Origin of the sequence: Streptomyces sp. NPDC058678 (assembly GCF_042714835.1) — a bacterium.
Taxonomy (GTDB): Bacteria; Actinomycetota; Actinomycetes; order Streptomycetales; family Streptomycetaceae; genus Streptomyces.
Map to the genome: position 1 here is coordinate 1 of NZ_JBHXSG010000045.1, position 92224 is coordinate 92224.

Annotated in this window: 78 protein-coding genes and 3 pseudogenes; 34 read left to right on the plus strand and 47 right to left on the minus strand. The window is 70.0% G+C overall.

Going from position 1 to position 92224, the window contains the following annotated elements; translation table 11 throughout:
• Nucleotides 1-253 precede the first annotated feature (253 nt).
• On the plus strand, nt 254-511 hold the full coding sequence (locus ACFWWR_RS32785) for a hypothetical protein (protein WP_384307054.1): 258 nt from the start codon (nt 254-256) through the stop codon (nt 509-511).
• Between the two features lie 189 nt (nt 512-700).
• On the opposite strand, the gene ACFWWR_RS32790 is transcribed toward ACFWWR_RS32785, so the two are convergent.
• The 4 genes from ACFWWR_RS32790 to pip all read right to left on the minus strand — a co-directional run bounded on the left by ACFWWR_RS32790 (nt 701) and on the right by pip (nt 5094).
• Complete coding sequence (locus ACFWWR_RS32790; protein ID WP_384307057.1) at nt 701-1867, minus strand: ATP-binding protein; 1167 nt, start codon at nt 1865-1867, stop codon at nt 701-703.
• A 227-nt stretch (nt 1868-2094) separates the two neighbouring features.
• Nucleotides 2095-2526 (minus strand): HIT family protein, encoded by a 432-nt coding sequence (locus ACFWWR_RS32795; RefSeq protein WP_384307059.1) that lies wholly within the window; start codon nt 2524-2526, stop codon nt 2095-2097.
• A 242-nt stretch (nt 2527-2768) separates the two neighbouring features.
• A complete protein-coding gene (locus ACFWWR_RS32800) occupies nt 2769-3929 on the minus strand; it encodes an MFS transporter (RefSeq protein WP_384307062.1) in 1161 nt (386 codons plus the stop codon).
• Nucleotides 3930-4134: 205 nt separating this feature from the next.
• On the minus strand, nt 4135-5094 hold the full coding sequence (pip, locus tag ACFWWR_RS32805) for a prolyl aminopeptidase (protein ID WP_384307065.1): 960 nt from the start codon (nt 5092-5094) through the stop codon (nt 4135-4137).
• 46 nt (nt 5095-5140) lie between these two features.
• Here pip and ACFWWR_RS32810 point away from each other — a divergent pair, with 46 nt between their 5' ends.
• The 4 genes from ACFWWR_RS32810 to ACFWWR_RS32825 all read left to right on the plus strand — a co-directional run bounded on the left by ACFWWR_RS32810 (nt 5141) and on the right by ACFWWR_RS32825 (nt 7462).
• Nucleotides 5141-5617, plus strand: a complete 477-nt coding sequence (locus tag ACFWWR_RS32810; RefSeq protein WP_384307067.1) for a MarR family winged helix-turn-helix transcriptional regulator — start codon at nt 5141-5143, stop codon at nt 5615-5617.
• A gap of 194 nt (nt 5618-5811) precedes the next feature.
• Nucleotides 5812-6240: a hypothetical protein gene (locus ACFWWR_RS32815; RefSeq protein WP_384307070.1), complete on the plus strand. Its 429-nt coding sequence runs from the start codon at nt 5812-5814 to the stop codon at nt 6238-6240.
• Entirely contained in the window at nt 6237-6485 is a 249-nt protein-coding gene (locus ACFWWR_RS32820) for a helix-turn-helix transcriptional regulator (protein WP_307680326.1), read from the plus strand. The genes ACFWWR_RS32815 and ACFWWR_RS32820 overlap by 4 nt, the downstream gene beginning before the upstream one ends.
• Nucleotides 6482-7462 (plus strand): NAD(P)-dependent alcohol dehydrogenase, encoded by a 981-nt coding sequence (locus tag ACFWWR_RS32825; RefSeq protein WP_384307072.1) that lies wholly within the window; start codon nt 6482-6484, stop codon nt 7460-7462. The genes ACFWWR_RS32820 and ACFWWR_RS32825 overlap by 4 nt, the downstream gene beginning before the upstream one ends.
• A gap of 160 nt (nt 7463-7622) precedes the next feature.
• Here the strand turns inward: ACFWWR_RS32825 and ACFWWR_RS32830 are convergent, their stop codons facing one another.
• Both ACFWWR_RS32830 and ACFWWR_RS32835 read right to left on the minus strand, forming a co-directional pair.
• Complete coding sequence (locus ACFWWR_RS32830) at nt 7623-9140, minus strand: hypothetical protein (RefSeq protein WP_384307074.1); 1518 nt, start codon at nt 9138-9140, stop codon at nt 7623-7625.
• A 106-nt stretch (nt 9141-9246) separates the two neighbouring features.
• Nucleotides 9247-10476: a PP2C family protein-serine/threonine phosphatase gene (locus ACFWWR_RS32835; RefSeq protein ID WP_383864180.1), complete on the minus strand. Its 1230-nt coding sequence runs from the start codon at nt 10474-10476 to the stop codon at nt 9247-9249.
• 368 nt (nt 10477-10844) lie between these two features.
• Here ACFWWR_RS32835 and ACFWWR_RS32840 point away from each other — a divergent pair, with 368 nt between their 5' ends.
• The 3 genes from ACFWWR_RS32840 (at nt 10845) to ACFWWR_RS32850 (ending at nt 13641) form a co-directional block, all read left to right on the plus strand.
• Entirely contained in the window at nt 10845-11615 is a 771-nt protein-coding gene (locus ACFWWR_RS32840; protein WP_383864178.1) for an SDR family NAD(P)-dependent oxidoreductase, read from the plus strand.
• A 262-nt stretch (nt 11616-11877) separates the two neighbouring features.
• Entirely contained in the window at nt 11878-12495 is a 618-nt protein-coding gene (locus ACFWWR_RS32845) for a TOPRIM nucleotidyl transferase/hydrolase domain-containing protein (protein ID WP_383864175.1), read from the plus strand.
• A gap of 621 nt (nt 12496-13116) precedes the next feature.
• The gene (locus ACFWWR_RS32850) at nt 13117-13641 is read left to right on the plus strand and encodes a Pycsar system effector family protein (RefSeq protein WP_383864172.1); all 525 of its coding nucleotides are present in this window, start codon (nt 13117-13119) and stop codon (nt 13639-13641) included.
• A 43-nt stretch (nt 13642-13684) separates the two neighbouring features.
• Here the strand turns inward: ACFWWR_RS32850 and ACFWWR_RS32855 are convergent, their stop codons facing one another.
• Nucleotides 13685-18691, minus strand: a complete 5007-nt coding sequence (locus ACFWWR_RS32855) for a CHAT domain-containing protein (RefSeq protein ID WP_384307077.1) — start codon at nt 18689-18691, stop codon at nt 13685-13687.
• Nucleotides 18652-20043, minus strand: coding sequence for a hypothetical protein (locus ACFWWR_RS32860; protein ID WP_384307079.1), 1392 nt, complete (start codon nt 20041-20043; stop codon nt 18652-18654). Before ACFWWR_RS32860 ends, ACFWWR_RS32855 begins: the two co-directional genes overlap by 40 nt.
• Nucleotides 20044-20207: 164 nt before the next feature.
• On the opposite strand from ACFWWR_RS32860, the gene ACFWWR_RS32865 reads away from it, so the two are divergent.
• The 4 genes from ACFWWR_RS32865 (at nt 20208) to ACFWWR_RS32880 (ending at nt 26458) form a co-directional block, all read left to right on the plus strand.
• Nucleotides 20208-23522 carry a CHAT domain-containing protein gene (locus ACFWWR_RS32865; protein ID WP_384307081.1) on the plus strand — a complete coding sequence of 1105 codons (3315 nt, stop codon included), beginning with the start codon at nt 20208-20210 and terminating at the stop codon, nt 23520-23522.
• Between the two features lie 56 nt (nt 23523-23578).
• Nucleotides 23579-24253 (plus strand): DUF402 domain-containing protein, encoded by a 675-nt coding sequence (locus ACFWWR_RS32870; RefSeq protein WP_383864160.1) that lies wholly within the window; start codon nt 23579-23581, stop codon nt 24251-24253.
• Between the two features lie 67 nt (nt 24254-24320).
• The gene (locus tag ACFWWR_RS32875; RefSeq protein WP_384307083.1) at nt 24321-25106 is read left to right on the plus strand and encodes a hypothetical protein; all 786 of its coding nucleotides are present in this window, start codon (nt 24321-24323) and stop codon (nt 25104-25106) included.
• Entirely contained in the window at nt 25103-26458 is a 1356-nt protein-coding gene (locus ACFWWR_RS32880; RefSeq protein WP_383864154.1) for an alpha/beta hydrolase, read from the plus strand. Before ACFWWR_RS32875 ends, ACFWWR_RS32880 begins: the two co-directional genes overlap by 4 nt.
• 58 nt (nt 26459-26516) lie before the next feature.
• On the opposite strand, the gene ACFWWR_RS32885 is transcribed toward ACFWWR_RS32880, so the two are convergent.
• The 3 genes from ACFWWR_RS32885 to ACFWWR_RS32895 all read right to left on the minus strand — a co-directional run bounded on the left by ACFWWR_RS32885 (nt 26517) and on the right by ACFWWR_RS32895 (nt 32511).
• Nucleotides 26517-28010 (minus strand): family 43 glycosylhydrolase, encoded by a 1494-nt coding sequence (locus ACFWWR_RS32885; protein ID WP_384307085.1) that lies wholly within the window; start codon nt 28008-28010, stop codon nt 26517-26519.
• Nucleotides 28007-31297, minus strand: a complete 3291-nt coding sequence (locus ACFWWR_RS32890) for a discoidin domain-containing protein (protein WP_384307088.1) — start codon at nt 31295-31297, stop codon at nt 28007-28009. The genes ACFWWR_RS32885 and ACFWWR_RS32890 overlap by 4 nt, the downstream gene beginning before the upstream one ends.
• A 185-nt stretch (nt 31298-31482) precedes the next feature.
• Nucleotides 31483-32511, minus strand: coding sequence for a LacI family DNA-binding transcriptional regulator (locus tag ACFWWR_RS32895; RefSeq protein ID WP_383864146.1), 1029 nt, complete (start codon nt 32509-32511; stop codon nt 31483-31485).
• A 283-nt stretch (nt 32512-32794) separates the two neighbouring features.
• On the opposite strand from ACFWWR_RS32895, the gene ACFWWR_RS32900 reads away from it, so the two are divergent.
• The 4 genes from ACFWWR_RS32900 to ACFWWR_RS32915 all read left to right on the plus strand — a co-directional run bounded on the left by ACFWWR_RS32900 (nt 32795) and on the right by ACFWWR_RS32915 (nt 38044).
• A complete protein-coding gene (locus ACFWWR_RS32900; RefSeq protein ID WP_384307091.1) occupies nt 32795-34108 on the plus strand; it encodes an ABC transporter substrate-binding protein in 1314 nt (437 codons plus the stop codon).
• Nucleotides 34109-34238: 130 nt separating this feature from the next.
• Complete coding sequence (locus tag ACFWWR_RS32905; RefSeq protein ID WP_384307094.1) at nt 34239-35201, plus strand: carbohydrate ABC transporter permease; 963 nt, start codon at nt 34239-34241, stop codon at nt 35199-35201.
• Between the two features lie 14 nt (nt 35202-35215).
• Nucleotides 35216-36037, plus strand: a complete 822-nt coding sequence (locus ACFWWR_RS32910; protein ID WP_383864138.1) for a carbohydrate ABC transporter permease — start codon at nt 35216-35218, stop codon at nt 36035-36037.
• Nucleotides 36038-36118: 81 nt separating this feature from the next.
• Nucleotides 36119-38044, plus strand: a complete 1926-nt coding sequence (locus ACFWWR_RS32915) for a glycoside hydrolase family 127 protein (RefSeq protein WP_384307178.1) — start codon at nt 36119-36121, stop codon at nt 38042-38044.
• A 157-nt stretch (nt 38045-38201) separates the two neighbouring features.
• On the opposite strand, the gene ACFWWR_RS32920 is transcribed toward ACFWWR_RS32915, so the two are convergent.
• Nucleotides 38202-38987, minus strand: coding sequence for a polysaccharide lyase family 7 protein (locus ACFWWR_RS32920; RefSeq protein WP_384307096.1), 786 nt, complete (start codon nt 38985-38987; stop codon nt 38202-38204).
• A 232-nt stretch (nt 38988-39219) separates the two neighbouring features.
• On the opposite strand from ACFWWR_RS32920, the gene ACFWWR_RS32925 reads away from it, so the two are divergent.
• From ACFWWR_RS32925 to ACFWWR_RS32935, 3 genes are all read left to right on the plus strand, one after another.
• On the plus strand, nt 39220-42234 hold the full coding sequence (locus ACFWWR_RS32925; RefSeq protein WP_384307099.1) for a glycosyl hydrolase: 3015 nt from the start codon (nt 39220-39222) through the stop codon (nt 42232-42234).
• A 208-nt stretch (nt 42235-42442) separates the two neighbouring features.
• Complete coding sequence (locus tag ACFWWR_RS32930) at nt 42443-42631, plus strand: hypothetical protein (RefSeq protein ID WP_384307102.1); 189 nt, start codon at nt 42443-42445, stop codon at nt 42629-42631.
• A 91-nt stretch (nt 42632-42722) separates the two neighbouring features.
• Nucleotides 42723-43574, plus strand: coding sequence for a maleylpyruvate isomerase family mycothiol-dependent enzyme (locus tag ACFWWR_RS32935; RefSeq protein WP_383864127.1), 852 nt, complete (start codon nt 42723-42725; stop codon nt 43572-43574).
• Nucleotides 43575-43968: 394 nt separating this feature from the next.
• Here ACFWWR_RS32935 and ACFWWR_RS32940 read toward each other — a convergent pair whose 3' ends face one another.
• A complete protein-coding gene (locus ACFWWR_RS32940) occupies nt 43969-44346 on the minus strand; it encodes a winged helix-turn-helix transcriptional regulator (protein WP_383864344.1) in 378 nt (125 codons plus the stop codon).
• 121 nt (nt 44347-44467) lie between these two features.
• Between ACFWWR_RS32940 and ACFWWR_RS32945 the strand changes: the two genes are divergently transcribed.
• Together ACFWWR_RS32945 and ACFWWR_RS32950 are read left to right on the plus strand one after the other, a co-directional pair.
• Nucleotides 44468-45343, plus strand: coding sequence for an NAD(P)-dependent oxidoreductase (locus ACFWWR_RS32945; protein WP_384307105.1), 876 nt, complete (start codon nt 44468-44470; stop codon nt 45341-45343).
• 319 nt (nt 45344-45662) lie between these two features.
• Nucleotides 45663-47030, plus strand: a complete 1368-nt coding sequence (locus ACFWWR_RS32950; RefSeq protein ID WP_384307108.1) for a pyridoxal phosphate-dependent decarboxylase family protein — start codon at nt 45663-45665, stop codon at nt 47028-47030.
• Between the two features lie 476 nt (nt 47031-47506).
• On the opposite strand, the gene ACFWWR_RS32955 is transcribed toward ACFWWR_RS32950, so the two are convergent.
• The 4 genes from ACFWWR_RS32955 to ACFWWR_RS32970 form a co-directional block, all read right to left on the minus strand.
• Entirely contained in the window at nt 47507-48472 is a 966-nt protein-coding gene (locus ACFWWR_RS32955) for a YihY/virulence factor BrkB family protein (protein WP_384307110.1), read from the minus strand.
• Between the two features lie 211 nt (nt 48473-48683).
• Complete coding sequence (locus ACFWWR_RS32960; RefSeq protein WP_383864115.1) at nt 48684-49151, minus strand: SRPBCC family protein; 468 nt, start codon at nt 49149-49151, stop codon at nt 48684-48686.
• A 75-nt stretch (nt 49152-49226) separates the two neighbouring features.
• A complete protein-coding gene (locus ACFWWR_RS32965) occupies nt 49227-49313 on the minus strand; it encodes a hypothetical protein (RefSeq protein WP_383864341.1) in 87 nt (28 codons plus the stop codon).
• Between the two features lie 163 nt (nt 49314-49476).
• A complete protein-coding gene (locus ACFWWR_RS32970) occupies nt 49477-50223 on the minus strand; it encodes a tetratricopeptide repeat protein (protein WP_384307113.1) in 747 nt (248 codons plus the stop codon).
• Nucleotides 50224-50512: 289 nt separating this feature from the next.
• Here ACFWWR_RS32970 and ACFWWR_RS32975 point away from each other — a divergent pair, with 289 nt between their 5' ends.
• Complete coding sequence (locus ACFWWR_RS32975; protein WP_384307116.1) at nt 50513-51103, plus strand: Dyp-type peroxidase; 591 nt, start codon at nt 50513-50515, stop codon at nt 51101-51103.
• Nucleotides 51104-51186: 83 nt separating this feature from the next.
• Here ACFWWR_RS32975 and ACFWWR_RS32980 read toward each other — a convergent pair whose 3' ends face one another.
• Nucleotides 51187-52203 (minus strand): ArsR/SmtB family transcription factor, encoded by a 1017-nt coding sequence (locus ACFWWR_RS32980; RefSeq protein ID WP_384307119.1) that lies wholly within the window; start codon nt 52201-52203, stop codon nt 51187-51189.
• A gap of 68 nt (nt 52204-52271) precedes the next feature.
• Here ACFWWR_RS32980 and ACFWWR_RS32985 point away from each other — a divergent pair, with 68 nt between their 5' ends.
• Nucleotides 52272-53531 carry an MFS transporter gene (locus tag ACFWWR_RS32985; RefSeq protein ID WP_384307121.1) on the plus strand — a complete coding sequence of 420 codons (1260 nt, stop codon included), beginning with the start codon at nt 52272-52274 and terminating at the stop codon, nt 53529-53531.
• A 9-nt stretch (nt 53532-53540) separates the two neighbouring features.
• Nucleotides 53541-53891: a hypothetical protein gene (locus ACFWWR_RS32990; protein ID WP_383864104.1), complete on the plus strand. Its 351-nt coding sequence runs from the start codon at nt 53541-53543 to the stop codon at nt 53889-53891.
• Nucleotides 53892-54167: 276 nt separating this feature from the next.
• Here ACFWWR_RS32990 and ACFWWR_RS32995 read toward each other — a convergent pair whose 3' ends face one another.
• Nucleotides 54168-54428, minus strand: coding sequence for a hypothetical protein (locus ACFWWR_RS32995; protein WP_217238459.1), 261 nt, complete (start codon nt 54426-54428; stop codon nt 54168-54170).
• Nucleotides 54429-54677: 249 nt separating this feature from the next.
• Nucleotides 54678-55067: a VOC family protein gene (locus ACFWWR_RS33000; protein ID WP_383864101.1), complete on the minus strand. Its 390-nt coding sequence runs from the start codon at nt 55065-55067 to the stop codon at nt 54678-54680.
• Between the two features lie 690 nt (nt 55068-55757).
• On the opposite strand from ACFWWR_RS33000, the gene ACFWWR_RS33005 reads away from it, so the two are divergent.
• Complete coding sequence (locus ACFWWR_RS33005; protein ID WP_384307124.1) at nt 55758-56834, plus strand: hypothetical protein; 1077 nt, start codon at nt 55758-55760, stop codon at nt 56832-56834.
• A 220-nt stretch (nt 56835-57054) separates the two neighbouring features.
• Nucleotides 57055-57591 (plus strand): DUF4240 domain-containing protein, encoded by a 537-nt coding sequence (locus ACFWWR_RS33010; RefSeq protein WP_384307181.1) that lies wholly within the window; start codon nt 57055-57057, stop codon nt 57589-57591.
• Nucleotides 57592-57639: 48 nt separating this feature from the next.
• On the opposite strand, the gene ACFWWR_RS33015 is transcribed toward ACFWWR_RS33010, so the two are convergent.
• Entirely contained in the window at nt 57640-58722 is a 1083-nt protein-coding gene (locus ACFWWR_RS33015; RefSeq protein WP_384307127.1) for a protein kinase family protein, read from the minus strand.
• 90 nt (nt 58723-58812) lie between these two features.
• Between ACFWWR_RS33015 and ACFWWR_RS33020 the strand changes: the two are divergent.
• Nucleotides 58813-59083: pseudogene (locus ACFWWR_RS33020) on the plus strand (glycosyltransferase); the annotation flags it as partial.
• 53 nt (nt 59084-59136) lie between these two features.
• Here ACFWWR_RS33020 and ACFWWR_RS33025 read toward each other — a convergent pair.
• The 6 genes from ACFWWR_RS33025 to ACFWWR_RS33050 form a co-directional block, all read right to left on the minus strand.
• Entirely contained in the window at nt 59137-60009 is an 873-nt protein-coding gene (locus tag ACFWWR_RS33025; protein ID WP_384307130.1) for an alpha/beta fold hydrolase, read from the minus strand.
• Nucleotides 60010-60170: 161 nt separating this feature from the next.
• Complete coding sequence (locus ACFWWR_RS33030; RefSeq protein ID WP_383864084.1) at nt 60171-60563, minus strand: VOC family protein; 393 nt, start codon at nt 60561-60563, stop codon at nt 60171-60173.
• Entirely contained in the window at nt 60560-60862 is a 303-nt protein-coding gene (locus ACFWWR_RS33035; RefSeq protein ID WP_383864081.1) for an ArsR/SmtB family transcription factor, read from the minus strand. The genes ACFWWR_RS33030 and ACFWWR_RS33035 overlap by 4 nt, the downstream gene beginning before the upstream one ends.
• Nucleotides 60863-61125: 263 nt before the next feature.
• Nucleotides 61126-61599 carry a peptidase inhibitor family I36 protein gene (locus tag ACFWWR_RS33040; protein ID WP_383864078.1) on the minus strand — a complete coding sequence of 158 codons (474 nt, stop codon included), beginning with the start codon at nt 61597-61599 and terminating at the stop codon, nt 61126-61128.
• 7 nt (nt 61600-61606) lie between these two features.
• A complete protein-coding gene (locus ACFWWR_RS33045; RefSeq protein WP_384307132.1) occupies nt 61607-62521 on the minus strand; it encodes a hypothetical protein in 915 nt (304 codons plus the stop codon).
• Between the two features lie 25 nt (nt 62522-62546).
• Complete coding sequence (locus ACFWWR_RS33050) at nt 62547-63338, minus strand: peptidoglycan DD-metalloendopeptidase family protein (RefSeq protein ID WP_384307135.1); 792 nt, start codon at nt 63336-63338, stop codon at nt 62547-62549.
• Between the two features lie 203 nt (nt 63339-63541).
• Here ACFWWR_RS33050 and ACFWWR_RS33055 point away from each other — a divergent pair, with 203 nt between their 5' ends.
• Nucleotides 63542-64810, plus strand: coding sequence for an SH3 domain-containing protein (locus ACFWWR_RS33055; protein ID WP_384307138.1), 1269 nt, complete (start codon nt 63542-63544; stop codon nt 64808-64810).
• Nucleotides 64811-64895: 85 nt separating this feature from the next.
• On the plus strand, nt 64896-65789 hold the full coding sequence (locus tag ACFWWR_RS33060) for a M23 family metallopeptidase (RefSeq protein WP_384307141.1): 894 nt from the start codon (nt 64896-64898) through the stop codon (nt 65787-65789).
• Between the two features lies 1 nt (nt 65790).
• Here the strand turns inward: ACFWWR_RS33060 and ACFWWR_RS33065 are convergent, their stop codons facing one another.
• Both ACFWWR_RS33065 and ACFWWR_RS33070 read right to left on the minus strand, forming a co-directional pair.
• Nucleotides 65791-67392 (minus strand): serine/threonine-protein kinase, encoded by a 1602-nt coding sequence (locus ACFWWR_RS33065; RefSeq protein ID WP_384307143.1) that lies wholly within the window; start codon nt 67390-67392, stop codon nt 65791-65793.
• A gap of 8 nt (nt 67393-67400) precedes the next feature.
• A complete protein-coding gene (locus tag ACFWWR_RS33070) occupies nt 67401-68207 on the minus strand; it encodes an FHA domain-containing protein (protein ID WP_384307146.1) in 807 nt (268 codons plus the stop codon).
• A 229-nt stretch (nt 68208-68436) separates the two neighbouring features.
• Here ACFWWR_RS33070 and ACFWWR_RS33075 point away from each other — a divergent pair, with 229 nt between their 5' ends.
• Nucleotides 68437-69381 (plus strand): LysR family transcriptional regulator, encoded by a 945-nt coding sequence (locus ACFWWR_RS33075; protein WP_384307148.1) that lies wholly within the window; start codon nt 68437-68439, stop codon nt 69379-69381.
• Between the two features lie 43 nt (nt 69382-69424).
• Here the strand turns inward: ACFWWR_RS33075 and ACFWWR_RS33080 are convergent, their stop codons facing one another.
• The 11 genes and pseudogenes from ACFWWR_RS33080 to ACFWWR_RS33130 all read right to left on the minus strand — a co-directional run bounded on the left by ACFWWR_RS33080 (nt 69425) and on the right by ACFWWR_RS33130 (nt 80905).
• Nucleotides 69425-70393, minus strand: coding sequence for an endo alpha-1,4 polygalactosaminidase (locus ACFWWR_RS33080; RefSeq protein ID WP_383864054.1), 969 nt, complete (start codon nt 70391-70393; stop codon nt 69425-69427).
• Entirely contained in the window at nt 70390-71052 is a 663-nt protein-coding gene (locus ACFWWR_RS33085) for a spherulation-specific family 4 protein (RefSeq protein WP_383864051.1), read from the minus strand. The genes ACFWWR_RS33080 and ACFWWR_RS33085 overlap by 4 nt, the downstream gene beginning before the upstream one ends.
• Nucleotides 71049-71942, minus strand: coding sequence for an NAD-dependent epimerase/dehydratase family protein (locus ACFWWR_RS33090; protein ID WP_383864049.1), 894 nt, complete (start codon nt 71940-71942; stop codon nt 71049-71051). Before ACFWWR_RS33090 ends, ACFWWR_RS33085 begins: the two co-directional genes overlap by 4 nt.
• 7 nt (nt 71943-71949) lie before the next feature.
• Nucleotides 71950-72663: an NDP-sugar synthase gene (locus tag ACFWWR_RS33095; protein WP_383864046.1), complete on the minus strand. Its 714-nt coding sequence runs from the start codon at nt 72661-72663 to the stop codon at nt 71950-71952.
• 53 nt (nt 72664-72716) lie between these two features.
• A complete protein-coding gene (locus tag ACFWWR_RS33100; protein ID WP_383864044.1) occupies nt 72717-73718 on the minus strand; it encodes a GDP-mannose 4,6-dehydratase in 1002 nt (333 codons plus the stop codon).
• A gap of 59 nt (nt 73719-73777) precedes the next feature.
• Nucleotides 73778-75196 carry a hypothetical protein gene (locus ACFWWR_RS33105; RefSeq protein ID WP_384307151.1) on the minus strand — a complete coding sequence of 473 codons (1419 nt, stop codon included), beginning with the start codon at nt 75194-75196 and terminating at the stop codon, nt 73778-73780.
• Complete coding sequence (gene pelF, locus ACFWWR_RS33110) at nt 75193-76710, minus strand: GT4 family glycosyltransferase PelF (protein WP_384307154.1); 1518 nt, start codon at nt 76708-76710, stop codon at nt 75193-75195. Before pelF ends, ACFWWR_RS33105 begins: the two co-directional genes overlap by 4 nt.
• Nucleotides 76711-76806: 96 nt before the next feature.
• Nucleotides 76807-78939, minus strand: coding sequence for a hypothetical protein (locus ACFWWR_RS33115; protein WP_383864036.1), 2133 nt, complete (start codon nt 78937-78939; stop codon nt 76807-76809).
• A gap of 417 nt (nt 78940-79356) precedes the next feature.
• The gene (locus tag ACFWWR_RS33120; RefSeq protein WP_383864034.1) at nt 79357-79884 is read right to left on the minus strand and encodes a hypothetical protein; all 528 of its coding nucleotides are present in this window, start codon (nt 79882-79884) and stop codon (nt 79357-79359) included.
• Nucleotides 79885-80225: 341 nt separating this feature from the next.
• Nucleotides 80226-80429: pseudogene (locus tag ACFWWR_RS33125) on the minus strand (methyltransferase); the annotation flags it as partial.
• 2 nt (nt 80430-80431) lie between these two features.
• Entirely contained in the window at nt 80432-80905 is a 474-nt protein-coding gene (locus ACFWWR_RS33130) for a hypothetical protein (RefSeq protein WP_384307157.1), read from the minus strand.
• A gap of 92 nt (nt 80906-80997) precedes the next feature.
• Here ACFWWR_RS33130 and ACFWWR_RS33135 point away from each other — a divergent pair, with 92 nt between their 5' ends.
• Nucleotides 80998-81534 carry a dihydrofolate reductase family protein gene (locus ACFWWR_RS33135; RefSeq protein ID WP_383864028.1) on the plus strand — a complete coding sequence of 179 codons (537 nt, stop codon included), beginning with the start codon at nt 80998-81000 and terminating at the stop codon, nt 81532-81534.
• A 529-nt stretch (nt 81535-82063) separates the two neighbouring features.
• On the opposite strand, the gene ACFWWR_RS33140 is transcribed toward ACFWWR_RS33135, so the two are convergent.
• Both ACFWWR_RS33140 and abc-f read right to left on the minus strand, forming a co-directional pair.
• The gene (locus ACFWWR_RS33140; RefSeq protein ID WP_384307160.1) at nt 82064-83014 is read right to left on the minus strand and encodes a phosphotransferase; all 951 of its coding nucleotides are present in this window, start codon (nt 83012-83014) and stop codon (nt 82064-82066) included.
• 165 nt (nt 83015-83179) lie between these two features.
• The gene (gene abc-f, locus ACFWWR_RS33145) at nt 83180-84826 is read right to left on the minus strand and encodes a ribosomal protection-like ABC-F family protein (protein WP_384307162.1); all 1647 of its coding nucleotides are present in this window, start codon (nt 84824-84826) and stop codon (nt 83180-83182) included.
• 717 nt (nt 84827-85543) lie between these two features.
• On the opposite strand from abc-f, the gene ACFWWR_RS33150 reads away from it, so the two are divergent.
• On the plus strand, nt 85544-85960 hold the full coding sequence (locus tag ACFWWR_RS33150) for an ATP-binding protein (RefSeq protein ID WP_383864023.1): 417 nt from the start codon (nt 85544-85546) through the stop codon (nt 85958-85960).
• 406 nt (nt 85961-86366) lie between these two features.
• Here the strand turns inward: ACFWWR_RS33150 and ACFWWR_RS33155 are convergent, their stop codons facing one another.
• A complete protein-coding gene (locus ACFWWR_RS33155; RefSeq protein ID WP_384307165.1) occupies nt 86367-87128 on the minus strand; it encodes a restriction endonuclease in 762 nt (253 codons plus the stop codon).
• 219 nt (nt 87129-87347) lie between these two features.
• On the minus strand, nt 87348-88595 hold the full coding sequence (locus ACFWWR_RS33160) for an MFS transporter (protein ID WP_384307168.1): 1248 nt from the start codon (nt 88593-88595) through the stop codon (nt 87348-87350).
• Between the two features lie 123 nt (nt 88596-88718).
• On the opposite strand from ACFWWR_RS33160, the gene ACFWWR_RS33165 reads away from it, so the two are divergent.
• Complete coding sequence (locus ACFWWR_RS33165; RefSeq protein WP_384307171.1) at nt 88719-89687, plus strand: LysR family transcriptional regulator; 969 nt, start codon at nt 88719-88721, stop codon at nt 89685-89687.
• 132 nt (nt 89688-89819) lie between these two features.
• Here ACFWWR_RS33165 and ACFWWR_RS33170 read toward each other — a convergent pair whose 3' ends face one another.
• The 3 genes from ACFWWR_RS33170 to ACFWWR_RS33180 form a co-directional block, all read right to left on the minus strand.
• Complete coding sequence (locus ACFWWR_RS33170; RefSeq protein ID WP_384307174.1) at nt 89820-90356, minus strand: GNAT family N-acetyltransferase; 537 nt, start codon at nt 90354-90356, stop codon at nt 89820-89822.
• Between the two features lie 156 nt (nt 90357-90512).
• The gene (locus ACFWWR_RS33175; RefSeq protein WP_383864006.1) at nt 90513-90647 is read right to left on the minus strand and encodes a hypothetical protein; all 135 of its coding nucleotides are present in this window, start codon (nt 90645-90647) and stop codon (nt 90513-90515) included.
• Between the two features lie 108 nt (nt 90648-90755).
• Entirely contained in the window at nt 90756-91184 is a 429-nt protein-coding gene (locus ACFWWR_RS33180) for a VOC family protein (RefSeq protein WP_383864004.1), read from the minus strand.
• Nucleotides 91185-91789: 605 nt separating this feature from the next.
• On the opposite strand from ACFWWR_RS33180, the pseudogene ACFWWR_RS33185 reads away from it, so the two are divergent.
• A pseudogene (locus ACFWWR_RS33185) lies at nt 91790-92224 on the plus strand (hypothetical protein); the annotation flags it as partial.

A 92224-nucleotide genomic window follows, 5' to 3' on the forward strand; every position in this document is an offset into this window, starting at 1 on the left:
GACTTCGTCGAGGCGGCGGCCCGCAGCTGGCGTGATGTCCGGTGGAAACCCTGACTGATCCACAACATGACCGCGGCCTGTCAGGGGGAGGGCGCTTGGATGTCGTCGGCTGGAGGGCTCACGTCACCCTCCCCTGTCAGACGGGGAAAGAGATGTTCCTCGAGAGCGTCCATCGCAAAGAGGAACGCCATCATCACGGCGGGCGCTAGCAGAGCGAGCAGGATCACAGGACCTCCCGGGGGATGGTCGGCCTGTGCAGCCGATGGTGCCGCTTCTCAGGATGGAGCCGAATGGCGCAGTGCGCATGTCATGCGCGGTGGCGCAGCATGTGTTAGAGCGCCGTCGGCGCGAGACCCTGGGCCGGTTTCTCAGCCGGAGTGACGGTGCCGACGTCGGGAACGTTTTCGGGTCGACCGCCACTCATGGCGCGGCAACGGCAACATCGTCGACCAGCCACTGCGCGGTGATCAACACGTTGAAGGTGCTGGAAGACCCGGTCGTGAACGCCTGAGTCATTCCACGATCTCCCTTGGTCTGCCCGGGTGAGGCAGCACCGGCCGCTGAGGGCACTGTCCAGTGGCCCGATCGGCTGGTCGCCGCAGCCGCCTGCCCGTCTCACAACGCCTGACGCCTCCCCCTCCCCGCGCGCGCCTCCCCCGTGAATCCCCACTACCGCGCTGAGCCGAGGGCGCAGCCGACTTCAGTCCTGGTGGACGCCCCGGACGATCCGGTCGACGACCTCCGCGGCCCGCTCCGGCTGCTCCTCGAACCAGTTGCCGAGGCCCTCCCGGACGGCCTCCCCGACGCAGACCCGCACATCGATGTTGCCCAGCAGTCCCTGCGTGGCGCCCAGGAACTCGGGACGGTCGAGCTTCACCGACACGACTGCGGTGAGCCCTTGACCGATCCGGTCGGCGCCGGGATCGGGGTCTGCCGCCGCCAGCAGCCCCCGTTCCCGCGCGTACGCGGTGACCGCTGCCGCCAATCCGTCGCGGAAGCCGTCGACGTGCGTGCCGCCCTGGTCAGTGGCCTGGCTGTTGACGAAGCTGCGTATCCGCTCCTCGGGGGAACGGCTCCAAAGGAGGGCCACCTCCATCGTCCCCGCCATCCGCGGATCCTGACGCTCGAAGCCGATGACGTGCGGATGCAGGGCCGCCCCTGTCTCCGCGTCGAGGGCGGCCACGAAGTCCCGCACTCCGTCCGGGAACCGGAACAGCACCGCCCGGGGCTCGCCCGCCGGGCGTTCGTCGGTCAGCGAGATGCCCAGGCCGCGGTTGAGAAAGGCCACCTGCCGGAAACGCTCCGCCAGCAAGGCGAACGAACACTCCGTCGTGTCGAAGATCTCGGTGTCGGGCCAGAAGGCGATGGTCGTCCCGCTGTCGGTCGCGGGCCCCACAACGGCGGGCGGGGCGAGAGCGACACCCCGCGCGTACTCCTGGACCCGGCGGACCCCCTTGCACCGAACCTCGGCCGTCAGGCGGCTCGCCAACGCGTTGGCGACGAAGAGCCCCGCACCGGATTGGCCCAAGGCCGCGATGTGCCGACCACTGGGCTCGGCCCCGGCGTAAAAGCTGGTCAGCGCCCCTTCGAGGCCCGTGCCGCCGGTGTCCCCGGCGGCCTCGAAGGGTGCTCCCGGTCCGTCGTCGGCGACTCGCACGCCGCCGTCGGGCGTCAGCGTGACGTCGACGGAGCCGCTACGGCCGGACAGGCCCTGGTTCACCGCCCGGCCGACGACCTCGAGCACCAGCTGACGCAGACCCCTTTCGCCGGTCGAGCCGACCCACATCCCGGGCCGCTTCCGAACGGCTTCCGGCCCCTCCAGCACCTCGATGCGAGTCACGTCGTACCCCGCGTTTTCCCCACTCACGAAGACCCCTCCCATGGCATCCGGCAGACCGCTCCAGCCTAGGCGGAATACGGGAAAACACCAGGTCAAAGCCATTCAGCCGCAGCCGCGTACGGGCAGGTGAAGGCGTGCCGGGGAGCGGTCGGCCCAGGCGGCCGCACATCACGCCCGGAGCATGCCCGTGGGCCCGCCGAAGCCGCCTACGGCCCCGTTCCGGGTGCCCCTGAGGTCCCCAATTCCGGTACGTGTCACGTCATCCGGTGTGTGCCGCCGCTGATCGCCGCGCGCACCCGCTTCCCGATGGCCGCGCACTGCTCAGGAGTTGGGACCAACACCTCGTTCTCGGTCATCAGTGCATGAAACTGCTGGCGCTCGTAAGGGACGCCGAGCGGCAGTCCTGCGATGTGCCAATGCACGTGGGCGTTCCCCTGCTGACTTCCCAGCGACAGCAGGTACGTCCGTTCCGGCGCGAAGACCTCTTCCACAGCCAAGGCCACTTTGCGTACGACGAGCATCAGAGCACTGAACGCGGCCTCGTCCAGGTCTCGGACCACGTGCTCGACATGCGCTTTCGGCGCCACCAGCACCTTGCCCGGCAAGGTGGGCCACCGGTCCAGGAAGGCCACATGCGCCTCGTCCTCATAGACCGTCTCATGCTGATAGTCCGGGTCTCCGTCCACGTACGCACAGACGAAACAGGGGCCGGTACGGGCCCTGTCTGCATAAGCCCCGAGATCCATCGCTTCCCGATACACCCGATCACCCTCCTGGAGTGCGGCCCTGGCCGCGGTTGGACGTGCCGTCACAACGGTTCGTCGTTCCTTCCCTTCGCCGGCCTGGCGCCGGCACCACGATTCGGGGAACGCGAGCGTGGGCCGACTCAAGCGCCGCAGTGCGAGGTATCAACCTTCCGCGGTGAGGGTCACGTGCGCGCGCTCACGGTGACCCGGAGCTGCTCGGGCACCTCGTCCGTCAGCCGGTGGAGGGCGCCGACGACGATCCACACCACGGCCGTCCCGGCGAGCAGGGACGAGAGGAGGAACGCCACCACGTTGCCCATGGCCGCAGCGATGGCGCTGCCCATGACCGGGCCCAGTGCGTTGGCGCCCCACACGAACGGCAGCGCGACGCCGGTGACCCGCCCCAGCATGTCCGACGGCGTCGCCTTCTGGATGAGCGTCATGACGGCCACGTTCGTGACGGGCATCGTGAAGTTGGAGAGGGCCTGGGAGACCACGACGATCACGAACCCCAAGGAGGTGCCGCCCAGCACGGCTGTCGGCAGCAGCCCGAACGCGAGGGCGAGCACGAAGTGGGTCAGCACAAGAGCGCGCCCCATCCCCAACCGCTCGTTGATCCGTTGGGACAGCGCGGCGCCGATGAGGACCGAGACGCCGCCCAGGCTCAGTGCCAGGCCGAGTTGCCCTGCGGAGAGGTGCAGATCCTCGTACGCGGACACGATGACCATGGCCAGGGCCAACGAGCCCCCCATGTTGCCGAAGGTCGCCATCAGCACGAGGTGGCGCACCACCCGGTTGCGGAGAACCAGGGGCATGCTGTCCCGGATGTCCTTGAGCGCAGCGGACAGTCCACGTTCAGCGGTTGCCGGGGGCGACTCGGGTCGGCGGATGAACTGCAGCGTCGCGGTGGCAACGAGGTACGACGCCGCGTCGGCCGTGACCGTGCGTGCGGCGCCGATGAGGCCGACCAGGGCACCACCCGCGGACCGGCCCGCCACCAGGGCGAGCGACCGGCTCAACTGCGTCTTGACATTACCCTCGACGAGGTCGGCGCGATCCAGCAGCTGCGGCATGTACGCCTGGTACGCGATCTGGAACACCACGTCGAAGACGCCTTTGAGTAACGCGGCGAGATACAGATGGGGCACCGTGAGGCGGTCGAGGACGGGGAGACGCAGCCCGGTCCATACCGTCCCCCTCAGGTGCGCCGGGTGGTCACTCGGAGGCACTGAGGCTACTGCCTCCCGTCCGGAAGGAGACGGTGAGGGCGACCGCGGCCAGAGCACCGCGGTGAGCGTCAGGTTGCCCGAGGGGGCGTGCGTTCCGGTGGGTGCGTCGCCCATGACTCCGACCGTAACTGGCCGAATCCGCTGATGACCAGGCATGGCAGCACCGTCAGGACGTACTGGATGGGGATGCCTGCCCTCACCCCGTCGCGACGGCGATCGGCGAGCGGGTCAGATCACCCCGTCCAACTCGGCCTCCCGCTGCGCCGCCTCGACGTAGGTCAGATCAACCAGCGACGTGAGGCCTCGGGGCAGACTTGTGTCAGACCGGCCGGAACCGGTCCGTGGCCGCCAACACCGCCTCCGTCGTGGCATCCCCTGACAGCCCGTGACCCTCTTCGCCGATCAGCACGAGCTCCGCGTCCGGCCACACTTGGGCCAGCCGCCACGCCACGTCCGGGGGCCCGCTGATGTCCAACCGCCCGTGGACCATCACGCCGGGGATGCCGGCGAGCTTCCCGGCATCACGCAGCAGTGCCCCTTCTTCGAGGAAGCCGGCGTGCCGCCAGTAGTGCGTCACGAGGCGGGCGAAGCGCAGCCGGAAGTGCGGGTCCTCGAAACGAGCATCGGGCTTGTACCCACGGTGCGTGGACACGTGCACGTCCTCCCACCGGCACCACTCCCGTGCCGCGCGCTTCCGCACGGCCGGATCGGCGTCATCGAGCATCCGGGCGTACGCCTCCACCAGGCTGCCGTCGCGCTCTCGCTCCGGTACGGCGTCGCGGAACCGGGCCCATTCCTCGGGAAAGACCCGCCCCATGTCCCGGGTGACCCACTCCACTTCGCGGCGAGTGGTGTTGGTGACGCTGAAGAGCACCAACTCGGATACGCGTCCGGGGTACTGCTCGGCGTATGCCAGCGCGAGTGTCACGCCCCAGGAGCCGCCGAGGACCAGCCAGTCGTCGATGCCGAGGTGCTGCCGCAGCAGCTCGATGTCGGCGATCAGATGCGGGGTGGTGTTGGTGGTGAGCGAGGTCCGGGGATCGGCGGCGTCCGGCGTGCTCCTCCCGCACCCGCGCTGGTCGAAGAGCACGATGCGGTACGTCGCCGGGTCGAACAGCCGCCGCCAGAACGGCCCCGCGCCGGACCCGGGACCGCCGTGCAGGACGAGGGCTGGTTTGCCGGCGGGATTCCCGCAGGTCTCCCAGTACACGTGGTTGCCGTCGCCGACGTCGAGCACGCCCTGCTCGTACGGCTCGACGGGGGGATAGAGCTCCGCCACTGAGACACACCCTCCTCTTATCTGACAGTGCTGTTAGATTAGCCCCATGCGGAATCACCCGGACCCGGTCGCCGTGGGTACCCTGCTCCGTCACGTCCTCGAACTGCTCGACGGCGACGTGGCCAAGGTCTACGAGGAGCGGGACCTCGCCGAGTACCGGCCCCGCTTCTCTCCGGTCGTACGGGCCCTCCTGTCCGAAGGCCCGCTTCCGGTCCGCGACCTGGCCGCGGCGGTGGGTGTGACGCACTCGGCCGCAAGCCAGACGGCGGCCCAGATGGCCCGCGCCGGCCTGGTCACCCACACTCCCGACCCGCTGGACGCCCGCCGCCGGCTGATCGAACTCACGCCCAAGGCTCATGCCCTACTGCCGCAGATCAAGGCGGAGTGGGATGCGACGGCGGCAGCGATGGCCGAGTTGGACGCGGAACTCTCGATGCCGCTGGCGCAGCTGCTGACGGAGGCCGCGGACGCGGTACGTCGCCGCCCGTTCCGGGAGCGGATCGCAGCGGCGCATCGGCCGTAGCCAGGTCGGCCGACGCAAGCGCGAGCGATACCCGCCAGCTGGAGCGAGGTGTGCTGCCTGAGGTCCGTCCAGGCCCGTCCCCCCCCTCATTCCACGGCCACTTGGGCCTGGATGCCCCTGCCCTCGTGCCACGCACACTCTCAGCTATGTAAAGAAATCTTGACACCATGTCAACGCTCCTTTACATTCGCGGCATGCCATTCGAAGAGAAGAGCGCGTGGATCATGGCGGTCCTCGCGATCGGCACATATGTGGCCTACGGCGCCGTCATTCTTGGGCGGGCGGGCGACGTTCCCCTCGCTGAAGTGGCGTACGTGTCGACGATGCTGTGGGCCGTCGGCGCCTCGATCGCCGCGTCGATCGTGTTGCACGTCCTCGTCGCGACTTTCTCGCCGAAGGACGCCCGCAAGAAGGACCAGCGCGACAAGGAGATCATTCGGTTCGGCGAATACGTCGGCCAGTCGTTCCTCGTCGTGGGCGGAGTGTCGGCCCTCGGCATGTCGATGGCCGAACTGGACTACTTCTGGATCTCCAACGCGATCTACCTGGCGTTCGTCCTGTCCGCGATCCTCGGATCCGCCGCCAGGATCGTCGCCTACCGCCGTGGCTTCCAGCCGTGGTGAAGCCCAAGCCGAAGCCCAAGCCCACCCGAGTCACGAACTCGATCCGCTCCCTCCGGTTCACGCACGGAGAAATGACCCAGGCACAACTGGCGGACCGGATCGGCGTGTCCCGCCAAACCGTCATCGCGATCGAGCAGGGCCGCTATTCGCCCTCCCTTGAAATGGCATTTCAGATCGCCAAGGTGTTCCAAGTCCCGCTGGACGACGTGTTCCAGTACTCGGACCACGAAGAGGAGACACCATGAAGGCAGTTGTTCAGGACACGTACGGCCCGGCGGAAGTCCTGGAACTCAGGGACATCGACAAGCCGGAGCCCGGGCCCGACGACGTGCTCGTGCAGGTGCGCGCGGCTGGAGTGAACCCGGCCGACTGGCACTGCATGACAGGCATGCCCTATCTGATGCGTCTGATGGGATACGGGCTCCGCGCGCCCAAAAACCGCGTCCGCGGCCTGGATGTCGCGGGGCGGGTCGAGGCGGTCGGTGCGAACGTGACGCGCTTCCGACCGGGCGACGAGGTGTACGGCGCCTGCGACGGCTCCTTCGCCGAGTACGCGCGCGGCCGGCACGACAGGCTGGCACCGAAGCCGGCCAACCTCACCTTCGAGCAGGCGGCGGCCGTTCCCACCGCTGCCTTCGCCGCCCTCCAGGGCCTTCGTGACAGAGGGCAAGTGCAGCCAGGGCACAAGGTCCTGGTCATCGGCGCGGCAGGAGGCATAGGAACGTACGCCGTGCAGCTGGCCAAGGCCTTCGGGGCGGAAGTCACGGGCCTGTGCAGTACGACGAAGACGGAACTGGTCCGGTCGATCGGCGCGGACGACGTCATCGACTACACCCGCGAGGACTTCACGGACTTCTCGGAGGGGGCCCGCCGCTACGACCTCATCCTCGACACCGCGGGCAACCGCCCCCTGTCCCTCCTCCGACGCGCCCTCACCCCGGGCGGAACTCTCGTCCTGGTGGGCGGCGAAGGGGACGGACGGTGGCTGCAAGGCGTGGACCGCACGCTGCAGGCGATGGTGCTGTCGCCGTTCACACAGCAGAAGCTGCGCGGTCTGATGTCCGCGGAACGCAGCGCGGACCTCGAGCTCTTGAAGCAACTCATCGAGGCGGGCAAGGTCACGCCGGTCATCGAGAGGACGTACTCGCTGGGCGAGGTTGCAGAAGCCATCCGGCATCTGGAGGAAGGTCGCGCACGCGGCAAGATCGTCATCACCCTGTGAGCTGACGGTGGGCGCGGATCAGTCGGCTCCCGCTGGATCGTCAGCGCGAAAGAGCCGGAGATGCTGGAGCGGTTCCGTAGCGACCACCTCGGCGGGACCATTCAGCAACTGTCGACAGTGACCGGGTGGCCATCCACCGTTCGATGTCACATCAGGGCACCTACGGCCGGGGCAGGAGATCCGACATCACGGAACGCGGCAGCGACGGGTTGGCTGCCGCTGCTTCCGCCACCTGCCGGTCGGCGTCGGTGAGCAGTTCCACGATGACCGGCGGCGGGAGTGCCGGATGGCCGGCGGCTATGGGCCTTGTCTGTCCGTCCGCCAAGCAGGCGAGCAGGGCTTGGGCCGTCGCGTTGTGGTGCCGGGCGATCTCGCGAAGCGCCTTCTGCGCTGATGGTTCGTGCCGGGTCAGGTCCTCCAGCAGCGCCGGACTCGCGTCCGGGTTGGACGCCACCTTGGCAAGGACCTGGACTCCGTGTCGGTCGACCATGGCGCGCAACTGTGCTTCGGTGAGGCCCGGGTGCGGAGCGATGGACTTGACCACTTTCGCGTCGGAGTCGCCGGCCAGCGCGTCGCGGACCTCCGGCGCCAGATCGCGTCGTTGAGCCAGGAGCATGCGCGCGGCCGAGTTCCGCGACTGAGCCAACTGCTGGATCTCGGCAGGAGACGCGGCGGCGATCCGCGGCAGCAGGGTGGCGCCGATCTTGGTGGCGCCGGCCAGGTGGGTGAGCACGTCGAGCGGCACGTGCGGGTTGTGCGCGAGCCTGCGCCGTACGTCGTGGCCGTGGTCGCCGGCCAGTGTGCGGATGAGGGCGTCGTCGATCGCGGGATTCTCGGCGAGGTCGGCTCGGACGCCGGGAACAGGGTCTGTGGCCAGCCGCCGGTACACCTCCGGGGGCAGATCGGGGCGGGCGGCGAGCGCCCAGCGCACGAGATTCGAAGGGTGGTACGCGAAGTCGACGACGGCTTCGGCGGGTGTCGCCGGGTTCTGCAGTGCCGCCTCCTGTATGTCCTGCATGGTGGACTCGTGGGACCCGTCGCAGGAAGCACCCGGCCGCAACTGGCAGTCGCGCCGCGGGCATTGCGGATCGTGCACGAACGGCGTCGCTCCATGGTCACAGGCCAGACATCGCTGCGCCGGAGGCAGCCCCTCGCCGGTGATGAGCGCCGCCAGCACGTCCGGAGGCGTCACCTCGTTGGCGGCCACCGCGCGGCGGACCTCGGCGTGCGGATGCCCGGCCAGCCCGGCGGCCACTTCTGGTGTGGTCCACGACGCGAGCTCGGCGACAACGCGTACGTCCGGGTCCGCGGCGAGCGCCTCCACCGCATCGGCCGGGAGACCGGAGCAGCCGGCCAGCTTCTCCCGGCGCTCCGGGACCGGATCTGCCGCGAAGAGGCGCGCCCATTCCGGGCTGCCGGCGCCCTCGCGGAGCAAGGCGAGGGCGGCGTCAGGCTGTGCCGCAGGATCGACATCGGCGGCGGTCAGCATCCCCTCGTAAGCAAGCTGCACACCGCATTCCTCGACGCGCGAGACCAGCGCGACCGCCTGCGCACGGCTGAGGTCCGCCCGACCGGCGAGGTACATGGCAATGTCGGCATCCGCGACCGCGATCAGCCGGTTGACCAGCTCGGACGGCAGCGCCGCATTGGCAGCGAGCCCGCACAGGACATGATTCACAAAGGGAATCCTGCCTGGACCTCGTTCACTTGGCTCACAATTTCGGCGTCAACGAGTTCTCGGTGACGCCGGGAACCGCGCGAGCGGCCCGCCGACCGGGGGCGGGTTACAGGCGGAGGACGATCAGGGCGGTGTCGTCGGTATTGCCGGTGGGTGGGAGGAGATCGGTCAGGAGGGCGTCGGCCAGGGCCTCGGGGGCGGCGTGCCGATGGTGGGTGAGGGAGTCGGCGAGGCGGTTCAGGCCGGTGTCGATGTCTTCGGTACGGCGTTCGATCAGGCCGTCGGTGTACAGGACCAGGTTGGACCCTTCGGCGAAGGGCACGCGGGCCTGGGGACGGGGTACAGGTTCGGGCCGGGCGCCGAGCGGCGGGTCGGTGGCCTGGTCGAGGAAGACGACGGTGCCGTCGGGGTGGAGCAGGGCGGGGGGAGGGTGACCGGCGCAGCTGTAGGTGATGGAGCGGTCCTCCCAGTCGATGAGTGTCGTCGCTGCGGTGGCCGACTCGGCGCCCTCCACGAAGCGGGCGTACAGGCCGAGGGCGTCCAGGGCCTGTGCCGGGCCGTCGGCGACGCGGCAGGCCGCGCTGAGGGCGCTGCGCAGCTGTCCCATGGCGCAGGCGGCGGCGAGGCCGTGGCCGACGACGTCACCGACGGCGACGGCGAGCCTCCCGCTGGTCAGCTCGACCAGGTCGTACCAGTCGCCGCACACGTTCAGGGCACCGATGGCAGGCTGGTAGCGCACGGCCGCCTGGTGGTGGCCGAGGGGTCTGGGGGCCGGCAGCATCGCCGCCTGCAGGGCCAGGGCGACCTCGCGTTCGTGGGCGTGGGCCTTGCGCAGGCGTTCGTTGATCTCCTGCAGTTCGCGGGAGCGGGTGTAGAGCTCGGCCTCCAGCACCCGAGCCCGGCTGTCGCGGCCCGGGCCGCCCCGGGCGCGGATGAGTTCGGTGACCTCCTCCACGCGGTGCACGATCAGCGCCACCTGCCCGTCAGGGCCGTGGACGGGTGCGTTGACCGGGCTCCAGTAGTGTTCCTGCCAGTGGCCGGGCCGCTGGAAATCCTCGATGTCGTAGCGGAGCAGCGCCATGGTGTCGCGCTCGCCGGTGGCCACCACCCGCAGCATCGACTCCCGGGTTTCCCGCATGCCGGCCGCGGCCGGATCGTTCGGGTTCTCGGGGAAGACGTCGAAGATATAGCGACCCAGCAACTGCTCGCGGGTACGCCCGGCCAGCCGCAGGAAGTCGTCGTTGGCGTCGGCGTACACCAGGTCAGGAGTGAGCAGCGCCACCATGCCGGGCAGGGCCCGGAAGACCACCGCATAATCGATGTGCGGTTCCCTCATGTATTGCCTGCCTCGGCGCCGAGCGTCACTGTGCCGTTCCACGATAGGAGCGAACACGTCACGGGGCCCGCCGGGCACTGCTCTCTCCGCGGCCGAAAAGCCCCACGCGCTGAGTGTAGAGCGAGCCGGGGGAGGCGAGATCTGAAACTCAGAAGTCCCACGTGTGCGCCTGGTGCCGGGTCCGGTCGGCGGGGGCGCCGTGCCCGGCCGTGGTCCCGCTCGGCCCCTGTCTCCGAGTCCTCGAAAGGGGTGCGGTGACAGCCCGGTGTTGACTTCCCGTACGCGCATGGCGTTCATGGAGACGTGACACTGCCTGTGACACCTGTGACTGCAGTGACGGGGCACGGGTCTTCGAGCGAAGGAACGCCATGGCGCGCATCACCGGCAGAACCATCCTGATTGTCGGCGCCTCGTCGGGCATCGGCGCCGAGGTGGCGCGCCGCCTCGCCCCCGGGGGCAACCGAATCGTCATCACCGCACGGCGTGCCCCGGAGCTGGCCGCCATCGCGCAGGAGATACGAGCCGCGGGCAGCGACTGCCTGCACATCGCCGCCGACGCCCTGAAAGCACGGGCGGCCGCCGACGTCGTTGCGGCCGCGACGGCGGAGTACGGGGCCATCGACATAGCGCTGCTCAACGCCGGCCAGGGACCGGACATGGCCATGGACCAGGTCACCGTGGACGACGTCTCACGGATCATGGCGTTGAACTACGACGTCGTCGTCAACTACCTCATTCCGCTGATCGGGCAGATGGGAAGCCAGAAGGACGGGGGACTGATCGCCCACACCAGCTCACTGGCCGGGCTGATGGGCATCCCCCGCCAGGGACCGTACTCGGCGGCCAAGGCAGCCGCGCGCACGCTCATCGATGCCGCGCGCGTCGAACTGGCGCCCCGGGGCATCCGGTTCACGACGATCCACCCCGGCTTCGTCGCCACCGAGCGCATCAGCGAAGACAGCCTGCCCAAGCCCTTCCAGATCAGCCAGGACCAGGCGGCCCGGCACGTCGTACGCGCCCTGGAGAAGGAACCGGCGCAGGCATACTTTCCCTGGCCCACGGCGGCGCTGGTCCGCACCCTGCGCACCCTGCCCACACCGGTCTCCTCCCTGCTCCTGCGAAAACTGGCCTCCTCATAGGGAAGCGCTCCTGCTCCGGTCACCCTGACGACCAGCGTGTGCACGGGTGGCCGCCGTACCGGGCCGGAGCGAGTAGGCCGACGACCGGATCAACAAGGTGCTCACAGCGGTGCGCATGTTCCTGGCCGCCCTTCAGTAGCCCGAACGTGAAGCAAGTGACGGGATGGACCGTCAGGCCGCGGTGAAGCGGGCGCCGGGCCTGTCGAGCGGAGCCGTCGAATATTCACTGCCGTGCCGGTCGGGGGGAGTGCACACTCGCTTCATGGCGGACATACGCGCATTCCGGGACGAGGTCAGCCGCTGGGCGGCCGGCGGTCCCGGCGAACCGGCGAGTGATCTGGCGGCACGACTGGGGTTGCGGACGGCGGTTCTGCTGGAAGGGCCGAGTGACCTTGCGGCCGTCGAGGCACTGGCCGCACGGCGTGGCCGGGACCTGGCCGCCGAAGGGGTGTGCGTCATGTCGATGGGCGGGGCGATGAGTGTCGGCCGCTATGCCGGACTTCTCGGGCCACCCGGTCTTGGCCTGCACCTGAGGGGACTGTGCGACGAGGGCGAGCAGAGCTTCTACGACCGTGGCCTGAAGCGGGCCCGGGCGCCGCACCAGGGCTTCTTCGTGTGCGCGGCGGACCTGGAGGACGAGCTCATCCGCGCGCTGGGCGCGGGGCGGGTCGAGGAGATCATCCAGGCCGAGGGCGATTCGCGGGCCTGGCAGACCTTCCAGCGCCAGCCCGCACAGCACGGTCGGCCCCGGCAGCAGCAGTTGCGGCGCTTCCTCGGCACGAAGAAGGGCCGCAAGATCCGCTACGGCCGACTCCTGGTGGAGGCCCTGGACCCTGGACGGGTACCGGCCCCGCTCGACGACCTCCTCGCGAGCCTGTGACCGACGCACGGAAGCGCGGTCATGTCATCGCAGTTGGCCAGTCCCAGCGTCGCTCGTTCGGCCACCCTTCGTGGGGAACCACCTGTCCCGGAGGCCCTCGTCTCCTCGCCGCCGTCCCGCCGAGGCGTCGGTGTCGGGTTCTTTCACCGGGTCGCCCTCTGGATTGTCCCGGCCGCCGTTACGGCTGGGTGGGCGGCACGGGTACGACCGCGCACGTCGACCCGTCCACGGGAACGGTCGCAATCTTGCTGACTCAGGTGGCGATGTAGGCCGTTGCTCTCGGCGCCGTCAATGTCATCGGTCACCCGTCCGCGCGGGGTCACCGTCGCCTCGTGCGCCTCCGCGAGGTTGCGACCCGGGTCAGGGCCGGCGAAGGATGCGAGGGGGCGCCGACCTGTGTGAACACCGGGCACCAGCGAGGTCAGGCCGCGCTCGGGGCACCTTGGCCGTGCTGACGAGGACGTACGCGCAACCATGCGACCGGAAGTGGGTATGTCATCCAGCAGCACACGACATCGGGAAACGCCGACCGGGCTCCGGACATCGCGGGCCCGCTCGGCGACGTTCGTGAGGGGGACACGTGACGATGACCTGCCGAGCCATTCACCGGTGGAAGAACTGATGCCCCAGCGGAGCGGAGCGCGCCCCGAGTCCGAGGAGAATGCCGTGGAGACGGCCTGGCGCATTCATGGGGCGGTCGGAGAGTGGACGGCCCGGGTCGACGCCAAGGCCTCGTTCGCTCTCACGCTCGAAGCAGCCGCTGCGGCCGGGATCATCGCGCTCTCCGGCAACGACAACCTCTTCGCCGATCTGAACGGTTGGGCATCCCGTTGCCTGCTGTGGGCCGGCAGCGCGCTCATCATGGTCGCTGCCGTCTTCTCGGTACTCGTCGTCGTACCCCGGCTTCGCGTCCCCTGGACACAGGCCGAAGCTTCGGACAACTTCGTCTACTTCGGCCACCTGATGCACCGCGAGGCGACCGAGCTGGCGGAGTCCCTGAGACGTACCGAGCTCCTCCCCGTCCTCAGTCGGCAGCTCATCGTCATGAGCAAGATCGCCTGGAGCAAGCACCGGCACGTCCAGATGTCGTTCGTCTTCTTCTCGCTGGGGCTCGTTCTCGTGATCATCGCCGGAGTACTCGCCTGACCGTCAGCGATGACCGCGATGCCCAGGACACGACACGGCCACCTCAGGCTCCGGTGTGCAGATGCGCCGCCCAGAGCGACGGGGCCCACGGGCGCTTCGCCCGCCCCCGGTGCAGGGCGAGGTGCAGAGCGTACGCCGGGCTTTCCGTCCGCGGCGCCGTGGCGTCGTCACCCGCCAGTCGGGTGTAGAAGTCGACGGCGATCTCTCCGGCCGCCGTGTCGTCGACGGGCCAGAGGGTGCCGATCACATGGCGGTAGCCGCAGAGCATGAATCCGGCCGTGATGTGAACGGACTCGTCCGCCAGCCGCTGGTTGGTCAGCGTGGTACTGCACGCCGAGAGGTAGGCGAGTTCGGCGTCCGCGATGTGCAGTGAGGAGATCGCGTCGACCGTGAGGCGTGCCGTCCCGTTGCCATCGCCATCGGCGCGATCGCCGTCGCTCAGGAGCAGTCCGCTGAGCCCCGGAGAGCCCCACTCGCTGACGGCGTGGCAGGCGAAGTGGACCACGGGGTGGGCGGGCAGCGCGCCGAGCACGGTCCGCGGCGTGTTGTGAGGAGGTCCGATCCGGGTCGCACCGGGCAACAGGCCGACGATGTGTTCGGTCTCGATCCTCACGTGCCGCAGCGGGCGGGTCGTTCCGGTCGGCTGTGCCATCTCGACCAGCAGGGCGCCCTTTCCGCTCCCGGAGGCGACGCCGCCGGGCCTGGACGCGGGAACGGGTGCCGTCGTCCGCGCGGGGCGCCTCGCGTGCGCCAGAGCCCGAAGGGTCGGCGTCCAGGAGGAGACCGCACGATCCATGACGGTGCGTGCGGGCCCGCACCGCGCTCCGCCTTCCTGGTGGTGACCCGAAGCATGCCAGGGCAGAAAGGACGTGACACCGGCCGGGCACCACCAGATCCTCGGCCACTCACCGGGATCGTCGTCCAGGCGAAGGGACCGGGTCAGTCCGAGCCGCTCCAGCACCGGCTCCGCCACATGGTCCCACTGCCACTCCAGCAGCTCGACGAGATCCCGCATGCGCCGCTTGGCCTGTGCGTAGTCGGTCACTGGCTCGGAGCCCGGCACACGTCCCTCCAGCAGCCGGCCCGCCCAGTCGATCACACGGTTCTCGGTCACCTCAGGGAGGCGCACGACGGTGACGGGTGAGTGCGGATCCGAGGTGAGCAGCAGGGCGTCACCGCGATGCCTGCTGACCGCCAGCATGATCACCATGCCGTGCTCGGCCTGCCGCCGGAGTGTTTCCAGGTCGGGGCGGCCGAGAAAGCCGTCCAGGCCGGGAACGGCTCGGATGCGCGAGAGGAGCGCGTGCCATTGCGAGTCCATCGCGGCCCGGTCGGCGGCGATACGCCGTACGGCCTGGCCGGGGCTGACCACGCTGTCAGTGCCGTCGGTGTCTCCGGTCCCGTCGTCCTGCGCACCGGACGCCTCGTCGAACTGCTCGGCGAGACTGATGTGGTCGGCGGCGTCTCGCCTCGCCCGTAGGGCTTCGAACTCGTCGGCCAGGTCGGGGCAGGCCGCCCGTAGTTCGTCGATGTCGCCGCGCATGTCGAGGGTCTGGTTGAGCATCACACCGCGTGCCTGCTCCAGCAGTTCGACAGCCCGTCCGGGATTGCCGCAGTCCAGTGCCGCCCCAGCGGCCTCGCTGCCCAACCCTTCCATCTCCCCGAGGCCGAACTCCCTGTCCCCGCGCGCCAGCCGCCAGGGAGCGAGCTGCCCGAGCAGGTCGACCGCGTTCTCGTAGGCCCGCAGAGCCCGCCCGGTCTCGCCTGCCTCCAGGGCAGCACGCCCGAGGGCACGGGCCGCCCTGATCCGGTCCCCGACCGGGCTGACCGTGGAGCGGGCCGCCCGGTCGAGGAGACGCAGGGCGTCCTCGAGCTCCGCACGACCTGCCCCTGCCCGGTAGGCGGTGCGCAGCGCGGCCGCGCAGCCGGTCAGGACGGACGCCTCGTCGGGATGGTGAGGAGCGAGGGAGGCGACAGCGCGACGGGCGGTGGCCACCGCCTCGTCGAGGGCTTTGGGCGAGGCGTCGTGGCGGTACCGCAGTCGCCATGCGGTCGTGAGATTGGCGAGCCGGTGGGTCTGGTCGGGGTGACCCGGTGGCGAAAGGGCGACGGCCCGGCGGCCGGCGGTGACGGCGGCGGCCAGCTCCCGCCGACCGCCCCTCACGCCGTACTGGAACATCAACGCCCCGCAGAGTTGGGACAGGAGAGCGGGCAGGTCTGGATGGCCGCGCTCGGTGACCACGACAGCCGTGCGGGCGGCGGCGACCGCCTCGCCGACCGTGTTCTCGGCGTCCGGCGAGTCCTGTCGCTGGTGGAGCACCTGCAGAGCCCCGGAGAGGTTCGACTGGTACATGGCGTGGTCCGGGTGAGCGGGTGGGCAGGCGGAGACGGCCTCGCGTGCCGCTTCGACCGACTCGGTCAGGTGCCGCAGCTCACCGCTCCGGTTGTAGCGGGCCTGCAGTCCCAGGCTGAGCTGGGACAGCAGTTGCGGCCGGAGCGGATGTCGGGCCGCAGCGAGGCGCAGACCTTCCTCGGCCGCGCCGGTGCCTTCGCTCAGCACGGTCGGCTCGCCTGTGCGCTCGTGCTGGGACCGCAGGGCCATCGCGAGGTTCAGAAGATACAGCGGCCGGTCCGGGTCGTCGGGGTGAGCGGTGTGGACCGCTGCGCGGGCCGCGCTCTCGGCGTCGGCGAGCCGGGCGAGATCTCCGGTCCGTCGGTAGCGGCGAAGGAGGATCCCGCAGTGGTTGCTCAACAGGGCCGGTCGAGCCCTGTGGGTCTCGGGCACCGCGTCCACCGCCAGGCGTGCGGCGGCCACGGCTTCCTCGCCGGCCACGTCGTCGTGGGCGAGTTCGCTCCACTGATGGAGCGTGGTGGCCGCGTTCGCCATGCGCAGGGGGTACTCCGGCTGCCCTGGCGTGATGCTGGACATGAGCCGGCGTGTGGAAGCCGCGGCTTCCTCCAACACGGAACGCTCTCCCGTGTGTTCGTACAGCATCCGGAGCACGCCGGTGAGATTGGAGAGCTGTCCCGCGAGCGCTGGTGAGCCGACGGGTGTCGCGCGCACCGTCTCACGTCTGAGCGCCACCGCTTCCTCGAGGGCCTCCGTCGATCCGGTCCGTTCGAAGAAGGTGGCCAGCGCCATCGAGAGGTTGGACAGCACCGCGACGGCGGTGGCGCTGCCCACGGTTGCCCTGCCCATCGCCCGCCGCGAGAGGGCGATGCTCTCCGCCAGGGTGGACGGGTCTCCCGTCACCTGATAGTGGACGAGCAACTGGTGGGCCAGTGAGGTGAGATGGGCGGCCTCGTCAGGATGACCGGGAGGCGTGGTGGCAACCGCACGGCGGCCGATCTCCACCGCCTCGTCGAGATCCGAACCGCTGCCGGTCCGGTGATGGCGGTCGAGCAGGGAGTTGGCAAGGTTGCCCTGGGCCTTGAGGAGTTCGGGATCGCCTTCGGCAGCGGCCCGCACGGCGAGCCGGCCGGTGTCGATCGCCTCGTCCAGGGCCCGGGGATCACCGGTGCCGTCGTAGACGTCCTGGAGGACGAGCATGAGGTTGCCGAGCGTGGCCGCCCGGCCCGGGTGACCCTGGGGTGTGGCCGCCGCCGCTTCCCTCAGGGCGCGAACCGCCTCGGACAGTACCGCGGCGCCGTCTTCCGCGGAACGTGCCCGCGCGCGCAGGGCCAGTCCGAGCGTCAGCAGGTGGCGATATCGCTCGGGGCTGTGCGCGGGCAGAGAGGCCAGCGCCGCGCGGCACACCTCGGCACACTCGTCGAGGACGGTCATGTCGTCGGTCGTCCGGTACAGGTCGAAGAGCGACTGGGCCAGCGCGAGGGCGAACTCCTCGGGGCCGTCGAGCGCATCGCCCCCGGACCGCACGGCCCTCCTGGCCGCGTCGACGGACTCCCGTACGGCGTCGGCGTCCGCCGTGCGGGATCCCAACGACCCCAGAACGGCGGCGAGGTTGGCGAGAGGCAGGGCGGCCCCCGCTCCGTCGGGTACGAGGGCGACAGCCTGCCTGGCGTGGGTCGCCGCCTCGACGAGCGCCTCCTCGTCATCGGTCCGTTCGAAGTGCGACAGGAGGGCCAGGGCGAGATTGCTGAGATTGCGGGCCCGGTCCTCGGCCGGTGCGGCATCGAGAGAGGCGGCCCTGCGGCCGGCTTCCAAGGCGTCGTGCAGATCCTCCGGGGAGCCGGTTCGGCCGTAGCGGGCGTGCAGCGCCCCGACGAGGTTCATCAGACGGGCCGCCAGGTCTTGCTCCGACGACGGGGAGGACGATCCGTCCTGCGACGCGGAGCAGGACGATCCGTCCTGCGACGCGGAGCCGATGCTGCTGCCGGTGCCAGGGCTGGGGCTGGAGCTGTCACAGGTCTCGGCCACGGTCACACGGACGGCTTCGCGTGCCGCGGCGACCGCGTCGTCCAGCAGTCCCGCCTCACCGTCCTGGCGGTAGAGCGTGAGCAGAGCACCGGAGAGATTGGACAGGCAGGCCGCCCGCCGGCCGCTGTCGGCCTTCGAGGTGGCCGCGATGTGCCGGAGGACGAACAGGGCCGGTCGCAGGGCCGCGCCGCCCCGGGAGCCCGGAGCGTGCCGGTCGATCGCCGACACCATCCGGTCGTGACACTCGCGAAGCGAGAGCCCGGGAGCGGCCGGAGGCCCGGCGCCGGGCACGTGCGCGGCGGCGGCCCGCCCGTAGAAGTCGGCGACGGCCCGGGGCAGATGAGTCGCACCCTCCGCGATCACGGGGAGGAAGTACCAGGCGGCCGCCCGCAGGTCCGCTTCCGCGGCGTCCTCGCCGGCCCCCGGAACGGTCGCGCGCCGGAGATGCAGCTGTCCCGCCGCGGCGGCCGCTTCCCCATCCTCGAAGAGGTCACCGACCGAGGCCAGCAGACGCCCGAGGGCTGTGATGGCGCCAAGCCCGGTGGGCCCACCGGCCCAGTCTTCGCCGACGGGGGCGTCGGTGTACGCGCGGACTGCCCCGAGCAGGTCCGCGCGTTCGGCGGACGAGCGGGTCACTCCACGCTCCCGGCACTCGGCGACGTGTACAGCCACGCGACCGCCTGGTAGTGCTTCACCACGGCGGTCACCCGGGTGAACTGCTCCTGGCTCAGTCCGGGATAGCCCGGCGTGACGACCTGCCGGTAGAGGAACTGGCTGATCAGCAAGCCCAGTTCGGCACTTTTCTGGGCCTGGAGGGCATCGCGCAACGGGGAGCTGTCGAGCAGGCGGCAGAAGCTCAGGACCGCCTCGCCCTCGTAGCCGTTGGCGCCGGTCTTGAAGGTGCCGGCGTCGCAGGCCATCCGTAGACGCATCCGGTCGTCGTGGCGCTCGTTGTCCTGGCGGAGCCGGGATCTCATCGCGTTGACCAGCCCGGGAAGCGCCTGGGTGATGTCGGTGTCCAGGGGCAGGACGACGTTCATGCCGTCGCCGCTGCGTTGGTGCTCCAGATCCTCAAGATCGAAACCGATGTCGCCGAGGACATCGCGTACGAGCCGGTCCAGACGGGTCTGCAGTGTCCCCCTGCTCAAGGCGTCACGGTCGGAGTACCCGACCACGTCGACCCCGAAGCCCATCCGCATCTCGGTGGGCTTGGGCGGGCTGTCGTTCCCGTGGCCGCGCGTTCTCGCCGCGCCCGGTGACGACGCCTCCGACGAATCGGACGCCTCCGGCATCGGAAGCCGTACGGTGAACTCGTCGGTTCCGGCGTGGGGTTGCATCCCCATCGCCGCCTCCTCCGTGAGTCTGTAGCCTGCCTTCGCCGTGACGTGCACCTCCTCGCAGCCTGCCGGTACCAGAAGGACGAACCAGCCGACGTGCGAGCCCAGCCGCACCTCACCGCCGTCGACCGCGCGATGCCGCCAGCGACAGGCACGACCCCCGACTCCGAAGACGGTGATGTCCGGCGTGAGGGCGGAAAGTGGCACACGCGCGAGCCCCCCGTCTCCGTCGCCACTGCCGACTCTGCCTCCGCCCGAACCCGGGCCGCCCGTGCCGCCCCGGCCGTCGGCGTCAGGGAGGGCGAACTCCAGATCGTGGGTCAGTACGTACGTCCGCGCCGGCTCGGGCCGTGCCACACCGGTGGGCAGCGCGGCGTTGACGATGAGGTCCCCGGCGTCGAACGAGAAGCCCGCCTCGGCCCATTGCGGCCCCGGCACCTCCGGGTCGAAGTCCACGTCGTAGCGCGCCTTGACCAGATACACGTCGCGGCCCGGCAGGTCGGGCGGCGTGGGCAGCGGCCGCACCTGCCAACCGTGGAAGACGATGTTGCCGACCGCGGCCCCCGAGGAATGCTGTTCCCAGGAACGGACGTCATCCCTCAGGAACAGCCCGACCTCCGCCAGCGGTTGGGCGTCCTCGGGTGGCAAGTCCGTCGGGAGGTCGGCGTGTTTGGGACGTAACTCCATACAAACGGCTCGCTTCCGTTCGCGCGCGGGCCCGTTGGCCCCACGAGTCGATGACCGTCCACATCTGAACCGTTTCGCTGCACGGCTCGCTCTGTGCAGTGTAGGCAATACGAAGGGTAGCCATCCGGGGGACAGGAAATGCGACAGGACGGCAGGGCACACACATGACGGGTCCCGAACCCGAGGACTTCGACGGGCCGAATCAGCAGTCTCTCAGCGAACTGCTGGACGCGTATGGGCGCACGGACGACCTCGGCATCCTCCGGGAGATCGTCCGCGTACTGAGGAGAGCCGCCACGGCCCCCGAGGCGCGCGACACCCTCCCCTTCCAGCTGACCGGTGCTCTGCAGAACCTGTTCGCGCGCACCGGCGAGATAGCGCTGCTGGTCGAGGCCGTCGAGACCGGCAGAGCGGCGAGGATCCGCGACGCGGCGGCGGGCCGGCCGTCGCACGTCGCCCTGCTGTCGAATCTCGGAGCGGCCCTGGAGGAACTCCACCAGCGCCAGGGCGGCACCGACTTGCTGGCCGAAGCCGTCGGCGTGAACCGCGAGGCCGTACGACGCTCCGATCCGGGTGACCGCAACCGGCCGGGTCGCATGGCCAACCTGTGCAACTCCCTGCACTCGCTGTACCGCGAGACCACCAGCGAACGCGCCGCGTTGGACGAGGCGGTGACGGTGGGCCGGGAGGCGGAGGCGCTCACCCGGGGTCGGCGGGACACCGTGCGCGCGTTCGTGACGGGCAACCTGCAGAACGCCCTGGTGTCCCTGTTCGAACGAACCGATGAGAGCGGCCTGGCGGACGAGGCGACCAGGATGGGGACGGAGACGATCGCGACCTTCGCCGCCGAGGACCCGCGCCGAGCGGTCGCCCTGTCCAACCACGCCGGCGCACTGCGGGCGCTCGCCGCGCGCACCGGCGACCGCGCGCTGATGGACGCCTCGCTCACGGCGGCGAGGGAGGCGGTGGAAACCGTCGGCGACGACCGCCTGGACCGCCTCCTGTGCCTGACCGGCCTCGCCGCCTCCCTGCGTCTGCTGTACAGCAACACCGGCGACGACGCATGCCTCGAGGAGTATGTCCGGCACACCGTCACCGCCGCACGCGAGGCGACGGACGGGCCCATGGCCGCGACCGTGCTCGGGGATCTGTGCCTCGCGCTCCGGCTGCGCCATGACCGGGACGGCGACCTGCAATCCCTGCTGTGGGCAGTGGATGCGGGCCGCCGCGCCGTGGCGGCCACCACACAGGGGCAGGCACACGGCGTCGTGGTCATCAACCGACTGGTCAACGCCCTCCACCTGCTCGCGACACACGAACAGGACCCCGAACCGCTGGCCGAGGCCGTCACGCTGGCACGGCTCGCCGTCACCTGCTGTCCACCCGACCATCCCCACCACGCCGGAAACCTGTACGACCTCGCCCGACTGCTGCTGGAGACGGCTCGGACCAGCCCGGACCCCGCGCCGGCGCGGGAGGCCGTCGACATCTGCCGTTCGGCCGTGGCCGCGCTGGACGACGACAACCCGGACATGGCCGGTGCGCTGCTGAACCTGTCCCAAGCGCTGTGCGCATTGTGGCCGGACGACCAGGCGGCGGAGCCGGGCACCGTGACGCAGCTGGAGGAGGCGGTGACGCTGGCGCGCGCAGCGGTGACGATGTTGCCCGCGGAGTCCACCCTGATGCCCGCCGCTGTCCGTACGCTCGGGCAGGCCCTTTTCGCTCTCGGCGGCGCCCATCCCGACCGGACCCGAGGGCGCGCGGCCCTCGAAGAGGCGCACGACGAACTGACGGAACGTGTCGCCGCACGCCATGAGGCGAGGGCGAAGGACCGCATCGCGGCAGCACGGCTGGCCGGCCGGGCGGCCCACCTGGCCGGGAACCACACCGACGCCCTCGCCGCCTTCGAGCGGGCCGTCGACCTGCTGCCGAGGATCGCGCCCCGCGAACTCCTGCGCGAGGACCGGGAATCCGGCCTCGGAGCGGTGGCCGGGCTGGCAGCGGAGGCGGCGGGGGCCGCCACCGCCGCAGGACAGCCCGGACGTGCCCTGGAACTGCTGGAGCAGTCACGCGCGCTGCTTCAATCGGAACTGGTGGGAACCCGGACCGCTCTGGACACGCTGGCGGATCGTGAACCGGGCCTGGCCGAGGAGTTCCGCGGCCTCCGGTCCCGCACTCGAGCGGCGGAAGGCCTCCTTCCCTCGACCACCGGCCCCGGTCTCGATCCCGCCCTCTCCGACCGGGCGGCCGCCCGGTGGCGCAAGGAACTGGCGGACCACTGGACGGATCTGTTGGCCCGCATCAGGCGCTCGCACGACGACTTCGCACGCTTTCTGCTGCCGCCCGCGCTCGCCGAACTGCGGGCGCAGGCCGCCGAGGGCCCCGTCGTCACGGTCTACGCGGGCCCGTTACGCAGCGACGCGCTCGTCCTGCGGCCCGAAGGTGACCGGCCGGTCGACGTCGTCGAACTGGCCGGACTCTCATGGGAACGAGCGCTGAACCTGGTGGTGCGGCTGCGGTCGGCCTGCACACGGATCTACGGCGAACCGAGCTATGGCGGCCGATGGACGGCGCAGCGGGATCTGGGGAGGGTACTCGGGGATCTGTGGGACACGGTCGCGTCGCCCGTGATGGACGCCTGCGGCATGAGTGTCCCGCCGCCCGAGGGAACCGCCCTGCCCAGGCTGTGGTGGTGTCCGGTGGGCATCATGGCCTTCCTCCCGTTGCACGCGGCCGAGCAGTACGACGAGGCCGGGAGCGGTCCCTCGGTACTCGACCGAGCGGTCACCTCATACACGCCCACCATCGGGGCGCTGGCGCACGCACGCCGGGCGGCCGGCCCTGACGGAGGGCCGCCCGCCGACGAACACTGCGAAGGCGGCACACTGATCGTCGGACTGCCGAACACACCGGGCGCGTCCGCCCTGCCCTCTGCCGAAGAGGAATGCGCCGCCCTGGAGCGCCTCCTCCCCGACGCGACGCCCCTGTACGGCCCGGCCGCCACCCATGACGCGGTGACGGCGGCCATGTGCCACAGCTTTGTTGCCCACTTCGTCTGCCACGGGGTCAGCGACCTACGCGGCAGGGGCTACAGCAGACTGCTTCTCCACGACCACCAGGAGCGTGCGTTCACCGTGGCCGACGTCGCCCGACTCGACATCCCTCACGCGGACCTCGCCTACCTCTCGGCCTGCGAAACCACCGACACCGCGCCGAGGTTCGCCGACGAGGCGCTGCACATCACGGCAGCCTTCCAGACCGCCGGGTATCGCAGCGTCATCGGCAGCCTGTGGAAGATCCAGGGCTCCTCCGGCACACGCATCGCCGCGACCGTCTACGCGCAGCTGACCTCGCAGGGCACCGCACCACCGCAGCCCACCGCCTCGGCCCGGGCACTGCACACAGCAGTCCTCGCTGTCAGGGCCGGGAGTCCGCGGACGCCCGGCCTCTGGGCGGCCCATGTGCACTTCGGCCGGTGACGCGGGGGGCGAGGCGGTGCCTGTCGCCTCAATGCCCCCGGGACAAAGGAGGACCAGTGCGCATCTTCGAGGCAGGGCAGACGGTCGTACGGCGCGACGTGCATCGCTCCGGGCGGGTGTGGAGCGAGCAGGCCCTGCGGGTCGTCGCCGACACGAGCGAGGCTCTGGTGACCGCCTGTGCTCCGGGTGCGGAGGCCCGCTGGCCGGCCCTGTACGCCAAGGCCCGCGCCGACGGCGACCGCTCGGTGCGTACCGACGCGTTCGACGCGATGGCCACGGGGGAGTGGGACCTCTCTCCCGGGTCGTGGCAGGACACCGAGCTGCTGCTGTGGAAGCCGCCGGCCTCATGGTTCAGCGTCAACGCCTTCTACACGCCCGCCGGACTGCGGAACTGGTACGTGAACTTCGAGCACCCCACGGTCCGGACCGTCGACGGGTTCGACACCTTCGACCTGGCTGTGGACCTGGTCGTCGACCCCGATCTGACCACCCTCAGGTGGAAGGACGAAGACGAGTACGCCCATGTGCGCCGGCTGGGCATCGTCACCGACACCGAGCACCAGGCCGTGGACGCCGCCCGCGCCCAGGCCCTGGCGATGATCGAGGAACGCTCCGGCCCCTTCGCGGAGGCCGACGCCTGGGCCGTCTGGAGGTGGGACCCGGCTTGGCCGACTCCGCGTCTGCCGCGATCCGCACCGGCCGCGGAAAGGGCTGCGCCGACAAGGAGTTGAACACTGGACCTCCTTATACGAGAGACGCGCTGTGTGCTCGTTGTGACGGGTGTTGCAGACTGACCGCATGACTCGCATGAGGAAGGTCGCCGCCGCTCTGCTAGCCGCATCGGCCGCGCTGCTCGCGATACCCCCCACCGCCTCCGCCTCCACCACCCCCACCCCGCACACCGCCCTCTTCAGGGAGAGTTTCGACCGTCTCCCTCTCGGCCCGGTGACCGCGGGCCGCGGGTGGACCGCCGACACCGCCGACGGTTCGCTGACCGTCGAGCCCAGCACCACCGGCCACGGCCGCGAACTACGGCTGCACACGGAGGGCAACGGCCGTGCCTTCATGGTCCTGTCCGACCTCGCTCCCCGTGGCAACAGTTTCTGGGCCCGGCTGCGGCTGCGTGTGAACGAGTTCCCGACGGCCCCGGACTGGGCCCACTGGACCATCGCGGAGGCATCCGGCTCCGATGTCCCCACGCTGGTACGCCCGTTGGGCGGTCAGTACGTTCCCACCTCGGGGGCCAATTTCTGGGGGGCCGGCTCCGATCTGGGCACCACCGGGGACTGGACCGCCTGGAAGACCTCCGCCCCCGCCACCGCCGCCACCTGGCAGTGCGTCGAGTTCCACCTCGACGCGAGTGACAACCGCGTCACCGTCTACCTGGACGGGGCGGAGCAGTCCGAGTTGACGGTGTCCACGAAGGAACACGGCGGCACGGCCGGCGACTTCGTCTTCCCGCACTTCGACACACTCAAGCTGGGGTGGCAGTTGTACCAGTCCGAGCCCACGCCGTCGTCGTACGACGTCCGCATGGACGACGTGGCGCTGAGCAGCGAGCGGGTCGGCGGGTGCGCCTCATGACGCAACCCCTGTCCCGCAGAGCGGTGTTGGGCGGGATGGTCGGCGGGCTCGCCCTCACGTCCCTGCCCGCCGGCCCGGCCGTCGCCGCAGGGCGGGACCGCGAGCCGTACGTCCCACTCGCGGTGGCCGGCGGGGGCGGCCCGGCGGGATCGGACCGGGTCCATGTGCTCAAGGTCGGTCCGGACACGGCACACACGGTGGTGGTGCTGGTTCCGGGGATGTTCGGGGCGGCGGGCGACTTCCGCCTGCTCGCCCGGGACCTCGTCCAGGCGGTGCCCGGTGTGCAGGTGTGGGCGTTCGACCGACGTGAGGAGAACCTGGCGGACCGCTCGGGGTTCACCACCGCGGACCCCGTCGGGTACTACCTGGACGGCCACTACCGGTCCCAGGACCCCGCAGCCTCCACCTTCGCCGCCCGGTGGGGCCTTGCCCGCACCGTGGAGGACCTGCGCACGGTCGTGGCTGCTGCGGCCCGCGGCGGCCGGCGGCGGGTGGTGCTCGGCGGCCACTCCTGGGGCGCGACCACCGCGATGGCCTACGCCGCCTGGGACTTCGACGGCCGCCCCGGATACCGGGACCTCACCGCGCTCGTACTTGTCGACGGTGGGGTCCACGGGGCGTTCGGGGGGACGGGACAGCCGGTGCGCAACTCACCGGAGGAGGTGCGGGAGCGGCTGGCTGCCATCGAGGGCGGGGCGGTGTTCGACATGACCCTGAGCGGGGTCGGGCTGGGCGGCCGGACGGAGAGCACACAGATCTGGTACCAGCTCGCGGGTTGGTACGCACACCGCGACCCGGACGGCCGCTCGGTCCTCCAGCCCCGGATGCCCGACGCGCTGCGGCCGCCGGTTCCGGTCACCAACGCCGGTCTGCTGGGCACCCTGGTGGACGCCGGATTCGGCTGGCCCAACGACATCAGCGTCCACTCGGGGCATCTTGCCGACGGTGGTGAGGCGCGCGGCTGGGTCGACACGGGCATCACGCCCATCAGCCGTGTCGCGGCGGCGTACGCGGGTGGCCCGGAGCCGGCCGTGTGGGAGTGGTACTGGCCGTCCCGGCTGTCGGTGGACCTCGACGTCGTCGATCCCTACGCCGACACCGACCTGGCACGCTCACTGGGGCTGCGGCTGCGGCACACCGGGGGCCTGGACGTTCCGCTCTACGCCTTCGAGACGAGCTACGCGAAGGGGACGATCGTGTCGTCCGCGCGTGAGGTCGTGGCCAACTCCCGTATTCCTTACGGGGAATACGCGGCGGACGACGGGATGAACCATCTCGACCCGCTGTTCGCCGACGTGCGGCACAACACCCTGACCCACACCCTCGCACCGTTCCTCACCGGACTGCGCTGAGGAGTGACGACGGGCATCGGCGGGGCATCGCACGGATGCCCCGCCGATGACGGGTGAGCTATTCCCCCGACGGGGAGGTCAGCGGGACGCCCAGGGCGACGGGTGTGCCGAAGTTCGGTGTGCCGTCGGCGTTCCACGTGAATTTCTGCGCCCTGGTGCTGCGGTTCATGTCGCAGCCCCCGCTCGCCGAGTTGTTGGCGTGGTACACCATCCAGTCCTCGGTCCCGTCGGGCGACTTGAAGAAGCCGTTGTGGCCGGGACCGTACACGCCGGCCGCGTTGGACCGCTGGAAGACAGGGTTCGGTGACTTGACCCAGGAGGAGGAACTCAGTGGGTCGCCGCCGTTGTAAGTGAGCATCCCCAGTTTGTAGTCGGGCGTCGAGCAGTGGCTCGCGGAGTAGACGATGAAGGTCTTGCCGCCCCGCTGGAGGACCTCGGCCCCTTCGTTGACCGCGCCGCCCACCGTCTCCCAGCTGTAGGTCGGGGTGGACAGGACTCGTCGGGTCCCGCCGGCGGTCCACGGGTTCGACAGCGGGCGTATGAACATGGGCTGGGAGCCGTTGTAGTAGGTGCCGAGAAGGTAGAGCCGACCGTCGAGCTGAAGGATGCCCGGGTCCAGCTCCCAGGTGTTGTCCTGGGTGGGGTCGAGCAGGTCGGCCTTGAAGCTGTAGGGGCCCATCGGGTCCAGGCCGGCGCTCTCGAGGACGTGGATGCGCTGGGTGCCCAGGTCGTACGGTTCCCTCCCGGCCGTGTAGTAGAAGTACCACCGCTTCCCGTTCGGGCCTTCGAGCAGGTGGAACTCCGGGGCCCACATGGTGCCCGCCCCGTTGGGCCGGGTCAGGTTGAAGATCACCTGGTCGGTGGCCGTGGCCAGCCCGGCCAGCGTCGGGGCCTTGCGCATGGTGATCGTCGAGTTCCAGGTAGTCGTGGCCAGGTAGTAGAAGCCGTCGTGGTACGTCAGCCAGGGGTCCGGACCGTGCGCGGAGAGCGGGTTGGTGAACGTGTTCGGGTTCGTGCCGCCGCCGGTGAAGCCGGGCAGGCGCCACACCCTGCCGTTCGCGGCGGCGCACGGCAGTTGCACCAGGTTGGTGTTCGAGGCCGAGGAACCGCCGCTCGGGGCGACGCACTTGCCGGAGCCGACGGAAACCAGGTTGAAGGTCTTGTCGGTGCCGGTGACCGGCACGGGGACGAGCCGCCACTGCTGGTTGGTCGCGCCGTGGCAGGGCCACTGGATGATCGCCGCGTTGTCCGCCGTGGACGCGCCGGAGACGTCGACGCACTGCCCGGACTGGGTGGTGACCGTGTACGTGTCGGTCGTTCCCGCGACCAGGGTGTAGCCGAAGCTCTGGTTGGCGCCGGAGCCGCAGGTGAAGGCGCGCAGCTGGGTGCCGTTGGCCGACGAACCACCCGGTAGGTCAAGGCAGTTGGCGCCGTTCTGGTTCACTCCCGTCGACGTGAACGCGACGGCGGCGGACGCGGGCGGCGCCACGAGGAAGGCGACCGCCACGGTGAGCAGGGCGAGGATCGCGGAAAGACATCTGGAACGGGTCACGGGCCGTACACCTTTGCTTCGAGGAGGCCGACGGAGTTCGTGCCGTTGCTCGTGAGCAACACCCGCAGTCGCGTGGTGTTCGTGGCGGTGAAAGTGACGCTGTTGTACTGGTTCTTGGCCAGGGGGTAGCCGCTCGCACCGGGCACGTCGACGTAGGCGCCGCCGTCCCAGTACTGGAGCTTCCACGCGGTGGGCATGTCGATGCCCTGGTCGTCGTCGAAGAAGTACAGCTCGGCCCTGTTCAGGGTTTTCGCCGACGGCCAGGTCAGCTCGGCCCACTGCTGGCCGGTCTCGGGCCACGTTCCCCAGCGCGGGTTGACGGTGTCGTTGGACGACGGCGGATCCAGGCCGTCGTTGAGCGCGGTGACGCTCTCCCAGGGGGAGGTGTAGGACGCGGACGCCGTGGCGGACGTCGCCTGGTTGGCCGGTGGCTGGATGCCGCCCCGGTTGAAGACCTTGACCTCGGTGAGGCCGGTCTTGGCTCCGGAGGCGTTGGTCGCCAGGACGCGTATGCGCTGGGCGCTGATCGCCGGGAACCGCACCAGGTTGTAGTTGGCCCGTGGCGCTGCCGGGCTCTTGGTCTGGCCGGGCACGTTCACCCACGAACTGCCGTTGTAGGACTGGACGGTGTACGCTGAGGGGGCCCGGTAGGTGGTGCTCGCCGGCCGGCTGTCCTTGAAGTACAGGCGCACCTCGTCGAGCGTCCGGGCCGTGCCGAGGTTCAGCTCGTACCAGTCCTGGCCGTTGGGGGAGCCGCCCGCGCCCCAGAACGGCTCGTTGGTGGGGTAGCCGTCGACCGCGCCCGTGACGTTGCTGCCGGAACCGGTGTGGGAGGCGGACACGGTCGCACCGGAGGCGAGGTTGGTGAGGTCGGCGGTCAGGTCGACGCCGGCCTTGGCGAGCATGTCGACCATCCGGGGGCTGTTCTGGACGACCTGCCGGGGAGCTTTCAGCCCGGCGACGGCCGTGTGGTGGGTGACCGTGCCGCTGGTCGTCACGTCTCCGGTGGCCGGATCCCACGTGAAGGGCACCAGCGAGCTGACGGTCGCGGCTCTGCTGCCGTTGACGTAGATCGAGTAGCCCTCCGGGACGCCGGGGTAGCGCACCACACCGTCGGCAGGGTCGTCCCAGACGACGGACAGGTCGGCGCCCCGGTAGCGGAGGTTGTTGACGGTGAAGTGGCTCCAGCCGATGTCGATGGGGGAGAGCTCGACCTTGGCGTCGTTGCGGGGCCGCAGGCCGGCCACGTCCTCGATCACCGTCCAGTTGCTGCTGCCCAGGATGTTGTGGTGGATCCAGGAGCGGTAGTCGATCGAGCTGCCGTTCCAGTCGGCCCAGAACTCGTTGGCGTCGGGCCACTGGGTGTTGCCGCCGATGTACTGCGCCCAGGTGTTCCAGTAGAGGAGCTTCTTGTAGTCGGTCGCGTTCATCCAGGAGTTGGGGTAGTTGCGCAGCACGGAGGAGTAGAGCCGGAACTGGACGGTGGAGTTGATGGTGGAGAAGTTGTTGGAGCCGGGTTCCCCGGCGTCGGCCGCCGCCTTCTTGTCGACCTGGTTGGCCGTGTAGAAGGGGAAGATCGGGTACTGGGCCGGGTCGTCGTACAGGCGCAGCGCCTGCTTGTACGTCGCGGTGTCGGGTACGGCTCCCACGGAGAACGGGTAGTAGTTGTTGATCTCCTTCCAGGGCACCCACTCGTTGGTCGACTTCAGCCGGTGCTCGAACAACTGCCGGCTGGGGTTCCACAGCACGTTGACGATGGCGTCCTTGATCTGCGTCGCGAGCGTGTGCATCTCGGTGGCCTTGGCCGTGTTGCCGATCGTCTCGTAGGCCTGCGCGGCCGCCGTCGCGCCGCTGTACTGGTAGGCGGACTCGGCGCGGTCCATGGTGCCGGGCTTCCAGTGGAAGGAGACCGCGTCGGCGTCGTTGCCGGTGAGGGCGCCCCAGTCGTACTCGATGAGCTTGTTGTTGTCGTGGTCGTAGTGGGCGAGTTGGCCCTTGACGTCACCCTCGGCGTAGTGGGCGAGGTTGGCGGCTATGGCCGGCTGGCCGCCGTGGATCTGGTAGCTCTTCCACGCCGCCTCGGCGATGTACTGGGTGTAGCTGTTGGACCAGTTCTCCGGGTCACCGGGGTTGTCCAGGAAACGGCCGCCCTTGGAGGTCTGGCCGACGCCGATCCAGTCGCCGTACGCGTAGGCGGGATCGCGCAGGTACTTGAGGTCGTCGATGTGCATGGGCTGGGTGAGCGCGATCGCGTTGTTGTAGCCGAGGACGCCCTCGGTCGAGGTCGGGAACTGGAAGGTCTGGCCGGGGATGTCGGCGTCGAGGTTGTTGAAGCGCATCAGCCACCAGCGGTAGTAGATGTTCTTCTTGATGGCGGGCTCGGGCACGTCGATGTAGGGCACGTTCTGCGCCCACCACAGGTTGTAGGCCTTCACGTGGGTGGCGAACGCGGTCGCGGGGGAGTGGCCCGCGTAGGCGTTGTACTCCGTCAGGGACGCGGGGATCTCGTCGGTGACGAAGCCCATCACCACTTTGGCGGTCACGGTGGCCCCGGCCGCGATCGTCACCGACCGGTTGAGCCCGCCGCTCGAAACGGTGAATCCGTCGCCGGTGAGCCGTGGGCGGATGGTGGTGAGGTTGTTGTACGCGTTCACCTGGCCGGTGAGCTCGCTGCCGGTGCCCGTGGTGGCGTACGGGGAAGTCGCCCGTATCTGCAGCGTGGTGGAGGCGGAGCCGTTGTTCTTGATCGACAGGTTGGTCACGGCGACGTTGTTGTCGGTGAGGAACTTGGTCTGGTCGACGGTGACCGAGCCGCTGGTGTGCACGCTCTTCCAGTGGCTGGGCGTCTGCCGGCGCTGGGAGACCTGTTCGGTGAACGTGCCCGGGCTGAGTGCCACGGTGTAGGCGTTGTTGTCGCTGATGCTCTCCCAGTAGGCGACGTGGCCGCCGAAGCCGAGCACCGCGGGGTTGTGCGTCTTCATGAACAGCGCGCGGCCGCGGCTCATCAGCCAGGGGCCGGCCGGGTCGTCGCCGGAGCGGGCCAGCAGGCGGTCCATCCAGAAGTCGGTCCCCGAACTCTCCGCGTCGTAGATGCTCCGCATCATGTCGCCCGGGGTGTAGGCGACGGGAGGGGCCGGGATCGCGGGTCCGCCGAAGGTGGGGAACCCGATGGTCTGCGCGGCGCTCGCCGGAGTCGCGGTGAGGACGGAACAGACGCTGAGCACCAAGGCGACGAGGAGGCACCTCATGCGCCTGAGCCGTGGCAGAAGGGCGTGCGGTCTTCTCATCGGATGCTCCCTGTCCGGTTGACAACAGGCGTTCGCTCGCGATGGCGCCGGTGTTCATGAACCCGAGGAGTGCGAAAAGCGACCTAAAAGGTTTTCGCAACGTAGAAGCGAGCTGATGAAGTGTCAAGAGGGAGACATGAGAGGCAAATTGGTGACGGGAGCGGTTCAGGACACCAGTGAGTCGGTCAGGACAGCGGTGCCGTGGATCCCCTGATCACCAGGCGGCAGGGCAGGGCCTCGACTCCCGAGCGTCGCACCCCGGCGATCGCCGTGAACAAGGCGCGAGCGGCCGTCCGCCCGACCTGCTCCAGGTTCATGTCGATACTGGTCAGCGGCGGCCGGGAAGCGGAGGTCAGGACCTGCCAGTTGTCGAAGCCCATGACCGCCACGTCCTCCGGCACCCGGTGCCCGCGCTCGCGCAGCACCTCGATGACGCCGCGCGCGATCTGATCGCTGCCGCACAGCACGGCGTCCACGTCGGGGTGCTGATCCAGCAGCATCGCGGTGGCCGCCCGCCCCCACCCCTCCGACCACGCACCGAACCGCGGTTCGCCGACCAGGGCGAGCCCGGCACCGGCGAGCGCGGTCCGGGCTCCTTCGGCCCGCTCCCGCGCCGCGAGGTACCCGGGGTCGCCGGTGATGTGCGCGATCCGGGTGCGGCCACACGCGATCAGATGCTCCACCGCCATGCGGCCGGCGTCGACGTTGTCGGGAACGATGGACAGATCATCCGGATCCTCCGACGGCGCGTACGCGTAGACCACGGGAACGGGCACTTCCCGGCCCAGGGAGGGGCGGGCATCGGTGCGGCTGCCCACGACGATGAGCCCGTCGACCCGGCGCCCGAGCAGTGCGCGCACGTGGTGCTGCTCGCGGATCGCGTCGCCGCGCGCGTCACACAGGAACACGGCGACCTCGCCCGCGCCGAAGGCGTCCTCCGCGCCCATCAGGATCGGGATGCTGAACCGGCCCTCCAGGTCGCTGGTGAGCAGGCCGACGGTGCCGGTCCGCCCCGCGAGCAGGCCACGGGCCACCTGATTGGGCTGGAACGACAGCCGCTCGGCCGCCTCGACCACCCGCTGTCGCGTCTCGGCGCGCACCTGACTGCGGCCGTTGAGGGCCTTGGACGCGGTGGCGATGGACACGCCCGCCAGCCGGGCCACGTCGCTGAGCGTGGAGGGCTGCGAACGAGAGGAACCGGCGGCCTGGGGCATGGGCGTTCTCCTGTCTCGCTGCGCGTGCCGAGGCCGTCGAGGATGGCACGTCGCACGTAAAACCGTACGCGAGTTGTTTCGGCCGAGGGGCGGTCGCGCGGCTTTCACAGGTTTCGGCAGGTCTCCTGGATCGGTTCTCTGCAGGGGGATTGACGGCCAGTCAGCCGGGTTCTACTTTTTTGAAATCCTTTTCGGCTCATTTCCGTCGAGTTCAGTGCCACCACATCCATCGTCCCGACCGGTCGGGCTGCCCGCGGCCCGCCGCCACACCAGGGGGATCGCCATGGGGAGTACGGCCGGACCACGTGGACGCATACACCGACTGGCCTCCGGGGCCCTCGCGTTGCTCGCCGCCGCGAGCCTGGTCACCGCGTGCGGGTCCGGGGACGGCGGTGCGGACGGCGAGGGAGGCGGAGCGGCCGACGTCAGGGGAGCCGACGACGGCACCACGCTGACCATGTGGACCCGCGCCGCGACCCGCCCGCAGAGCGAGGCCCTGGTCAAGGCGTACAACGCCAGCCACAAGAACAAGATCGAACTCACGGTCGTCCCCACCGACGACTACCAGGCCAAGGTCGGCGCCGCCGCCGGGTCCCGCGACCTTCCGGACCTCTTCGCCTCCGACGTGGTGTTCGTCCCGAACTACACCACCAGCCGCCTCTTCACCGACCTCACCGAACGCATCGACGCCCTGCCCTACGCCGAGCACCTGGCGCAGTCGCACATCAAGGCCGGTACGCACGAGGGCAAGAAGTACGTCGTGCCGCACACCCTCGACCTGTCGGTGCTCTTCTACAACAAGGACCTCTACCGCGAGGCGAAGCTCGACCCCGACAAGCCGCCCGCCACCCTGGCCGAGTGGGACCGGCAGGCCCGCGCCGTGGACGCACTGGGCGCAGGTGTCGACGGCACGTTCTTCGGCGGCAACTGCGGCGGCTGCGGCGTCTTCACCTGGTGGCCGTCCATCTGGGCCGCGGGCGAGGAGGTGATGAACGAGGAGGGCACCGAGGCCGCTCTAGCCTCCGACACCGCGAAGAAGGTCTACGAGACGTACCGCGGATGGGTGGACGACGAGATGGTGGCCCCCGGCGCACGCGACGAGACGGGCACCACCTGGACCGGGGTCTTCCCGAAGGGCAAGGTCGGCGTGATGCCCATGCCGTCCACCACGCTGGGCCTGATGCCCAAGAACCTCGACCTGGGCGTCGCACCCATCCCCGGCCCCGACGGCGGCAGGTCCACCTTCGTCGGCGGTGACGCCATCGGCATCTCCGCCACCAGCAAGTCGGCCGACCAGGCCTGGAACTTCCTGGCCTGGTCCCTGGGCGACAAGGCACAGGTCGAGGTGGTCGCCGCGCACAAGGACGTGGTGGCGCGCACCGATCTGGCCTCCAACAAGTACTCCAAGGCCGACCCGAGGCTGGTGACGATCAACGAGCTCGTCGCGGACGGCCGTACCCCGTACGCGTTGAAGTTCGGCCAGACCTTCAACGACCCCAACGGTCCCTGGCTCACCCTGATGCGCAACGCCGTCTTCGGTGACGGGGCGTCCGTCGACAAGGACAACGAGGCGGTCAGCGCCTCGCTGTCCGACTGACCGACACGACCGCTCATGCCGTCGACACGGGCGCTCACGTCATGGACACGCGTGCTCCGTAAAAGAGGAGAACCGCCCCGCACCTCGTACGGCAGACCCCTCGCACGTCATACGGCAGCAGAGGAGAGCCATGCAGCTGAAGGCGCCCGACCGGGCGGCCGCCGGGCACCGGCTGCGTCCGCCGCAGCCGGCGGGCCGGCACCCTGCCTCCACCGCCCTGTGGCACTCCCGCAAGGTCCAGGGCCTCGGCTACGCCGCCCCGACGGCCCTCTTCGTCGCGGTCTTCTTCCTGCTGCCCCTGCTGCTCGTCGGCGAGATGTCGCTCAACGACTGGCCGCTGCTCGCGGGTGACCAGGGCGGCAACGCTCCCGAGAACTACACCGACGTCACCGACAGCACCCTGTTCTGGCCCGCGGTCCGCTTCACGCTCCTCTACACCGTGATCGTGACGGTCGTCCTCCTCGCACTGGCCCTCCTCCTCGCCCTGCTGGTGCAGGAGGACCGCCCCGGCGCGGGCTTCTTCCGCACCGTCTACTTCCTGCCCGGCGCCCTGGGACTGGCCTCCGCCTCCCTGCTGTTCTGGGGCCTGTACAGCCCCACCACCGGCCCTCTCAGCCGCGTACCGGAAAGACTCGGCCTCGCCGACGATCCGGTGTCCTTCCTCGGCACCCCGACCTCCGCCCTGCTGTCGACGGTGTTCCTCGTCGTGTGGAAGTTCGCCGGCTTCTACATGCTCATCCTCCTCGTCGGTCTCCAGCGCATCCCCCACGAGGTGTACGAGGCGGCGCGCATGGACGGCGCGAGCCGCGGCCAGATCTTCCGCTCCATCACCCTGCCGCTCCTGCGACCGTCCCTCGCCCTGTCCCTGCTGCTCTGCGTGACCGGATCACTGCTCGCCTTCGACCAGTTCTTCATCCTCACCAAGGGCGGACCGGACAACAGCACCGTCACCATCGTGCAGTTGATCTACCGGGAGGCCTTCCAACGCCTGAACCTCGGCACCTCGGCAGCCCTCTCGATCATCGTGCTGGCCGCGCTGCTCCTGCTCAACGCCCTGCAGTTCCGCGGCCTGCGCCGCGCCGACGAAACCTGAGGAGGGACCCCACGGTGCTCACCCGAGCCCTCGGCCGGACACCCCACTACGTCGTCGCCGCCGGACTGGCCGTCATCTTCCTCTTCCCCCTGCTGTGGAACGCCTGGGCCTCCGTCAGCGCCCAGCCCGGCACCGCGCAGGAGTCCGGTTACGGGCTCGGCAACTACCGCACGCTGCTCGACTACGACGCCGGCCTGTGGCGTTATCTCCTCAACAGCACCCTCGTCTCGGCGCTCACCGTCGCCCTGACCCTCACCGTGTCCCTGCTGGGCGGCTACGCCTTCGCCCGCTTCGACTTCCCGGGCAAGAACCTGCTGTTCCTGCTGACGCTGGCCATCCTCATGGTCCCCTACGCCACCCTGCTCATCCCGCTCTACGTACTGCTCGGCAGGCTGCACCTGCAGAACTCGCTGATCGGGCTGAGTCTCGTCCTGGCCATGTTCCAACTGCCGTTCGCCACCTTCATGATGCGGATCTCCTTCGAGGCGGTACCGCGCGAACTGGAGGAGTCGGCCCTCGTCGACGGCTGCGGCACGGCGGGCGCACTGCGCCGGGTCCTGCTCCCGGCTGTCCGGCCGGGACTGATCACCGTGGGGCTCTTCGCCTTCCTCGCGGCCTGGAACGACTTCATCGCCCCGCTGATCCTCATATCCGACAGCGAGAAGGCACCCCTGCCGCTGGCCGTCGCGAACCTGCGCCAGCAGAGCATGGGCGCCGTCGACTACGGCGCCACCGAGGCGGGCGTGGTGGTCCTCGCCGTTCCCTGCCTCCTTCTCTTCCTGCTGCTGCAACGCCACTACGTACGGGGCTTCATGTCGGGCGCGCTCAAGGGCTGAACCTCATGACAGAGACGGACAACCGAAGGGACGTACCGAAGGCATGAACTGGTGAGGGAGAACACGGCACGATCACACGTCCTGCCGGTGGCACCGACCCGGGGTCGGCTGCGACCGCTCGGCCTCGACGAGGTCAGGATCACCGGCGGCTTCTGGGCCGGGCGCCGGCAGATCAACGCCACCGCCACACTCGGCCACTGCCGCGACTGGATGGAACGCGTCGGCTGGACCGGCAACTTCCGGGCCGCCGTCGAGGGCCGTATCCAACACGACCGGCGTGGCCGCGAGTTCGCCGACTCCGACGTGTACAAGCTGCTCGAAGCCATGTCCTGGGAGGCCGGTTGCAGCGGCGACACAAGGCTCGACGCGGAGGTCGCCGCGCTCACCGAGTCCATCGCCCCCGCCCAGGAACCGGACGGCTACCTGAACACCGCCTTCGGCCGCCCCGGACAGCGGCCCCGCTACAGCGACCTCGAATGGGGCCACGAACTCTACTGCTACGGCCACTTGATCCAGGCGGGGGTGGCCCAGATCCGGACCGGAGGCGAGCAGGAGCTGGCGAAGATCGCCCGACAGGCCGCCGACCACGTGTGCGCCACCTTCGGCCCCGGCGGCATCGCGCGGGTCTGCGGACACCCCGAGATCGAGACGGCGTTGGTCGAACTGGCCAGAGCGACGGGGGAGCAGCGCTACCTCGACCAGGCCGCGCTGTTCGTCGAACGCCGCGGACACGGCACACTCGCCGACATCGAGTTCGGCCGTGCCTACTACCAGGACGACATGCCCGTACGCCGGGCCACCGTCCTGCGCGGGCACGCCGTCCGCGCCCTCTACCTCGCCGCCGGCGCGGTCGACGTGGCCGTCGAGACCGGGGACGACGCCCTGCTCGCCGCCGTCGTACGGCAGTGGGAGACAACGGTCGCCCGCCGGACCTACCTGACCGGCGGCATGGGCTCCCATCACCGCGACGAGTCCTTCGGGGACGACTTCGTCCTGCCGCCCGACCGTGCCTACTCGGAGACCTGCGCCGGCGTCGCCTCCGTCATGCTCAGCTGGCGACTGCTGCTGGCCACCGGCGAACCGCGCTTCGCCGACCTGGCCGAACGGACCCTGTACAACGTCATCGCCACCTCCCCGTCCGACGACGGCCGTGCCTTCTTCTACGCCAACACCCTGCACCGGCGCCGCCGCGGCACCGTACCCGCGCCGGACGCCGAGAGCCCGCGAGCCGAATCGAGCCTGCGCGCCCCCTGGTTCGCGGTGTCCTGCTGCCCGACCAACGTGGCGCGGACACTGGCCCAGCTGCCCACGTATCTGGCGACGGCGGACGACCACGGCGTCCAACTGCACCAGTACGCGGACGCGGAGATCACCACCTCCCTCACCGCGGACCGGCCCCTCGCCCTGCGCATCCGCACCGACTACCCGTCGGGCGGCCACGTGACCGTACGGATCGACCGGTCACCGGCCCACCCCTGGACCCTCTCGCTACGCGTTCCCGCGTGGACCGAGGGCGCCACCGCATGGCTGTCCGATGCCGACGGAACGCGCCGCGCCGTCGCGCCGGGCACCGCCCGGATCACGCGCGTGTTCCGGCCCGGCGAGGAGATACGGCTCGAACTGCCGGTGGCGCCGCGCTGGACCGGGGCCGATCCACGCATCGACGCGGTACGCGGCACCGCGGCCGTCGAACGCGGGCCGCTGGTGTACTGCGCCGAGTCCGTCGACCTGCCGGGCGGACGTGACGTCGACGCGATCCGGGTGGATCCGAGGGCCGAGCTTCAGGACGGCCCGGACGGCGCTGTCGTCGCGCCCGGCGAACTCGCCGTAGCGGCTGACCCGAGCGAAACCGCGTGGCCCTACCGCCCGCTCGACCGAGCCCCCGCCACTTCCGTCGACAGCGATGGCATCGTCCTGGTCCCCTACCACTCCTGGGCGAACCGCGGACCCTCGACGATGAGGGTCTGGCTGCCGACGACGGAAGCGGACAGCACCAAAAGGGGATAACCGTGCACTGGGACGGCCGGCAGTACGGAACCGCGACGACCGCCCCTTCGACACCGGAGATCACCCCGGAGTGCGAAGTCCGAGGCGGACCTGGGGCGCTTAAGGCCGGTGGGAGACGCTCGGAATCCGACCGGACTCCGACCCGGGCGGCGCCAGGTCAGCCGTGGGAGACGTTCAGCCCGTAGAACGCGACTCGCGCCCCCTTCGTGGTGCTGTCGGAGGACGACTGGTTGTAGGAGCCCGCCTTGAAGTACTGCTTGTACGGGAAGAACGACGAGGGAATCGCGTAGTGCGTGGTGTTGCCGGCGACCGTCAGGTCGATGGTGTCGCCGCCGGAGACGGCGATGGCGTAGCTCCATGTCTTGCCGACCGGGACATGTCCCACGGTGTGCAGGGTCTGGCCGCCCGCGGGCGAGTTCTCCGTGCCGACGACTATGTCACCGCTCGCCCGGTAGTACAGCTCCACCAGCGGTTTGGTGGAGGAGCCGCCGGAGCCCAGGTGGATCTGCCCCACGCACACGTTGGAGGTCACCGACACCACGCGCAGGGTCGCACTGAGCCGGTGGCTGCCGCGTAGCGGCCAGTCGGCCGCGGCGCCGTTGCGGTTCATCTCGCGCAGTTCGGAGCGGGCGTACCTGGAGTTGGGAGTGGTGACGCCTTTCTCGGGTGCCCAGAAGGTCATCGCACCGTCGCGGGTGTCGGTGTAGAAGTACGCGTCCTGGTAGCCGCCCGGCCCCTGCAGTCGGGACGAGGAGATGGTCGTGGGCTTGCCGGGGGAGCCCACGGGTTCCTGCAACTGCCAGACCGACAGGTCGAAGTTGCCGCCCGGGGCGACCTTCGGATCGGCGGCCTCGGCGGCCTCGGCGGTTGAGCTGCCCAGGAGGGCCGCGGTGGTGAGTGCGGCCATGACGGTGGCCGTCGCGAGAACTCTGGTTCGGATCATGGGGCCGTCCTTCGGCGAGCATGGGGGAGGGGAAGGCGCCGTTCATATGGGTGAACATGGAGCGCACCCGTGAATCACTGTCCGTGTCGCGACGGTAAAGGTCTGGACCAACCTCGTCAAGAACTCGCGCGCACTGGGGAATTGGGGCGCCGATCTTGACCCTCATGGATTCCGGGCTTAACGTTCCCGCGTTTACAGGGAATTGAAACGATTCAATCGTTTGGGGCGACACATGCAGAAGTCCATTCCGCAGCGTGGCGGGATAACCCGGCGCAGGGTGCTCGCGGCCTCCCTGGCCGCCGGCGCCACCACGGCGCTCGCCGCAGTCGGCTCCACGGATGCCGGCGCCGTCCCCCTGGCAGGTCGTCAACACCTGTCAGGAGACTGGTTCGGCACCCCACCGCGGTCCGTGCGCCCCAAGTTCCGGTGGTGGTGGCCGGACGGCCTGGTCGACCCCGCGGAGATCGCCCGTGAGATCGACCAGATCGCCGACGCGGGCTTCGGCGGAGCCGAGATCGCCGCCGTCCACCACAGCATCAAGGACAAGTCCGTCCTCGACGCCGCCCACCACGGCTGGGGCAGCACCCCCTGGCGCGACGGCGTCGAGGCAGCCCTGCGCCAAGCCGCCCGACGCGGCCTGACCATCGACCTCACCCTCGGCCCCAGCTGGCCCGTCGCCGTCCCCGGCGTCACCCCCGACGACGACACCGCCGCCCAGGAACTCGCCTACGGCCGCACCTCCGTGGCCGCCGGCGCCACCTATCAGGGACCGGTCCCCGAACCCGTGCACCACGCCGCCTCCCCCGTCACCCGGCGCCGCCTGCTCGCCGTCCAGGCCGCCCGCGTCGAGCCCGCCAACGCCACCCGCAAGGAGACCGGCCTCGACCTCGCCAGTGTCCGAGACCTCACCACCACCGTCCGCGACGGCGCCCTGACCTGGACCGCCCCCGCGGAGGGCGACTGGGTGCTGATCTCCTACTGGCAGCGCGGCACCGCCCAGCAGCCCGAATCCGGCCCGCACTCCTCCCCGGCCGCCTACGTCATCGACCACTTCAGCCCCGCCGGCACCGCCGCCGTCACCGGCTTCTGGGAACGCGCCGTCCTGACCGGCACCGTGCGGCGACTGCTCAAAGCCGCGGGCGGCGCCTTCTTCGAGGACTCCATCGAGCTGGAGACCGACTCCCTCGTGTGGACCTCCGCCCTGCCCGACGCCTTCGAGCAGCTCACCGGCCGCTCCCTCCTGCCGTACCTGCCCGCCCTCGTCCTCGACAAGAGCAACCAGGTCTTCGCGTTCGAGGCGCAGCTCACCCGGCAGATCCGGCACGACTTCTGGGCGACCGTCTCCCACCTGTTCAACACCCACCACGTCACCGCCCTGCGCGACTGGGCCCACTCGCTCGGCATGTCGCTGCGCGCTCAGCCGTACGGCCTGCAGACCGACGCCATCGCCTCCGCAGCGATCCTCGACATCGCGGAGGGCGAGTCGCTCGGCTTCAAGAACCTGGACGACTACCGCTGCCTGGCCGGCGGCCGGGACATGGCCGGGCACACCGTGCTGTCCTGCGAATCGGGCGCCTACAACGGCTCCGCGTACAGCACCACGTGGGACAGGTTCCTGCGCACCATGGGCGGCGCCTACGCGGCCGGCGTCAACCAGACGGTCGTGCACGGCTTCTCGTACGCCGCCGCCCCCGGAGTGAGGTGGCCCGGGTTCGCCGCCTTCAGCCCCTACAACGGTGCGGCCGGCTACGGGGAGTCCTGGGGGCCCCGGCAGCCCACCTGGCGGCACGCCGAGGACATCGCCGGCTATCTCGGCCGCGTGCACCAGGTCCTGCAGACCGGCACCCCGCGCGCCGACGTCGCCGTCTTCCGCCAGACCGGCTACACCGCCACCGGCATCGGCGCCTCCTGGTTCACCGCGACCGGAGTACCGCTCGGCTGGACCCACCAGTTCCTCAGCGGACCGCTCCTCGACCTGCCGGCCGCCCGCGTCTCCGGCGGCCGCCTCGCCCCCGACGGCCCCGCCTACAAAGCCCTGTTCGTCGAGGGAGACTTCTTCTACGGCTCCACGCCGACCCTCGCCCGCGAAGACGCCCGCAAGCTGCTGCGCCTGGCCCGGGCAGGACTGCCGATCGTCATGCTCGGCGCCTTCGACCAGGCGCTCACCCCGGGGGTGCCCGACCAGGACGAGACCGACGCACTGCGCGAGGTCCTGGCACGCCTCCTCGCGCTGCCGCAGGTCACCGTCGTCACCGACAAGACCGCCGTCGGGGACGCCCTCACCGCCCTCGGCGTCACACCCGACGCGCGCTACGCCACCCCCTCCACCCTCCTCAACAACCACCGGGTCAGCGGCGACACGGACTTCTACTACCTCTGCAACGGCAAACACGCCGAGACCGTCAAGCCGCCCGTCGCGACCATCGACCACGACGTCACCCTGCGCCGCACCAGGCGCGGCGCCACCGTGCCCTACCAGCTCGATCCATGGACGGGCGAGGCGACCCGCATCGCCCGCTACACCGAGGACGACGACGCCATCACCGTGCGCGTCACCCTCGACCCCGGCCAGGCCACCGTCATAGCACTCGGCAGACCGGGACTCTTCGGCGACCGAAACGGCAGCCGTCCGCACGCCGTGTCCGCCGACGCCGATCGGGTGTTGTTCACCGACCGAGGCCTGGCCGTGCGCGTCTCGGCACCGGGCACCTACACCACCCGTCTCTCCCGGGGCCGTACGGCGACCACCACGGTGCCCGCGGTGCCCGGCCCCATCACACCGGACCGCTGGCAGCTCGACGTCGAGGACTGGTACCCGGGTGCCGACGCGACCAGCACCGACATCGTCCGGCGCACGCTCACCCTCGACACCCTGCTGCCCTGGTCGCAGATCCCCGAACTGGCCGACTCCGCCGGCATCGGCCGCTACCGCACCACCGTCGTCCTGCCCTCCGACTGGACCTCGTCCCACGGCGCCCACCTCCAACTGGGCCAGGTCAGCGACACCTTCCGGGTCACCGTCAACGGCACCCGGTTGGCCCCCACCGACCGGCTCCACCCGGTCGTCGACCTGGGCGGACACCTGCGGCGCGGCGTCAATGTGATCGAGGTCGAGGTGGCGACGCCGCTCATCAACCGCCTCAGGGCCGCCCAGCCGGCCGTCTTCGGCACCACCGCCCGCCAGGCGTACGGGCTCACGGGCCCCGTCCGGCTGGTGCCGTACGTCCAGGCCCTGGTGCGCGCGTGACGTGCACCTGGGGGCGGTAACCGTCCCCAGGGGTGCTCCCTGCGGTGAGGCCATGTCGCGGCGGCCAGGGCGAGCTTGCCCCGGGCGGCCTGGACACTGGCTCCCTCGGGTGCGCGAGCCACCAATGCCGACCACTTCACCGTCGACTGCTGACGCCGCACTCCGCAGGTGTCGAGTCCGCGATCCAGTGGTCGCGAACCAGAAGCGCGTGTCCAACACGAGCATCCCGCAGCAGGGCATCCGGTCGCTGGTCGGACGCGACCTCGGTGCCCTCGCCGCAGCCGACTTCCTCCAGACCTCCGATGCTGTCGCAGCGCAGACTCAAGCAGCAGCGCCGGCACGACGCAGACAGGTATCGCCCGGCCTGGTCGACGGCTGGCTGGCGGCACTGGCCTGATGATGGGCGGCTGACCGCCATGACACCTTCCCTCCGTGAGGTGAGGGGGTATTCGATGGAAGACCGAGCCTTCCGGTGACAGGCTTTGACCATGAGCCTTCGGCGCGACGACGTATCCAACTCCTCCTGGCTGGGCAAGCCGATCGACGCTCGCCCGCTGTTCGGGCCAGAACTGGCGTCGCTCCTCGACCTGCTACGCGGTCTGCGGCGCACCGAGTGGAGCAGGACTGCGGTCCCCGGCTGGACCGTGCAGGATCTTGCCGCCCACATCCTCGGCGACTACCACGCCCGCCTCGGCTGGAGCACGGAAATCCACCGCCGCGCCATGGCGGCCGGAGAGACACTGGAAGCGTTCATCCACCGGATCAACCAGGAATGGATCGAACTCCACGCCGATCACAGCCCCGCTGAGCTCATAGAGGCCCTGGAACTGGCCGGGACCCAGCTCACCCGTCAGTTCGCGGGCACGGACCTCGACGCAACGGGCCTGGGAGTGTCCTGGGCAGGGGCCGACCCGGCGCCCAATTGGCTGGACACCGCCCGGGAGTTCACCGAGTACTGGACCCACCGCCAGCAGATCCGCCATGCCACCGGCCGGGACACCGACCTGGAGCCCAACGCTCTGTCCGCGGTCCTGGACACCTTCATGCGGGCCTTGCCCCACACACTGCGTCACTCGCCCGCAGCCGCCGGGACACAACTCCAGGTGATCATCGGGGAGCCGGCCGTCGGCACCTGGACCGTGACCGCCACCGCGGACCGCTGGTCACTGGCCGAAGCACCCAGCGGCCGGCCGACCGCATCAGTGCGGCTGGACCCGGAGACCGCCTGGCGACTCTGCACCCGCGGCATTGATCCTGACGCTGCCCTTGCCCGGGCCCGCATCGGCGGGGAGCGCCAGATCGCCGAAGCTGCCTGCCAGATCGTCTCCATCGTCTACTGACGGATGCTGGTGACGTTCTGCTCAGTGGAGAGCAAGTACGTCGACGAACAGAGCTCGGCTCATGTGCTCCGGCTCTTGATGTCGCGGACCATGGCCTCGATCGTCGTTGTCATGTTGCGGTCGTAGAACTCGGCGGAAACGTGACGGCGTCGCCAACGCGTACTGCGTATAAGGCTGTTGGCGGCACCGCCGGACGATCGGTCGCACCACGACCTGACCGGGGGCTGGCGCCGCCTGCTCGGTCGCTGTGACCAGAGGCCGAGCACGAGACGAGTCGCTACCTCTGCGATCGGCGAAGGCCCGCGCCCGCACCGTCACCATGGCTGACCGTTCCGCGGTGCACCCCTGTCGGGGTGCTGCCACAGCACCCGACCCACGCGCGGTACTTCCGTTTCTAGCGCCGAACTGTCCCGGCGACGTCGACGGACACCTTTTCGGCCCCGATCCGCCGCATGCGCTCAGTGCCCCATTCTCCCAATGAGGCCAGGGCCGCGTTGAGTGAGACGCCGTGTTCCGTCAACGAGTACTCGACCTTCGGAGGCACTTCCCGGTACACCTCACGATGCACGAGCCCGTCTTCTTCCATCTCCCGAAGATGCTGAATCAGCATCTTTTCGCTGACGCCCGGCAGACCGCGTCGAAGCTCGGCGAACCGTCGGGTCCCGTAGTGGTGCAACTCCCAGAGGATCAGCGACTTCCACTTGCCGGCGACCACGTCCATCGCCGCGTCGATGCCGCAGAAGTAGGGACCACGTCGTGCTGATGTCGCCATCCGCCCCTCCCAGACGTGCTTACCCACGAGTGAGTACCTCACTAATTAGTCCGTACTGGTCAACCCTACCGGCGGTGGAGAGGATTCAACCGAAGGACGAACACGAGGGGGAATCCCAAAAATGTCGACTGACAACAGCGTGCAGGTGAGTGTTCTCGGGCTGGGAGCGATGGGTAGCGCTCTCGCGGAGGCCCTGGTGAAGGCCGGATACGCGACAACAGTCTGGAACCGCTCAGCGGGGAAGGCCGACGACCTCGTCGCGCAGGGCGCCAAGGCCGCTGCCACGGCCGGTGACGCGGTCCGCTCCAGCCGGTTGGTGATCGCATGCCTGCTGGACCACGGGTCGGTCCACGAGGTGCTCGATCCGCTCTCCGACGAGCTGGCCGGACGAACCTTGGTCAACGTGACCACGACGTCACCGGCCCAGTCACGTGAGTTGGCCGCCTGGGCCGCCCACTCCGGGGCCGCGTATCTGGACGGCGGCATCATGGCCGTTCCGCACATGATCGGCCGGCCAGGGGCATCGCTCCTCTACAGCGGATCGGCCGATGTCTTCCATCAGTACAAGCCGCTTTTCGACCTGTGGGGAAGCAGCACCTACTTCGGTGAGGATGCCGGACTGGCGTCCCTGTACGACCTCGCTCTGCTCGCGGGCATGTACGTCATGTTCGCCGGATTCATGCATGGCGCCGCCATGGTCGCCCCGGCTGGAGTGACGGCGGGCGAGTTCGCCGCTCAGGCCACACCTTGGCTGACTGCCATGACCAGCGCCTTCCAAGGATTCGCCGAAGTCATCGACGGCGGGGACTACACCGTCGCCGGGCAACAGAGCCTCCAGTTCTCCAACCTCAGTGACCTCCTGGCCGCCAGTTCCGACCAGGGCATCAGCACCGAGGTGCTCGCCACGGTCCAGCGGCTCATCCAACGTCAGATCGATGCGGGCCATGGAGAGGAAGGATTCGCCCGAATCATCGAGAGCATCAAGCAACCGGGCTAGTACAGGAACGGGGCCTGCTGCGAAAGTAGATCCCGGTCGTGGATGATCACGCGTCATTCGGGTGTGATGCGTACGTGCTGAGGACCCGGGGCAGCGGGAAGATGCCTGCTCAGCGATCACCACCGACAGCGGCTTCCGCCCGTGCTCGACGGGAGTGGCTTGTCGCTGCGGACGATCCGGTGTCGACGGGTGCCAAGGTCACGCCGGGGGCGACGCCGGATCCGCGATGCATGTTCTCGCTGCTCGGCGATCAAGGCCGGGCAGTGGTCGTGCACGCCGTGGCTTGCGTGGCCGCGGCGACTGTCTCATAGTCCGAGGTATGGACGAGCGCGAGACGGCGCTCCGACAGGCATACGGCCATGCCGTCCGCTGGCTGGCGAGCCTGTCCGACCGCCGGGTTCCCGCCCGCGCCTCGGTCGACGAGATCGTGCGCGCGCTCGGTGCCGAACTGCCCGACGGTCCCAGTGCGCCCGCCGACGTCGTCGACCTGCTGGTCACGGCCTGCGAGCCGGGGCTCACCGCGTTTCCCAGCGGCCGCTTCTACGGCTTCGTGGTCGGCGGCACCGAACCGGCCGCGCTGGCCACGGACTGGCTGGTCAGTGCCTGGGATCAGAACTGTGTGATGCGTGCCGTCTCGCCCGCATACACGGCGGCGGAAGACATCGCGAGTACGTGGTTGCTCGATGTGCTCGGCCTGCCCAGCGGCAGCGCCGTGGGCTTCACCACCGGTGCCACGATGGCGAACTTCACCTGCCTCGCCGCCGGGCGCGACGCGGTGCTGCGGCGCGCCGACTGGGACATCGCGCGCGACGGGCTCGCAGGCGGGCCTGCCGTACGCGTCATCGTCGGCGAGGGCCGCCACATGGCCATCGACCTGACGCTGCGCTACCTGGGACTGGGCAGACCCGAACCGGTGACGGCGGACGATCAAGGGCGCATCCAGCCCGAGGCCCTGCGGCACGCCCTGGCGGTCGGCGGGCAGGGCCCCGCGATCGTGATCCTTCAGGCCGGGGAGATCCACTCCGGTGCCTTCGATCCGTTCGTCGAGGCGATCCGAGCCGCTCGCGAGGCGAACGCATGGGTGCACATCGACGGCGCCTTCGGACTGTGGGCGGCCGCCTCCCCGGTCCACGCCCATCTGACGACGGGCTGCGAAAACGCCGACTCCTGGGCGACGGACGCCCACAAGACCCTGAACGTCCCCTACGACTGCGGCCTCGCCGTCGTGCGCGACCCGTCCGCGATCCGGGCAGCGATGGGCCTGCACGGCGACTACCTGATCCAGGACGAACACGGCGACCCCATCGACAAGGTCCCCGAGCTCTCCCGGCGCGGCAGGGCCTTCACCGTGTGGGCAGCACTCAGGTCCCTCGGCCGATCAGGTGTGGCCGACCTCGTCGAGCGGCTGTGCCGACACGCCTCCGCGTTCGCCACCGGCATCGCCGGGATCGACGGCGCGACGGTCCTCAACGACGTGGTGTTCACCCAGGTCTGCGCCGAGTTCGGCGACGACGAGCGCACGGATCGGGTGCTCGCGCGGCTGCTCGACGATGGCACGGCTTGGATCAGCGGTTCCACCTGGCAAGGCCGGCGCGTCATGCGGATCTCGGTGAGCAACTGGTCGACGACCGACGACGACGTGACGCGTGCGCTCGAAGCGATCAGGCAAGCATCCCTCGGCGTCTGATACGGGAGCCGCCGTTCGGAGTCGGTCCGAATCGGCCGGAGAGCACGACCCGGCCGGGCGTCCTCCCGCGTGGCGTCCTTCCACGTGACCAGTTCTGCACCTCCGGGCCTTCACCCGCTGTCGTTGCTGGGGGAGGGGATTCCTCATCCTCAGCCGGTGCCGCGACACCGTCGGCAGGCTTTACGACCCAGACCGCCCGCGTCGGGCGGTCCCTCAGCTTCACGACCCAGACCGCCCGCGTCGGGCGGTCCCTCAGCTTCACGACCCAGACCGCCCGCGTCGGGCGGTCCCTCATCCGTCCCGTTCGCGGCCACGACCGTCGTCGTGGCGTTGAACCGGCGTGGTCCGCGTGATGGTGACCGCTGCCGCTGCCGCTGCCGCTGCCGCTGGCGACTGCTGATGCGCCGGCGTGCCTCCCGGGGACCGGGAACGCATTCGGGATGGCGAACTGATCACAGTGACGTGAGAAAGACGCGTCACGCACCCGGGCCGGGATCCGGATGCACGGCCGTTTCGATGCCGGCCCGGGCCGCTTCGAGTTGGGCGGCGAACGCGATGCCGAGAAAGAGCGCGACGGCCGTGAGGTTGGCCCACAGCAGCAAGGCGATGAAAGCGGTGAGCGGCCCGTACACGGCGCCGAAGGCACCGCTCTTTTCGACATACAGGGCGAGCAGCCAGGTGGCCGAGACCCACAGCAGGAGGTGGACGGCAGAGCCGAAGGCCAGCCACGTGTAGCCCGGCTGCACGCGACGGGGCGACCACCGGAAGATCACGGCGGACGCCAACCAGGCCAGCGCGAGTCCTACGGGAATGTCGAGCACTCCCCACCATGGCGGTCCGCCGCCCTCCCGGCCGGTGGAATCCGCGACCGCGTCGCCGACGGCCTCGCCGGCGACGAGTACGACGAAGCCCAGCACCAGGGGCAGACCGGCCGAGAGCGCCAGGACCAGCGCCCTGGCGTACTTGCGAGGGAAGGGACGGTCGCGCTCGATGCCGTAGATGCGGTTGGCGCCGCGCTCGATCTGTCCCATGGCCGAGGACAGGTTCAGCAGCGCGAAGGCCAGACCGAGCCAGAGGGCGAGTGTGCTCCACACGTCGCCGTCGGCAGTGCGCCGGGTGCCGTCGAAGGCGTCCTCGACGATGTCGGCGCTGGCACCCGGCACGATCCGGCCGAGGGTGAGCTCGATGATCCGGCCCACGCCCTCCGTGTGCACCGAGGTGGCCAGCCCGACGAGCGCCACGGTGCATGGCACCAGGCCGAGCACCACTTGGAAGGCCAGCGCGCGTGCGTTGGTGAAGCCGTCCGCGTAACGGAACCGGGCGAAGGAGTCGGTCAGCAGCCGTAGCCCTCCGTAGTGGCGCAGCGCGGTGAACGCTTCGTCTCCGGAGAGTTCTTCTCCGATCATGTCCCTGGTCTGGGGGACGTGGACAGCGGTTCCCATGGCGTGGACGCTCCCTTGTCGTGCGGTTGCTGCCTGTCCGGTTGCCTCGTCAACCTTCCCGTCCGACGTCGTAGTACGTCCGCCGGAACGGGGGCACGCGTGTTGCCGCGCGTCGGGCCGCATCGCCCGTACGTCCACCTCCGGGACGAGAGTGGCTGACGACGGCCGCGCCGGCTGCATCGTGGCCGGGCCCGGTCGCAGCAGACGCGAATCAGCCCGCCGTTTCGACGTACGACGCCAGGTTGGCCAGCGAGGAGGCGATCCCGGCTTCGTGGACCGCTTGGTCGATGCCGGGTGGCACGTCCGTGGCGGTGACGGTCACCTCGGTCCCGTCACCGGCGGCGGCGAGGTGCCAGGTCATCGTCATGGTGCCCGCGTACGACGGGTCGTCGGCCTCGAAGACCGCCCGCTGCACCACGCGCTCCGATGGCACCAGGTCGGCGAACCCGACGTCGACGACGTCCGTCGCATCCGAGGTCTTGCCGGGGCTGTCGGCGGGGTCGAGGTAGGTGAGGACCATCCGGAACCCGCCACCAGGCCGGGGATCCCACCGCTCCACCCGCCCGCGCATGCCGTCCGGCGGCAGCCAGGCCTCGAGCGACTCCCGGTCGAGGAGGGCGGCGTAGACGGTCGCCGGTGGTGCCGCGATCACCCGGCTGGCGCGGTCGGTCCTGCTCATGGTCCGATCTTAGGACCGGCGAGGTCCTTTGGGGCGCGTACCGCACCAGCCGGGCCGCTGCGCCGTACGGGAGCATCAATTCCGCGAAGGACGCGTAGCTGCCCCCTCCGGCGGTCGTTCGCCACGCTCGGTCGCGAGGTCGGCGAGCGTTGTGGGGCGCATCGCGCCTTCGAGGTGGATATGGAGATGGGCCTTCGGCAGTCGGGCCAGGTCTCGCACAATCCATCACCGCAGGCGGTGGAACCCGTTTCTGCGCCCCCGCCCCTCAGAACCTCGGCGAGCAGGTGGCCGTCGGCATCACGGCCCGGCGACTACGCACCCCCTCCTACGGCGTGTCGGGCGCCGCCTGGTTGCTTGCCGCGCGGGCTCGCCGGACCAGGGCGTACGAGCGGGTCGTCTGACGCATGACCAGCGTCTGCAACGCCAGTTGGAGCCCTCCGTCGACGTTCGCTCCCACCATGAGCCAGAAGTCGGCGGCGTGGTCGGCGTACGCCTCCGGGTGACGCAGCACCAGTTCGTCGTAGCGCTCCGCCGCACGGTCCCGCCACTGCTGGGCCTCTTGGTGCCGGCCCGCGACCCGGAGGACGAGCGCGAGACGGGAGGTGTAAGCGGGATCGTCGCTCGTCTCGACCAGGGGGTGCAGGCGGGCGACGGCGGCATCGACGTCTCCCAGGGAGAGATCGACCTCGGCGAGGTGGCCGGCCGCCGGGGCGTAGCCCGGAACCCGGCGCCGGGCCGCCTCCAACCACGCCCGGCCCGCGGGCAGGTCACCCTGGCGCATCCACATCACGCCGCGTCGGAAGTCCAGTTGGGCGAGAAGGAAGGGTGAGACACCCCGGTAGCTGCGGTGCGCCTCGTCGAACTCGCGCTCCGCCTCGTCGGTTTCGCCCTGTTCCGCACGGCAGACCGCCAGGGCACTCAGCATCGTGAAGTCCGACTGGCGAGGGGCCGCTTTCGTGAGCAGGGACTGGGCTTCGGCGTAACAGCCGACCGCCTGCAGGATCCCGGCCCGTTCCCCGTCGAGAGTGGGCTGCGCCGCTCCCTTTCGCCTCGCCAGGTCGAGGTCGGCCATGGCTTCGGCGAACCGGTGCAGGTCGCCCGCGAGCGGGCTCGGGCCAGCAGGGCGATGCTGTCCTCGGGCGCGTCGCCCACGAGCCGTTCGGCGAGCTGCGCGGCATGGTCGTAGTCGGTGACGCGGCCCAGGAAGTGCCCGCAGGGTGAGCAGGTCGACCAGGACCGCCTGCTGCGCGACGGCGAAGGGGGTGGCGGATTCAGCCGGCTGTACTTGTGCCGCCAGGCCGTCGATCCGGGCCGACAGGTTCCGCAAGTACCACTCCCACGTCGCCGCCTTCAACAGGTTCTTGCATGACAACGCCTCCACCGAGGCCGAACGCGAGCTGCTGGCGGCCAAGCTGGTGGGCCGCTGGCGCAGTGGCGCCCCGCTGGCCCTGGCCCCGGAGCGCGACAACCCCGCCATCGGGGAGGATCCGAACCGGATCAACGACTTCGACTACGCCGCCGACCCGCGCGGGATGCGCACTCCGCTGGGCTCCCACATCCGCCGGATGAACCCGCGCGACACGAAGCTGACGGCGCTCACCGACGTCAACATCCGCCGGATCATCCGGTGTGGCACCTCCTACGGGCGGCCGCTGCCCACGGACCGGCTCAAGGACGACGGCCAGGCGCGCGGCCTGGACTTCATCGCCCTGGGCGCCCGAGCGATCGACAACGTCGAGTTCCTGCAGAGCGAGTGGGTCGGCTCCGGCAACTTCGTGGGCCTGGGCAAGGAGAAGGACCCGATGATCTCGTCGCAGGACAAGGGCGGGTACTTCACCGTGCCCGGGACCCCACCCCGCCGGGTGCAGGGCATCCAGTCCTTCAACACCCTGCTCGGCGGCGAGTACTTCTTCATGCCGAGCCTGTCCGCCATCCGCTGGCTGAGCACCTGACCCGCCCCTACGAACGGCTGCCTGCGCCGCTGTGTCTGCGAGCTGCCGGGACGGGCGGCTGTCTGACACGGATGTCCGGCACGCTACGGTGCCGAGGCCGAAGCAGGGGCATGCCGTTCCCGCTCACCGGTGACGGCCCCCGACGCCTCCACGAGCACCTCGCCGGCCACAGTGCGCTCGTACAGCACCGACCGCCCGGCCCGGCGCCGCTCCACCAGCCCCGCGTCCAGCAGCACCCGCAGATGCCGCCCCACCGACCCCAGCCCCTGCCCGGTCACGGCGACCAGCTGCGTCGTGCTCATGGGCGTCCGGAGCAGCACCAGCAACCCGGCCCGTGCGCTCCCGATGAGCACCCCGAGTCCGGCTGGGACGGGCCGCCGGTCGTGGTCCTCGGCGAGCACCCCTAGACACGGGTAGACGACGGCGTACCGCTCCCGTCCCTCCCACGACACCCATCCGGTCCGCGGCGTCACCGGCATGAACAGCAGCTCGGCCCCGGCGGTGATCTCCCGCGGCGGATAGGTGTTCAGATTGACCTGGAACCGGCTCTCTCCGAGCCACCGCGTCCCCGGCCGCAGCGAGTCCAGCACGGCCGCCCAGCCGCCCTGGCTCACCCGCGCGGTCCGCGCGACCACGTCGGCTTCCAGGACGCGCCGTCGACGCTCCCAGTACGGCCGTACGGTCTCCTCCCAGACGTACGTCAGGAGCGCGGTCGCCCGCTCGGGCAGGTCGTCCCGCTCCAGGTCGGCGGGGAGCGGGCCCCGGAGGGACACGCGGAGGTCGGCCCGCGCCTCCCCGGCGCCGGCCGCCCGCACCCGGGCCACGGTCTCCTCGAAGCTCTCCCCCTCGCACGAGGTGGGGCAGAAGAAGTCGGCGATCCAGGACGCGCCGAGTGCCGCCCGCACGAGCAGCGCGGCCACCGGGTCGGCCGCGAGCTGTGCGCGGTAGCCGGGCAGGTGTGCGCACAGCCAGGCCTCCTCGCCCGGATGGGCGCCGGTCCCGGCGTGCAGCAGTTTCAGGCTCGCGAAGGTCTCGGCGAACGGCGAGAGCACGAACCGGCTGCGGGCGAGGGTGTCGGTGTCGATCTGCCATAAGCCCATGCGTACGACCTTTCGCATGTCGGCGAAACAATAAACACGGCCCCCGGGCTGCCCCGAGACTCCGACGTATGCGCAGTTACCGCTCCTTGTTCCGCACCCCCGAGTTCACCCCGTACCTGCTCTCCTTCGGCACGTTCGCCGCGGGCCAGACGATCGGCGGCCTGGCCCTCGGCACGCTGGTCTTCCGGGCCACCGGCTCCCCGTTCCTGTCGGCGGTGAGTATGGTCGGCCCCCAACTGGCCCAGTTGCTCGGGGGCGCGTTCCTGCTCTCGGGCGCCGACCGTCTGCCCCCGCGCGCGATCCTGTCGGGCCTCGCCCTCGCCTTCGCGGCCGGTACGGCGGTGCTGGCGCTGCCCGGCCTGCCGGTCTGGGCGGTCTTCACCGTCGTACTGCTGCAGGGCGTGGTCGCGTCGCTGGGCGGGGGAGTGCGCGGGGGACTGCTGAACGAGATCCTGTCCAAGGACGGCTATGTCCTCGGCCGTTCGGTGTCCAACATGCTCTGGGGCCTGATGCAGATGGCCGGTTTCGCGACGGGCGGCGCACTGCTGGCGTTTCTCTCCCCACGGACCTGCCTGCTCCTCGCCGTGGTGCTGTACGTGTTCTCGGCCCTCGTCACGCGCCTGGGCCTCACGGCCCGCCCACCGCGCTCCTCCGGCCGACCGTCCTTCTCGGCGACCTGGCGCACCAACGCCCTCCTGTGGTCCTCACACCCCCGACGTCTGACGTACCTGGGCCTGTGGGTCCCCAACGGCCTGATCGTCGGCAGCGACTCGCTCTACGTCTCCTACGCCCCCCAAGCCGCCGGCACGCTGTACGCGTTCGGGGCGCTCGGCATGTTCGTGGGCGACATGGCGGTGGGCCGCCTGGTTCCGCCCGCCGTGCGCCCCCGTCTCGCGACCCCGCTGCGCCTGCTGTTGGCGGTTCCCTACCTGTTCTTCGTCCTGCGGCCGGGAGTGGCGCTGTCGGCCGTGGCCGTCACCGTCGCCTCCGTCGGCTTCGCCGCGAGCCTGGTCCTGCAGGAACGCCTGATGTCCCTCACCCCCGACGACCTCGCGGGCCAGGCCCTCGGCCTGCACGCCACCGGCATGGCCGCACTGCAGGGCGTCGGTGCCGTCCTCGCGGGCACGCTGGCCCAACTGACCTCCCCGGCCACGGCGATGACGCTGATGGCGGCCGGTTCGGTCACCGTGACCCTGACCCTCGCGGGGCTGGTCAGGAGTGAGCAACGACAGCCGGCCGTCCCCGGGACGGGTCCGGGCACCCTGTCGGAACCCGCCGCCACGGGACCAGGGCCTTCCGGCGGACCAGGCTCGGACACGTCCGGGTAGGTTGGCGGCATGTCGTCCGTACTTGTGGTTGGTTACGATCCCCAGGCGATACCCGGTGTCGATGCGGCGGCCCTTCGCGCCGCCCTGGACAAGGAGTTGGCACGGTTCGGCGAGCGCGGTATCGACGCAGCCATGACGCTGGTCGTGTTCGACGAGTCGGCCGAGTCCACTCTCGTGGCGTCGTTGGCCCGATGTCGCTGGGATGTGGTCGTCGTCGGTGGCGGTATCCGCAAGGCTGAGCCGCTGCTTCCGCTCTTCGAGCAGATGGTGAACCTGATCCGCCGGCACGCGCCCCAGGCCGCCATCGCGTTCAACACCAGTGGCGGGGACAGTGTCGAAGCGGCTCAGCGTTGGCTGTGAGGCCGGTCCGGCGCGGCGTATGCAGGTGTCGAAGCCGGCGAGAAGGCACGGCTCGCACTGATCGCCACGGGCGCAGTCGGTCGCCGGCGCCGGCGGAGGTGCGCGCCGCAGTCCGTCCAGGCGGACGTCCCCGCCTTTCTTCAGACCGCCATCTGGCGGAATACCGACGGCACCCCCATGGATCAACGACAAGCGCTCCGGCCGCCAGATGACCGGAGAGACAGAACCAGCGAGAACCGGAGCCGGCGTCGGGTCACTCTGGCTCTGTAAGAGCGTTCAGTCGCCGGATTGCTGCTCATGCCGGTGGGTCCCACGGGCGAGCTCTTGCAGGATGTCGTGCTCGCTCTTCCCGGTCATCCGGGCCATCGTGCGCAGCAGTTGCGCGCACAGGGCCGCGGTGCCGTCCATGAGGGCCTCGGTTGCCATGGGGTCCTCGCGTCGCCGTTCGGCGACGTACTCCGACAGCAGGTCATCTCCTGACACGTAGGCGGTCATGAACTCGATGCCGGCGCGGATGCGGTCGTAGTCGCTACTCATGGGCGAACGATCGCATAGAGGAGCCGCCATGGCCGAGCCTGCCCCGCCCTTCACACGAGGGTCTGAGGCGGTCATTCGTAGGATTGCCCGCCTTCGGCACCCGCCACGCAGGGCAACGCGCGTCGGGCGGCCGGGCGGCCGGGCGGTGAGCGCTGGGCGCCGGACGCTGGGCGTCGGACACAGGCAGGGGCCAAGGCCCGCACCCCCTGGAATTCGTCGTGCGGGGGGTGCGGCCCTTGGCGCCTGTGCTTACGAGGTCCAGCCGCCGTACGGAACGGTGATGAGTTCCATGGCATGGCCCGCCGGGTCCATGAAGTACACTCCGCGGCCGCCGTCGTTGTGGTTGACCGTGCCGGGCTGCTTGCGTTGAGGGTCGGCGTAGTGCTCGATGCCGCGCTGCTGGATCTGCGCGTACGCCGCGTCGAACTCCTCCTCCGAGACCAGGAAGGCGTAGTGCTGGAGAGCGATCTGGTCCGCGGGGATCGTGGCGAAGTCCAAGGTGACGCCGTTGCTCAGGGCCACCGCGATGAACGGGCCCCATTCGGCGGTGATCTCGAGGCCGAGCAGGTTCGCGAAGAATTTCGCGGATTCCCGGTTGTCCCGGGCGTGGACGATCGTGTGGTTCAACTGGACTGACAAGGAATGCCTCCGAAGGCACATCCCGACACCTCCATGCCTCACCCAGCCGGTGACCGACACGCGATGTCGCCGTCGATCTTAGCCGCTGCCGGCGAAAACGTCTCCGTGTCATGGGGCGGGCTGCGGTCCGGTGTCCGATGTTCGGTGTCCGATACCAGCCGGACCAGTTGAGGCAGGCCCCGGCAGTTGCGGAGTTCTTCCGGGTCGGTGATCTGCGGCAGCACCTGGTCCTCCACCCATGCCACACAGACGCGCAGGATCCGGCGGCCGCGATGCCGGAGCCCGAGTACGAACGCCACCGCCGCGTCGGGGCTTGCGCGGTCACAGTGTCGACAGCACCCATCCGCTCACCCACCTGCGATGCGTCCGCCTCCTCGCCGGCACATCGGTGCCCGCGACGGTGGGCGACGAACGAAGAGCGCGAACGCAGTATCGCCGCAGAACTCGACGAGGCACGACGGGCGGTGGGACAGCGCATCGTCCGGGACTGGCCGGGGCGAGTAACGCCCGGGCGCCAAAGCGACCGCGCCGACTTCGGCGACCATTGCCTGACACACCATCACCGCACAGTCCCGCGTCGGAGACCGAACCTCCACAAGTAAGCTGATCGCGTTGCGAACGGAACAACGAGAATGCACGGGGACGTACATGCGGACGCGCAGAACAATGGCCGGCATCGCGGGGACTGGAATGCTTGCGCTCGTCGTCACGGCGTGCGGGTCCGGCGGGTCGGACTCTGCCGGTTCCGATGGGGGGACGGGCTCGGGTTCCGGCAAGGGAACGAGCAAAGCCGCCGCCACTGCGCTACCGGTCGACTCGACGGAGCGGAAGGCGACGTGGTCCGACCAGAGTGCGACGCATCAGCTGACGATCGCGCCCAGCCGACTTGCGCGCGGCACGGCGACGGACCTGGAACACGTACAGCTGGACGCGGACCTGAAGGGGATGGTCCCGTACTACCTGACCGTCGCCTACACCAACACCGGCTCGGCGCCCCTGGAACAGCCGGACCCGGAGGCGGACTTCACGGTCACCCTCGCTGACGGAACGCCCGGCAAGGCGGTCTCCCTGTGGAACTCCAACTCCCTGTCCACCGAATCGAGTGCGTCCCTCCCCGACAACTGTGACAAGGCAGGCCCCGCCTCCGTGGCGGCCGGCGCCACGGCCACGGTGTGCAGGCTGGTGATGCTTCCCAAGGGGCACGAGCCCGCCACGGTCGCGTACGCGGACGAGGCCGGCGACACCCTTCTGTGGAAGGTCGGCGACGGCAAGGGCGATGACGACGGGGGCCGCTTGCTGGCCGCGGGCACGACCGCCGACTCGACCTACGAGAACGCCGCCACCAAGGGCGGCGCCGTGCCGATTCGTGTCACCCCGAAGAGTGTGCGCGCCGGGAGCCTGAAGGACCTGGACGACTACGAACTGAGCGACACCCAGAAGAACATGGTGCCCTGGTACGTAACCCTGGCGTACCGCAACGCCGGCACGGAGAAGCTCCTGCCGACCATGGACGACGGCGTCAACCTGCGCAGCGCGGGCGGCCGCGATGTCCAGCCCTTGGCGCTGCTCGACCTGTCCTTCTCCAACACCGCGGCGGGCGAGGGCATCGACGAATGCCGGGGCAGCATCCCCCACACCCGCCTGGAGCCGAACTCCGCGCTGACCCTGTGCACGGTCCACCTGCTCCCGAAGGGCGACAAGCCGGCGATGGTGTCGTTCCAGGGCGAGGGGAAGGGCGCGAAGACGCTGACCTGGCGCGCCAATTGATCAGGCCGAGCACAAGGGGTGTCTCCAAGCGCAGCTCGGTGATCCTGCGAGATCACCGAGAGAGCGGACCCCGAGCCCCGCAGTCACCTCGGACGGGCGGCTCGCGGTAACCATCTGTTCAGGGACGCCATCTCGTTCAAGGACGCCATTCTGCGGCAGCGTGATGGCCGATCTCCGGGGACCGATGCGCTGTCAGTGCCAGGTGGCAAGCTCTGCCACCATGAACGAACAGCAGTTCTGGCAGCTCATCGCGGCAGCCCGCGACCAGTCGCTCGACCCGGACGAGAGCGAAACGGTCGCTCGCGAGACAACATCACTGCTGGCCACCCGCCCGGCCGAGGAGATGGTCGCCGCTCAGCAGGTGTTGTGGGACCTGATGGCCGCCTCCTACACGAACCCTCTGTGGGCGGCTGCCTACGTCATCAACGGCGGCTGCTCCGACGACGGCTTCGACTACTTCCGCGGCTGGCTGATCGGACAGGGACGTAAGGTCTTCGAGCGCATCATCGCTGATCCCGATGCGCTCGCAGAACTCTCCATCGTGCAAGCCTCCGCAGCCGACGGCCGGGACCTGGAAGGAGAGGAAATGCTGAGCATCGCCTGGAACGCACACATCATCGCGACCGGTGAGCAGCTCCCTGCCGACGCCTTCACCATCCGTTACCCGGAACCGGACCCTGCCTGGGACTTCGACTTCGATGACCGAGACGAGATGGCTCGCCGACTGCCGCGTTTGGTCGCTCTCCACCTGGAGTAAGTGGTGGCAGATGTCGCGGTCGGCGACCCGGAGTGGAGCGACTGGATCTCACTCGTCTGACCTTGACGCGCCTGTCAGGGCCCGCCGGACCTCAGCCGCGGGGAAGGGAGTGCGCTTGCTCTGCGTGAGCAGTCGATGGTGGAAGTCGTCCAGGACGATCGCGTGCGGTGCGTGGCGGTCGAGGATCGGGCCGATGTCGGGCGGAACACCGACGGGTTGGCGACCCTCCACCCATGCGCGCAGGAAGGTTCCGTGTTCGGTGCCGACACGCACTCCGTGGGGCAGGTGGTGGCGAAGCAGGTGACTCGGCGCGTAGGAGCGGTCGTACACGAGGTGATCGGTGAGGAAGGCGTCCTCCTGGGGCGAGAGTTCGAAGTCGCGGCTCAACGCGAGCCCGAAATCCGCGAAGTACACCCGCCGGCCGTCGGTGAGCAGGTTGGCGAAGTGCGCGTCGAAGTGGACCAGTCCGCGCGCGCTCATGAACTCCGTCCCTCGCTGCAGCGCATTCTCGACCCGCTGATAAGGCGACTCGCCTCCCGGCTCCGGCCGGGCCGCATCACGGGTACCGCTGAGCCACGCGGCGAGCGTCTGGGGTACATGTTCCAGGAAGAGCACCAGGCTGAAGGAGGATCGTCCGATGGCCTCCAGTCGACGGCGCACGGCTCGCGAGCCCTCCCAATGCGCGACGGCCCCGTCAATGCCCCCGAGACCATCGGCGAAGTCGGCCGGGGGAGTGTCAGGCAGGACCCGCCAGTGATACAGCAGCGGGAAACCCGCGTACTCGTTTCTCAGTACCCAGCCTGTGGTCATGATGTGCGCGGCCAGCTCACGCCAGGCACCGAATCCCGCCGACCCCACCCCGTACTGGTAGAAGAGAGGAAGCTCGAACAGGTTGGCGGTCGACCGCACGCACTCCGGCTGCAACTCGACGTCCGTCAGGGGGACCCGCTTGACGAAGACACGTATCCCCTCGACTTCCATCTCCGCCGACCTGCCGCCGATACCGGAGCCGAGACTCGGCGCGGCGGCCACCGCGTCCTCAAGCCGACGGTCGCTGAACAGGGACAGCCGTGCTCCCACGGCCGCGTATGCGGACACGCGCGCGGCCTGCGCTGACTCGGTCCCCTCCATCGGCGGCTCCAGACCTGACAGATCGACACTGACTTCTGTTGATCATGCCAGAGCTGTGAAGGCTACCCCCGAAGTCTTCGCCAACTGCTCCACCTCGCACGAGCTCGCCGTACGGCCGCCGTCGTGCACCACGGCGGTGCGGGTACGACGACGGCAGCCCGGGCCTGGGTATCGGCTCGGCTCACGACGGCCCGACGCCGACGTCCGCATCCCTGTCCGTCGCGCTCGCAACGGCCTTGACGCCCGAGACCCGCGCACGAGCAAGGGCCGCGGCCGCATCTTCCGCGCCGATGGGGCGACGGTGGCCGCGAAACTGCTACTCGACGCAGTAAGCCAGGAAAGGCCGCCCGTGTCCGCGTGAGCCACCCGCAACCGTCAAGCCAGGCGCCGACGGGACAGCGCCGGTTTCCGGGATCACTGTGTGGGGAGTTCGGGCAGTCCTCGAACGAACCCGGTGATCAGCGTCGCCACCGCTTCCGGAGTCTCCAGGTGCATGAGGTGGGTGGCGTCAACCTGGTTGACGCTGATCGTCGGCCGGGTGCGGGAGAGCGCGGCCAGCTCGTCGGAGACCCCGTGTGCGAACCGGGCGCTGAAGTCGCCGAACCACTCCATGCCAGGGGCAGGAGGTAGCCGTCGGCCGGCCTGTATCAGCAGCAGCGGGCAGTCGACCCCGTCCAGCCATGCGGTGACACCGGGCGCGCCGAGCCTGTGGAGTTCGTCGAGGATCCCCGACGCCTCGGTCCGTTCGGGCAGGGTCTGCCACTTGCCGTCGGGCAACGGGCGTGCGGCCGCGCGGGCAGCGGCCTCCGCACGGTCGGCGGGAATCCCGAGCCGGGCGGAGTTGATGACCTGCATCTCGACGTGCTCGGGTGGCGCGATGGCCCCGGCCGACGCCAGCACCCACTCACTCACCCGTTCAGCGCCGGGGTACTCGGGTCCCCACCAGAAGCCGTCGAGATTCACGGCGGCACGGGCACGGGCAAGGTCCGGGTTGGCCCGGGCGTACTCGACCGCGACCAGTCCACCGAGGGAATGGCCCACCACAACGGCCTCCGGCACGCCGTGCGCGTCGAGCGTGTCCGCGATGTGCCGCACCACGGTGGGGATGGTCCAGGGGGAGATACGGGGCGAGCGGCCGTGCCCGGGAAGGTCGACGGCCAGGACACGGTGCCCGGCGGTGAGGAGAGGAGCCGAGGCGTCCCAGTCGGTGAGCGACCGTCCGTAACCGTGCAGGAGAACCAGTTGAGGGCCGTCGCCCCCGTAGTCATGAACGTGTAGGAGTGTCATTGAGCTTCACAGTAGGTGGGACCCGGCATTTCGAACACCGGTTTACCGATCTCCGCCGGACGCGCAGTGCGCGCTTGCGATGCCACTTGATCGAGGGCGCGCGGAGATTGGAGGAGGTGATGGGCGATGTCGGGACCGGTCTGGGTCCCGGTCCGGGTCCCTTACTGCGGCTTGGTCGCGATCTGGATCAGGTTTCCGCAGGTGTCGTCGAAGACGGCGGTGGTGACCGGGCCCATCTCCAGCGGCTCCTGGGTGAAGCGCACACCAAGGCCGCGCAGGCGCTGGTACTCCGCCTTCACGTCGTCGACGGCGAACTGGGCGAGCGGGATGCCGTCCTCGACGAGCGTGTCGCGGTAGGTCTTGACGGCTGGGTGGCCGGCCGGCTCGAGGAGGAGTTCGGTGCCCTCGGGCTCGTCGGGCGAGACGACGGTCAGCCAGCGGTCCTTCTCGCCGACCGGGACATCGTGCTTCTTCACGAAGCCGAGAATCTCGGTGTAGAAGTGCTCGGCCTTGGTCTGGTCGTCGACGAAGACACTGGTCAGATGGATCTTCATGGGGTGCTCTCCTCCGGTCCGGATGTGTCGGGCACGAGCCATCGCTCGGCGATCTGCCGCAACGGGGCTGTGTTCAGGTCGTGGAACTTGTAGCGGCCCTCCCTCCTGGTGTCGACGAGGCCGGCGGACTCCAGCACGGCGAGGTGCTGGGAGACTGCCTGGCGCGAGATGCCGAGCTGGTGCTTCATGCTCAGTCGGGAGCAGATCTCGAACAGTGTCTGTCCGGACTTCTCCGTGAGCTCGTCGAGGATGGTCCGGCGGGTGGGGTCGGCCAAGGCTTTGAAGACGTCGTCGGCCACGACCACAGGATAGGCAACCATTCACTTGCCTATCAAGTCGAGGTGCGCCGCGCCCCGAGTCGGCGGACCGACCGGCCCTCTTCGCGCGCGCACTCAATCGGACAACAGCGAAGGCAGGGCCTCCGGCGCATAGGTCGCTTTCGCGACCTCGAGCTACCGAAAGGCCCTGCCGACATGTGCTGCACCCCGCCATCACCCGCTCAGGGACCGCGCTCGGTCCCTCGACCCCGTGGGCGGGAGCGGATGGCTCCCAGTGCAGCGGATCAGGTGTTGGGACCGCAGTCAGTGACCCACTTGTGGGACGCGGCGTTGTCGTGGACGCCCGCGTTCCAGCCCGCGTACCTCACGTTCTCGGGCACCTGGCTGCTCACCCAGCTGAAGATCTTCGAACCGTCGCGCAGGTTCCAGGTCTCCCCGCGCGGCAGGCAGGCGTAAGCGCTGCTGTACGACTCGTTGTAGTAGATGTTGACGTCGTCCCGGCCGCCCGAGGTGCCGCTGTTCTGGACCTGGTCCACCTTGTTCTGCACATTGTCCGGCCAGTCGGCGGTGTTGCCCTGGGCGTGCAGCTCCCCCTCGCCGTCGGCCCAGGCGCAGAACTCACCCGTGCTGCATGGCGCCGCCTGGGCGATGCCGGGGGCGGCCAGGACCGCGGTAGCGGCGAAGACGGTACCCACGAGCATGGTGCGGATCTTGGACATGTTCTCGTTCACCTCTCGGTTGTCTGTAGCTGTACTCATCGCGACGTCAGCCTTTGCGGACGATGTCGCGAGCCTTGGGGAGGGCGACCTTCTGGAGGCGCCGTACCGTGTCGAAGGCCTCCGGGTGCTCGTCGTAGAGCTCATCGGCGTACTTCAGGTCCAGCTGCGCCGCGGTGGCCGCGAGGCCGGACGTGCGCGCGCAGCGGGCTTCCGTGGTGGCGACGCGGATGTCCTCGGACCGGGCGTCGGGGTCCTTGTCGGCGAGCCGCTCTCCGCGCAGCGCCGCCGGCGTCCCGGCGCTGATCGCGTGCCGGCCCATGCAGTCGCTCCAGGACCGGACGGCCTTCCTGAACGCGGGGTCCTCGCTCACCCGCCCGATGCGGAAGCCGGGCAGGTTGTCGACCATCCGGGTCGACCCGTACCAGGCGCGGATGTCGCCGTAGAGCGTGCGCCAGGCGTCCGCCACACATCCCTGATCACTGCGGCTGAAGGTGCCGCCCATGGGCACCTCGGCCCGCAGAGCCCGGCGGTCCGAGGACGGGCCGTCGAGGGCGACGCCCCAGGCCTGGTAGCGCTCCTTGGCCAGGCCGCGGAGGTAGCGCGCCGACGGGGAGTCGCGGTCCTGCTCGTCGAGCCGTTCTTGGATGTCCCGCCCGTACCCGTGCCGGGCGGCCCACTTTTCGTCGTCGACCACATAGGGGAACGTGCGGTAGTCCGGCGCCGGGATCCGTGGAACGGGCCAGTACTCGAAGCCTCGCTCCGCCATGCAGCCCCGGATCAGGAGCTGTTCGGCCCGGTGCAGGACGTCCAGTTCCGCGCTCGTCGCCGTGCGGAGCCGGTCGTGACCCACCTCGGCCGGCTGGGCGGCTGAGCCGTCGCCACCGCCGGTCAGGACGGCCGCGGCCACCAGACCCGCGCACACCGCCGTGGCGCACAGCCACCTCAACACTCTCAGCTTCATCTCGACTCCCCGTGCCTGCCTCAGGTCAGGCGCACTGACGGCTGACGCCGCCCGTCTCGTCGCCCTTGAGGAAGATCGCGCTCACAAAGCCCACACCACCCGCGCGCAGTGGCAGTTGCACCCACTTGTCGTTGGAGATGCCCTCGGCGTTCACGAGCTGGCCCGTGACCCAGCAGTTCGCCGGATAGCTCTCATTCGCGTACACCTTGCTGACCACGTCGCATGAAGTCGACGCGCAGCTGCGCACGTTGGCCTCCGTCCACGCGGTCACCGTGGTCTGGCCGCCACCGCCCCCCGGCGTGCAGGGCAGGCTCACGCCCCGGTCACGCAGGTACGGGACGGGGTCGATACCGCGGATGGTCGTGGAGGTGCCGATCCTGACCCGCAGGTGGAGATGTGGGCCGGTGGACTCGCCCTCGCTGCCCATGAGGGCGATGCGCTGGCCGGCTTGGACCTGCTGGCCCACCGAGACGTCCCGTTGGTACATGTGGCCGTACTCCGTCACCGTGCCGTCGGAGTGCAGGATGCGGATCCACTGGCCGTAGCCGCTTGCCGGACCGGAGGCGATGACCTCGCCGGCGCCGACCGCGTAGATCGGTGTGCCGAGGGAGTTGGCGATGTCGACACCGTCGTGGGCGCTGCTGTAGCCCTGGCTGACGGGGCCGGCAGCGGGGCACGAGGCGGCGAAGGCGGTGGCCCCGGTGGACCGGGCGGGTGCTTCGGCCGCGGCGGGTGCCGCCGTCAGAAGTGGCAGGAGCAGGGTGGCTGCCGCCGTGAGACCGGCACGCAGATTGAAGCCGGGCAGACCAAGACGCACGAGTGCTTCCTCCCAGTGGTTCCCAAACAGGTGCTGTGCGGTTCCTGTGTGATCGCTGAACCGAACGGCTCGGAACGTATCCGTGCGACACCGGGCCAGGGCATCCGGAACGTTACGGAATGACAGCGCACGGCGATCCCCGATAGGGCTCTGTAGTTCGTTGAATTCCAGCGCGCTGAAAGATCAGTTGGGGGAAGAACCACGTGAAACCGATATCCCGCAGGCTGCTTGGTGGCCTGTGTGCCCTGCTTGTCCTCGCCGGCCTTCCACCGGCCACCGCGATCGCCGAGACCGCAGCCGACAAGACCCCGAGAAGCAGCTGGCAGGTGGACCTGACCAGTACCTCCGCCGACCAGCGCAACATCGGACACCGCCCGGACGACAGCATCACCGTCAAGAGCGCCCGTGTCCGCACGCCGTCCGAGCCCGAGGCGTCCTTCGCCGTCTACACCGCGCCCGCTCAGAGCCTCGGCCGCCAGGCCAGCGCTTTCACCCTCCGCAGCCAGGCCGAAGTGCCGTCCGGTACGCGGCTGTTGACCGAGGTACGGGGCAGCGCTCACCCCGGTACCTGGACGGAATGGCGTACGCCGGACCGGGCCGGAAAGCTGGTGCTCGCCGAGGAGGTGTCCGTGCTCCAGGTCCGGCTGACGTTTCTCGGCGGCCGGGATGCCGGCCCTTCGGTCTCGGAGGTCACCGTCCACGCGGACCGTGAGCAGCCCAGGCCCTCGGCCGGTGCACGCAGCGCGGTGGGCGCCACCGCCACCACGTACCGCCTCTTCGCGACCCGTGAGGGACTGGAGGGCCACACCACCGCGAACGGCCATGTCATCCAGCCCCGCGACCACTTCGTGGCCCTGCCCTCGCGCCGGATGCTGGCGAGCAACGGAGGCCGCGAGTACCAGGTGCGGCTCTGCTATCCGCGTACCGGCCGTTGCGAGACCGCACCCGTGTGGGACGTCGGCCCCTGGAACACCAGGGACGACTACTGGAACCCGCCGTCCGTCCGCGAGATGTGGGGCGACCTTCCGCAGGGCAGGCCGGAGGCGCAGGCCGCGTACCAGAGCGGCTACAACGGCGGCCGGGACGAGTTCGGCCGTACGGTCGCCAACCCCGCCGGGATCGATGTCGCCGACGGCACCTTCTGGGACGGCCTCGGCATGACGGACAACGACTGGGTGGACGTCACCTTCCAGCCCACGGACGGCGGTGGCGGTCCGACCACGGTCACGGCGTGGACACAGGCCAACGTGCGTAGCTGCGCGTCGACGTCATGCGATGTGGTCAGCACGGTGCAGGCGAACGAGAGCTACCCCGCGAACTGCTGGAAGGTCGGCCAGACGGTCACGGCCGAGGGCTACACCAACGACAAGTGGGTCGAACTGCCGTTGCGTGCGGGCGGGGTCGGCTACGTCAGCGCGATCTTCCTCACCGGTGACGAGAAGGGCGGAGTGACCACCCGGTGTTCCAGCTGATTCCGTAACGTGCGGGAGTCCGCTCTCGGCCCTCGTACGGCACTGTCCTGGAAGGACAGGACACCGAAGAGAGGGGTGAGGTTCCATGCGGATTCCACGGGGGACACGTTCGGGCTGGGCGGCGGCGGTGCTCGCACTGCTGATGACGCTCGGGCTCTGTGCCACGGCGGCACCCGCGACAGCGGCCGCCGTGCCCGCCGCCCGGCCCGACTTCAAGCTGCCGTTCGCCTGTGGGCAGACCTGGCAGCTGCAGACGTACCGGGGGCACACTCCGGAGGACAAGAAACTCGACATGTACCGCGTCGGCGGCGAGACCCTCGGCGCCCCGGTCGCCGCTTCCGCCGCCGGCACGGTCACCGAGTTCTTCGAGCCCGGCGGCCTGGAGATCAACCACGGCGGCGGCTGGTTCACGGTCTACCTGCACATGGACCGCATCGACGTGCGCCTCGGGCAACAGGTGAGCTCCGGGGCGACGCTCGGGCGCCTCGGACTGGTCGGAACGAGTTCGGCGCATCTGCACTACGAGCAGCTCTACGACACCAACGGGGACAACGACGGGGAAACGGACGAGATGGTCCACCCGGTGCTCCAGGGCACCGAGTACCACCTCTCGCCCGACGGGCCGTTCCCCCGGGTGACCAGCACGAATGCCTGCGGAGGAAGTGGTGACCCGGACAAGTACTGGGTGGACACCTTCGCCGACGCCACCGGTTACGCCGCCGTGGACTGTGTCGGCGACAGCAGGCCGGAGTGCGCCGCGCAGGGAACCCTGCTCAAAGGCAGCAACTACGTCCTGTGCAAGAAGTGGGGCGACGAGGTGCGGGCGGGCGGCTCGTACAACCACTGGTGGCTGCTGACCGCCTTGGACGAGGTGACGCCCGGGGGTCAGGGGCGCGCCTATGTCTCCGCGTACTACCTGCAGCGCTGGGGGAACGACGAGGCGAAGGACAACGACGGACGCGAGATCCGTGAGTGCTGAGTCACGTGCACTCCGGGACGGTGGGAAGGTCTCGCGTGCGTACGGCGGGAAGCCAGGCGGTCCCGCTCTGGGCGCCAGGGAGATGTACCCGGAACCACTCGGTGGATCGGTTTCCGGCTTCGTCCATGACCGGCAGGCCCTGGGGCATCCGGCAGTCGACGGACAAGACGTCTCCGTGCCACACCCGTGTCGTGACGACGTTGTCGATGGTGTACGCGGCGAGAGGGTCGACAGCGAGACCGAGACTGCATTGCTGGTCGCGAGTGTCGGCGCGGTCACGGCACTGCTTCTCCACGTTGAACACCTCCACCCGGCCGGCCGGTCCCGCACTGTCTGAAGGGGCGGTGCGGTCCGGCCGTGCCCCGGAAGAGCGGTCGTCACCGCCGGTGGCCGCGTAGGACCAGGCGGCGGCGGTCGCCCCGCACACGGCGGCCGCCACGGCGGTGGCGAGCAGCGCCTTCCGGCGCACCGGGACGCGGGCACCGGGATCGGCCGCTGCCCCGCCCGCCTCGATACGAGCCAGCAGGCTCGCGGCGGTGTGCTCGGCGCGGGCCGCGTGCGTCGGGGCGAGACAGCCGCCGATCAGTTCACGCCAGAAGGGCGGTACGGCGTTGTCCATGCGCAGCGGCGTTCGCCCCGTGGCGTACTCCTGCACGGCCGCCCTGCGCGCCATGGGCGTGGCGCCGGGAAAAGGCGAGGCGCCGCCCGCGAAGACCTGATGGATCACGATGCCCAGAGCCCAGATGTCGGCACTCGGCCGTACCTGCACACCACGCTCGCCGAGCGGGGCCTTCCAGCGCTCGGGCGGCAGATAGTCCGGGGTGCCGAAGGGCGGGATGTAGCCGTGTGTGCCGTGGGTGCCCTCGAGCTCCGCGGCGAGCCCGAAGTCGGAGAGTTTCACCGAACCGTCCGCCATGAGAAGCACGTTGTCGGGCTTGAGGTCGCCGTGCACCCAGCCGAGACCGTGCAGATGGGCCAGCCCTTCGAAGATCCCGGTGAGCAGCCGGCCCTTTTCGCCTTCTGCCAGGTCCTTTTCGGCATCGATGAGCTGACGCAGGCTCCGCTCGGCACGTTCCATGACCAGGACGACGGCCCCGTCGAGGGCGGGATCCCCGGGTTCGCTCAGTACGACGGAGTCCAGCAGCCGGATCAGCCGAGGATGCCGGGCCCGGCGGCCCAGCTCGATCTCGCGCCGCGCGGTTTCCACGAGCCCGCGCACCTGGCGTGGCGCGAGCCCTGCGGTGGGCAAGAACTTGAGCGCGACGACCCGCCCCTCGCCGGGCAGGTCATTCGGACCTTCCTCCCCACCGAATCGGTCGGTGTCGTCCGGACCGCCCGTGTCGTCCGCGCCGTCCTCAGCGTCAACAACGCGACCCTCAGCGGCGAACACGCCACCGGGGCTCGCCGCTGCGGCTCCGCCATGCCCGGCGCCGCCAGGTCCTGTGCCGTCGCGGGCAGCCCCCGGGCCGTCGGCCGACGCCGAGTCCCGTCCCACGAACCGACCCTCGTAGACCGTCCCCCAGCCCCCGGCCGCTATCACTTCGGTGACTTCGAATGCGCCGACCCGGTAGCCGCGCGGAACCCTTTCCAGGGGTACGCTCACTGACTCACTCATCTGGACCACACCGGACCTGACGCTCCCGCCGTCCCAGCAGTTCCCACCCGCCCCGCCGAACGGGACGGCAGCAGCGACAGATGTTCCTCGCGGACCAACCCGAACCGCAGTGCGAGTCCGACGACCGCCTCGCGCTTGCCGTTGCGGCGTGCGCCCTGCCCCGGTTCCGGGGTGGCCGGTGCCTCGATCCGGAGTTTCTCCTCGGCGAGGTAGTCGATGTGGGAACTGACCGCGCGAGCCGTCAGCTGGCCGTACTCCGGGTGGTTGCGCAGCCGTTCGACGACCTGGGGTGTAGTGGGGACGGCGACGGCCGACTCGTCGCGCAGGCGGGGCTCGCACAGGGCGACCAGCACCAGGAAGTAGGCGGCGGTCTCGTCGAGCGAGTAGGCGGTCAGGGTCTGCGTTCCCCACCGGCCACCGATGCTGTCCGGGTCGAGGTAGACGTGGTCCGGCGCGAAGACCTGGAAGCCGACCGTGGAGCCCCTGGTCGGCAGGAGAACCCGGGCGAACTCGAAGGGGATGGGCGCGCCGACGCGGCGCGGCGGGACCCGCAGGTATTCCCCCGCCCCTTCCGGGTTCTCCACCAGATAGCTGTGTGTGGAGCTGTAGTTGCTCAGCTGCCAGTGGTCGTCGGTCACCCGGATCTCGCCCGCCAGCCTGGAGACCGCCGGGTCGCTGAGCCGCAGCTCGACGGGTGTCGAATCGGAGCCACGTCCGAATCGGGCCACATCGCCCGGCCCCAGCCGCAGGGTCACCGGGCCCTCGTCGCCCTCCGGCGGAAGATGGATCAGTACGCCGCTCATCGGTCCCCCTGCTCTGCCAGTTCCGCATCATCGCCGCCGTACGCGGTGAAGCCGGACTCCTGCGCTCCGGTCTGTGCGGCGCCGAAGCGAAGAGGGTTCACGCATCTTCCCGTCTCCTGGACTGCCTGCCGTTGACCGTATCGGATCATACGAACGCTCACATGGGATAACTCGTGTTGTCAGCAGTCACAGGCATGCGGGATTCCAGTCGATCCATAACATCATCCTTATGACCGCAGGGGGAGAGATGGTGGCCACGACCCGTGCTGGTGCCGTGCCGGCCGCGGACCCGAGCATTCGCCAGTTACGCCTGTTCCTGGCACTGAGCGAAGAACTCCACTTCGGACGCGCCGCCGCACGTCTGTACATCACCCAGCCCGCACTGAGTCAGCAGATCCGCGACTTGGAGGTTCGCCTGGGCGTGCGGCTGTTCACACGCTCCAGCCGAGCGGTCGACCTGACGGCGGCCGGACGGGCGTTGCTTCCCGATGTCCGGGCAACGGTCGAAGCCGCCGACCGTATACGGCGTACAGCCGACGCCCAGACACGCCAGCTGTCGGGTCGGCTCATCGTGGGGAGCATCGGAGCCGAGGCCGCCATGCCTCACACTCGCGCAGTTCTGCAGGCACTGCACGAAAGCCACCCCGGAATCACGGTGCAGTTGCTCAGTCTCAACTTCGTCGAGCACATCGCCGCCCTGGTCCGTCAGGAACTCGACGTGGTTTTCCTGCGTCCCCCGGTACCGGAAGGCATAGACCTGCGTCACCTCGCCACAGAACCCCGGGTGGCCTGTCTTCCGGCAGACGACAGGCTGGCCGACCTGCCCCATGTCACGCTGGCCCAGCTCGCCGGCTACCCCGTGGTCGCCATGCCCGACGAGGTACCGCGCGTGTGGTGGGACTTCTGGGCGGTGGACCCGCGTCCCGACGGCAGCCCTGTGCGCTACGGGCCGGTCGCCACCGACATGGAGTCGTTGTTCCACATCGTGGCCGGCGGAGAGGCCATATGTTTCCTCCCCGCAGCCGCCCGTGAGTTGTTTCCCCGCCCCAGCATCCGATACGTCGACGTCACCGACCTCACGCCCTCCACCTCAGCTCTGGCCTGGCTCTCCACGAGACAGTCAGAACCAGGCATCGCCGCCATCAGGCAGGCAGCCGACCGCGCCGTCTGCTGAATGAGCGTTCAGGTTGGCCTCTTGGGATGTGGCGCGGGCTCGCTCAGCAGGGCTTCCGCCACACCCCGAGTTCCGGCTCTTTCACCATCGACGACAGCTTCAGGCGGCGGGACTCGGGGCAGAAGCTGCTCCGCGGTTCCGTGTACTCCACGTGGAAGACCGCCTTGCCGGCCGCGATGAACGGAGTGAGTTCCGCGCACTCGTCGTACTGTGCGCATTCCTCGTTGACCGCGAAGTCGAAGTCGGCCAGGAGCTGGGGGATCTGCGGAAGGTCGTTCTTCAGCCCCACCGACAGTCCGCGTTCGTGCGCGATGGCCGCGATCATGCGGTTGTACCTGAGCTGGTCGCGTGCGGTGAGAGGGAAGCCGGTGTCGTTGCCATAGCCCTCGACCAGGTCGGGCTCGACCGCGTCGAAGCCCTTGTCGCGGCACATGTCGAAGCGTCGTTCCATGATCGGCCGCAGGACGGAGACCTGCCGGATGTCCAACCACCGTTCGCCCGCCCAGCCGTTGGGCTCACCGAGTACCGAACGCGGGAAGGCGCCCTGGTCGGATCGGAAGTCCTCCCAGGCACCGACATTGATGTAGCAGATGACCTTGCGGCCGTCCCGGTGCAGACGGGCCACGTCCGCCGCCGAGTTCTCGAAGCCGTCGATGTCGTACACGGGCACGTCGGCCGAGGGGTTGGCCTTTCCGTCCAGTTGCCACTGCCAGGCCAGCCCGGGTCGGGGTTTCCACAGAGCCTTGCCGGGGCTTGCGGAAGTGGCGTTCCCGGAAGGGGCTTTGGCGGGCGGGGAAGCAGACGAAGACGGGGAAGGGGGAGAACTCTTCGGTGCGGGCGGCTCCCCGGTGTCGGAAGTGGCCGCCGCAGTGGTCGTGCTCTGGGCGGCGGACGTCGTACCGTGCGCGTCGGCAGGCCGCCCCGTGCCGCCGGAACACCCCGTCAGCACCGATGCCGCCAGAGCCGCCACAGTTGCCAGTAGTGGGGCGAAGGCCGGTCGCGCGTTCCTCATCGCTCCGTCCCGGTCAGTGCGGGCGTCAACCCGGCCCAGGGATTGGGGGGTTCTCCGGTCACGGGCCCGCAGACCCCCGCACCGCGTTCGTGCGCCGTGCGCACGGCGAGCGGTACGAGCGCCTCGGGCACGCCGTACACGAGGTGACACAGCTCCTCGGGCGGATGCCGCGCGGTCCACGCCGGTCTGCTGAACGCCGACACGTACGTCGACCAGTGGCCCTCGAAGGTGACCGTCAGGTCGGCGAGACGGGCGTATCCGGGCGCCGGATGGACCCCGGGGTTGATGACCACCGTCCCGGCACCGAGCCGGCGTACGGTCCTGACCAGTCGGCGACAGGCGGACAGCCCTTCCGGTGTCGCCGTCACCTGGTCGAGGAAGCAGCCGTCGGCCGCGTACCACTCCTGGTGGCGGCGCACATCGGCGGCGATGTCCGCGCTCTCGCGCATCCCGTAGTCGGTGTCGACGTAGCCCAGCAGCCGTGCCCCGGCCGCGCGCAGCGCCTCGGCCGCCGCGGTGAACGCGGGATCGGGGCCGTCCCCCGGACCGTTGGCGGGGTTGAGGACGACGCCGTACGTGCGGGTCGCGGCCGTGATCAGACGGTGCCAGGCACCAGGGTCCTCGGCCGGGTGGACGTACAGCGGAATCAGCAGGTTCACGGGGCCGGGTCGCCTTCCCACAACGCGGTCAGCGCGTCGTCGAGGGTGTGGGCCGGGCGCCAGCCCAGGGCCTTGTCGGCGGCGGTGATGTCGGAACACTGCCACGACACGTCGGCCGAGCGGGCCGAGCCGGTGGTGGTCTCCTCGATCCGCCCCCGGAAGCCGGCCCTGTCGGCCAGCCCCCGCACCAGGTCGCGCACCGGAACGGCCCGGCCGCCACTGATGTTGAGCACGGGCGGCAGCGGAGCGGGAGCTGTGACCGCGTACGCCGCCGCCCGCGCCACATCGCGTACGTCGATGAAGTCGCGGTACGCGGACAGGTCGCCGAGCCGCAGCACCGCGTCCGGGTCCGGGCCGGCCGCGCGCAGCAGTCCGGCGATCCGGCCGGGCAGCCCGGTGGACGGCGCCCCGGGCCCCACCGGGTTGCCGACCCGCAGCACCACCGCGTCCAGGCCCGAGGCGGTCACCGCGGCGGTGCCCGCCAGCTTGGTCGCTCCGTAGGGGCCGACCGGATGGGTGGCCGCGGTTTCCGTCACCCGGATGTCCGGGACACCGGGGCCGTACTCGGCGGCCGACCCCAGATGGACCAGACGCGCCGCGGGGGCCGCGGCCCGCAGCGCGGCGCACAGCACCGCGGGGCCGCGGGCGTTGACCTCCGCGAGGGTCACGGCGTCGCCGCCGGTCGCGCCCGCACAGTTGATCACGGTGTCGGGTGCGGCCGCCTCGACGGTCATCGTCAGCCGCTCGGGGCGGACGGTGGCGAGGTCGACCGAGAACTCGGCGGCGGGCGAGCGGCCGCCGCCGAGCACCAGCGCGCCCGGCAGGGCGCGCAGCCGCTCGACGACGTGGCTGCCCAGATAGCCGGTGTGGCCCAGGACGAGAATGCGCATGCGGTGCTCAGGCTCCCTTGAGCAGAAGCGACTTGCGGGTGGTGAACTCGGCGTTGGCCCGGTCATAGTCGTCCGGACGCCCGATGTCCAGCCAGTACCCGTCGAACTCATAGGCGTGCGGCGGGCTCTGGGCGGCCAGCAGGTCGAGGACCAACTCGTCGAATCCGAGCGGCAGTCCGGGCGTGTAGCCGTCGAGCGTCGAGCGGGACAGGCCGTAGACGCCCATGGAGACGCGGTAGTCGATGCTCGGCTTCTCGGTGAACGCGACGACCTTGCCCGAGTCGGTGGTCAGCACGCCGAAGTCGATGTGCACCTTGCGGGCGTACGTCGCGATGGTCAGCGGGGCGCCCGACTCCCCGTGCCGGCGCAGGACGTCGGCGTAGTCGAGGTCGGTCAGGATGTCGCCGTTCATCACCAGGAACGTCTCGGGCAGCCGGTCGCGCAGGGTGAGCAGCGGGCCCATGGTGCCCAGCGGGCTCTCCTCGGTGGCGTAGTCGATGCTCATGCCCCACTGGGAGCCGTCGCCGACATACGCGCGGATGATCTCGCCCAGATGGCCGATGGCGATCGTGCAGCGGGTGAAGCCGGCCATGGAGAGCTGCCGTAGCACGATCTCCAGGATGGCGTGCTGATCACCTATGGGCACGAGGGGCTTGGGCAGCGCCGTGGTGTACGGCCGCAGCCGGACGCCCTTGCCTCCCGCCAGGATCACTACGTGCATGGGGGCTCCTCCTTCATAGACGTGCGGGGCTGTACGGGGACGTGCCGGGCAGGTCAGATGTTGTAGATGCCGGTCTTGTAGCGGGCGAGGTTGGCCGGGTCGCGGAAGAACTCCACGGTGTGTCCGAGGCCCTCCTCCAGGGTGTGGGCGGGCTGCCAGCCGGTGGCCGCAGCGAGTCGGCTCGCGTCCGCGACCAGCCGCATCACCTCGGAGTTCGCCGGGCGGATGCGCGCGGTGTCCTCGCGGACGTCGAGGGCGGTGTCCATCACCTTGCCGATCAGCGCGACGAGGTCGCCGACGGAGATCTCCCCGCCGGTGCCGGCGTTGAAGGTGCGGCCCACGACCTGCTCGGCGGGCGCGGTGCCCACGGTCAGAAACGCCTGGGCGGTGTCCTTGACGAAGGTGAAGTCGCGGGTGGGACGAAGGTCGCCGAGGGTGATGGTGCGCTCCCCGGCCGCCACCTGGCCGATGACGGTGGGGATGACCGCGCGCATCGACTGGCGCGGCCCGAAGGTGTTGAACGGGCGCAGTGTCACCACCGGGGTGTCGAAGCTCGCGTGGTAGCTGTCGGCCAGCCGGTCACCGCCCGCCTTGGAAGCGGCGTACGGCGACTGGGTGTTGATGGGGTGGTCCTCGGTGATCGGCACGGTCTGCGCGGTGCCGTACGTCTCACTGGTGGAGGTGTGCACCAGCCGGGGTGTGCCGAGGGCGCGCACGGCCTCCAGCACGTTGAGCGTGCCGGTGACGTTGGTGTCCACGTAGCTGTGCGGCGCCTGGTAGGAGTACGGGATCGCGATCAGGGCGGCCAAGTGGTAGGCGGTGTCGGCGCCTTCGAGCAGCCCGCGGACCGAGCCGGGGTCGCGCACGTCGCCGAGGACGATCTCCACCTGGTCGAGGACGTCCGGATGCAGGGTCTCCAGCCATCCGTAGGAGGAGAAGGAGTTGTACTGGGCCATGGCCCGGACCCGGTGTCCGGAGGCGACCAGCGCCTCGGTGAGGTGGGAGCCGATGAAACCCTCGGCTCCGGTGACTGCGGCGAGCGGTGCGGAGGTCAACTCAGGTGTCCTTCCGGTTGGTTGGGCGAGTGGGGAGAGCGCGGGGGCGGCCGGTGAGGTCAGGCGTGCGGGGCCGGTCGTCCGAGGGACCACAGCGTGCAGGCCGACAGACACAGGGCGGCCGCGCCGCACAACAGGGGCAGTGCGGCCGAGCCCGGTGGCAGGTCCAGCACGGTGACCGCCCCGGCGCCGCCCGCGGCCGTGAGGCAGATCGCGGCCGACGGCCAGGCGGCTCCGAACGCCTGGAGCAGCAGGGCGGTCCACAGGGTGGCCGCGAGCAGCAGCAGGGCGGCCGGATCGGCGCCGGTGAGCAGGGCCGCGGGCAGCAGGGGCGCGAGGTAGGCGAGCAGGCAGAGACCGAGGATGCCGGCCGAGCGGAGCAGGAAGCCGGCGGGTGTGGCGGTGGCGCGCAGCGCGGCGACCGACAGCCCGCGGTAGCGGTACAGCAGCCACTCCGCCGGCCCCATGCTCACCGTCAGCACGATCACCGCGTACGGCTCCTGCCGTCCCTCCAGCAGTACCAGCACGCCGGCGGCCAGCCCGAACAGTCCGTAGGGCAGGGACCACAGCAGGCGCGGCCGGGCGGCGCCGGACGCGGCCGGGACCGCGCGGGCGGCCCACAGGGTCCGGCCGGTGACGGCGAGCGTGGCGAGCAGCGCCAGCAGCGGCAGCGCGACCCGCAGCAGGGTGCCGGGCTCCCACCAGGGCAGCACGGCGGCGCCGGCGATCAGCGGGCTGAGCGCGGCCAGCAGCAGCCGCTCCCGGCCCAGCACCAGCAGGATGCCCGCCGCCCCCAGGTACGCCGACTGTCCGGCCGCTGCCAGGGTCACAGGTCCGCCTTCGGCGGGTATCGCCGCGATCGCCGTGGCCACCACCGCCCCCACCGGCGCACCGACCAGGAGCGTACGGCCCGCCTCGCGCCGGCCGGTCGCCAGCCGCAGGTGGGCGCGGTGGCCGAGGGCCTGCCCCCAGGCCCAGGAGACGAGTCCGGCCACGATCAGGGCCGAGGCGTTCGCTGAGGCGTTCCACAGCGGTGCGGTCAGCAGGTAGGCGAGTCCGGGCAGCGCGAACAGCACGCCCCGCAGGAGACAACGCACGGTGTCCGGGCGCCAGGGATCGGCCGGCGGTGCGGGTTCGGGGAAGGTCCGCGGCACCCGCTCGTACAGCGCGGAGGCGAGCGAGAAGAGGTTCGGGTGGCCGTACCGCTCCTTGATCAAAGACGCGGAGAGGCCTTCGGCTTCCAGCAGTGCGGCCACTTCGTAGGGGTGGACGGCGGGGCCGACGCGGTCGGCGAGTTCGGCGGCGAGCTCGCTGATCGCCTCCTCGTCCGGGCCGTGCCGGGGTAACCGGATGGCGAGTGTGGCGCTGTCGTCGAGCGCCCAGCGCGGGCGGCGGCGCGGCGGGCGGGTCTCGGCCAGCCGGAGTGTCAGCGTTTCCTGTTCGGCGCCGCCGGGTTCGAGTGATATCGGCCCGCTCATCCGGTCAGGCTCCCTGTGGCCACGGGCGTGGGCGGTTGCTCGGCGGGGGCCGGTACCAGCGCCGACCGCCGTCCGAGCGTGGGCAGTTCCCGGTAGATGGACCGGAACGTGTCGATGGTCTGGCGCAGCGTGAACTGCTCGATCACCCGCAGTCGTGCCGCCTCGCCCATCGCCCTGCGCCGCCCGGGATCACCCAGCAGCTCCAGCGCGGCCGCGGCCATCGCCGCCGGATCGCGCGGCGGCACCACGAGCCCGGTGTCGCCGACGGCCTCCCTCACCCCGCCCACGTCGGTGGAGACGGTCGCCCGCCCGCACGACATGGCCTCGATCAGAGTGAAGGGGAAGCCCTCGCTGATGCTGGAGAGCATCACGACGTTGCCGGCCGCGTACGCGTCCTTGATGTCGTCGACGCGCCCCTCGAAGGTGACGGAGTCCGCGTGCCCGAGCTCGGCGGCCAGCGCCTCGCAGCGTTCCCGGTAGGCCTCGCCGCCGCGTGGGGTGCCGCCGAACATCCGCAGCCGCGTGCCGGGGAGTCGGTCCCTGACGAGGGCGAAGGCCCGTATGAGGGTCTCCAGGTCCTTGATGGGGTCGACGCGGCCCGCCCAGCTGAGGGTGAGCTGCTCCGGTTCGGGGCCGGCCGGCGGGAACGCGGCGGGGTCCACACCGTTGTAGACCGTGCGGATCGACTCCGGGTCGGCACCGCCCTGTTCCTCCCACAGCCGGTTGTAGCGGTTGCCCGGGGTGATCAGGGCGGCCCGCCGGTAGGTCTCCTCCGCCAGCAGCCGGAAGAAGCCGAGGACGACGGCCTTCACCGGCCAGCGGTAGGGCGCGGTGCGGTAGCCGAGGTAGCGCTCGCGCAGATAGACGCCGTGCTCGGTCAACAGCAGGGGGACGCCGTGCTGTTCGAGGGCGGCGAGGCCCGGCAGTGCGGCGACGCCGCCGCTGACCGCGTGCGCGACCCCGCTCTCGGGCAGCGGTGCGGCCAAGGGGCGCAGGGCGTGTTCCAGCAGCGCGGTCGCGGTGAGCGCGTCGTGGAGGGTCGGACCGGCCTCGCGCACGGCCAGACCCGGACGGTTCCACACGGCCGTCAGCAGGGCGATCGCGCGGTCGCCGCGCAGGAACGGGCTCAGTGTCCCGTCCGCGGCGGCCCGGGCCATCGCGTACAGGGCGGGGGCGAACCCGTCCTCGGCGCAGGGATCGAGCAGGGCGGTCAGGAACCGCTCGTAGGCGGCGGCGAGTTGGTTGCGGGCGCGGCTCCGGGGCGGGCGGCCCTCGGGCGGGTCGCCCCACATCGGGACGGACAGCACGCTGGATACGTGCGCGGGCAGGTCCCACACCACGGGTTCGCGTCCGGTCCCGGTGACGGCGATGACGTCGAAGGCGAGGTCGGGCATGCCCTGGACGAGCTGGTCGCACCAGACGCTCACGCCGCCGTGACTGTGTGGGTAGGTGCCTTCGGTGAGCAGGGTGACGCGCGTTGCGCTGGGGCGTCGCGCGCCGTGGGGAACGTGCATGGATGTGCTCCACGGGCCGAGGTGTGGGGTCGTCGTGCCGGTCCCGGCCGCAGAGGGCGGCCGGGACCTCGGTCGGTCCTTGGGTCGGCGCGCCGTTCAGTTGTCCGCGGTGTACGGGACCGGCTCGGTCACGCCTGCGGGGACGCGGGTGTCCGGTGCGGGGTCCGTGGCCGGTGCGACGGGCTCGGAGGAGTCGACGGCCGGGGCGGGGGCGGACGCCGGCAGGGTGAGCTCGAGCGGCGTGCCCGCGGAGGGCGCCCAGCCCGACATCTCGCCCGCGTACGCGGTGCCGAAGGCGGAGCCGGCCAGCGTGGTGCCGGTGGGCACGGTCGCCGTGACGGCCACTCCGTTCGGCGCCTCGACGGTCACCGAGGTACCGATGCGGTAGCCGGTCACCTGGCCGGCCTGCAGGGCGGCCTGCCAGGCGGCTCTGTGCCGCAGTTCGGTGCCGATGTCCTTCATCCGCAGGTTCACCACGGGGGTGTTGTCCGCGAACAGCGCGTTGTAGCCGTCGAGGACGCCGTTCAGCACGGGGTAGGCGATGCGCTCCTCGGCCAGGTTCGACTGGTGGATGAAGTGCGGTTTCGGGTCGTTGGACAGCACGTGTCCGAGAGCGATGCGCTTCTCCACCGGCACGATCTGCTCGGCGTAACCGGTGGTGGTGTCCAGCGGTGCCGCGAGGCAGGTGGTGGTGGCCGGGTTGTCCTCGCAGATGCCGCTGCCGCCCTGGGCGCGGCTGGTGTAGATCCAGTTGTACTCGTCGACCTGCTCGGTCGCCTTGCCCGCGTTGTAGAAGACGTTCATCGGGTAGCGGGGGACGGTCGTGGCCGGGCCGACCTGACGCTGGCCGGGTTCACGGGAGTTGTCCGAGCCGAGCCAGGAAATGTCGTTGTCGTCGAGGGCGAGCGCCAGGTTGGGGTTGTCCGCGGGCTGCTGCGGAAGAACCCGCATGCCGGAGTGCTCGCCGGTGACCAACTCGTCGTTCTCCAGCGGGAGTCCGGCCGTCTGCCCCCACACGCGGTTGGTGGCGATCTCGTCGGAGATCTCCGTGCGGCTGACCCACCGGGTGCTGCCGTCGGTGTTCGTGGCGCACTTCCAGGGCACCGTCGCGGTGTCCTGCACGCAGCCGAGGAAGGGGTGCGAGTACGTGTGGTTGATCCAGCGGAACTCGCCCCGGTCCGCGATCAGCTTGTCGGCGAGCGCGTCGACTCCGTTGTTGGCCTCGCGCTGGTCGACGCTGCCGGCGCCGTTGTAGGCGAAGTCGAGGGTGAAGTCGCGGCTGTCCTGCCAGGAAGTGGCGTGGTCGACGTCCGCGGCCGTCATGCGGATCGGGTCGGCCGTGGCGTTCGGGTCGGTGCAGTCGACATCGCCGGGGGTGCAGTTGAGCTCGGTGCTCCAGCGGTCGTCGGCGGCGAACACGTCGTCCACATGCACGGCGAAGTAGTTGCGGGAGGCGCCGAGGTGAATGCCGCCGGTCATCCACTCCACGATCCCGCGGGCCAGCAGCCGGAACTGCTGTTGGTACTGGTTGTAGACGAAGGTGACGACGAGCTCGCGACGCCCGTCGTGCCGGTACTCGCCCACCAGCGAGCCTCGCGTCGACTGCCCGGGGATCGCCGCGTCGACGTAGGGGGTGAAGTCGGCGCCCGCCGTGGGCGTCGACAGGTAGGCGTAACTCTCGCCCACGGAGGCGTCGTTGTCCTCGAAGGGCACCGCGCCGTCGAGGTAGTCGAAGGGGCCCGACTTCCCGGCGGCGGTCACCTCCGCCTGCATGCCGTCGGCGCTCCCGGAGTAGCCGCCGTAGACCGGATACTGCAGACCGGCTTCGGGACGCGCGTAGGTGTAGGCGTCGACCTGGGGAATGTCGTAGGTCTGCTCGTACGCCGCCAGCGCCGCCATCTCCGTGGAACCGGCCGGGAACGGGTTGTCGTTGGGCAGGACCACGGCCTGGAACCTGGCGCGCGGCCGGCCGTCGACGGTGTCCGCGAGGAAACCGGCGTCGATCACGGGCCGGCCGGACTGCGTGAGATCGATCTCGGTGTACGGCGTGCCGGCCGCGGTCAGCTCGGCTGCGATCGCGTCGGTGGACGGCCCCCCGTCGCTCACCACCAGCACCCGCAGGTCGACGCGGGGTGTGCTCGTGTCGGCCTGGGCCGCGCCGGCCGGCAGGCCCAGCGCGACGATCAGCGCACCCGCCGTGAACACGGCGGTGCGTATGGTCCGCTTCATGCGGTGATGTCCCCTCCCCGGGCAGGGGTGAGCACAGCTCCCATGGAGCGGACTGACCCCCTTGCGTGACGCCGGCATCCCCCTCAGAAACCAGTCGTCGACGCATCCGTCCCGCCAATAGTGAGGTCTGTGTGTAGCTTTAGTGGTCATGTTGCGAAACATGACGGAAAAATGCAGGTGACCAATAGGGCAGAGTCGAAGGCGAGTTGAGTCGTCCGGTGACGCCTCGGGGGTGGCCGGACGCCCGGACCCGACGGCCCCGAAAGCCCGTCGCGCTGGTCCGGGCCCCGCATACCGCACCGGCGGGCCGCCGGGGCCGCCGGTGCGGAGTGCCAGTGGTTCAGACCACTGTGCGTGCCTGGTCGAAGAGCGTTTTCAGGTCACCTCGGCGCGGCCGCCGACGCACTCGACAGGCCGTCAGGCGCACAGCACTCGCGTCTCGGGCGTGTAGACCGGCCCACCGCTGGTGTTCGTGCTGTCGCTGAACTCGGCGTAGAAGTACGAGTAGAAGCCGATGTTGCCGTTGCAGCCGGAGTCGGCGGCGACCTGGAGCGTCAGTGTGACGGTGCGGCTCTGGCCGGGCGGAACGGTGGCGCCGTAGTTGCCGCCGAGGTTGGCGGGGCCGGTCCCGGAGCAGGGGGTGGGTCCGGCAGCCGTGGCCAGGCTGCACCCGGTGAAGCCGTACTTCAGGTCGGGTCGCTGAGTGGTCAGCCACGTCGGTTCGATCGTCTGGTACATGAACCAGATGTCGTAGGTCTTGTTGTTGGTGATGGTCATCGACAGATTCACCGTGCCGCCGGGCGTGGTGGTCGCACTGTCGGTGGCGAAGGTCAGCTCGGCCGGTGCCGGGTCGGCGGCGCTCGCGCTGGGGGCCAGGCCGAACACGGCAAGAGCGAGAGCCAGGACGGCACCGAGGCCGAGGCGTCTCATCAGGAGTGATCGCATGGCCGGGAGGCTAGGCATGTGGCGAATGCACCGTCTGCCCCGGCAGGGGCGCGCCCCACGACACCCGGCCGAAAGTGCGTGTTGCGTGAAGATCGCGTGACGAAGACGTGTGGGCGTCGGTGCGCCCGCATAACCGCACGTAGGGAAGGTGCGCCAAGGGCGGTTCCGGGGGGCCGGTGAGGCCGGACGGTCCCGTGCGCGCGCAGATGATATTGGCGCGTACCGGATCCGTCGGCCCCTGCGTGACCGATGCACGGCGCAAAGCTTTCTCGGCCATCCCGCCGCATTCCGGCCGGTCCGGCGGCCACCTGCTCGTCCCCGGTGACGGCAGACGCTGACCCTCAGTTGCCGACGAGACGCCACAGCGACGTCACTTCCGCAGCGCGGGCGGCGTGGAGGGGATCAGCGGCGTCGCTCGCTCGTGGATGCTGCGGCCTGGTGTCGGTTCTGTCCACCACGTGCAGACCCGCCGCTTCAATGCGGTCCAGCAGTTCGCCGCGAGTCCTGAGTCCTAGACGCTCGGCCAAGTCCGACAGGATCAGCCAACTTATGTGGAATCGAGCCGGGCTAGTAGTGCGGCCGATTGCAGAGGAAGCAGCCGTCCCAGAGCGGGAGCGCGCTGAGGACGCGGTGGCGCACGCACGAGGCCATCGCGGCCTCGTCCGGGCCGGGGAAGCCGCGTGCGGCGCTGCTGTCGGCGGGCGGGGGTGCAGGACTCCACCATGGTCGTGAAGCGGTGCAGGTAGTCATGCACGCGGGGCGGGTGGTAGCCCAGCTCGCTCCAGCGATGTCCGCTCGCCGCGAGTGCTGTGGCACGCAGCACGAAGTCCTTCGCGCGGGCGCGTTCCCGCTCCGTCGCACCCCAGTCGAACTCCGCCAGGTCGAACCCGACGGCACCGCGCCCCATGACGTTCTGGTCCTGCAGGGTCAGCAGCGCCGCGAAGCGGAAGTCCCAGTCCTCGGAGGCCAGATCGGACACGGCCAGCATCAGCACGTCGATGAACACCGCGGTGGCGACCATTGGACAGGTCCAGGTCGTGGCTACCGCCGGAGAAGATGTTGCTCACCGACCTATGATGCGATCCCGGCCCTCCACCTGCTTGGAGAAGACGCATGACGGATGCGAGCACCGGCAAAGTGGTCGTGAACAGGGTGATGTCCCTCGATGGGTTCATCGCCGGTCCCGGCCACACGATGGACTGGATCTTCGAGTACATGACGTCGGCGACGTTCCCGGAGGTCATGGCGGCCACGGGCGCCATGCTCATCGGCCGGGGCACGTACGAGGTCGGCAAGCGCATGTCCGACGAGAACACCGGCTACGACGGCGGGGCGCAGTTCGTCCTCACCCACCGCCCGCCCGACGAGCCGGACCCCAACGTCACCTTCCTCACCTGCGACATCGAGGAAGCCGTGGCCACGGCACGCCGCGCCGCCGGCGACAAGAACCTGGAGATCCTCGGCGCCGACGTGGCCGCCCAGTGCCTGCGGCGCGGCCTCGTCGACGAGATCCTGGTGTACGTGCTGCCGGTGCTGCTCGGCGACGGCGTCCGCTTCGCGCCGCCGGGCCTCGACCGGATCGACCTGGAACCGTTCAGCAATGTCCAGTCGGGCGGGGTCACCATGCTGCGCTTCCACGTGCGCAAGTAGGCACGGTCGCAACTACGACGAGCGCGAAGCCCTCGAAGGCGACCGCGAGGCGGTCGCCGCCCTAGCGGAACGGCTCAGCGACATCCCAACTCCGGCTGGCCCTACCCCCAAAGAGCTCGGCACCACCAAGAGCTTCATCCCTCTCACCCAACTCACCGAAAGGTAAAGCTCCTGCCCCGATTCTCAATAACTTGCCCTTGACCTCGCGGTTCGAGATGGGCGGTGAGTCCGTCCAGGAAGGTGTGAAGCATGCTGCCGCCCGGGTCGTAGACCCCTTGCTCCACGGCGGCGGGCCCGTGCCGCAGCACGGGTCGATTCAGGGCAGGTTGGACTACCGCTCCCGCGCCGAAGCGCGAGAGGAAAAGTCGAAGACGACCATGCCGAGCGTCATGACCAGACCTTTCAGACAGATGACTTCGAGAGGATCGCACGGCCCGCTCACCGTGACCAAACCAGCCCAGGGACACCGCTGTTGGGCCTCTGGGCGCCGGGGCGGAGGTGTCCGGATGCTGCTGGGTACCTGTTGGTGTCAGTCGACCATGCCCCCGGCGAACGGCATCGTCTGCCATTGGTCGACGGCCGGCTTGAGGTAGTCCACCAACTCGGGCAGTTGCGGCACGAGCGTGAGGGAGGCGATGATCCGCAGCATCCCCACGGCGTTCACGAAGCTCAGGACATCCTCGTTCAGCAGTCTCGTGCCGTTGCGCCGCGCGCCGCGGTTGTAGGCGGATTCGTGGGCCGGCCCGAGAGCGGCCAGGTCCCACTCGACGGGGCCCAACGTGACCAGCTCGAAGTCGGAGTAGAGGTCCCCGTCGACCCCGGAGAAGATGTTCGCGGGCGGAGAGTCGCCGTGGATGGGCTGGAGGTCGATGCCCGGGAACGCTTCTTCGAACGCCGCGCGTGAGCGCACCAGGGGTTCCAGGATCTGCCACTCGCGTCGTGCCCGGTCCAGCTCGGACGCGCCGATGAGGCTGGGGAACGTTTCGAGCAGAGTGAGGCTTTCCGCGATGAACTCCGGATCGGCCGCGGACAGAAACGACAGACGGCCCGGGTACGCGCGCATCGCAGCGTGCAGGTCAGCAACGCTTTCGGAGTTCGCAACGTAGTCGGGTTCCTTGCCCCGGTCTTCCTCCACGAACTGCCAGAACGTCATCGAGAACCCGTCGCGCTGAACAGGTTCCCGGGGCACGCACGGGCTGGGTGGGATCACGGGGGTTCCCTGGTCGGCGAGCCATCGTGTCACGTCCAGTTCCGCCCGCTGGCGGCGCGCAAGGGAATCGAGGCCTTCGCAGTGCGGCAGGACGGTGGGAATCCGGGCCACGACCGGTGAGGGCGCAAGGTGCACGACGACGGAGAAGACGTCGTGGAGCACCGTGGCATCAGCCACGGCGAGACCGAGAGCACGCCCTGCGCCGACAGCCGCGTCAACTGCGGCGGACGTGCGGCGAGCCCGGTGCTGTGGTGTCGCGAAATCGGTCATGACTCAATCCCTCCAGGTGGATTTGTGACTGTTGGGCGGGGCGTGCAGGCAGTCCGTGGAGGAGCCGACCCGGTCGGAGCGGCGGTCCGCCGTCCCGGCGACAGCCACTCGGGAACCTGAACCGACCTGAACCGACCCGATTCGCCCCCGCCTGGCGCTTGCGGGTCAGCATCTGCGGCCGCCGCGCAGTGACAGCCGTTCCCCCGGGAAGCGCTCGCGGAAGCCGCGATCGTGCGACACCGCGACCACCGCCCCCGGGTAGGCCGCGAGCGCCGCCTCCAGGCCCTCGACCAGGTCGAGCGCGACGTGGGTCGTCGGCTCGTCGAGTACGAGAAGGTCCACGGGCCTGCTCACCAGCCTCGCGATCTGCAACCGTCGTTGCTGCCCGGCGGACAGCGCCGTGACCGGGACGTGCAGATCCTCCTCACGGAACAGCCCCAGCGCCAGCAGCTGATCGGTGTACTCCTCCGGCAGCCCGGGCTGCCCGGCCGCGAAGGCGGCGAGCAGCGGGAGACGTGTGGAGCGCGCGGGCAGCTCCTGCGCCAGGTACCCGATCCGAGCAGGACGGCGCACCGTGCCCGCGTCCGGCTCCAGGTCGCCCGCCAGGACCCGCAGCAGCGTCGTCTTTCCGGCCCCGTTCTCGCCCGTGACCAGCAGCCGCTGCCCGGGCGTGATCGCCAGCAGCCCGTCCAGGCACAGCTGCTCGCCGACGCTCACGTTGTCGAGTTCGGCAAGCGGACGCTCGGCGGAATGCGTGCCGCCCGACGCCGAAAGCGCCGCCGTGAACCGCAGTGGTTCGGCTGGCGCCGCCACCGGGTTGCGCCGCAGGTGGGCCAACCGCTCCCGGACCGATCGCACTTGCCCGCCGAGCTTTGCCTCATGCGATCGGCGGTGCTTGCCGAAGCCCTGCCGCGGGTCCCTGCCGGTGGTGGCCAGCCTCTTCCCGGCGGCCTCAAGCAGTTCCTCGGTATGGGCCACCTTCTCAAGCCAGTCCGCGTGTTCCTGCTCCGCGCGACGTCGGGCGGCGGCCTTCGCGGCTCGGTAGCCGGCCCAGCCATCGCCGTACCGGTGCACCGTGCGCGCATCCCGGTCGACCTCGAGGATCGTGGTGGCGATGCGCTCCAGGAAGCCGCGGTCGTGGGTGACCGCCACGACGGTGCCGCGGTGTGCGCGCAGATGTTCCTCAAGCCAGCGCACGGCTGCCGCGTCGAGATGGTTCGTCGGCTCGTCGAGGAGCAGCAGCTCGGGGGCGGCGGCCAGTACGCAGGCGAGCGCGAGCCGCGACTGCTCGCCGCCGGAGAGCGAGCCGAGCACGCGGTCGCGGGTGATCCCGGCGAGCCCGAGCCCGTGCATGGCGGCTTCCACGCGGGTGTCCGCCTCGTATCCGCCACGTTCCTCGTACGCGTTCAGCAGCTCGCCGTACGCGGCGAGTTCCTCTTCCGACGCCTCGCCGAGGCGCTCCTCCGCCCTCCGCAACCGGCGCTCCATGCCGCGCAGTTCGGCCAGGGCGAAGTCGACAGCGTCCTGCACGGTGCAGTGCGGGTCGAGGTCGAGGGTCTGGGCGAGGTGGCTGATGCCGCCGGGGAAGCTGACGGTGATCTCACCGGCGTCCGGCACCTCGGCCGCGGCCAGCAGCCGCAGCAAGGTGGACTTGCCCGAGCCGTTCTCGCCGATGACGGCGGCCTTCTCGCCGGGGCGGACGGTGAAGGAAACCTGGTCGAGGACGGTGCGGGTGCCGTAGGACTTGGTCACGTCCTTGACGGACAGCTGCGTCACGGCAGCGGGCACAACGGTATGGGCGCGTTCGCGCATGTCACTTTCCCTGGGAATGCGAAGTGTCTACGGGCAGCAGAAACGGCGGCGTCGGCCGTGCCCGGACTCAGAGAAAGTAGAAGAAGACCATGCCGCCATCATACAAGACGATGCGTATCGTCTCTACTCGTGCGTGCCACGAAGTCCGCGATCCGTACCGCCTGCCCGAGCCCGCCGCCCGGCAACGCGCCCGTTTCTACGCATTTGCGTGATGTCGGTGAGGACGGCAAGGATGGCGAGTCGGATGTGGTTGTCCCGGCCTGTCTCCACCATCAGGTTCGCCACGTAAGCGGTTACGGCCAGGCCGGTCTGGCGGCTGTGTTCCACCACTGACTCCAAGGCGGCCGGCAGTGCCCCGCAAGCAGGCGTGGGGGCCGCTGAACGTCGACGGTCTTGAACGGATGGCTGGCGCCGAGGAGATCGCGGGCGCTGTGCTCGGGCTCGCGTCCGACGACCTCCCGTAGATGACGGGTGCGTCAATCGCCGTGGACGGCGGAAGCACCACGGGCCGGAAGATGATCCAGCCGGGCGGTACCTGACGGCTGGACCCGCCCCTGTTGAGTCTGAGACGTCCTGGCCATGGGCGACAAGCACGGGCAGTGAGGCTGCATCGATTTGTGAGGATCGGGCGCCGGCCGCTCGAGTGCCTGCGGCCGCGAGTCAGGGGTACACGGTGTGTACGTATCGGTGTGGACCGGCGGGGAGAGGAGCGCGAGGGTGGCTGTCAAGGCGATGGGTTGGGCGCATTCGTTTCCTATGTCTGGTGGAGTGCGCGCCGGGCGGCAGTGGACGCGAACGCAGTTGGCTTCCCTGCCGTGGACCGCTGCTGAGCCGGAGACGGTGGATGCTGTCGTCCTGGCCGTGTCCGAGCTGATCACCAATGCTCACGTCCACGCGCACAGCGATGCGCACTTGGTGCTGACCTGGGATGGTGACTGCCTCCATGTGAGCGTCCATGACGAGGACCCGACACTGCCGAGGCAGCGTCACCCTCAGGCGGGTGAGGTGTCCGGTCGCGGAGTGGGGATTGTGCGGATGCTGGCTGATGGGTACGAGATGAAGTGTCAGCGGCACGGCAAGACGGTGACCGCGTGCTTCCGCCCGGCGGGCGCCGACCGGTCGGGCGGAAGCTGAGCCGGCTTCGGGTCTGTCCCCGGGCCGTCACGTTCGTACCGGCTCGGTGCCTTTGGCGTACTGAGCTGAGGGGCCCGAGTGATGACTGGCATCCGCGGCCTCCTTCCACTTCGGGCGAAGGCCTGCGTCGGCGCTGAGACGCTGAGGCGGCACCGGCTCTGGCGTGTGGGCCCGACTCGTGGGCCGACCGGCCTGGTCGGCAGACCGACGAGGTCCGCCGCGTCCCAGGCCGTCCTGCCCCTGTTCGATCAGGCCCTCACCACGACCTTCCGCAACCTGCCGCGCCGCCGGACGTCTCCGATCCGCTGTGACGCTTCCTGCCCGGCATGATGAGGGCGCGCCCGGCGCAAGGAGCGCGCAGACGCTGCCCGGCCACCGCCCGATGCGCCGACATCGCCGTCGGCTGTCAGTCCACGGCCCCTTCGCCCTGCGACTCCCACGGCGTCGGACCGATGCCTGCGTCCCAAGCCCACAGGGCCGGTCCGTCCCAGCACACGATCCCGCACTGCTCGGCGTACTCGACCGCCGGAGCAGTGAAGCCGCTCGTGGTGACGACTACGGCGACGTCGGCCTCATGGATGGTGAAGCACGTGCCGCCGAAGCGCTGCAGGTCCTGGGAGCCGACCCGGTGCGTGTCGCCGTAGCGCTTGCACTGGATGACGACGCGGCGCCCGTCCGGGGCGAGGGCCAGGATGTCCGCGCCGAGATCGCCTGCCCCGCCCACGAGTTCGATGTGCGAGCAGCCGTCCCGCTCGCACAGAGCGGCTATCGCCTCCTCGAATTCCTCCGGGTCAAGGGTGTCTTCGGCGGCCGCCACGCCGGGTGGGAGGACGACCGTCTCCTCACCACCGGAGTCGACGGCGGCGGATCGCGCGCCCGTCTCCGTGGACGACGGCGTCTCCAGCACGGCGACCGCCGTGCCTGCCCCCTCGTCGAGTGCTGCGACGGCCCGCCGCGCCACCCGTGAAAGGGAGACGCGACGCCGTCGGCGCCAAAGGGACATGGCGACCGCGACACCCACGACGCCCAGCACGAGCGCCCAGGCGGGGCGTCGCTCGACGGCACCGGCCGCCGCACGCGCCGACAGACCCACGGCGATCACCACGAGAGCGAGAAGCCCGAAGAAGGCTGCTGTCCGGCGGAGGTCGAACGGGCGGCGGCGGTTCACGGATCGGAAAGGACGTATGGACGCGGCCATGGCAGTGCAACCCCCCACAGAAGACGACATGAAGATCACTGCCGCCGTCTTCCCAAGATCACGCACTTCATCACTCCGCTCTCCCCGTCTCCGCGCCGACATGCGCGACCGGGCGGGTGCGACAGCGCTCGACGAGCCGGGCGGCGCCCTTCCGGGGTGAGTGGGCGTCGCCCGGGGCGTCGCGGTGAGTCATGCGACCCGGACGTCCTCGGAAGGCGCGGCGGGCTCTGGGGCGGCCAAATGTATCCGCTTGGGCAGCAAGAGCGGGGTGGCGAGCAGGAGAACGCCGGACATGGTGATCGCGGCGAGTGGGCTGGTGAGTGTGGCGAGAATGCCCCAGATCACCATCAGGGCAGCTTGTAGGAGTTTGCTGGTGGCACTCCAGGTACTGAGGACTTGGGCGGTGTGCTCCGAGGGAGTCCGGTGCAGGCGTTCTGTTGCGTAGATCGGATTGAAGATGCCCATGCAGGTGATCAGCAGGGCCTCGACGATGATCACGGTGAGGAGTCCGGGGATGCCGGGACGGACGAACGTGAGACCGAGCGGGAAGAGCGATCGCAGCCAACCGGAGATGATCATTACTCGATGCCGGCCGTAGCGGGTGACGAGGCGCGCGGAGAGGCGGGCGCCCACGAAGCCGCCGAGTGCCGGGATGCCGAAGGCCAGACCGTATTGCCAGGCCGGGAAGTGGTAATGGCCCAGCAGGAGGACGGACAGGAGCGGGGCGGTGGCCATGATGAGGGCGCCGACCAGGATCGAGTTGAGGAACAGGCGCCTCAGTGTGTGGTCGCGGAAGATGAACCGCCAACCGTCGAGAAGGTCGGCCCCGCGCCACCTGGTGGCCCGGTCGCGGGGTGCCGCGACGTCGCCTCCGCGGATGCGGAAAACCCCCAGCGCGGACAGCAGGTAACTGAGGGCGTCGGCCATGACAGTGATGACCGGGCCGAGCAACGCTATGAGTGCACCACCGAGGGGCGGACCCGCCGCCGTCGCCACCCAGCTCGTGCCCTCGAATCTCCCGTTCGCCACAAGGAGGTGATCGCTGCGGACGAGATGCTTCAGATACGCGCCGGATGCGGCAGTGAAGGCGATGCTCGCGGTCCCGCAGATGACCGAGACGACCAGCAGTTGGCCGTAGGAAAGAACGCCGAGGACGTACGAGACCGGGACACTCGCCATCGCGACGAACCGGATCAGGTCCATCGCGATCATCACCGGACGCTTGGCCCGGTGCTCAACCCACGGCCCCAGCGACCACGCGACAATCGCCGCTACGGTAAGCCCGGCCGCCTCCAGGAGCGACACGGCGAATGCCGACGAGTGCAGCACTCGGACCGCGATCAGCGGGAACGCGCCGAAGGCAATCCACGTACCGTATGTACTGACGGCGTAGGCCGACCACAGCCAACCGAAACTGCGCCCCAACTGCACGCGCATGCGACTCCCTGGCGACAACCGATGTTCGGGTCTCCGCATCACATCGGCCGCACTGCCCTGGGAGCAAACAACTGACTCCCGGGCGAGCCACAACCATCAGTTGGGCATGCTTATGCTGGATCAATGGATACCGAGGCGGTGCGGTCGTTCGTCCGCGCGGCCGAGCTCGGACAGCTGCAACAAGCGGCCGACGAGCTCGGCGTGACGCAACAGGCCGTGTCGAAGCGGATCGCCACCCTTGAGCGCGAACTCGACGTCCGGTTGTTCACCCGCACCGCTCGAGGGGTCCAGCTGACACTCGACGGCCAGGCCTTCCTCCCGCACGCCCGGAACATCGTCACGGGTGTCGATCGCGCCATCACCGCGATCAGACCGGGGTCGCGAGCCCTACGGATCGATGTTCTCGGCCTGCGATCCGCGCAGGCCGTCGTGCTGCACGACTACTGGCGGTCGCATACCGAAACCGACCTCGACGTGGTGACCCTCAGGGTCAACGACCCGCGCGAGGTGGTCGCGGCCGTCCGAGCCGGCGACATCGACGCCTCGTTCCGCTCCGTCACCGACCCGGCCACACTGCCGCGTGACGTGCAAATGATCCACGCGTTCAACTCTCCGCTGGAACTCCTCGTCGGCCCGAGGCACCCGCTCGCCTCCGCACGAACGCTGACACCGTCCCAGCTGCGCCGGCACCGGATCTGGGTGCCGGGTATCGCGCCGCGAAGCGAATGGGCAGAGTTCTACGATCAGCTCGCCACCGACTTCGACCTCCGCGTTGACGCCGCGGGCCCGAACTTCGGCAACGAGGTGCTCCTCGACATCCTCGCGGACTCCGCGGACGTGGCAACCCTCGTAGGCTCGCGCGACCGGTACATCTGGCCGACGAACCACGATCTACGCCGCATCCCGATCGTGAATCCGACGCTCGCATACCCGCTCTCGCTCATCCTCCCCCGGGCGAATCCCCACCCAGGTCTCCGGGCAATCATCGACCACTTCGGAAGCCTGGCCCCGCTCCCCGACACAACCTGGCTCCCATCGTGGGCAACGACACCACGCCGCAGCGACGGAAACAGCGGACACACCCGACGCTGACGCTCCCTTGCGGCAGCACACAATGCCGACACGACGTGCCGAACGTACCCGTAGCCGAGGTGACTCGACCGGCCGCCGCCAACAACGTCATGGGCCGACAACAGACTCGCTCACCCGACTCCCGAGCCGCTGTCAAGACTTGTGCCTTGACAGGTGGTCGGGTGAGTCGTCGGTCCGGCGTTCCAGCAGTGTGACCGTGATGCCGGGCGCAATCTCGCGTTCGCTGGTGGGGGTGAATCCGCGGCTTCGGTAGAGGGCGAGGGCGGGCTGGTTGGCGGTTCCGGTGGAGACCAGGGTCACGTCTGTGGGTTCCATGACGTCCAGACTGTCGAGCAGCACAGTAGCGATGCCGCGGCGATGTGCGCGTGGATGAACCACGAGTCGGCAGATATCCAGGGTGCCGTCGTGCAGCCGGGTCCAGGACACTGCTCCGGCCAGTCCGATCTCGTCGGACACCCCAAGGAAGGACTCGGCGCAGCCGCGCAACTCCTGAAGGGTCTCGTGCAGAGGCGGGATGCCGTCGAATCCGATGAGTTCGGCCTCCACGGCGTAGGCAGCACGCTGAAGTTCCCACAGCTGGCGCAGGGTGACCGAATCAGCCAGGTCCAGCCGGTGGGGTTCACCCAGCGGTCGGCGTGGCGTTGCGCTGACATCACGGTGGCTCGTCACACCGCGATCGTCCCAGAGTGCTCTGTCAGCACGCCACGTTCCCAACAGGCTCCGGCGCGGACCAGGGCGATGAGGCGTGATGCGTTCACCGATCACCAGCGGACCTGGGCGAATGCGACGCACGCGAAGACCAGGGCCAGGACAGCCGGCCGCGCTTCAGGCACCTTCGGCGTCCGGTGTGGCAGCGGGCAGCCGCTGGTGGCTGGTGCCGTCACTGGTCTTTCTGGCGGTGGATCGGCCCCGAGCACTGGGCGGCGCCTCCTCGATCAGGTGATGCTTCGCCCCGGTCATGCGTTCATCCGCTCCTCGCCAAGGGGCTCACCTCGCCGGCCCAGGCGTTCGGCCCAGGCCGGCAAGTTGGAGAACCACTTGGTGAGCCGACCCCCGCCGGACGGTCTGCTAGGGGCGGACGTACGGCCGGGTCATGATCTCCATGTTGTGGCCGTCCGGGTCCTCGAAGTACGCGCCGCGACCGCCGAAAAGACGGTTGATCTGGCCGGGCTCGGTGTGGCTGGGGTCGGCGTAGTAGGTGACCCCGACCGCCTCCAGGCGGGCGATCATGACGTCGAACTGGGCGTCGGGCACGAGGAATGCGTAGTGCTGCGACTGGATCGGCTCGTCCCGCTTCTCGTAGTAGTCGAGCGTCACGCCGTTGCCGAGGTCGACGGGCAGGAACGGTCCAAACGGAGCGCCGACCTTCAGCCCCAGGATCACGGCGATGAACTCGGCCGACAGATGCCGGTCGCTGGCGTAGATGGCGGTGTGGTTCAGCTGGACGGAGGTCGCCGACAGCTCGGAGTCGTGCGGGTACTGCTGGTCGTATGACATGTGGGGTGTGTCTCCGGGTCTTTGGATTCGCTGGGATGGGGCGCCGCACGCGGGCGCCGGAGCAAAGACGCGGAGAAGGGGGCGGGCCTCTGGCCCGCCTCGCGCTCACGCCGAGGCCGGGATCCTCACTCGTGAATGGCCCATGGCCGACCCGGCAGTCACCCGACCGACCCTAGTGGCCAATCATGGGCTGGGGCAACGCCGTTGTTGCCTTTGGTCGGGGCTGGTGGCCGTCAGCGTGGTCGGGGTCGGCGGGTGAGCTGACGGCATGGAACACACGCACGCTGCCGCATCCGGGCCCGTTGGCCGGCCCACGCCGGTGGGCTACGGGCGCTGCCACGGCCGCCGAGCGTGGCCCCCGCAGAAGGCAGCGCGATGAACGGCTTGGGGGATCCGCCAAAGCAGAAGACCAACCCCATCCGTCCGTGCGACCGCGGCGCAGCCGCGCGCACGAACGGACGGAGCGGCCCCTGCGACGCGACCACGTTGCCGGCACGCCGCCTGCGGCAAACGAGATGCATCCGGGGACCCGTCTGCTCCTGGAGATCGGAGCGAGCCGCCCTGAACTTCTGCTGACCGGCAAACCGCTGACCGATCAAGGTCGTGTGGCGACCGTGATGATGGACGCCGGCTGGAGTCCCGCGCAGCTGCGCCACGTCATCACCAGTCGGCCTTTGCCGCACGCGGTACGTACCTCGGTCGGCGCGATCATCGCCGCCCGGCTCCGCGCCGCCCAGGCCTACCCGCCGCCCGCCACAGCGGCCAGCCCGCACGACGATCCCTGCCCCGACACGCCTCTCGCGCCCGCGAACACCGAGCGGTCATCCACGGCGTCCGCCGCCCGCACCGTGACCGAGGCCCTCACCTACCGGGCCTCGTCGAATGCGCCGGGTGCGGCGTGCCCGCAACCGCCCCCGGCGAGGACCTCTGCCCCGCCTGCCTCGGCCGGCCGCTGTGCCGCAGCTGCCCAGGCCCCACCGCCCGCCGCGCCCACCCCGGCGGCTACGGCCGCTGCACGACATGTGCCTCCGCCTTTGCCG

Excerpts from the sequence above, each read along its gene's own strand:
- ACFWWR_RS32980 (WP_384307119.1), bottom strand. The coding sequence starts at position 52,203 with ATGGGCTTATGGCAGATCGACACCGACACCCTCGCCCGCAGCCGGTTC.
- ACFWWR_RS32845 (WP_383864175.1), top strand. The coding sequence starts at position 11,878 with ATGGCGGACATACGCGCATTCCGGGACGAGGTCAGCCGCTGGGCGGCC.
- ACFWWR_RS32970 (WP_384307113.1), bottom strand. The coding sequence starts at position 50,223 with ATGGCCGACCTCGACCTGGCGAGGCGAAAGGGAGCGGCGCAGCCCACT.
- ACFWWR_RS32935 (WP_383864127.1), top strand. The coding sequence starts at position 42,723 with ATGAGCCTTCGGCGCGACGACGTATCCAACTCCTCCTGGCTGGGCAAG.
- ACFWWR_RS32810 (WP_384307067.1), top strand. The coding sequence starts at position 5,141 with ATGCGGAATCACCCGGACCCGGTCGCCGTGGGTACCCTGCTCCGTCAC.
- ACFWWR_RS32925 (WP_384307099.1), top strand. The coding sequence starts at position 39,220 with ATGCAGAAGTCCATTCCGCAGCGTGGCGGGATAACCCGGCGCAGGGTG.
- ACFWWR_RS33135 (WP_383864028.1), top strand. The coding sequence starts at position 80,998 with ATGACGGATGCGAGCACCGGCAAAGTGGTCGTGAACAGGGTGATGTCC.
- ACFWWR_RS33160 (WP_384307168.1), bottom strand. The coding sequence starts at position 88,595 with ATGCGCGTGCAGTTGGGGCGCAGTTTCGGTTGGCTGTGGTCGGCCTAC.
- ACFWWR_RS32960 (WP_383864115.1), bottom strand. The coding sequence starts at position 49,151 with ATGAGCAGGACCGACCGCGCCAGCCGGGTGATCGCGGCACCACCGGCG.
- ACFWWR_RS32965 (WP_383864341.1), bottom strand. The coding sequence starts at position 49,313 with ATGCGCCCCACAACGCTCGCCGACCTCGCGACCGAGCGTGGCGAACGA.
- ACFWWR_RS32955 (WP_384307110.1), bottom strand. The coding sequence starts at position 48,472 with ATGGGAACCGCTGTCCACGTCCCCCAGACCAGGGACATGATCGGAGAA.
- ACFWWR_RS32865 (WP_384307081.1), top strand. The coding sequence starts at position 20,208 with ATGACGGGTCCCGAACCCGAGGACTTCGACGGGCCGAATCAGCAGTCT.
- ACFWWR_RS32920 (WP_384307096.1), bottom strand. The coding sequence starts at position 38,987 with ATGATCCGAACCAGAGTTCTCGCGACGGCCACCGTCATGGCCGCACTC.
- ACFWWR_RS32835 (WP_383864180.1), bottom strand. The coding sequence starts at position 10,476 with ATGAGGGAACCGCACATCGATTATGCGGTGGTCTTCCGGGCCCTGCCC.
- ACFWWR_RS32875 (WP_384307083.1), top strand. The coding sequence starts at position 24,321 with ATGACTCGCATGAGGAAGGTCGCCGCCGCTCTGCTAGCCGCATCGGCC.
- ACFWWR_RS32905 (WP_384307094.1), top strand. The coding sequence starts at position 34,239 with ATGCAGCTGAAGGCGCCCGACCGGGCGGCCGCCGGGCACCGGCTGCGT.
- ACFWWR_RS33165 (WP_384307171.1), top strand. The coding sequence starts at position 88,719 with ATGGATACCGAGGCGGTGCGGTCGTTCGTCCGCGCGGCCGAGCTCGGA.
- ACFWWR_RS32815 (WP_384307070.1), top strand. The coding sequence starts at position 5,812 with ATGCCATTCGAAGAGAAGAGCGCGTGGATCATGGCGGTCCTCGCGATC.
- ACFWWR_RS32840 (WP_383864178.1), top strand. The coding sequence starts at position 10,845 with ATGGCGCGCATCACCGGCAGAACCATCCTGATTGTCGGCGCCTCGTCG.
- ACFWWR_RS33090 (WP_383864049.1), bottom strand. The coding sequence starts at position 71,942 with ATGCGCATTCTCGTCCTGGGCCACACCGGCTATCTGGGCAGCCACGTC.
- ACFWWR_RS33015 (WP_384307127.1), bottom strand. The coding sequence starts at position 58,722 with ATGGAGGGGACCGAGTCAGCGCAGGCCGCGCGCGTGTCCGCATACGCG.
- ACFWWR_RS32825 (WP_384307072.1), top strand. The coding sequence starts at position 6,482 with ATGAAGGCAGTTGTTCAGGACACGTACGGCCCGGCGGAAGTCCTGGAA.
- pelF (WP_384307154.1), bottom strand. The coding sequence starts at position 76,710 with ATGCACGTTCCCCACGGCGCGCGACGCCCCAGCGCAACGCGCGTCACC.
- ACFWWR_RS33105 (WP_384307151.1), bottom strand. The coding sequence starts at position 75,196 with ATGAGCGGGCCGATATCACTCGAACCCGGCGGCGCCGAACAGGAAACG.
- ACFWWR_RS33130 (WP_384307157.1), bottom strand. The coding sequence starts at position 80,905 with ATGGTCGCCACCGCGGTGTTCATCGACGTGCTGATGCTGGCCGTGTCC.
- ACFWWR_RS32880 (WP_383864154.1), top strand. The coding sequence starts at position 25,103 with ATGACGCAACCCCTGTCCCGCAGAGCGGTGTTGGGCGGGATGGTCGGC.
- ACFWWR_RS32990 (WP_383864104.1), top strand. The coding sequence starts at position 53,541 with ATGTCGTCCGTACTTGTGGTTGGTTACGATCCCCAGGCGATACCCGGT.
- ACFWWR_RS32900 (WP_384307091.1), top strand. The coding sequence starts at position 32,795 with ATGGGGAGTACGGCCGGACCACGTGGACGCATACACCGACTGGCCTCC.
- ACFWWR_RS32860 (WP_384307079.1), bottom strand. The coding sequence starts at position 20,043 with ATGGAGTTACGTCCCAAACACGCCGACCTCCCGACGGACTTGCCACCC.
- ACFWWR_RS33120 (WP_383864034.1), bottom strand. The coding sequence starts at position 79,884 with ATGCGATCACTCCTGATGAGACGCCTCGGCCTCGGTGCCGTCCTGGCT.
- abc-f (WP_384307162.1), bottom strand. The coding sequence starts at position 84,826 with ATGCGCGAACGCGCCCATACCGTTGTGCCCGCTGCCGTGACGCAGCTG.
- ACFWWR_RS32945 (WP_384307105.1), top strand. The coding sequence starts at position 44,468 with ATGTCGACTGACAACAGCGTGCAGGTGAGTGTTCTCGGGCTGGGAGCG.
- ACFWWR_RS33005 (WP_384307124.1), top strand. The coding sequence starts at position 55,758 with ATGCTTGCGCTCGTCGTCACGGCGTGCGGGTCCGGCGGGTCGGACTCT.
- ACFWWR_RS33025 (WP_384307130.1), bottom strand. The coding sequence starts at position 60,009 with ATGACACTCCTACACGTTCATGACTACGGGGGCGACGGCCCTCAACTG.
- ACFWWR_RS33075 (WP_384307148.1), top strand. The coding sequence starts at position 68,437 with ATGACCGCAGGGGGAGAGATGGTGGCCACGACCCGTGCTGGTGCCGTG.
- ACFWWR_RS32940 (WP_383864344.1), bottom strand. The coding sequence starts at position 44,346 with ATGGCGACATCAGCACGACGTGGTCCCTACTTCTGCGGCATCGACGCG.
- ACFWWR_RS32950 (WP_384307108.1), top strand. The coding sequence starts at position 45,663 with ATGGACGAGCGCGAGACGGCGCTCCGACAGGCATACGGCCATGCCGTC.
- ACFWWR_RS33140 (WP_384307160.1), bottom strand. The coding sequence starts at position 83,014 with ATGACCGATTTCGCGACACCACAGCACCGGGCTCGCCGCACGTCCGCC.
- ACFWWR_RS33115 (WP_383864036.1), bottom strand. The coding sequence starts at position 78,939 with ATGAAGCGGACCATACGCACCGCCGTGTTCACGGCGGGTGCGCTGATC.
- ACFWWR_RS33095 (WP_383864046.1), bottom strand. The coding sequence starts at position 72,663 with ATGCACGTAGTGATCCTGGCGGGAGGCAAGGGCGTCCGGCTGCGGCCG.
- ACFWWR_RS33030 (WP_383864084.1), bottom strand. The coding sequence starts at position 60,563 with ATGAAGATCCATCTGACCAGTGTCTTCGTCGACGACCAGACCAAGGCC.
- ACFWWR_RS32895 (WP_383864146.1), bottom strand. The coding sequence starts at position 32,511 with ATGCCCCAGGCCGCCGGTTCCTCTCGTTCGCAGCCCTCCACGCTCAGC.
- ACFWWR_RS33070 (WP_384307146.1), bottom strand. The coding sequence starts at position 68,207 with ATGAGCGGCGTACTGATCCATCTTCCGCCGGAGGGCGACGAGGGCCCG.
- ACFWWR_RS33180 (WP_383864004.1), bottom strand. The coding sequence starts at position 91,184 with ATGTCATACGACCAGCAGTACCCGCACGACTCCGAGCTGTCGGCGACC.
- ACFWWR_RS33010 (WP_384307181.1), top strand. The coding sequence starts at position 57,055 with ATGAACGAACAGCAGTTCTGGCAGCTCATCGCGGCAGCCCGCGACCAG.
- ACFWWR_RS33060 (WP_384307141.1), top strand. The coding sequence starts at position 64,896 with ATGCGGATTCCACGGGGGACACGTTCGGGCTGGGCGGCGGCGGTGCTC.
- ACFWWR_RS32850 (WP_383864172.1), top strand. The coding sequence starts at position 13,117 with ATGCCCCAGCGGAGCGGAGCGCGCCCCGAGTCCGAGGAGAATGCCGTG.
- ACFWWR_RS33040 (WP_383864078.1), bottom strand. The coding sequence starts at position 61,599 with ATGAGTACAGCTACAGACAACCGAGAGGTGAACGAGAACATGTCCAAG.
- ACFWWR_RS33080 (WP_383864054.1), bottom strand. The coding sequence starts at position 70,393 with ATGAGGAACGCGCGACCGGCCTTCGCCCCACTACTGGCAACTGTGGCG.
- ACFWWR_RS33175 (WP_383864006.1), bottom strand. The coding sequence starts at position 90,647 with ATGACCGGGGCGAAGCATCACCTGATCGAGGAGGCGCCGCCCAGTGCT.
- ACFWWR_RS32985 (WP_384307121.1), top strand. The coding sequence starts at position 52,272 with ATGCGCAGTTACCGCTCCTTGTTCCGCACCCCCGAGTTCACCCCGTAC.
- ACFWWR_RS32995 (WP_217238459.1), bottom strand. The coding sequence starts at position 54,428 with ATGAGTAGCGACTACGACCGCATCCGCGCCGGCATCGAGTTCATGACC.
- ACFWWR_RS33045 (WP_384307132.1), bottom strand. The coding sequence starts at position 62,521 with ATGAAGCTGAGAGTGTTGAGGTGGCTGTGCGCCACGGCGGTGTGCGCG.
- ACFWWR_RS32890 (WP_384307088.1), bottom strand. The coding sequence starts at position 31,297 with ATGAGAAGACCGCACGCCCTTCTGCCACGGCTCAGGCGCATGAGGTGC.
- ACFWWR_RS32800 (WP_384307062.1), bottom strand. The coding sequence starts at position 3,929 with ATGGGCGACGCACCCACCGGAACGCACGCCCCCTCGGGCAACCTGACG.